The 115,343-nt window shown below is 68.2% G+C and carries 79 protein-coding genes, 1 tRNA gene and 2 pseudogenes (1 of these 82 running past the window's edge); 51 read left to right on the top strand and 31 right to left on the bottom strand.

Translation table 11 applies throughout. The features are described 5' to 3' along the window. Both VFV19_17315 and VFV19_17310 read right to left on the bottom strand, forming a co-directional pair. On the bottom strand, positions 1-5,687 hold the 5' portion of the coding sequence (locus tag VFV19_17315) for a hypothetical protein (protein ID HEX4826061.1). It extends 133 nt beyond the left edge of the window; only the first 5,687 of its 5,820 coding nucleotides appear in the window; the start codon lies at positions 5,685-5,687; the stop codon falls past the left edge of the window. Between the two features lie 139 nt (positions 5,688-5,826). Beyond that, on the bottom strand, positions 5,827-7,671 hold the full coding sequence (locus VFV19_17310) for a hypothetical protein (protein ID HEX4826060.1): 1,845 nt from the start codon (positions 7,669-7,671) through the stop codon (positions 5,827-5,829). 26 nt (positions 7,672-7,697) lie between these two features. Here VFV19_17310 and VFV19_17305 point away from each other — a divergent pair, with 26 nt between their 5' ends. Beyond that, complete coding sequence (locus VFV19_17305) at positions 7,698-10,013, top strand: hypothetical protein (GenBank protein ID HEX4826059.1); 2,316 nt, start codon at positions 7,698-7,700, stop codon at positions 10,011-10,013. A 43-nt stretch (positions 10,014-10,056) separates the two neighbouring features. Here VFV19_17305 and VFV19_17300 read toward each other — a convergent pair whose 3' ends face one another. After that, complete coding sequence (locus VFV19_17300; protein HEX4826058.1) at positions 10,057-14,763, bottom strand: proprotein convertase P-domain-containing protein; 4,707 nt, start codon at positions 14,761-14,763, stop codon at positions 10,057-10,059. Positions 14,764-14,885: 122 nt separating this feature from the next. Between VFV19_17300 and VFV19_17295 the strand changes: the two genes are divergently transcribed. The 7 genes from VFV19_17295 (at position 14,886) to VFV19_17265 (ending at position 20,999) form a co-directional block, all read left to right on the top strand. Then, a complete protein-coding gene (locus tag VFV19_17295) occupies positions 14,886-16,004 on the top strand; it encodes an FAD-dependent oxidoreductase (protein ID HEX4826057.1) in 1,119 nt (372 codons plus the stop codon). Then, a complete protein-coding gene (locus VFV19_17290) occupies positions 16,001-16,822 on the top strand; it encodes a methyltransferase domain-containing protein (protein HEX4826056.1) in 822 nt (273 codons plus the stop codon). Before VFV19_17295 ends, VFV19_17290 begins: the two co-directional genes overlap by 4 nt. 25 nt (positions 16,823-16,847) lie before the next feature. Then, positions 16,848-17,939, top strand: coding sequence for an N-acetylmuramoyl-L-alanine amidase (locus VFV19_17285; protein HEX4826055.1), 1,092 nt, complete (start codon positions 16,848-16,850; stop codon positions 17,937-17,939). Next, positions 17,936-18,520, top strand: coding sequence for a GerMN domain-containing protein (locus VFV19_17280; protein ID HEX4826054.1), 585 nt, complete (start codon positions 17,936-17,938; stop codon positions 18,518-18,520). The genes VFV19_17285 and VFV19_17280 overlap by 4 nt, the downstream gene beginning before the upstream one ends. Positions 18,521-18,523: 3 nt before the next feature. Next, positions 18,524-19,270, top strand: a complete 747-nt coding sequence (rph, locus tag VFV19_17275; protein ID HEX4826053.1) for a ribonuclease PH — start codon at positions 18,524-18,526, stop codon at positions 19,268-19,270. A 10-nt stretch (positions 19,271-19,280) separates the two neighbouring features. Further along, positions 19,281-19,877, top strand: coding sequence for an RdgB/HAM1 family non-canonical purine NTP pyrophosphatase (gene rdgB / locus VFV19_17270; GenBank protein HEX4826052.1), 597 nt, complete (start codon positions 19,281-19,283; stop codon positions 19,875-19,877). Between the two features lie 96 nt (positions 19,878-19,973). Further along, on the top strand, positions 19,974-20,999 hold the full coding sequence (locus tag VFV19_17265) for a hypothetical protein (protein HEX4826051.1): 1,026 nt from the start codon (positions 19,974-19,976) through the stop codon (positions 20,997-20,999). An 8-nt stretch (positions 21,000-21,007) separates the two neighbouring features. On the opposite strand, the gene VFV19_17260 is transcribed toward VFV19_17265, so the two are convergent. Further along, a complete protein-coding gene (locus tag VFV19_17260; GenBank protein HEX4826050.1) occupies positions 21,008-22,885 on the bottom strand; it encodes a VWA domain-containing protein in 1,878 nt (625 codons plus the stop codon). A gap of 35 nt (positions 22,886-22,920) precedes the next feature. Next, positions 22,921-26,442, bottom strand: a complete 3,522-nt coding sequence (locus VFV19_17255) for a DUF11 domain-containing protein (GenBank protein ID HEX4826049.1) — start codon at positions 26,440-26,442, stop codon at positions 22,921-22,923. A gap of 151 nt (positions 26,443-26,593) precedes the next feature. Between VFV19_17255 and VFV19_17250 the strand changes: the two genes are divergently transcribed. Next, entirely contained in the window at positions 26,594-26,827 is a 234-nt protein-coding gene (locus VFV19_17250; protein HEX4826048.1) for a hypothetical protein, read from the top strand. Positions 26,828-26,913: 86 nt separating this feature from the next. Then, positions 26,914-27,438 carry a peroxiredoxin gene (locus VFV19_17245; GenBank protein ID HEX4826047.1) on the top strand — a complete coding sequence of 175 codons (525 nt, stop codon included), beginning with the start codon at positions 26,914-26,916 and terminating at the stop codon, positions 27,436-27,438. Between the two features lie 542 nt (positions 27,439-27,980). Here VFV19_17245 and VFV19_17240 read toward each other — a convergent pair. Next, positions 27,981-28,946 (bottom strand): MBL fold metallo-hydrolase, encoded by a 966-nt coding sequence (locus VFV19_17240; protein HEX4826046.1) that lies wholly within the window; start codon positions 28,944-28,946, stop codon positions 27,981-27,983. A gap of 6 nt (positions 28,947-28,952) precedes the next feature. On the opposite strand from VFV19_17240, the gene VFV19_17235 reads away from it, so the two are divergent. Continuing rightward, the gene (locus VFV19_17235; GenBank protein ID HEX4826045.1) at positions 28,953-30,980 is read left to right on the top strand and encodes a sulfatase-like hydrolase/transferase; all 2,028 of its coding nucleotides are present in this window, start codon (positions 28,953-28,955) and stop codon (positions 30,978-30,980) included. 7 nt (positions 30,981-30,987) lie between these two features. On the opposite strand, the gene VFV19_17230 is transcribed toward VFV19_17235, so the two are convergent. After that, complete coding sequence (locus tag VFV19_17230) at positions 30,988-32,688, bottom strand: tetratricopeptide repeat protein (GenBank protein HEX4826044.1); 1,701 nt, start codon at positions 32,686-32,688, stop codon at positions 30,988-30,990. Between the two features lie 288 nt (positions 32,689-32,976). On the opposite strand from VFV19_17230, the gene VFV19_17225 reads away from it, so the two are divergent. Next, entirely contained in the window at positions 32,977-33,438 is a 462-nt protein-coding gene (locus tag VFV19_17225; protein ID HEX4826043.1) for a hypothetical protein, read from the top strand. Positions 33,439-33,524: 86 nt separating this feature from the next. After that, a complete protein-coding gene (locus VFV19_17220) occupies positions 33,525-34,007 on the top strand; it encodes a cupin domain-containing protein (GenBank protein HEX4826042.1) in 483 nt (160 codons plus the stop codon). Positions 34,008-34,010: 3 nt separating this feature from the next. Here the strand turns inward: VFV19_17220 and VFV19_17215 are convergent, their stop codons facing one another. Continuing rightward, entirely contained in the window at positions 34,011-34,400 is a 390-nt protein-coding gene (locus VFV19_17215; protein ID HEX4826041.1) for a hypothetical protein, read from the bottom strand. A 266-nt stretch (positions 34,401-34,666) separates the two neighbouring features. Between VFV19_17215 and VFV19_17210 the strand changes: the two genes are divergently transcribed. The 11 genes from VFV19_17210 (at position 34,667) to VFV19_17160 (ending at position 48,480) form a co-directional block, all read left to right on the top strand. Next, the gene (locus tag VFV19_17210) at positions 34,667-35,785 is read left to right on the top strand and encodes a TIGR03118 family protein (GenBank protein ID HEX4826040.1); all 1,119 of its coding nucleotides are present in this window, start codon (positions 34,667-34,669) and stop codon (positions 35,783-35,785) included. A 4-nt stretch (positions 35,786-35,789) separates the two neighbouring features. Then, the gene (locus VFV19_17205; GenBank protein HEX4826039.1) at positions 35,790-37,358 is read left to right on the top strand and encodes a glycosyltransferase family 39 protein; all 1,569 of its coding nucleotides are present in this window, start codon (positions 35,790-35,792) and stop codon (positions 37,356-37,358) included. Between the two features lie 95 nt (positions 37,359-37,453). After that, positions 37,454-38,698, top strand: coding sequence for an HlyD family efflux transporter periplasmic adaptor subunit (locus VFV19_17200; GenBank protein HEX4826038.1), 1,245 nt, complete (start codon positions 37,454-37,456; stop codon positions 38,696-38,698). 9 nt (positions 38,699-38,707) lie between these two features. Next, positions 38,708-39,373, top strand: a complete 666-nt coding sequence (locus VFV19_17195; GenBank protein HEX4826037.1) for an ABC transporter ATP-binding protein — start codon at positions 38,708-38,710, stop codon at positions 39,371-39,373. Positions 39,374-39,380: 7 nt separating this feature from the next. Continuing rightward, positions 39,381-40,637, top strand: a complete 1,257-nt coding sequence (locus tag VFV19_17190; GenBank protein ID HEX4826036.1) for an ABC transporter permease — start codon at positions 39,381-39,383, stop codon at positions 40,635-40,637. Then, positions 40,634-41,830 (top strand): ABC transporter permease, encoded by a 1,197-nt coding sequence (locus tag VFV19_17185; protein ID HEX4826035.1) that lies wholly within the window; start codon positions 40,634-40,636, stop codon positions 41,828-41,830. Before VFV19_17190 ends, VFV19_17185 begins: the two co-directional genes overlap by 4 nt. Before the next feature lie 4 nt (positions 41,831-41,834). Continuing rightward, positions 41,835-43,190: a sigma-54 dependent transcriptional regulator gene (locus tag VFV19_17180; GenBank protein ID HEX4826034.1), complete on the top strand. Its 1,356-nt coding sequence runs from the start codon at positions 41,835-41,837 to the stop codon at positions 43,188-43,190. Continuing rightward, positions 43,187-44,491 carry an ATP-binding protein gene (locus tag VFV19_17175; protein ID HEX4826033.1) on the top strand — a complete coding sequence of 435 codons (1,305 nt, stop codon included), beginning with the start codon at positions 43,187-43,189 and terminating at the stop codon, positions 44,489-44,491. Before VFV19_17180 ends, VFV19_17175 begins: the two co-directional genes overlap by 4 nt. A 38-nt stretch (positions 44,492-44,529) precedes the next feature. Further along, positions 44,530-47,277: a protein kinase gene (locus VFV19_17170; GenBank protein ID HEX4826032.1), complete on the top strand. Its 2,748-nt coding sequence runs from the start codon at positions 44,530-44,532 to the stop codon at positions 47,275-47,277. Positions 47,278-47,284: 7 nt separating this feature from the next. Continuing rightward, a complete protein-coding gene (locus VFV19_17165; GenBank protein ID HEX4826031.1) occupies positions 47,285-48,187 on the top strand; it encodes an alpha/beta fold hydrolase in 903 nt (300 codons plus the stop codon). A gap of 95 nt (positions 48,188-48,282) precedes the next feature. Continuing rightward, entirely contained in the window at positions 48,283-48,480 is a 198-nt protein-coding gene (locus VFV19_17160; protein ID HEX4826030.1) for a hypothetical protein, read from the top strand. Between the two features lie 90 nt (positions 48,481-48,570). Here VFV19_17160 and VFV19_17155 read toward each other — a convergent pair whose 3' ends face one another. Both VFV19_17155 and VFV19_17150 read right to left on the bottom strand, forming a co-directional pair. Further along, the gene (locus VFV19_17155; GenBank protein ID HEX4826029.1) at positions 48,571-49,110 is read right to left on the bottom strand and encodes a hypothetical protein; all 540 of its coding nucleotides are present in this window, start codon (positions 49,108-49,110) and stop codon (positions 48,571-48,573) included. Between the two features lie 9 nt (positions 49,111-49,119). Then, positions 49,120-50,985 (bottom strand): tetratricopeptide repeat protein, encoded by a 1,866-nt coding sequence (locus VFV19_17150; GenBank protein HEX4826028.1) that lies wholly within the window; start codon positions 50,983-50,985, stop codon positions 49,120-49,122. On the opposite strand from VFV19_17150, the gene VFV19_17145 reads away from it, so the two are divergent. Further along, positions 50,975-52,042, top strand: a complete 1,068-nt coding sequence (locus VFV19_17145; GenBank protein ID HEX4826027.1) for a DUF2252 family protein — start codon at positions 50,975-50,977, stop codon at positions 52,040-52,042. The two genes, VFV19_17150 and VFV19_17145, sit on opposite strands and share 11 nt — an antisense overlap. A gap of 4 nt (positions 52,043-52,046) precedes the next feature. Here the strand turns inward: VFV19_17145 and VFV19_17140 are convergent, their stop codons facing one another. After that, the gene (locus VFV19_17140; protein ID HEX4826026.1) at positions 52,047-55,178 is read right to left on the bottom strand and encodes a hypothetical protein; all 3,132 of its coding nucleotides are present in this window, start codon (positions 55,176-55,178) and stop codon (positions 52,047-52,049) included. Positions 55,179-55,466: 288 nt separating this feature from the next. On the opposite strand from VFV19_17140, the gene VFV19_17135 reads away from it, so the two are divergent. The 4 genes from VFV19_17135 (at position 55,467) to VFV19_17120 (ending at position 62,665) form a co-directional block, all read left to right on the top strand. Continuing rightward, complete coding sequence (locus VFV19_17135; protein ID HEX4826025.1) at positions 55,467-55,748, top strand: hypothetical protein; 282 nt, start codon at positions 55,467-55,469, stop codon at positions 55,746-55,748. Beyond that, on the top strand, positions 55,745-56,803 hold the full coding sequence (locus tag VFV19_17130) for a DUF4388 domain-containing protein (protein HEX4826024.1): 1,059 nt from the start codon (positions 55,745-55,747) through the stop codon (positions 56,801-56,803). Before VFV19_17135 ends, VFV19_17130 begins: the two co-directional genes overlap by 4 nt. 66 nt (positions 56,804-56,869) lie before the next feature. Beyond that, positions 56,870-61,516 (top strand): proprotein convertase P-domain-containing protein, encoded by a 4,647-nt coding sequence (locus VFV19_17125; protein ID HEX4826023.1) that lies wholly within the window; start codon positions 56,870-56,872, stop codon positions 61,514-61,516. Positions 61,517-61,561: 45 nt separating this feature from the next. Then, the gene (locus tag VFV19_17120) at positions 61,562-62,665 is read left to right on the top strand and encodes a hypothetical protein (protein ID HEX4826022.1); all 1,104 of its coding nucleotides are present in this window, start codon (positions 61,562-61,564) and stop codon (positions 62,663-62,665) included. Between the two features lie 16 nt (positions 62,666-62,681). Here the strand turns inward: VFV19_17120 and VFV19_17115 are convergent, their stop codons facing one another. After that, entirely contained in the window at positions 62,682-63,749 is a 1,068-nt protein-coding gene (locus VFV19_17115) for a hypothetical protein (GenBank protein HEX4826021.1), read from the bottom strand. A 4-nt stretch (positions 63,750-63,753) separates the two neighbouring features. Continuing rightward, complete coding sequence (locus VFV19_17110; protein HEX4826020.1) at positions 63,754-64,311, bottom strand: hypothetical protein; 558 nt, start codon at positions 64,309-64,311, stop codon at positions 63,754-63,756. A 219-nt stretch (positions 64,312-64,530) separates the two neighbouring features. Here VFV19_17110 and VFV19_17105 point away from each other — a divergent pair, with 219 nt between their 5' ends. Continuing rightward, positions 64,531-65,793 carry an erythromycin esterase family protein gene (locus VFV19_17105; protein HEX4826019.1) on the top strand — a complete coding sequence of 421 codons (1,263 nt, stop codon included), beginning with the start codon at positions 64,531-64,533 and terminating at the stop codon, positions 65,791-65,793. Between the two features lie 55 nt (positions 65,794-65,848). Here the strand turns inward: VFV19_17105 and VFV19_17100 are convergent, their stop codons facing one another. The 3 genes from VFV19_17100 to VFV19_17090 all read right to left on the bottom strand — a co-directional run bounded on the left by VFV19_17100 (position 65,849) and on the right by VFV19_17090 (position 68,111). Next, on the bottom strand, positions 65,849-66,157 hold the full coding sequence (locus tag VFV19_17100; GenBank protein HEX4826018.1) for a hypothetical protein: 309 nt from the start codon (positions 66,155-66,157) through the stop codon (positions 65,849-65,851). Positions 66,158-66,498: 341 nt separating this feature from the next. Continuing rightward, positions 66,499-67,179 carry a response regulator transcription factor gene (locus tag VFV19_17095; GenBank protein HEX4826017.1) on the bottom strand — a complete coding sequence of 227 codons (681 nt, stop codon included), beginning with the start codon at positions 67,177-67,179 and terminating at the stop codon, positions 66,499-66,501. Next, positions 67,176-68,111, bottom strand: a complete 936-nt coding sequence (locus VFV19_17090) for a sensor histidine kinase (protein HEX4826016.1) — start codon at positions 68,109-68,111, stop codon at positions 67,176-67,178. Before VFV19_17090 ends, VFV19_17095 begins: the two co-directional genes overlap by 4 nt. 341 nt (positions 68,112-68,452) lie before the next feature. Between VFV19_17090 and VFV19_17085 the strand changes: the two genes are divergently transcribed. The 4 genes from VFV19_17085 to VFV19_17070 all read left to right on the top strand — a co-directional run bounded on the left by VFV19_17085 (position 68,453) and on the right by VFV19_17070 (position 72,844). Further along, positions 68,453-68,833 carry a hypothetical protein gene (locus VFV19_17085; GenBank protein HEX4826015.1) on the top strand — a complete coding sequence of 127 codons (381 nt, stop codon included), beginning with the start codon at positions 68,453-68,455 and terminating at the stop codon, positions 68,831-68,833. Positions 68,834-68,947: 114 nt separating this feature from the next. Further along, on the top strand, positions 68,948-69,295 hold the full coding sequence (locus VFV19_17080; GenBank protein HEX4826014.1) for a hypothetical protein: 348 nt from the start codon (positions 68,948-68,950) through the stop codon (positions 69,293-69,295). A 163-nt stretch (positions 69,296-69,458) separates the two neighbouring features. Further along, a complete protein-coding gene (locus VFV19_17075; GenBank protein ID HEX4826013.1) occupies positions 69,459-70,157 on the top strand; it encodes a lipid-binding SYLF domain-containing protein in 699 nt (232 codons plus the stop codon). A gap of 407 nt (positions 70,158-70,564) precedes the next feature. After that, positions 70,565-72,844 (top strand): kelch repeat-containing protein, encoded by a 2,280-nt coding sequence (locus tag VFV19_17070; protein ID HEX4826012.1) that lies wholly within the window; start codon positions 70,565-70,567, stop codon positions 72,842-72,844. A 6-nt stretch (positions 72,845-72,850) separates the two neighbouring features. Here VFV19_17070 and VFV19_17065 read toward each other — a convergent pair whose 3' ends face one another. Both VFV19_17065 and VFV19_17060 read right to left on the bottom strand, forming a co-directional pair. After that, positions 72,851-73,315: a type II secretion system protein GspG gene (locus tag VFV19_17065; GenBank protein HEX4826011.1), complete on the bottom strand. Its 465-nt coding sequence runs from the start codon at positions 73,313-73,315 to the stop codon at positions 72,851-72,853. Positions 73,316-73,407: 92 nt separating this feature from the next. Further along, complete coding sequence (locus VFV19_17060) at positions 73,408-73,626, bottom strand: hypothetical protein (GenBank protein ID HEX4826010.1); 219 nt, start codon at positions 73,624-73,626, stop codon at positions 73,408-73,410. A gap of 744 nt (positions 73,627-74,370) precedes the next feature. Here VFV19_17060 and VFV19_17055 point away from each other — a divergent pair. Continuing rightward, entirely contained in the window at positions 74,371-74,655 is a 285-nt protein-coding gene (locus VFV19_17055; protein ID HEX4826009.1) for a hypothetical protein, read from the top strand. Between the two features lie 785 nt (positions 74,656-75,440). On the opposite strand, the gene VFV19_17050 is transcribed toward VFV19_17055, so the two are convergent. The 5 genes from VFV19_17050 to VFV19_17030 form a co-directional block, all read right to left on the bottom strand. Further along, entirely contained in the window at positions 75,441-75,977 is a 537-nt protein-coding gene (locus tag VFV19_17050; protein HEX4826008.1) for a DUF4304 domain-containing protein, read from the bottom strand. A gap of 59 nt (positions 75,978-76,036) precedes the next feature. After that, complete coding sequence (locus VFV19_17045) at positions 76,037-80,293, bottom strand: RHS repeat-associated core domain-containing protein (protein HEX4826007.1); 4,257 nt, start codon at positions 80,291-80,293, stop codon at positions 76,037-76,039. 973 nt (positions 80,294-81,266) lie between these two features. Then, a tRNA-Asn gene (locus tag VFV19_17040) sits at positions 81,267-81,341 on the bottom strand. A 176-nt stretch (positions 81,342-81,517) separates the two neighbouring features. Further along, positions 81,518-81,964 (bottom strand): response regulator, encoded by a 447-nt coding sequence (locus VFV19_17035; GenBank protein HEX4826006.1) that lies wholly within the window; start codon positions 81,962-81,964, stop codon positions 81,518-81,520. Then, positions 81,961-83,664: an MASE1 domain-containing protein gene (locus VFV19_17030; protein HEX4826005.1), complete on the bottom strand. Its 1,704-nt coding sequence runs from the start codon at positions 83,662-83,664 to the stop codon at positions 81,961-81,963. The genes VFV19_17035 and VFV19_17030 overlap by 4 nt, the downstream gene beginning before the upstream one ends. A gap of 104 nt (positions 83,665-83,768) precedes the next feature. On the opposite strand from VFV19_17030, the gene VFV19_17025 reads away from it, so the two are divergent. Together VFV19_17025 and VFV19_17020 are read left to right on the top strand one after the other, a co-directional pair. Beyond that, on the top strand, positions 83,769-84,722 hold the full coding sequence (locus VFV19_17025) for a hypothetical protein (GenBank protein HEX4826004.1): 954 nt from the start codon (positions 83,769-83,771) through the stop codon (positions 84,720-84,722). Further along, a complete protein-coding gene (locus VFV19_17020; protein HEX4826003.1) occupies positions 84,719-85,546 on the top strand; it encodes a DUF4956 domain-containing protein in 828 nt (275 codons plus the stop codon). The genes VFV19_17025 and VFV19_17020 overlap by 4 nt, the downstream gene beginning before the upstream one ends. Before the next feature lie 60 nt (positions 85,547-85,606). On the opposite strand, the gene VFV19_17015 is transcribed toward VFV19_17020, so the two are convergent. From VFV19_17015 to VFV19_17005, 3 genes are all read right to left on the bottom strand, one after another. Beyond that, positions 85,607-87,115: a hypothetical protein gene (locus tag VFV19_17015; GenBank protein ID HEX4826002.1), complete on the bottom strand. Its 1,509-nt coding sequence runs from the start codon at positions 87,113-87,115 to the stop codon at positions 85,607-85,609. A 56-nt stretch (positions 87,116-87,171) separates the two neighbouring features. Next, positions 87,172-88,956 (bottom strand): tetratricopeptide repeat protein, encoded by a 1,785-nt coding sequence (locus VFV19_17010; protein ID HEX4826001.1) that lies wholly within the window; start codon positions 88,954-88,956, stop codon positions 87,172-87,174. Positions 88,957-89,098: 142 nt separating this feature from the next. Beyond that, a complete protein-coding gene (locus VFV19_17005; GenBank protein HEX4826000.1) occupies positions 89,099-89,395 on the bottom strand; it encodes a hypothetical protein in 297 nt (98 codons plus the stop codon). A gap of 351 nt (positions 89,396-89,746) precedes the next feature. Between VFV19_17005 and VFV19_17000 the strand changes: the two genes are divergently transcribed. After that, positions 89,747-90,712, top strand: a complete 966-nt coding sequence (locus VFV19_17000; GenBank protein ID HEX4825999.1) for an NAD-dependent epimerase/dehydratase family protein — start codon at positions 89,747-89,749, stop codon at positions 90,710-90,712. Positions 90,713-90,756: 44 nt separating this feature from the next. Here the strand turns inward: VFV19_17000 and VFV19_16995 are convergent, their stop codons facing one another. Next, a complete protein-coding gene (locus tag VFV19_16995) occupies positions 90,757-91,305 on the bottom strand; it encodes a polymer-forming cytoskeletal protein (protein ID HEX4825998.1) in 549 nt (182 codons plus the stop codon). Between the two features lie 105 nt (positions 91,306-91,410). Between VFV19_16995 and VFV19_16990 the strand changes: the two genes are divergently transcribed. From VFV19_16990 to VFV19_16970, 5 genes are all read left to right on the top strand, one after another. Next, complete coding sequence (locus tag VFV19_16990) at positions 91,411-93,285, top strand: sulfatase-like hydrolase/transferase (GenBank protein HEX4825997.1); 1,875 nt, start codon at positions 91,411-91,413, stop codon at positions 93,283-93,285. 132 nt (positions 93,286-93,417) lie between these two features. After that, positions 93,418-93,798: a hypothetical protein gene (locus VFV19_16985; protein HEX4825996.1), complete on the top strand. Its 381-nt coding sequence runs from the start codon at positions 93,418-93,420 to the stop codon at positions 93,796-93,798. Positions 93,799-93,840: 42 nt separating this feature from the next. Then, positions 93,841-96,036, top strand: coding sequence for a S46 family peptidase (locus VFV19_16980; protein ID HEX4825995.1), 2,196 nt, complete (start codon positions 93,841-93,843; stop codon positions 96,034-96,036). 137 nt (positions 96,037-96,173) lie between these two features. Then, complete coding sequence (locus VFV19_16975; GenBank protein HEX4825994.1) at positions 96,174-97,358, top strand: DUF6600 domain-containing protein; 1,185 nt, start codon at positions 96,174-96,176, stop codon at positions 97,356-97,358. Positions 97,359-97,380: 22 nt separating this feature from the next. Beyond that, positions 97,381-97,509 carry a hypothetical protein gene (locus tag VFV19_16970; protein HEX4825993.1) on the top strand — a complete coding sequence of 43 codons (129 nt, stop codon included), beginning with the start codon at positions 97,381-97,383 and terminating at the stop codon, positions 97,507-97,509. Here the strand turns inward: VFV19_16970 and VFV19_16965 are convergent, their stop codons facing one another. Then, a complete protein-coding gene (locus VFV19_16965) occupies positions 97,510-97,725 on the bottom strand; it encodes a hypothetical protein (GenBank protein HEX4825992.1) in 216 nt (71 codons plus the stop codon). A 185-nt stretch (positions 97,726-97,910) separates the two neighbouring features. On the opposite strand from VFV19_16965, the gene VFV19_16960 reads away from it, so the two are divergent. The 3 genes from VFV19_16960 (at position 97,911) to VFV19_16950 (ending at position 102,868) form a co-directional block, all read left to right on the top strand. Then, on the top strand, positions 97,911-101,522 hold the full coding sequence (locus VFV19_16960) for a hypothetical protein (GenBank protein ID HEX4825991.1): 3,612 nt from the start codon (positions 97,911-97,913) through the stop codon (positions 101,520-101,522). Positions 101,523-101,605: 83 nt separating this feature from the next. Beyond that, positions 101,606-102,106 carry a hypothetical protein gene (locus VFV19_16955; GenBank protein HEX4825990.1) on the top strand — a complete coding sequence of 167 codons (501 nt, stop codon included), beginning with the start codon at positions 101,606-101,608 and terminating at the stop codon, positions 102,104-102,106. A 9-nt stretch (positions 102,107-102,115) separates the two neighbouring features. Next, complete coding sequence (locus VFV19_16950; GenBank protein HEX4825989.1) at positions 102,116-102,868, top strand: matrixin family metalloprotease; 753 nt, start codon at positions 102,116-102,118, stop codon at positions 102,866-102,868. A 35-nt stretch (positions 102,869-102,903) separates the two neighbouring features. Here VFV19_16950 and VFV19_16945 read toward each other — a convergent pair whose 3' ends face one another. Beyond that, complete coding sequence (locus VFV19_16945; GenBank protein ID HEX4825988.1) at positions 102,904-106,296, bottom strand: FAD-dependent oxidoreductase; 3,393 nt, start codon at positions 106,294-106,296, stop codon at positions 102,904-102,906. A 218-nt stretch (positions 106,297-106,514) separates the two neighbouring features. On the opposite strand from VFV19_16945, the pseudogene VFV19_16940 reads away from it, so the two are divergent. Continuing rightward, positions 106,515-108,701 (top strand): annotated as a pseudogene (locus VFV19_16940) (thrombospondin type 3 repeat-containing protein). A gap of 51 nt (positions 108,702-108,752) precedes the next feature. Continuing rightward, a pseudogene (locus VFV19_16935) lies at positions 108,753-109,463 on the top strand (thrombospondin type 3 repeat-containing protein). 7 nt (positions 109,464-109,470) lie between these two features. Here VFV19_16935 and VFV19_16930 read toward each other — a convergent pair. Further along, positions 109,471-110,400, bottom strand: a complete 930-nt coding sequence (locus tag VFV19_16930) for a rhomboid family intramembrane serine protease (protein HEX4825987.1) — start codon at positions 110,398-110,400, stop codon at positions 109,471-109,473. 76 nt (positions 110,401-110,476) lie between these two features. Here VFV19_16930 and VFV19_16925 point away from each other — a divergent pair, with 76 nt between their 5' ends. Beyond that, a complete protein-coding gene (locus tag VFV19_16925; protein ID HEX4825986.1) occupies positions 110,477-113,347 on the top strand; it encodes a carboxypeptidase-like regulatory domain-containing protein in 2,871 nt (956 codons plus the stop codon). Here VFV19_16925 and VFV19_16920 read toward each other — a convergent pair. After that, positions 113,344-113,802 (bottom strand): hypothetical protein, encoded by a 459-nt coding sequence (locus tag VFV19_16920; protein HEX4825985.1) that lies wholly within the window; start codon positions 113,800-113,802, stop codon positions 113,344-113,346. The genes VFV19_16925 and VFV19_16920 overlap by 4 nt on opposite strands. Before the next feature lie 66 nt (positions 113,803-113,868). Between VFV19_16920 and VFV19_16915 the strand changes: the two genes are divergently transcribed. Together VFV19_16915 and VFV19_16910 are read left to right on the top strand one after the other, a co-directional pair. Next, positions 113,869-114,627 (top strand): DUF1295 domain-containing protein, encoded by a 759-nt coding sequence (locus VFV19_16915; GenBank protein HEX4825984.1) that lies wholly within the window; start codon positions 113,869-113,871, stop codon positions 114,625-114,627. 83 nt (positions 114,628-114,710) lie between these two features. Further along, the coding region (locus VFV19_16910; GenBank protein ID HEX4825983.1) for a malic enzyme-like NAD(P)-binding protein at positions 114,711-115,343 on the top strand (633 nt) is incomplete at its 3' end.

The raw sequence follows: 115,343 nt of genomic DNA, 5'->3' as shown, positions 1-115,343 counted from the left end.
GCGGTGTCGGTGAGCAACGTCCCGCCGATGCCGGGGAAGCACAGCTCGTCGCCGCCGCCCGGACCGACCGGGAGCGCCGAGAGATTGCCGCGCAAGCCGTCCGACGTCGTCGCGTTCGACGCCGCCGTCCAGCTGAGGTTGGCGTCTGTGCCCGACTTGTTGACCTGCACCGTGTTGCCGACGTCGCCCGGTACCGGCACCGGATTCGACCCGACGCACGCGCCGCTCTGGCACGTGTCGGTCTGCGTGCACGGGTTGCTGTCGTCGCAGGGTGTGCCGTCCGGCGCGCTCGCGCAGGCCGAGCAGCCGGGCAGGAGGGTGTTGCGCGTGGGCTCGCACACCTGCGTCTGCAGGAGGTTCGTGATGGTGACGTTGTCGACACCCAATCCGCCGAAGCTGGTGCCGTTGACGCTGGTATCCCCGCCGAGTCTCCAGCGGAACTGGAGGGTGTTGCCGTTGGCGGATGGGATGTTGGCGATGTTCGTGGTCGTCCACGAGACGCCGTTCCCCGTCCACGCCACGGTGCTCGCCGCGATCGGGCTGCAGAAGTTGCTGGCCGTCGTCGCGGCTTGCGCCGGAGTCGTGAAGCCGAGCAGGGTCCAGCCGCTGTTGTTCAACTGGTACTGCACGATCGCGCCGTCGAAGGTCGGCTCCGTCCGATAGGCGACCTGGAACTGCAGGGTCGTCGGACCGTTCGCCGTGAAGATCGGCGAGTAGAGAGCCGCGTTCTCGTAGGCCGCCGTGTAGTTCTGACCGGCCGTGCCGAACGCCGCGTTGCCGATCCATGCACCGTAGCCGCCGCCCGCGTTGCCGCAGGCCGCGCACCAGTGGAAGTCGTTGACGTACGGATTGGTGTCGCACGACGGTCCGTTGTCGGACGGCACCGTCCCGGTCTGCCAGCCGGGGTTCGTAGTGAAGTTCTGGCTGAAGGTGTACGCGCCGCCGCTCTGGTTGTCGAGATCGAGATCGAGCGTGAAGGTCTGGAGCGCCTGCGCCCCGTTGACCCCGTCGGCCGTGATGAGGACGGTGAACTGCCCCTTCGGCGCGTTTTGCCAATCCGCGCACGCCACCGACGAGGCGACGTGGAACTTGAAGCGATCGCTGGGCGGGTTCGTGGCGGTCGCGCCGGCCGCGACGGTGCCGTAGAGCGCCTGCGCGTCGCCGACGCAGTCGATGTTGGCCGAGTGGCTGAGCAGCTCGACCTTCACGTTGTTGAGGTCGGTCGCGCCGTTGTTCTGGATCGTGAGATCCATCGTGACCGTCTCGTTGTTGTCCGGGATCCCGTCGTTGTCCCCGTTGTCCGACACCTGCGTGTGCGAGACGAGGACGACGTTGCCGCCGGTGCAGCCGATCTGGGCCGACGCGGTGCTCGTGGCGGCGGGTGAGGCATCGGTGTAGGCGACGGTGATGGTCTCGTTCGGCAGCACGAGGAGCGTGCCGTCGTTGACACCTCCGATCGTGTCGGTCGAGAGATTGACCGTCCCGGTGAAGTAGGGCGCCGAGCCGGTGAGCGTGACCTGTTCGGTGTCACCCGTTCCCGGGCTCGACACCGTCACCGTCAGCGGGCCGACGGCGTTGGCGTCGGTGACGCTGATGACCGCCTGGGACGTCGGACAGTTGTTGTAGGCGTAGCGGTCGAAGGCGACGAGCCCGACCTGGGGCGAGGCGCACGAGGCTCCGGTTTGCGCTGCGGCGTAGTACTCGTCGTAGACCAGGTTGTCGTTGTCGAACGCCACGTCACGGCGTGTCAACACGGTCGATGTGCCGCCGAAGACCGTGAGATCGGCGTGCTCCTGGCCGTACGAGAACCAGGTGCTCGCCGAGGCGAGGCCCGTGACGTTGTTGAAGGTGATGAAGATCTGGTTCGGTGCGGCGACCGGCGTCGAGGTGGCGCTCAGTCGCGGATCGTCCGGAGTACCGGTGTTCGAGAGCTCCCAATTCCAGCTTCCGACCACGCCCGACGGATAATCGAAGACCGTCTGGTAGAAGTAGGCCAGCGAGATCGGGAAGTTCGTCGCCTGATCGCCGGTCGGATTGACCGCCTGGTTCCACTGGTCGTTGTAGAACGCGCCCCACACGCCGGTGGTCGCTCCGTTCGTCTCCGACGCGTGATAGAACGAGTGCCACTTCCACGCGTAGTGGTACGGCTGGCCGCTCGGCCCGTTCCCCAGGAGCAGCGGCTGGAACCGCTGGAGGATGACCGAGTCCGCGTTCCCGGTGAAGTTGTTACCGGAGGTGATCGCGGAGTTTCCGATCATCGCGCCCGCGTTCGCCGTGTTGTTGCTGCAGATGCCGTCGACGCGGTTCTCGCTGCCGACCGTCGAAGGCGCCGTCGCCGAGCCGATCCACTTCCACGGGTTGGTCGGGTGGCCGTTCACGGTGGACTCGAAGAACGTCCCGAGCGACGTGTTGAACGTCGTGCACTGCTTCTCCCGAACGATGACGTCGTTCGCCTGGAGGAGCTGGACCTGCGTCAGGCGCTTCGGGGTCGTGAATCCGTCGGGCGTGGAGGTGATGTCGAAGTCCATGTTGACGCTGGTCAGGCCCGTCGTCGTGTTGTCGGTGCGAACCTGGAAGACGGCGCCGGTGAGGGCATCGACCGGGACCGCGCCGACGTGGACCGGGTTGTTGAGCACCGTCATCTTGCCGGCGCCCGGTCCGGAGAAGCTGAGGTTGACGTAGACGTCGGAGAGCGGCGCGCCCGTCTGGTTGGTGAACCCGAAGGTGTAGGCGGTGTTCTCGCCCGCGTCCATGTAGCGGGTGTAGAACTCGTTCTGGCCGCTGTTCGTGAGCGGGCCGGCCACCTGGTCGGTGCCGGCCGCCGAGTTGTCGCAGCCGCCGTTCAGGATGTAGCCGCCGTCTCCCGCTGCCAGCTTGCAGACGATGTTGGCGACGGAGGGGGTCGCCGCGGCGTAGGTCGCGGTGACCGTGCCGCCGTCGGCGACGGTGATCCCGCTTCCCGCGATGATCGAGCCGTTGAACTCGCCGTTCGATCCCGAGCACGAGACGAGCTTCGTGTCGATGACGTTCGAGCCGGAATCACGGCTCGTCACGGTGACCGAGACCGGCGAGGTCGCGCCGGTGTCGTTGACCGTGATGTTCATCGTCTTATTGCAGGAGTACTTCGAGGAGTCGAAGGAGACCTGCGTGACCGACTGGCTGGCGACGTCGCCCACGACGACGAGCGAGTAGTTCATCCCGGCGGGGTCGTTGAAGCCGACGACGTCGACTTCCACCGTGCCCGAGGCCGGCAGACCGTGCGCCGAGTCGAGGAAGACGCCCTCGGTCGTATTCGCGCGGTCGGCGCTGCCGCCGGTCGTGCTCCAACCGCCGCTGAGGACGTTGCCCAGGTAGGTGTTGGCGCCGACGATGACCTTCAGATCGGCGTCCTTTTGGAGAGCGTTCCCCGCGGCGTCGTACCAGACGAGCATGACGCGCAGCGGCGTCGCGTTGTTGTTGATCGTGTAAAAGAATTTCTTGGTGCTGCCGTCACCCAAGTTGTCGTTGTTCTGGATCCAGAGGAACGGCGCGCCCGCGCCGATGTGGAGTGCGGCCGGCAGGTTCGCGCGGCCGAAGCCCACGTCCGAGCTGTAGCGCTGGAGGATCGAAGGGAAGAGCCCCGTGTCGGGCCATCCGGTCGTGCCCATGTTCTCGCCGGACGCCAGGATGACGGCCTTGACGAGCGAGCCGGAAGGCGTGACCGCGTTCGCGGGCGTCGCCGCGCCGGACGGGTAGAAGCCGGAGAGGAAGTAGTCACGGACGAGCGCGGCGAGACCGGCGGTCTCGGGCGCGGAGAAGGAGGTTCCACCCACACCGCTGTTGTTGACGTAGTCCCAGTACGGGGTCTTCGTGGCGTCGGTCTGGCACATCTGGTGCGAGAGATTCACCGCCTCGAACTCGCCGCCGATGCTGGTCCAGTTCGCCATGTAGGTGACGATGTCGGGTTTGACACGGCCCGAGGTGAGGACCGGGCCGCGCGACGAGCCCAGGTCGTTCCCCGAGCAGGTGCCCGCCGTGCCGTCCCACGCGCAGTTCTCGAAGAGCAGGTTCGGATTGCCCGGGTCGGCGCCGCCGACGCAGATCGAGTTCTTCGCGGTGCAGACGTCGTCGATCGTGCTGGTGCCGAGGATGCCGTTGTTGCCCGCCGATGCGGTCACGATGAAGTTCGGATTGTTGAAGATCGCCGTGTCGAGGAGGCTCGCCTGCGAGTCGTAGGTGGCCGTCGCGGCGCCCCACGAGTGGTTCTGGATGAACGAGCCCTTGGCGATCGCGGCGGTGATCGCGGGGCCGAGGTCGACCGGGGGATTGAGCGTCCCCGCCGCGTTGCCGATGTCCTGGAAGTAGACCTTGCCGTCGCGCGCGATGCCGTCGTCCCAGTTCTCGTTGGGCGTGTGGACCGTGTCGGGATTCGTCGACATGTTCGAGATCGAGCCCACGGCGTGCTGGGACGTCTCGGTGCCGTGGCCCCCGTCGGCCGTGATCGAGTTGTTGACGCACTGGTCGCCGCCGTAGACGTCGTAGCCGACGACCTTGCGGTGGGCGGCGCCGAGCGTTCCGGCGGTCACGGTGTCCTGGGAGAAGTGATACGCGTTCGTGTTGAGGCCCGTGTCCATCATCGTGACGATCTGCGCCGTGCCGTTCAGATTGCCGTCGATGCCGGCGTTCCACAGCTTCCAGCCGGTAAGCTTGTTCGTGGTGAACACGCCGTTGTTCTGGAGGAGCATCGGGTTCACGTTCGGCGAGGTCCCGCTCGCGAGGAGTCGCGGGTACGGCTTCTCGGCGATCCACTTGACGCCGGGGATCTGCGCGAGCATCGGGATGAAGTCGGGCGCCGACCGCACGTGGATCAGCCGGACGGCATCGTTCCCGAAGATGTCCGCGTTGCGATCGGGGAAGAGGCTGAGCCGCGCGAGCCCGCTCAGGACGTCTTCGGGCGTCGCGCCCTTGTGGAGCACGATCTCGAGGACCCACGGAAGCTCGCGGCCGGTCGCCTGGTCGTAGGCCTCGCTGACCGGAACGTCCTGCAGGCCGAGCAGCGGGCTGATCTTGTAGGCCGGCTGGTAGTCGCCGACGTAGGTCACGAACGGAAGCGCCCGGACCGCCTCGACGGAGGCGGTGGGGATCTTCGCGATGTAGGTGTTCACGTTGAGGTACTCGCCGAGAACCGCACCGGCCCCTTCGAGCGCGTCGACCTCATGCTGCGTGCGGGAGAGCCCGCGGATCTTGACGAGGTAATAGCCGGCGTCGACGCCGGTCTGGCGGCTCTGATCGACGAGGAGCTCCTTCGGGAGTTTCTGCATCGCGGCCTGCGGATCGCGAACGTCGATCGTGACGACGCCGTTGACGTCGATCTCCTCCTCGCGGAGGGTCGCGGCGGTGCGGGCGGAGACCGCAGGGCGGGCGAGCGGCTCGGCATACGGCCACCACGCCTGGCCGCGCTGGATCGTCGGCACCGCGGCGTCGGCCCCGGTGACCTTGTGCTTCGCGGTCTCGGGCTTCGGAGGCGCCGCGCTGCCGCGCAGGTCGATCGGGGTGCCATTCGCGTCGGTGACCGACACGACGCCGCGCTTCTGCAGTTCCTTGTCGCCTTGGACCTTCTGGGGCGCTGTGGCGTCATCGGCGAGCGCCAGGCCCCCCAGCGCGAAAGCCGACACGACGACCACGATTCGAGTGAGAACTCTACCCATGATTCCTCCCGGGAACCCCTGATGAGGCTCTACGCCGAAACACCTTGTGGAAATACCGTTAATCGGCCATAAGTCAACCACTTTTGGCGTTGTCGGGACTCTCCGGAATCCTGTGGAACGCCAAATAACTTCGAACTCGTCAATCCCGCTCCAGCATTGACCGCGCCTCGTCGTTGCCGGGGTCGATTTCGAGGACACGGCCCGCTTCTTGCCTCATCTCCGGGCGCCTCCCGACCTCACGGAAGTACCGGGCGAGGCTGAGGCGGACCTCCCGTTCCTCCCGCCGTGTGATCCCCAGGCCTATGAGCCGATGGTATTCCTCGACCGACCCGTCCCCGTCGCCCAGCACCGCCAGGAGCCGCGCGAACGCCCGCGTCCCTTCCACGCGGCCGGCATCGAAGGTGTATTTTCCGGCCGGTCGCTCGAGCCAGGCCTTCGTGCGCCCGTTCCAGACGGCTTGGAGCGCGTCGGCCCGGGCCAGCACCACGTCGTTGCCCTGCCGCCGCACCAGGATCGCGGCGGACTCGTCGGCGTAGACGAGCGCCCAGGCTCCGGTGTCGATGAGGCGCTTCAAGAGCTGGCGCCGGTTGTCCCAGTGATGAAAGAGCATGACGGTCTGGACGCCGTACCGGGCGGCCTCGCGGTTCCAGAGCGCCTGGTCGTACATCCCATCCACGTAGCGGTCATAGAACTCGGTGTCGTAAACCTCGAGGCGGCCGTCGATGAAGACGCCTCCGCCGACCGGGTCGTCCCACGCCAGGTAGCCTCCCGAGGCGAGATCGTTGTAGAGCGTCCCCGGGAGCTGCGCCTCGCGTGCGAAAGCGGCGGCGCGCTCGGGGAACCACCCGTCGATGACGCCGGTTCCGAACGCACGGCATTGATCGTCCGCACGGTAGAACCATCCGGTGACGACGAGGCCGGCGAGGAGGAGCGAGCCGGCGACGAGACCGGCGGCGAGGGGACGCTCCCACCGTCGCCCGCGCTCGCCGGCCGAGGCCACGAGCACGGCACCGGAGCGCGCGATCATCGGCGCGCCGCCGAGTGCCAGGAGCGCCAGGTTCCTCCGTGCGAGAACCGAGAGCGCCACGAGCGCCGCGAAGAAGGCGACGCCGCCGAGGTCGAACGCCGCGAGCCGCCGGAGGCCGGCGCGCCAGCGCAGCACGAGCGCCGAGAGGACGGCCGCGATCCCGAGGACGAGCGTCGCCTTGTACGCGTTCACCGCGACGCCGAAGACGTCCGGAGCGAAAGGCGAATGGAACTCGGCGATCGATTGGAACGCGGGGTTCGACCGGTCGATCCGCGAGAGAAGCTTCAGGGGGAAGGCGACGCCGCGCCAGCCGTACGGGTTGACGAGCGTCACGGCGAGCGCGCTCCCGCCCGCGATCGCGAGGCGCCTTGACGGCGAGCCCGCCATCGCGCAGACGATCGCGACGGCACCGACGATGAAGAGGGCGTGCACGTTGACCCAGACGAGCATGAGCGGGACGAGCCAGAGCGCCCCGCGTCCGTCGTCGTTCCTGGCGCGCTCGAGGACGGCGAGCACCGCGAGGAGCAGGGGAAACGACGCCATCTCGGGCCGGACGTTGAACCGGTCCTGCGCGACGAGGATCGCCAAGAGGACGAGCGCCGCGCCCAAGACGTCCCCGAGGTGCGGGCGCACGAGACGGAGGACGAGCCACGCGGTCCCCGTGAACGCGACCGCCGAGACGACGGAGAGGAGCGCGAATCCGCCGGCGGCGTGGAGGGCGTAGATCGCGACGTCGAACGCCCACTGCAGGTTGATCCACGCATGGTCCCTGACCGTGTGCGAAAGCACGTCGGTCTCGGGAATCCCGTGCCGTGCGATGAACCGGCCGGCGGCCAAGTGCCAAAAGGTATCGAAGTCGTCGAGCTTCCGGAGCGCGAACGCCGCCGCGACGCCGAGGACCGCGAGGGGCGCCGCTGCGGTGGCGAGGTTTCGTCCTCTCGGACCGGGGCGACGCATGGCGCGCCATCATCTACTATCCGCCGATGCCGCGCACCGGTTCGAGGGCGCTCCTCGGCGCCGCCATCGCGCTCCTGGCCGTTCTTCCGTACGTCGCCTCCGTCCGTCATGGCTTCACCTTCGACGACATCCCGCTCGTGGCGGAGAACGCTCGGATCCGCACGTGGGCGCACCCCGGGCGGATGCTCGCGACCGACTGGTGGGACGGGAGGCGGCCGCAGAGCCTGCTCTGGCGCCCGCTCACGATGGCGACGTTCGCGGTCGACTACCCGCTCGCACGTCTGCCGGCGCCGGTGCCGGTGCGTCTGCCGGACAACTCGGCCGCGCCGTTCCACCTCCAGAACCTGCTCTGGCACGCCGCGGCGAGCGTGGCGTTCTTCTTCTTGCTCGCCGCGATGGAGGGCGGCGTCGCCGTGCCTGTGCTCGCGGCGGCGCTCTTCGCCGTGCATCCCGTGCACGGCGAGGCGGTCCTCGGGATCGTCGGACGCGCCGAGCTCGTCGCCGCGTTCTTCGCATTCATCGCGCTCCGCTCCGTCGTGCGGGCCGCGCGAGGCGACGACGGGGAGGGGAACGCGATCGCGGCAGGCGTGGCGCTCCTCGCCGGCCTCGCCGCGAAAGAGCAGGCGATCGTCGTGCCGGCGATCGCTTGCGTGTGGGTTGCCTACGAGGGGCGCGAAGCGTGGAGGCGTCCGGCGGTCCGCCGCGTCCTCGTCGCGCTCGTCGTGGGCGCCGCGGTCTATCTCGGGGCGCGCGCGTACGTCCTCGGGTCGTGGACCGGCACGACCCCTCCGCCCCCGGGTGTTCTCGACGTCGACAATCCGGTCGCATCGGCGGCGGGAGCGGCGCGGGTGCTCACGCCGGTCCGGGTCTTCGGGGAGGCGGTGCGCCTTCTCGTCTTCCCCCGGATACTCTCCGCCGACTACTCCTACGACGAGATCCCGCTCGCGACGCACCTCGACCTCGGAACCGCGGCGTGCCTTCTCCTCCTCGCGGCCGCGATCGCCTCCGCGATCGTCCTGCGCCGGAGATCGCCGGCGGCGGCGTTCGGTCTCGCGTTCTTCCTGCTCGCGTGGCTCCTCACGTCGAACCTCGTCCTGCCGATCGGCACCATCTTCGGGGAGCGTCTCCTCTACCTCCCGTCCGCCGGGATCTGCCTCGCGGCGGCGGTCGCGATCGCCGCCGTGGGGCGCCGGCTCGGCGCGCCGTGGGTCGCGGCCGTCCTCGGCGGCGCGCTCGTTCTCGCGGGGGCGGGGAGAACGGTCGCCCGCGTTCCCGCCTGGTCCGACAACCGCACCCTCTTCGCGGCGACGGTCCTGACCGCGCCGCGCTCGTGCAAGGCGGCGGGCGGCTACGCCGCGGAGCTCTACGCGCGCGGCGAGATGGCGGAGGCGCGCCGCTTCGCCGAGCGCGCGCTCGCGATCGATCCGGCGTACCCCGAGGCGCATCGCACGCTCGCCAAGGCCGAGCGCGTGCTCGCACAGGGCGAGCACGACGCCGCCTCGCGCGCCGTGCTCCAGGGCCAGGCCCGCGCGCACGCGGAGGCGGCGCTCGCGAGCGGCGACCTCGAGTCGCGGGCCGACGCGTGGTCGATCCAGGGCGGCCTTGCGCTCGACGCCGGCGATCTCGTACGGGCGGAGGACGCGCTCCGGAAGGCGCTCGCCCTCGAGCCGAACGACCTCGTTGCCACCGAAGGGCTCGGCGTCGTCCTCGCCGCCCGCGCGCGAGGCGAGACCGACGCCGGGCGGCGCGAGGCGCTGAACACCGCCGCGCTGGCGCAGCTCCGGAGCGTCATCGACCGCGATCCGGGGCACGCCGAGGCGCTCCAGAACGCCGCCGCGACGCTACGGGCGCTCGCGCAGGAGACGGCGAGCCCTGCGCTCGCCGCGGACCGGACGCGCCAGGCGGACGCGTACGAGCGTCGGGCCTTGGCCGCGTCCCCGGCGCTCACCGACCCCAGCGCGGCGGCGAATCTCCACGGGCTGAGAGGGCAGCGATTGCTCGAGGAGAAACGGTTCGACGAGGCGCTCCTAGAGTTCCACGCCGCGGAGGCGCTGACGCCGCGCGCCGCGCGGGTTCACCTCGGGATCGGCACGACGCTCGCCTCGAAGGCGGAGACCGTGCCCGATCCCGGCCCGCTGATCGACCAGGCGATCGCCTCGTTCGCGCGCGCGATCGAGCTGGAGCCGGACAACGGCGACGCCCACCTCGACCTCGCGATCGTGCTCTTGCGCTCGCATCGCGAGCCGAAGCGCGCCGCCGCCGAGATCCGAGAGTACCTTCGCCTCGTCCCGGACTCGCCGATGCGCCCGCAGCTCGAATCGACGCTCAAGCAGCTCGCCTGAAGCTTGAGGGCGAGGCGAGCGCCGCCTCGCCCCCAAGCGTGACTTACGGGCAGCTGCCCGAGTTGTCTCTCGTGGCCATGCTGCACTGACCCGAAGCCGAGCCGCCGCCGCGCTCACCGCTCGACGTCAGACCCCAGCTTCCTTCGTTCGTCGCGCCGTCGTCGGCGGCGATCACGTACCAGAGATTGCCGGCCGGGACGCCGGTCCAGCTATAGCTCCCGGAAACGCCGATCCCGCACGCCGATCCCGTGGGGGTGAGCGACGCCACGCTCGCCAGATTGCCGTACAGGATGTGGTAACCGGTCGAGACGCAGGTCGAGACGTCCCACGTGACGCCGATCTGCGTCCCCGCCGCGTCGTTCCGCGTCGCCTTGAACGACGTTCCGAACGAGCCGTCGGGAACCGGCTTGACCGAGGTCGGCGCCGCAGAGCAGACCGTCTGGGTGCACCCGGTCGGTTCGGTGTAGGTCACCTTGACGTTGTCGACCTCCCACCACCATTCGTACGCCCCGTTGTAGTAGTGGTAGCGGATCTGGACGCTCGACGCTCCGGCCGCTTGCGCGGTGATGTCGAGGACGCGATGGTCGGCAGTCGAGCACGTCGTGCCGTCGCACGCCGCCGGCACGTTGTTCTGCGGGGTTCTGTAGACGTTCACCCAGTTGCCGCCGCTGAGAGACGACCTCACGTCGACGTCTCCGAGCTCCGCGTTGCCGCCGCTCCACCACTTGAACCACTGGTCGAACTCGAGCTGCGCCGAGGTCGCGGTCGTGAGGTCCATCGCCGGGGTGATGAGCTGCTCGTCCTGAATCGCGCCGGTTCCGGCTTTGTCGCTGTCGACGATGGCGAACGGATTCGAGATCGGAGGCGCCGGCGAGCGGGCTCCGGGATTGGCCGTCGTCCACGTGTTGGCGCCGGCCAGGCCACCCGTACCGCCGTCGACGACGGTCCAGGTCGCCGGGATGCCGCCCGAGAAGTCCTCCTGCAGCGCGGTGTCGATGGCGAAGACGATCGCTCCGACCGTGTGGTTGAAGCTGCCGGTCCAGGACCCCTCGTTTGCGTGGATGTTGACCTGGAACGAGACGGGGGAGCCGCACGGCAGGTTCGTCGCGAGCTTGGCAGTGAAGTGCGGGGCGTTGGAATCGGCCGAAGCGCCGACCGCGATCGCCGGATAGCTCGCGGTGGCGTTGACCATCGTGACCCCCGGTGTCGTCGGGACGAGCGTTGCGGTGACGCCGGTCAGCGGCGCCGTGCCGTCGTTCATCAGGTTGACCCTGAACTGCACGGTCTCGCCTGCTTCCCAGATCAGGTTGTCGTTCCCAGCGCCGCCGCTCCCGCAGGTGTCGGCGATCGGCGCATTGAAGTTGTAGATAGCGTGAGGCCCGCACGGCTGGTTCGGGTAGGTCAGCGAGAGGCTCCAGCTGTTCAGGGTGCCCGAGTCTCCGCCGACGCTGTCGATGACGCGCAGAGTCCAGGTGCCGTTCCCTTGGAGCCCGTTGAAGACCGAGAGCGGTTGCTGCGGAATGAACGAGCCGGTGAACGGCGGCGCGCCGCTCGCGATCGGCGTCGATGCCTGGTCGTCGAAGACCGTGTCGATGTAGTCATCGCCGGGTCCACCGTTGTTGAGCGACAGGTTCACGACGACGTTGTTCGGTCCGATCAGCTTGATCGCGAGGTCGGAGTCGTAGGTGTGGTTCAAGTTCACCTTGACGTTGACGTCCTGGATGATCCTGTTATCGGCCACCACGAGGGCGCTGTTGGTCGTCGTGAGGTCCGGGATCGGCTTCGGCGTGTCCGGGGACGGGTAGTTGAATTGCATGTTCTTGAGGGTCGTGAAGCCGTAGTACGCGCCGCCGTTGTTGTCGCTGGCGGCATTGCCGACGCCGTCGGTCGAGGAGACCGAGAAGACGTACGGCGTGCACTCCTGGAGTCCAAGGAGATCGATCTGGTGCGCGCTGACCGGCGCCGGGTTGCCCGAGGTCGATCCCGGCGGTGGTGCGAGCCCGTAATGGACCACACTGTCCGAGCTCTCGTTCGTCGCCCAGGTGATCCGCGCGCTCTGGCCGGTCACGTTCGACGACTGGACGTTCGAGATGGTCGGCGCGTTGCAGTCGGCATCGGCGGTCGTCGTGCGGGGAACGTTCGTCCCGCCCTGGCCGTCGTCGGCGTCGACGTAGGTCGCCGTGATCGTGTCGCCACTGGTAACGGAGAGGAGCCCGTCGGATCCGGGCGCCGCGCTCGTCACCACGATCGAGCCGGTGTACGTGGCCACGCCGGTCTGGCTCAGCGTCACCGTCTCGCCGGCCGGCTCGGTGCCCGACTTGATGTTGATGCTCGTCGTGGCGCCGGCGACGTTTCCGTCGGTGACCGTGATGTGGATCGTCGCCGAGCAGTTGTACGTCGAGGCGTCGAGCTTGATGGTGCCGGCGAACGGCTGCGGCGTCACCGCCTGGCAGTTCGAGAGAACGCCCTCGCACGCGGGGTTCGAGCCCATCGCCTGCACGTGGTAGTACTCGGTAAAGCCGTTCGCGAGGCCGGAGTCGGTGTAGTTCGTCGTGGCCGGGGTGGCGATCGTCGTCGAGGCGGTGTCGCATCCGGCGTCGGTGCGAAGGACGCGATAGGTGACGGCGTTGGGCACCGGATTCCATGTCAACGCCGCCGACGACGAGCCGGGGGTCGTCGCCAAGGCGGGAGCGGCGAGCGCCGGGCACGACGACGAGTTCTGGTTCGAGGCGTCGGTGGCGAGACCGCACGCGATCGTGTGGCGGTTGAAGGCGGCGAAGATCGCGGCGGCGTGAGGGGTGCCGTTCGCAAGGTTGCCGTCGTCGTCGTCCGCGACGCGAAGCATGGAGAACCAAGCGTTCGCAGCACAGCCGTTCGTCTGGGGCGTCGCCGTGGAGCAGGCGTACGCGTTGCCGCCCGAGCCGTTCCGAGACTTGTACCAGAGCTTGTCGGCGAGCTGCCACGCCGTCGCCGTGTCCATCCCCGAGGCAGGGAGATCGCGGTTCGCGAGATCCCAGAGGGTCTCGCCGGCGAGATAACCTTCACAGTGGACCTCCCTGCCGCAGGGGCCGCTGCCCGAGTTGCAGGTCGGGATGAACACGCTCACGGTCGAGGGCGCGTGGTTGGCTCGTTTGTTCCAGTCCTGGTCGCGGATCCCCGTGCAGTTGAGGCACGCGTTGCCGTAGCCGGAGCAGTTCGACGGCGGGCTGGCGTAGAACCCGCGGCCGACGCAGGAGACGTGGGTCGACATGAGGGCGGTGATGTCGCCGTACGCTTCGCCGGGGTTGTCGGTGCCGCCGCCGTCGTTCTGATCGAGGCCGTGGCCCCACTCGTGGAGGAAGACGCCCGCGATCTCGCCGGTGTTGCCGCAGCCGCCGCCCGACTTGAAGAAGTTGACGGTACCGGTGCTCGGCTGCCAGTACGCGTTGCAGGTCTGGTTCAGGTTGACGTTGTCGGTGAGCTGGGAGTTCAGCCATGCGTTGCCGGGGAGCCACGAGCGGCCGTGCTCCGCGATTCGGTTCAGGTGGTAGAAGCTGCTGCGCGCGGAGTGCGTGTTGCCCGTACCGCCGCCGCCCGCCGGAACCGCGCAGTCCGTGCCGGCGCTGCCGCCCATGTCGAGGTCGTTGTCGCAGGTGACCGACTTCGAGATGGCGCCGCAGGAGTCGGCGACCTTGACGTACTGGCCGGCGAGCGTCGTGGTGGCGGACGACCCGCCCGGCGTGCACGCGAAGCTGCCGCTGGAGCTGGCGAACGTGGTCGACGCGCCGATCGTGATGTTCGTGAACGGCATTGGGTACCCGGGGATCTCGACGCCGTCGGGAAGGATGCCGTCGTTGCTCACGGGAAAGACGCCACCCTTGGCCTGGGCGTACTCGTCGTCGTCGAAGAAGCCGAGGATCTCGCCGCTGTGAGCGTCGATGAGACCGACCCACGTTCCAGGCTCGCCCGCGACGCTGACGCCGACGCGCCACGCGAGCTTGGCGTTGTACCCGTTCCCCACGCTGCCGGTGTACGCGGCGGTCTGGTCGACGGTGCGGACGGGAAGATACTGGAGCTTGGCGCCCTCGGCGACCTTGTAGCTCTCGCCGTCGCGGACGCCCATGTAGGCGAGCAGGTGACCGAACGCCGCCTCGGGTGCGACGTCCGGGATCGGGCTCGCGGTAACCTTGCTCCAGCGTGACGCACCGAACTGTACGAGGTTTCCGTGGCTGATCGCGAACTGATAGCGGTCGCCCGCGACCGGGACGCCGGCGACGACGTGGTCGAAGACCACGAGCCAGACGTCCTTCGCGATCTCACCGGAGGCGGCTGCGTTCAGGCGGAGGTCGCCGCTGTCCGTGAGGAGGAGCGAGCTGTTGCTGCCGACGAACGTTTGCAGCTTCGACGCGAGCGCATCGACGGTCAAAGGCTGTCCCGGCGGAAGAGCGTTGCCGGACCCGGGCACGAACGCGATCCCTCGTCCCTCGACGAGAAGCGGCGCACCGGTCCGATCCTCGAGAGCCACGCGCCAGTCACCGGCATGGGAGGCACGGAAGCCTTCCCATCTCTGGCGGATCGCGTCGGTCGCGGGGAGCGACTCGATCGGCTTGGAGGTGACGTACTGAGGAATGCTCGGATCCAAGATGACGAGTGAATCGAACCGGCCCGCCTTGTCGGGCGCCTTGAAGGCGAGCGTCATCGTCACGCCGCAGGTCAAGAGCGCGAGCAGGACGAGCGCCGCGGACGGTCGAACCCGCAGTAGTCGAGTCATGAAAATTCCCCCCGAGAGCACCATCCAGAATTTACCCAGAGTTCGATAGGGCGTGAAGGTCTTTTTTCGATGCGTTGCCGACCGATCTTGACCGCCGCGCGAAGCGCCGACATGCTGCGGCCGTGCGCGTCATCATCGTGGGTTCCGGGATCTTCGGCATCACGACGTCGCTCGCGCTGCGCGCGCGGGGACACGTCGTGACGTTGCTCGATGCGGGGATTGCACCGCGCGAAGAAGCGGCGTCGACCGACATCAGCAAGATCGTGCGCATGGACTACGGCGCCGACGCCTTCTATACGGAATTGATGGAACGAGCGATCCTGGAGTGGCGTCGATGGAACGCACGCTGGCCGCGCCCGCTCTTTCATGAGACCGGGTTCCTCTTGCTCTCGCGCACGATCCTGGAAACGGGCACATTCGAAGGCGACAGTCTCGCGCTCTTGACGAGCCGCGGTCACGACGTCACGCGTCTAACGCGGAGAACTCTCCGCGAGCGCTTTCCCGCGTGGGATCGCTCGGGTTACGTCGACGGCTATTTCAATCCTTCGGCGGGGTGGGTCGAAAGCGGTGCCGTCGTCGCGTGCCTCATGGCGGAGGCACGTGAGGCCGGAGTGGTCGTTCGCAATGGCACCTCTGTGCGTGGTCTCGAAGCTCAGGACGCGGACGCCACCGTGGTCGCTGCGGGAGCGTGGACGACCGATCTCCTCCCTCACCTCTCGGAGGCGTTGTGGCCGGTGGCGCAGCCGGTCTTTCACTTGAAGCCGCCGGATCCCGAGCGCTGGCGCGCGGACCGCTTCCCGGTCTGGGCGGCCGACATTGCGCGGACCGGCTGGTACGGCTTCCCCGCTAACGCGGACGGGATCGTGAAGATCGCGAACCACGGACCCGGGAGGCGCGTCGAGCCCGACGCACCCCGCGTGACGTTGCCCTCGGAGGAAGCGGCGCTCAGGCGCTTCCTCGAGGAGAGTCTCCCCGAGCTCGCCGAATTGCCCCTCCGCGCGTCGAAGACGTGCCTCTACTCCGACTCGTTCGACGGCGACTTCTGGATCGGCGCGGATCCCGATCGCCCCGGCCTCGTCGTCGCCGCGGGCGACTCGGGGCACGGCTTCAAGTTCGCGCCGGTCCTGGGCGCCATCGTCGCCGACGCGGTCGAGGGCCGCGCGAACGACGCCCTTCGCCGCTTCGGCTGGCGCACGCCGAGCCTCCGCAAGACGGAGGACGCGCGCTTCGGGATGTCATGAGCCTGGAGCTTCGCTGCACCGTTCGCGACTGCGGGCTGCCGCTCGCGCGCGAAGGCTCGCGCCTCGTCTGCGCGTCGAAGCACACCTTCGACCGCGCGCGAGAGGGGTACTGGAACCTCCTTCAGCCGCAGGACAAGCGCTCCGCCGCCGCGGGCGATCGCGATCAGGCGACCGATGCACGCCGCCGCTTCATCGGCCGGGGTTTCGCGGACGGGCTCGTCGAGGTGCTGCGCGAGATCGTCGCTCCCGCGGGAGTGCTGCCGCAGGACGCCCTCGACGTCGGCTGCGGCGAGGGGAGCTTGACCGCGAAGCTCTTCAAGGGCGCCTCGTCCGTTTGCGGCGTCGATCTCTCGCGCCGCGCCGTCACGCTCGCGGCCCGCAAGGAGCCGCGCTTCACCTGGCTCGTCGCCAACGCCGATCGCGCGCTGCCGCTCGCCGACCGATCGATCCCGCTCGCGGTCTCGATCTTCGGGCGGCGGCCGGCCGCGGAGCTGTCGCGCATCATCGCGCCCGGCGGCCTCCTCGTCGTCGTCCTCCCCGGCGCCGACGATCTGGCGGAGCTTCGCCGGACGTCGCAAGGAGAGGCCGCGGGCCGTGACCGCGTCGTCGGCGCTCTCGCGGCGCTCCATCCCGCCTTCGCGCTCAAGCGGCAATTGCGCTGGCGTCACGCCGCGCGCCTCGACCGCGCCGCGCTCCTCGACGCGGCCGTGATGAGCTACCGCGGTGTCCGCAAGCGCGAGCGCGACCGGCTCGCGCTTCTCAAGGAGCTGGACGTCACGTTGTCCGCCGAGATCCTCGAGCTCACGTCATGTTCGTAGCGTTGTGACACAATCCCGGGCCGTCATGAGAGCGCTCCTCGCCGTTCTGGCCGTCCTCGTTTCGATGCATGCCGCCGCCGCGGTCGGCGTGCGCATCTCCTCCGACACCTCGGGGCCCTCGACGCGTGTCGTCCTGACGTTCGCGAAGAGCACGTCGTGCAAGGTCGCCGAGCAGGCGGGGCGCGTCACCGTATCCTGCGATGCCGCGCTCGACCCCGACCCGGCGACCGGCAAGCTCGACGACTCGATCCTCACCGAATGGCGTCAGGACGGCGAGCGCACGCTCGGGTTCGCGACCGGTCCGGGGTACAAGCGCGCCGACTCCTTCGAGCTCAAGAATCCCTACCGTCTCGTCCTCGACGCGCAGGGCACCCGCACCGCGAAGGCGGTCGAGGTGGCACCCGCCGCTTCGCAGACCGTTCCCATCGTCGTCATCGACCCGGGTCACGGCGGCGTCGAGACCGGAGCGGTGGGGCCCGGCGGCCTCCAGGAGAAAGACGTCACCCTCGATCTCGCGAGGCGCCTCAAGGACCTCCTGCAGAAGCAGGGAGTCACCGTCGTGCTGACACGGGACGACGACCGCGTCCTGCCGCTCGACGATCGCACCGCGATCGCGAACCAGAACCGGGCGGAGCTGTTCCTCTCCCTTCACTTGAACGCCTCGAAGCGGAAGGCGGCGGTCGGCGCGGAGACGTACTTCCTCGCTCCCAGCGCCTCCGACGCCGACGCGAAGAGCTCGGCCGCCGCCGAGAACGCCTCGCCCAGCGCCGGCGATGCGACGCCCGCCACGCCCGCGACGCGCGACACCGGCGCCGGGCTCGACCTCATTCTGTGGGACCTCGCGCAGAACTCGCACCTCGCCGAGTCGAGCAAGCTCGCCGAGGCGGTTCAGCGCTCGCTCAACACCCTGACCGGCGTGAAGGATCGCGGAGTGCGCCAGGCGCCGTTTCGGGTTCTCATGGGAGCGACGATGCCCGCGATCCTCGTCGAGAGCGGGTTCATCTCGAACCCCGACGAGGAGAGCCGGCTCAAGGACGATGCGTACCGGGACAAGATCGCGCAGGCGGTGGCAGGGGCGGTCGCCGAGTTTCGCCAGCAGCTGGCGGCGAGCCGGTGAGCCGCGCGCTCGCGCTCGGCCTCACGCTCCTTGCGGCGGTGGCGTGCGGCGGAGGCAACAGGAACGCCGGCGCACCGTCGCCGGAGACGCCTTCGGCGCCTCCCGCCTCGCCGCCACCCGCGGCCGAGGCGGCGCCGCTCGCGAAGAGCACCGTCACGCTCTACTTTCCGTCGGCGACCGACGACCGCCTCGTCGCCGAGTCGCGGGCCATCATCGAGACGCCGCGTCCCGCCGACCGAGGTGCGCAGATCCTGGCGGCGCTCCTGGACGGGCCGGAAGGAGAGGGCGCGCTGCCGTTCGCTCCGGACGGGACGACGCTCCGCCGCCTCTGGGTGCGGGACGACGGGACCGCCTACGCGGATTTTTCGAGCGGCCTCGCCGACGGGCTCGCGGGAAGCTCCGAGGAGATCCTGCGGCTGTACGCGATCGTCGACTCGTTGACGACCAACGTCCCCGAGATCAAGAGGGTCGGGATTCTCATCGACGGCCGCGAGCGCGAGACGCTCGGCGGGCACGTCGACGTGCGACGCCCCATCGGGCCGGACGCGAGCCTCGTCGCGACGGCCGGAAAGAAGGAGTAAGGGATGCCCCGTCATGACGGTCGCGCCGACGACGCGCTGCGCCCGGTGACGATCACGCCCGGCTGGCTCCGCCATGCGCCCGGCTCGGCGCTCATCGCGATGGGCGACACGCGCGTGCTCTGCGCCGTCACCGTCGAGGACCGCGTGCCCCCGCACCTCAAGGACAGCGGTCAAGGCTGGGTCACCGGTGAATACGCGATGCTCCCCGCTTCGGGGCGCGACCGCACGGCGCGCGAAAGCGTGAAGGGCCGTCCGTCGGGCCGCACGATGGAGATCCAGCGTCTGATCGGCCGCGCGCTCCGGAGCGTCGTCGACCGGTCCGCCCTCGGCGCGCGCACGCTGTGGGTGGACTGCGACGTCCTTCAGGCCGACGGCGGGACGCGGACCGCGAGCATCACCGGCGCGTACGTGGCGCTCGCGCTGGCCTTGGCGAGGCTGCGGGAGAAGCGCCTCATCGGCTCGCCGGTCTTGACCGGGATGCTCGCGGCGGTGTCCGTCGGGATGGTCACGGGGCGGCCGCTCCTCGATCTCGACTACGTCGAGGACTCGACGGCCGAGGTCGACATGAACGTCGTGCGGATCGACGACGGTCGGTTCGTCGAGGTTCAGGGAACCGCCGAGACCGAGCCGTTCCGCCGCGAGCGTCTGGACAGCCTTCTCGACCTGGCGAACGTCGGCATCGACAAGCTCCACGAAGCCCAGCGTGAGGCGCTCGGCGACGCCCTGACGCGAGTCACCGTCGCGCGCTGAGGACGACGCGATGCCGACCCTCGTGCTGGCGAGCGGGAATCCAGGGAAGGTCGCGGAGCTGGCGCAAGCGCTGAAAGAGAAGTTCACGGTCGACGGTTTACAGTCCCTGAGCGACCGGACGCCGGTCGTGGAAACCGGAGACACGTTCGAGGCCAACGCCAGACTCAAGGCCGAGGAGTATTCGCGGCGCACGCCGCATCTCGTGGTGGCGGACGACTCGGGTCTCGAGGTCGATGCGCTCGGCGGACGGCCCGGCGTGCTCTCGGCGCGGTACGGCGGCCCGGGCCTGGACGACCCCGCGCGCTGCCGCGCGCTCCTGCACGAGCTCGACGGCACCGCCGACCCTGCGCGCACCGCCCGTTTCCGCTGCGTGCTTGCCGTCGCGCGCGGAGGCGCCACGCTTGCGACCTATCACGGCGTGGTCGAGGGGCTCATCCTGCGCGCGCCGCGCGGGACCAACGGGTTCGGGTACGATCCGGTCTTCTTCCACCCGCCGTCCGGCCGGGCGTTCGCCGAGCTGTCGCGCCACGAGAAAGAGAAGGTCTCGCACCGGGGAGCCGCGCTGCGCCAGCTCGTCGCCGCCGTGTCCCGCGGGGAGGTCGCATGAATGCCGCCGACACCGCCTGGATGATCGTACGGCGGACGGCCCATTCGGCTCACGTTCGGCCGCCCGGGAGTAACCTCCTTGTTTCCGGAGGTGCCCATGCGATCCGTTCTCATCTGCTCATTGGCCGTAGTCTCGCTCACGTTCGCCGCCGACACGCCGAATGACACGTACACGGTGACATCCGTGGCGCTCCCCGGAGCGCCGGCCGGAGGCCTCTTCCTCGACTACCTCGCGATCGACCGCACGCGCGGCCGCGCGTGGGTGCCCGCCGCGGGCACCGGATCGGTCGCGGTCATCGACGCGAAAACCGGTGACGTGAAGAAGGTCGACGGGTTCAAGACCCAGGAGATCGAAAGGAACGGCACCAAGCGGAGCGTGGGCCCCACCTCCGCGAGCGTCGGCGACGGCGTCGTCTACGTCGGCAATCGCGGCGATCAGAGCGTGTGCGCGATCGACGTCGCCAGCCTGGCGAAGCTCGGCTGCGTGACGCTCCCCGGTTCGCCCGACGGCGTCGTCTACGTCGGCAAGACGAAAGAAGTCTGGGTTACGACGCCGCGCGACCAGTCGATCGTCGTCCTCGACGTCTCGAACGCGAAGGCCCCCAAGGTCGCGGGCTCGTTCAAGGTCGAAGGCGATCCCGAAGGCTACGCGGTCGACGATGCGCACGGACTCTTCTTCACGAACCTCGAGGACAAGGACAAGACGCTCCGGATCGATCTCAAGTCGCGCAAGGTGACGGCGACGTGGGAGCCCGGGTGCGGCGAAGCCGGTCCGCGGGGCCTCGCCGTCGAGCCCGAGGGTCGCGTCCTCGTCGTCGCGTGCACCGACCACGTTGCGACGCTCGATGCCGCCGGCGACGGGAAGATCCTGGCGAAGCTCGAGACCGGCGAAGGGGTCGACAACCTCGACTACGTCCCGAAGACCCACAAGCTCTACGCCGCGGCGGGACGCGCCGGAACGCTCACGGTCGCGACGCTCGACGGGAAGGGCGGCCTCACGAAAGCCGGCTCGGTGGCGACGGCGAAAGGCGCGCGGAACGCCGTCGCGTCCGACGACGACGTCGTCTTCATCGCCGACGGCCCCGAAGGCAAGATCCTCGTCGCGAGGCCGAAAGCGAAGTAGGGCCCGCGCTACTCGACCACCACGGCGCGAGTCGCGCCCTCGGGTGCGCCCTCGACGCGAACGGCGTAGCTCGCCGTTCCCGGGGCGAGCGTGCCGGGCGGGACGACGTCGCGCACCTGGACGCATGCGGCGCCCTCGAACGCGACGTCGTCGTCGGGGAGCGTGATCGTCGCGCCCCCGAGCACGCGATGGACGCGCGCGGTCTTCTGCTTCTTCGCGGTGCGGCAAATCAGACTGACGAAGGCGACCGGCCGGTCGGAATGGACGGGCTCGCCGTCGGCGACGACCATCGAGCCGTTCTCGCGCACCGCACCGTCTCTGAGGAACGCGCCGGTGCCCGGCTGGAGGACGGCGATCCCCGCGATGCCGCTCGGCCCGATCTTGCCGGACCACGTTCCCGCGAGCCTGCCGTTGCCGAGGCGTCCGGAGAGGTCTTCCACCGCCGCCGTCGCGACCTCGTACTCGCCCGGCTCGATCTCGGTCTCGGACTCGAGCACGATCCTCACGCCGGGACGGTCCACGGTGACGCGCCCCGACGCCTCGCGACTCACCTGGCCTCCCGAGACGACGGACAGGCCGACGTCCCATGCCTCGCGATGCGGGCCTTGTGTCTCGGGGAGCGAGGTCTGGACGAGCACGCGCAGGCGCCCTTCGACGACGGCGAGCGGCACCACGCCGCCGCGCATCGCGATCGTGTCGGCGCCGCCGGTCTCGTTGAGGAACAAGGCGAGCAGCATCGAGGTGCGGCGTGCCGATTCGCTCTGAACGACGACCGACGTCTGCGTGCGCACGTGCACGCCGCGAGCGAGGACGCGCACGTCGATCGGGACCGACCGATCCTCCGGCAGGTCCTTCGGGTCGAAGCTGAGCAGGTAGACGCACGCCGCGTCCGCCACGATCTTCTTCGCCACGTTGGCGGCGCTCGCCCCGCTGAAGAAGGCATCGCCGCCGGTGTCGAGCGCCAGCGCTTTCAGGCCGCCTTCGGCGTCGTGCCGCGCGATCTCGCGCGGCGACCCGGACGGGTAGGCCTCGCCGATTCCTTCCCCTTGAACTGCGTACAGCTTGACGCCGTAGGCCGCGGCGTCCGCATGCAGCTTTCCGAACGACAACATCATGTCGCCGGCGCCGAGGACGCAGTCGCGCCCCACCGGGAGGACATAGTGCCGGCCCGGCTCGTCGCGCAGCGTGTCGGCGAAGTAAAGGGCGATCTTCGGCTCGTCGAGGCGTGAGAACCGTGTCAGCGTCGCTCCGAGGAGGTCCAGCGCCTGGCGCGACCGTACCGCCTCCTCACGCATGTACGTCAACGCCAAGCCGCACGCCGCCTCGGGTTGGCGATGCTTGATGAGGTCGGCGATGTCGCGCTCGCGCTTGAACTCCAGCGTCGCGTAATCGTCCCAGTGCCGGGGATCGGCGACAAGACGCTCCAGCGCGGCGAGGAGAAGCTCGGGCCGGTCGGTGAAGTCCTGCAAGGTGGCCAAGCGGCTACCGGAGGCCACGATCGAGGCCCGGTTCCCGTTGCGCACGAGCGTGCGAACGAGATTGGCCGCCTGTTCCCAGGCATGCCTCCGGCCGTCGACCGTCAGGTTCCTCTGATCGAAATAGAAGAGGTAGGAGGTCGGGGGCCCGGGCGAGGATGCGGAAGATATCGTCGCCGATGGCCCTCCACCCGGCGGCGCGAGTTGCGCCGAGGAGCAGAATTCATCGACGGCGACCGGGACGACCGTCTTGCCGCCGATCGTGACCTCGAACCTGTCACGAGCGAGACCGGCGATCTTGTCCGCCGGGCCCGTGACCGACACGTCGACCTGGATCAGCCGCCGGCCGGTACGCTCGGTCATCCCCGTGCGCTGCGGCTCGTCGTCGGCGGGCGCGATTGTCGCGGCCACCCCGGCCACGGCCACCAGTAATAACGCGTGGGTTCTTACGGGCACGTCGCCGTCGCGCGCTCCGTTCCGCCGCTGGCTTGCCCGAACGTGCCCACGCAGCTTCCGTGCGTGCCGCGCGAGAGGTACCAGTAGCCCGTAGCCGGCGCCGGCGTCGCGGCATCCACGAGGCCGTTGACAGCGAGGCCGCCGAAGCACGTTTCGTCGCCACCGCCCGGGCCGACCGGTAGGCCGCTGACCAAGCCTCGCACGACGTCGTACGCCGTGGCGTTGGTTACGGCCGTCCACCAGATGTTCTGTTTGTCCGCGTCGAAGGAAACACCCTGGGTTTCCGGCGGGGTGAGCCGCGTGCCGCAGACGCCGGCCTGGCAGGTATCGCCCGCCGTGCAGGGATCGTTGTCCGTGCACGGGGTTCCGTCGGGGCTGGGCACGTGCTCGCAGAAGCAGCTCGTGAAGTCGCCGATGAAGTCGTCCGTGCAGGGGTTCCCATCGTCGCACGGTGTCGTGCCGGAGCAACTGCCGGCCCCGTCGCAGACGTCGTTGGTCGTGCACGGGGAAAAGTCGTTGCACGGCGTGCCGGATGGGGCCGGCGGAAAAACGCAGCCCAGGATCGGATCGCAGTAGTCGTTCGAGCAGGGGTTCCCATCATCGCAAGGTTGCCCGGCGCCCGAATCGTTGATGCAACCGACCGCTGGATTGCAGGAGTCGGCCGTGCAGACGTTGTTGTCGTCGCAGTTGCGCGCCACAGCGTTGCACGCGCCCTCGACGCACACCCCGGGCATGTAACAGTGGTCGACGACGCAGCCGTTCGCGTCGCACGCGAGCTGATCGCAGTTGTTGTTCTCAATCGTCGTGAACGAGCTCGACGCCGCGTCGTTCGCGGTGTTCGGGTCGGTCGACTCGGTCGACACCGTCACCGCGTTGGTGACGTCGATCCCACCGCCGATACAGTCCGCGACCTGCACGTTCAAGGTGTACCTGACGGACGCGCCGGCCTCGAGCGACATCGTCGTGCAGTCGAACGGCGCATCCGCGGTGCCCGGCGTCGGCACCGCCAGGCACGCCGTGTTGTTGCCGCCGAACCCGTCGTCGACCGTCGCCGACAGATAGCGGAGGGTATGAGGGAGCGGATCGTCGAGCGTCACCATCTGCGCGAGGTCGCTCCCGACGTTCGTGATGATGATTGTGTACGTGAGCGGCCCGCTCGTCGGCATCGGGCCGGTCGGAGCCGCCGTCATCGAGATCGCGACGTCCGCCGTCGTGGTCCCCGGGCCGGCCGCGGGGACAGGGCCGCAGTTCAGCGTGATTGCGCCCGCGTACGGCGCGGGGAACGGGCCGGGGACGCTCACGCCGGAAGCCGCGAACGGATAGAAGCACAGCTCGAAGGAGCCGGTGTACGTCGCACGCCAGTGCTGGAAGAACGACGTGACGTCCGGAGCCTCGGAGATCAGGTTGTTCGCCACGGAGACCGGACCGTTGTTGCGGATCGTCGCGTTCGTCGTGAAGAGGAAGTTGCTGATCCCGGCGCCGTTGGCGTCGTAGAGAATGATCTGCGGAATCGAGGGACCGGCGGCCGGCGAGAACGTCGAGCGATCGGGGTTCGAGTCGCCGAACCACACGATGTCGTCGCCCTTGTGCGCGAACATGCGGTAGCAGTCGCTGTCCGTTCCGTTGAAGAACGTGCCGCGGATGTAACCGCCATTCGTGACCGGGTCGTTGAAGAGACCATCCGCAGGCCAGCCGTAGGTGAAGTCCCAGCCCTCTCCATTCTCGTTCTGTGCCTGGGCAATCGGCGGCTCGACGACCGCGTACAGCCGATACGGCTCGGCGAGGAACGACGAGGTCTTGCTGATCCTGACGTACGTGTCGCCGCCGGAGACGTTCAGAGCGCCGGCGATGACGGGTGAGAGCGAGCCGTTCATCGATTGGCCGTCGTCGTCGTCGAACCCGAGCGTGTCGGTTGCCGTCGTCACGCGCAGACGCAGATCCGTGTCGTTCGCACTCGCGGCCGCCGCCGTAGCGTAGATCTTCGATCCGGGTGCCACGGTCCCGAGACTCCAGAAATCGACGTCGCCTTCGTTGGCGTCTCGGCCACAAATGCCGGAGGCGCAGACACCGCCGGTACCGCAGTTTGCGTTGTTGACGCACGGCTGGCCGCTGTTGGTGCCGGAGCTGCAGATCCCGCAACCGCCGTTCGTCTGACAAGTCCCGCCGCTGCCGCACTGTGCGCTGGCCGTGCAGACGATCCCGGGGGTCGAACCGTTGACACAACGGGGAACGCACGTGTTGCCGAGATTCGGACCGGACTGGCAGAGCGAGTCCGGGAAGCACGAACCTGGAGCGCCGCCGCAATTGACCGGCTGGGTCGGCGAGCCGGCGACGGTGGCCGTGACCTGACACGCAGCGCCCGGCGTCGAGCCGAGGATGCAGTGATACGTCGGGGCCGCCGAGATCGTCCCTTCCTGATCGCCGCATGAGGCCGCGCTGTACGGGGTTGCCGTCGCCGGTGTGTCGTTCGGCTCGACCTCGTCGTGGCACGGAGTGGCCTCGATACCGAAGGTGCCTCCCGCGTTGTCGGCTGCCGCGTCGTCCACGAAGACATAGATCGTCTCGTTCGCCGTCAGGTCGAGGCAGTGCAGCTCTTCGGAGCGATTGTTGTTCGCGCCGGTGGCCGTCGTGACGCTGTTCCCAACGAGCTCGCGATTGGCGCCTGCGAGGCAACTCACCGTGCCGCCGCTCGCAGGGCAGGCCTCGGATGCGTAGAGCACCAGGTCTTGACCGGCGAGAGCGGTCGTGGGATTCAGTGTCACGGTACGGATCGAGTACCTTCCCGCCGCCGGTGCGGTGAACGTATAGACGACGTCGTGCCCTGGCGCGGTCGTTGGATTGTTCGTGCCCGGCAGTCCGCCGAAGCAGGCGGCCGTCGATGGCGACCGGTAGTCGTCACCCGCCGCAATCGTCGATCCCTCAACGAGCCGGTCCACCGGAAGCTCGACCGCTCCGTCGCAGGTGTCGTTGGGCGCGGTGTTCAGTCGTTGAACGTAGAGGGCGAAATCGGCGTGGCCGGGCGCGATCGTGCTGTTCGGTACCCAGTGACCGGCGACCACGTAGTAGGTCGTCCCGCCGGCCAGCGCCGCCGAGATCTTCGAAGGGTCGACGACGTCCGAGCGGCATGACGGTTCCGAATCCTGACAGTCGAGCGCGGTGAGCGTCCCGCCGCACGTGCCGTCCGAGGACGAGAAGATCGCGAGGACGGTGTCGTCCACCGTCTCGCCGGCGGCGAGCCCCGGACAGGTCGTGAACGTGTAGAGCGTGCTCACCGATGGCGTGAACGTGTACCAGACCGTGTAGTCGGTCCCATCGGCATTGCAGGACGCAGGAAACAGCCCGGCGTCGTCGACGCCTTGAGGGGTTGCGTCGATGGCATCGACCGGCGGCGTCAGGAGCGGGTACGGGCCGTCGGCGATCGGAAGGGCGCCCGCGCAGGTGTCGTTCACCGGTGGCGCTGCCGCGGCCGGCGAGACGAGGAGGCCTAGCAGGAGAATCGCGTTGGCTTTCATAGCGGCCCCAGTTCCGTGGCACCCAGGCGGGCGCGGACGACGCACGTCCGCGAGCTATTCGCCTTAGATATACCGGGAGCGTGAGCAGGGTCAATCCACTGTTTCGCGGCGTCGGGATTGGGCGTATAACCGTGGAATCCGGGAGGTCCCCATGAAGTTGAACCGAGTCCTGCGTCTCGTCTGCCTCGCCGTCGCGATCGCCGCCGCAGGGGCGGGCGTCCAATCGCTCCGCACTCAGGCCGCGCCCGGCGGCGCGCACTGCCAGCGTGGGATCAAGTCGTGCAGTGCGTCCCAGGTCGGCCAACCATGCAATCCGAACAACCCGGGGATCATTTGCTCGGCGCAGGCCGACGGCTCGTACTGCTGCCTGGCCTACGCTCCCTGAGGTGACGGCCATCATGAATTGAGGGCGGGGCGTCCCCTTGGAACCTGACGCCGCCGCTGCCACACTGTCCGCGGAGGGACCGGATCATGCGCAAGGTCTTGGCGGGCGTTCTTGCGATCTTCGGGCTCGGGGGCGTCGCTCTCGCGGCCGAGCTCAAGGTGGGGGACCCGGCCCCGCCGTTCAAGCTCCAGGGGTCGGACGGCAAGGTGCACGACCTCGCCGCGCTCAAAGGGAAGACGGTCGTGCTGGCCTGGTTCCCGAAGGCGTTCACCGGAGGCTGAACCGCGGAGTGCAAGTCGCTCCGTGAGAGCGGCGCCGCCATCCGCGCGTTCGACGTTGTCTACTTCACCGCGTCGGTCGATGACGCCGAGACGAACAAGAAGTTTGCTGAAGAGCTTCAGGCCGATTATCCGATCCTCTCCGATCCCGACAAGAAGGTCGCCGAGTCCTACGGCGTGCTGATCCCCGGCATGGGCCTCGCCAACCGATGGACGTTCTACATCGGCGCCGATGGGAAGATCGCCGCCGTCGATCGCGAGGTGCACGCGAAGACCGCGGGCACCGATCTCGCCGCAAAGCTCGCCGCGCTCAAAATCCCCCCCGCGAAGTAAGGGCGGGAGCGGGGGTCGCGGGGGGGTGCTGGCGGACGCGCCCGGTGGCCTCCCGTGCGCGTCCACCCGCTGGTCTCGATGGCCGGAGCTCCGTCGTAGCTGGCCGAAGTGTGTGACCATTCCTTGTTGCTGTCAAGCAACAATTGCGCAGGGGATTCGCGCGGCAGCGCGCGCTCTCGAGCGGCCACCGCCGGCGCGGTTGCCGTTCGGTAACGGCTCCGCAGGCCACGCCCGGTCCGATAGTTGAGCCACGGCGGTTCGATGACCCCGGGTCCCACAACCACGGAGGTCACGATGATGGAGCTCACCCTGACTGTGGCGATGCTTGCGATGAAGGTCTGGGAGATCGGCGACGATCCACAGCCGATCAATCCGCTGATCGGCCGCTAGCGGATCGCCCCGGCGACGGAATCGCGTGAGACCTGCCCCACTTCTCGCGCGTCCCCCTGTCGCCGGGGCTCTCAACCCGGGGTGCGGTTCGTGGACCGCTCCCGAATTCCACCCTCGCGAGGAAATACAGCGGGCCGGACCGGAAGTTGGCGCTACTTCACTTCCATCAGGTCTTCGCCGAGGACGATCTCGCCGGCGAAGGTCTTCCGGATCTCGCCGACGACGCGGTCGCGATCGACGTCCAGATTTCCGGGAACGAAATGCGTGAGGACGAGCGTCTTGACCCCGGCGTCGCGCGCGATCCGCCCCACGTCGCGGTAGCTCGTGTGGCTGCTCACGATGTGACGGACGAGCGGGTCATCGGAGGGCAGCTTCAGCCATGCCGCCACCTCGTCGCGGTCGAGGAGAAGCACCTCATGGACGAGAACGTCGGCGCCGCGTGCGAGGCGGACGAGGCTCGCCGACGGCGCGGTGTCGCCCGAGAAGACGATGCTGCGGTCCCTTGCGTCGAAGCGGTACGCGTAGGCCTGCTCGATCGGCGGATGGTCGACCCGCGCGGCGGTCACGGTGACGCGGTCGTCCTTGAAGACGACGCCATCGTGCCGGAACTCATCGACGCGGAGCTGCTGGGGAAGGGGTGTGCGTCCCTCATCCTTCACTCGGGCGGCGATGTCGAACGCGGACGCCTTGAGGCCGGCCTTCACGCTCCTCGCGAGCGGCGGTGGGCCGTGGATCCCCAGCGTGCCCTGGAGCGATGTCCCCCAGAGGAGGAGGGGAAGCGTCGTCAGGTCGGCGGTGTGGTCCGAGTGGTGGTGCGTCACGAAGATCTCGCGCACGTGGTCGAGGGGGAGGCCGGCGAGCGCGAGCTGGCGCCCGACCCCGTTCCCGCAATCGATGACGTAGACGCGATCGCCGATCTCGAGCGCCTCCGCCGGTGCGGCGCGCTTCGCCTTCGGCGTGGGGCCACCCGCCGTGCCGAGCAGGACGAGCCGCACGGGCTCGGCCGCCGCGACGGGATACGCGGCCAGGAGGCATGCGAGCGCGAGTCGACGCATGAGGGACGCGGTGGCGATGGGACTCTCCTCCGCGACGATCGGAACGGCCGGCAAGGCTACCATGCCGTGATGGTTTTCTTCGCCCAGCTCCTGGCGCTCGCGCTCGCCGCCGCGAAGCCGCCGGCGGGGGCCACGCCGCGCCCGAGCGTCGTGCTCATCACGCTCGATACGACGCGTGCGGATCGCATCGGCTGCTACGGGCGGGCCGGCGCCGGAACGCCTTCGCTCGACCGTCTGGCCAGTTCGGGCGCGCGATTCGCGGAGTGCTGGTCGCCCGCGCCGATCACCCTCCCCGCTCACCTGGCGATGATGACCGGATGCACGCCGGCGACGCACGGTGTCCGGGACAACGGCGTGTCGCGCTACGACGGACGGATACCGACCCTGGCCGCCCGCTTCGCCGCGGCCGGCTGGCGCACGGCGGCGGTCGTCTCGGCGCCGGTGCTCGATTCGGTGTGGGGGATCGACGCCGGGTTCGGCACCTACGACGCGCACCTCGACGGACCGCGCGAGCGCTCGGGCGCCGGTACCACGGCGCGCGCGCTCGAGATGGCCCGCGCCGGCTCCTCGCCGTTCTTCCTCTGGGTCCATTACTTCGAGCCGCACTGGCCGTACGAGCCGCCCGAGCCGTTCCGAACCCGTTACAGAGAAGACCCGTACCAGGGCGAGATCGCCGCGATGGACGCCGAGATCGGGAAGCTCCTGGACGGCCTGTCACGTCCGGAGCAGCCGCTGATCGTGGTCGTCGCGGGCGATCATGGGGAGAGCCTCGGCGAGCACGGTGAGCGCACCCACGGCATCTTCACGTACCGCTCGACGCTGCGCGTCCCGTTCGTCATCGCCGGTCCCGGCGTCCCGCGCGGCCGCGTGGTTCCCGGCCTGGTGTCGCTCGTCGACCTCGCCCCGACCGTCGCCGCGCTCGCCGGGCTTCCGGGGGCGGAACGCGAGGACGGCCGATCGCTCGTCTCCGCCGTCGGCGGCGAGTCCCTCCCTCCCCGCACGATCGGGTACGAGTCGATGCTGCCGAACGATTCGTACGGGTGGGCGGCGCCTCGCGGCCTCACCGACGGCCGCTACGCCTTCATCGATCTGCCGAAGCGCGAGCTCTACGACCTCACGGCGGATCCGGGCCAGACGAAGAACATCTATACCGACGGCGACCCGGTCGGGCGCCGGTTCCTCGAGGCGCTCGGACCGCCGCCCGCCGCCGCTTCCGAGGCACCGATCTCGGAGGAAGAGCGCGCGAAGCTCGCGTCGCTCGGTTACGTGGGACGGGCGTCGGCGCCCGCCGCGGCCCCGATCCTCGACCCGAAGGACGTCGTCGACCTGGCGGAAGCGGTCGATCGGGCAAAGGAGCTGTACGCGAGCGGCCGCCATCGGGAGACGATCGCGGCTGCCGACGCGATCCTCCGGCGGAATCCCCGGAACGTTCCCGCCCTCTCGGTGCGCGCACAGGCGCTCCTGGCGGACAGGCGTTACCGCGATGCGATCGGGTCGTTCCAGGCGGCGCTCGCGCTCGCGCCCACGTCGGCGGTCAACCGGTTCGACCTCGGCTCCGCCTTCGCCGGCGCGGGCGACGTCACGAGCGCCGAGGCCGAATGGCGGAAGGCGATCGCCCTCGATCCGCACTTCGCCGCGCCGCGCGCGTCGCTCATCGCGTCCTCCCACGCGCGCGGCGACCTTTCCGGCGCGCTCGCGGCCGCGACCGACGCGCAAGCCGCGGGCGCCGAGAGCGCCGAGCTCTCCGTCGAGACCGGTGTCGTGCTCGCGACCGCGGGCCGCCTCGACGACGCGCGCCGCGCGTTCGAAACGGCGCTCCGTCTCCGCCCGGACGACGCTCAGGCGCTGGGTGACCTCGCCCAGCTCGCCTACCAGGAAGGTAAGTTCGACGAGGCGATCGCCCGTTACCGCGCGGCCGCGGCCGCCGCACCCGCCGATCCGAGCTTCCTGAAGTCGATCGGCGCCATTCTCTGGAACGACCGGCACGATCTCGCCGGGGCGCGGAGGGCCTTTCGTCAAGCCCTCGAGATCGAGCGCGATCCCGCCGAGCGCGCACGCCTCGCCGATGCGATCGACGAGCTGTCGAAGGAAGAGTGACGGCCCGTCACGGAGCCCGCTTCTGCGCTTCCTCGAGGATCGCGAGGGTGGCGGCGTCGCCGGGGCGGAGGACGAGCGCGCGGCGGCAGAGCGCCTCCGCGCTCGCGGCGTCCCCTTGCCTCAGGGTCACCTCGGCGAGCGCCGTCATGCTCGGGGCGGAATCGGGGACGAGCTCGAGCGCGCGCGCGAACGCGGCGTGGGCGGCGTCGAGACGGCCACCCTCGAGAAGCGCGTGCCCGAGGTTGAACTGCGCCGGCGCGCTGTCGCGCGAGAGGGGAACCAGGCGCTCGTAGAGCGCGAGGACGTCGTCATGGCTCAGATGCCGTAGCTCGACGCCGAGCTCCACGGCCTTGACCGGAAGCTCGGTGCTCGTGGGAACGGCGTCGAGTCCTGCGCGATAGACCCGCCACGCCTCTTCGTGCCGTCCCTCGGCCTTGAGCCAGCCTCCCTCGAGGAGATAACCGATCGCCGCCCTCGGCTCGTCACGCACCGACGCATGGCCGAGGGTGCCGTCATCGATCCAGTCGCCGCAGCGCCTCACCGTCCGGGTCGCGCCCGCGATCGCGAGGATATAGAGGACGGCGGGAGCGACCCAAGCGGGCACGCGACCGCTCGGCCGCGCGGCGATCGACCCAACACCCCCGGCGACGAGCCAGGAGAATCCGGCGAGCGCCAGGTACGCGTAGCGCTCGGCGAACGGGTCGCGGCCGAGTGCCGGGAGGTAGAGGGCCGGAAGGAGCGGGACCACCGTGAGCGCGGCCGCCAACGCCAGATCGGGACGCGAGCGCCGAAGGCGGAGGACGCCGGCGCCCGCGAGGGCGAGGACCGCCGCCCCGATCGCGAAGGCCGCCCCCGGTCCGCGCGCGAGTGAGACGACGTGCTCGATGAGGAGCGGCGACGGCACGACCATCCAACGCAGGTAGCGGAGGAGAAGACCGGGAGCGTTCCAGAGCGACTGGGCCGCCGTTCGCATGCCGCGGCCGCCTGCGAGCCCGCCGATGATCGCGAACCGGACCGCGAAGAACGCTCCGACGACCGCGATCCACGGGAGCACCGCGCGGCATGCGGAGCCGATACGGCCGCCGGGCCGGAGCCACAGCTCGGCGAGGAAGAGGAGCGGAAGGAAGGCGACCGCCGTCTCCTTGCACCCGCACGAGAGCCCGAAGAGCAGACAGGCGGTGAGGCGCCGGCTTCTCGCGAGAGCGGCGGGCGCCTCCCATGAGGAGACGTGGAGCAGGAGCGCGCCGAGGCCGAACGCCGTGAACGCTAGCTCGGCGAGGCAGCTCGGCCACGCGACCGCCTCGCTCGCGAGCGGGTGCACCGCGAACAGCACGCCCGCGCCGGCGGCGACGAAGGGAAGGACGGCCGACGTCTTGCGGACGAGCAGCATGACGAGCGTGGCGTTCGTCATGTGCAGGAGGATGCTCAGCAGATGGAAGGCGAGCGGCCGGCCGGAGAGCGCGTGCCACGTCAGGTTGTCGAGGACGCCGACGACCGGGCGGTAGTAGTTCGTGTTGCCCATCGCCGGCGAAGACAGGAACGGCATCGCCGGCAGGCGCACCAAGAGCGAGGCATCTTGCACGTACCTGTTCGTTCGAAGGAACGCCTCGTCGTCGTAGAGAAAGCCGGCGCCGAGGGTGGCCGCGTACACCAGGAAGGCGGCCACCGCCGGCGCTGCGGACCAGGGCGATCGGCGGAACGGCCCCATCACGCCGCGATTCTATCCGTTGCACGGATGCAACAGAGACCTTCGCCGGCCGATTGACTCGGGGCCGCGATCCCGGTAACTCTCGTCGAGCGAGCGCCCGGCGCCGATCGGCTGCCGTCCCCCAAACGCAAAAGTGAGGCGTACGGGCGCTCGAAAAGGAGCCTTGGACGAACGGCCGTTCTGCCAGTATTGTTGTCGTCGCAACTCGATGGGCGGATCGGCACGGCAGACCCAACTCGACACGCTGGGCGGTGTCTCTCGGATCCCGAGCAGGGGGAGGAAAGTTCGATGAAGAGATTCTTGGCGTTCACGATGTTCGGCGTACTTGCCATCGGCCTGCCCGCGTTCGCGGCCGGTCCGACGGTCGGGAACTTCTACACGCGGCTGGCTCAGGCGAAGAAGCTCGAGGCCTCCGGCCCCGTGGCCGCCGAGGCGAGCCTCCGCGGAGCGGGCTACACGCTGCCGGCGCTTTCGCTCGACAAGGCCCTCACGGAAGGCGACGTGGCGTCGATCGCCGGCGCGCTCGGCCTCAACGTGACGACCACGCGGCCCGGAAATGTCGTGACCGACACGCAGGTGAACTCGTTCATGACGGGCTTCAGCGCGCAGCTGCAAACCGGTGCCAAGGCCGGGTCCCCGACTCCGTACCAGATCGACGGCAGCGGAACCGGCGGCACCGACCCGGGCAACAGCGGTAACGGCAAGGGCAAGAAGAAGGGACACAACAAGTCCCCGTCCGAGCCTCTCTGATCGTTCCGCTTCTCTGACCGGCGCGACGAGAATCCCACGTCTCTTGCGCACCCCGCGGGCTTAAGATGCGCGCATGGAGGTGCCGTGTGCGTAAGCTCATCGCTGTGGGGTTGGCCGTTCTCGCCTTCGTCGTCGTGACCGCTTGGGCCCAGGATGCGGGCAAGCCGGGTCACGTCATCGCCATGCCGTCGGAGCTCAAGTGGGGCCCGCCGCCGCCGGTTTTCGAACAGAACGCGAAGTTCACCGTCATCTCGGGCGACCCGGGTAAGGCCGGACTCTACGTCGTCCGCCTCCAGATGCCGGCCGGTTACAGGATCATGCCGCACTGGCATCCGACCGACGAGCACGTCACGGTGCTCTCGGGCACCTTCGACATCGGGATGGGTGAGAAGTTCGAGAAAGGGTCGATGAAGGACCTACCCGTCGGCGGCTACGTGCTCCTTCCCGCCGAGATGCGCCACTACGCGATGGCGAAGACGGCGTGCACGGTGCAGGTCCACGGCATGGGCCCGTTCCAGCTCACGTACGTGAACCCGGCGGACGACCCGAGCACGCGGAAGAAGAAGTAGCGGCTACGGCCCGGCCGAAGCCGCGGCGGAGCTCGCCGCGCGTAGCCCCGGCGCTTCCGGGCGACCGTCGCGTCCCGGCCAGTAGTAATCGGCCAGCGCGATGCGTCCCTCCGGGAGGCGTCGCAGGGCGATCATCGTGCCGTCCGCGAACTTCCCGGCTTCGCCGGCGCGGGTCATCCAGATCCCGAGCGTCGTGCCGTTGAACGACACGCTGTTCAGGCGGAGGGACGGTGTGACCGACCAGTAGGGACAGACCTTCACCACGCCGGGCCCGTGCACGTGCCCGTCGGGCGAGACGAACGCGTCGGTCACCCGTGTCTGGACGCACGTGTCCGCCGCCTGCGCGCCCGTCGTGACGATGAGTGCTGTGAAGAGGAATGCCGCCGAACCCACTGCACGACGCGCTCCGAGATCCATGGCGCACCGCCTTTCGCGAGTCTCATAGACCTATACGCGCGACTCGCCGAACGGTTTGCGCTCGACGACAATAGTTCGTTGATCCGTTCCCTGATAGGGGAACTGGACTCGCCGGCCTCGGTACACGAAAGGAGCGTCGTGGGGCGCGAATGCTCACCGCGCGAAGGCGCGAGCACGTCCGCTCGACGAAAACGGCGGCACGCGCCTCGCTAAGAGGGTGCGCGGGGCGCAAGGAGGTTGGCGTGCGAATCCCTCGGCGGATCACTCAGAGCGTGAGCGCGGCGATCGTGACCGTGTCGGCCGTCACGCTTCAACCCCTCGGGTCGGCGTCGTCGCTCAGCTTCGGCGGGCTCGAGGACGGCTATCACGTCGACTACCTCCTCTCCGACGGCACGATTGCGACGCGGCAGGTAGATCCGGAGTTCCGGAACGGCTGGGGCCTGGCCGCGAGCGGGACGGGGCCGTGGTGGGTCGCGGTCAACGAGATCGACAGCGCGGCCGTGGTCGATGAGAACGGCACAGTCCAGGGGCTGCACGTGTCGCTGTCCGGGCCGCCCACCGGCATCGTCCACTGGAACGGGGACGGGTTCGCCGTGACCGACGGGACGAATTCGGGCCCGTCACGGTTCCTTTTCGCCCTCGAGAGCGGCAAGATCGTGGGGTGGAATCCGTCCGTCGGCCCGCCGGCTCCCGAGCAGGAAGCGTTCGTGGGCGTCGACCGCTCGTCGGACGGCGCGGTCTACAAGGGGCTCGCGGTCGCGAGGACGCTCGACGGGCCTCGACTGATGGCCACCGACTTCCACAACGCGCGGGTGGACGTCTTCGACGAGAATTTCAAGCCGGTGACGAAGCCGGATGCGTTCGCCACGCCGAGGGTTCCCCCCGGCTTCGCTCCGTTCGGGATCCAGACGCTCGCCGGTCGCGTCTTCGTGAGCTACGCCAAGCAGGACCCCGAGAAGATGGACGAGGTCGCCGGCCAAGGGCTCGGAATGCTGGCCGCGTTCGACACCGACGGAGTGTTTCTCGGCGAAGTCGCCATCCGTGGCGCGCTCGACGCACCGTGGGGGATGGCGCTCGCACCGGCTGCCGGATTCGGAGCCGCGAGCGGGAAGCTCCTCGTCGGCAACTTCGGCGACGGCACCATCGCCACGTTCCGGATGACCGACGACTTCAACCGCCTCACTCCGGACGGTGTGCTGCGCGACGCGTCGCACCGGCCGATCCGGATCGACGGCCTTTGGGGGATCGCCTTCGGCAACGGTGGGGAGGCCGGCAGCCCCGATTCGCTCTACTTCGCGGCGGGGCCGAGCGGTGAGTCCCACGGTTCGTTCGGCCGCATCACGTTGGAGTCCGGTCCTTAGGAACTTGATCGCGGACCGGATCCCCCCGAAAAGCTCCGGTCCGCGTGACAGCCCCGCTCCTCCCGGCGCGCGCCGGGAGGAGTTACGGGGTCCCGAGGCGGAGCGCCGGTACGCGCTTTGGTTCGCCGCCATCCTCGCCTCAAGCTTTGTCTTCCGGCTGCTCTACAGCGGCTGGGTCGAGCTGACGGGCGACGAGCTGATGCACTGGCAGTGGTCGCGTCACCTCGCGCTCGGCTATCCGGAGCATCCACCGCTCATCGCGTGGTCGATCGCCGCCATCACGCGCGCTTTCGGAACGTCCGAGCGCACCGTGCGTCTCGTCTCCGTCGTCGCGATGACGGTCGCGCTCGGCGTCGCCTTCCGTCTTGCGCGCGAGCTCTACGGCGCGCGCGCCGCGTTCTACTGTGTCGGGGCGCTCCTCATCACGCCGATCGCGGCCGCCGGGGGCGTGCTCGCGACGACCGACGCGCTCCTCACGTGCTTCTGGACGCTGACGGCCTACACCGTGAAGAAGGCGGTGCTCGACGGGCGGACGTGGGCGTGGCCCGCCGCGGGGCTCGCGGCAGGTCTCGCGCTGCTTTCGAAGCTTCCCGCGATCCTGCTCGTGCCCGCCGTCGCGCTCGTGCTCGTCGCGACGGCCGAGGGGCGCTCGCAGCTTCGTCGCGCGGGACCGTACGTGGCGGCCCTCCTCGCCGTGCTCGTCTTCCTGCCCGATCTGATCTGGAACAGCCGGCACGGGTGGGTGACGCTCCTCATGCGCGTCGGCTACAAGGTCTCTCCTCAGTTCACCCTGCGTCCGCTCGGCGAGCTTTTCGCGATGCAGCTCGTCGCGGTGTCGCCGGTGTTCTTCGCAGGGTTCCTCTGGGCGCTCGTGGCGTGCTGGCGGCGGAGGTCCGACGCGCGCGCGGTGCTCTTGGGATCGTTCGCGGCGGTTCCGTTCCTCTTCTACGCCGCGTACAGCCTTCACGCCGCGGTCGACAATCACTGGCCGGCCGTCGGCTACATGACCGGCTTCGTGGCGCTCGGCGCATTCGCGCTCGAGCGGCGGCCGTCGCGGGCGGTCGTCATCGCGGCGGTGGCGCCGTGCCTCGTCATCACAGGCCTCCTCTATCTCGTCCCCCTTCGCCCGAGCCTCATCGCGTTCTCGTGGTCCTATTCCAAGAAGTTTGGAACCTCGCGCCTCAACGACATCGTCGACTGGAAGGAGCTCGGAGCCGCGATCGCTCCGCTCGTCGAGCGCGATCCGGGACGAACGTTTCTGCTGTGCCACGACGGCTACTCGATCGCGGGCCTCGCGTCGTTCTATACGCGGGGCCGGCCGCCGGTCTTCTTGTGGCAACCCGCGCCACGGAACGGCGCCGCGTACGACACCTGGAAAGCCGAGAGCGACCTCCGCGGATGGAGTGCCGTCATCGTCGACGACCGGTGGCACGCCGGCTTCTTCGACGCGGTGCGCCCCTCGTTCGAGTCGCTCTCGCCGCCGATTCATGTGACGCTCGAGCGCGACGGACGGATCCTGCGCGAGTTCGACCTCGCGGTCGCGACCGGTTTTCGCGGATTTCCCGGGCGATAGCGAACGCCGGCGTCCGGATCCGCACGCTTCAAGGGCCGCCGGCCGCGACGATTCGCCCTCGATCGCTGGCATCGCGATTGCCTTGCCTGCCCCTCATGGATCGGGCCATCGACGAAGGGATCGTGCGGCGGCGGCGTGCGAAGAGGATCGCCGTCGTGACGGTGACGTGCGGCCTCGCGGTCGCGGCGCTCCTCCTGTTGCCGGGCTGGCTCCGTCCCTCCGTCGAGAAATCGCGGCTCCGCCTCGGCCGCGTCGAGATCGGAACGGTCGAAGCGACCCTCGATGCGTCGGGCGTCATCGTGCCCGCGGCCGAGCGCTCGATCGTGTCGCCGATCGAGAGCCGCGTCCTCAAGGTCCTCAAGAGGGCGGGGGAGAGGGTCAAGACCGGCGATCCGCTGGTCGAGCTGGACACGGGCGCCGCGAAGCTGGACCTCGAGCGGCTCACCGATCGTCTCGCCGAGCAGGAGAGCGAGCGCGAGCGCGTGCGCCTCAGCCTCGATCGCGAGCTGCTCGGCCTCCGGGCACAGGCGGAGAGCCGGCGCCTCGATGCGGAGGTGCTCGCCCACAAGGCCGCCCAGAGCGAGAAGCTGCGCGTCGACGGGCTCGTCTCCGACGAGGCGCTCGAGGCAGTCCGGGCGGAGGCGAAGAAGGCGGCGATCGAGGTGCGGCAGCTCGAGGAGTCGGCGGCGATGGCCGAGAAGGCGGCGAAGGCGCAGCTCGACGGCGTGGCGCTCGCCGCACGGACCCTCGAGAAGGAAGCGGCGGAGTCACGGCGTCAGCTCGAGCTGGCGACGGCGCGGGCCGACATGGACGGCGTCGTCGCCTGGGTGGCGAGCCAGGAGGGGACCGCGGTCCACCGCGGCGATCCGGTGGCGCGCGTGGCGCGGCCGGACCTCTTCCGCGTCGAGGGGACGATCTCCGACGTCCACGTCGCGCGTCTCTTTGCGGGCCAGCGGGTCCACGTCGTCGCGGCGGGAAGACCGATGGACGGGACGGTCGCGACCGTGCTCCCGGCGATCGAGGGCGGGACGGCACGGTTTCTCGTCGATCTCGCGCGGCCGTCGGATCCGGAGCTGCGGCAGAACCTCCGGGTCGACGTTCACGTCGTCGTCGCGTCGAAGAGCGGCGTTCCCACGGTCGAGCGCGGCGTCTTCGCCGTGACCGGCGCGGTGCAGCCGGTCTTCGTCGTCGACGGCTCGCGCCTCGTGCGGCGGAGCGTGCGCTTCGGTCTCGTCGGATTCGACCGGCTCGAGATCGAGGAGGGCGTGGCGCCCGGCGGCACGATCGTGCTCTCGGACATGCAGGACTACGCGCACCTCGAGACGGTGCGCCTTCGGTAGGAGGCAGAAGTGATCCGCTTGGAAGGCGTCAGCAAGGTTTACCGGACGGAGCGCATCGAGACGCTCGCGCTCGACAAGATCGAGCTCGACGTCCCCGCCGGCTCGTTCGTCTCCATCATGGGTCCCTCGGGATGCGGCAAGACGACGCTCCTCAACCTCATGGGGCTTCTCGACGCGCCGAGCGGGGGCCGGGTCGTCCTGGACGGCGCTCCGGTCGGGAGCTACAAGGACAAGGCCGTCGCGCGCGTCAGGAACGAGAAGATCGGATTCATCTTCCAGTCGTTCCACCTCGTCGCCGACCTGACGGTGCAGGACAACGTCGAGCTGCCGCTCCTCTACCGCCGCATGGGGGCGAAGGAACGAAGGAAGCGCGCCCGCGCCGCGCTCGACCGCGTCGGTCTCGCCTCTCGCGTGCACCACTTCCCCGGCCAGCTCTCCGGCGGGCAGCAACAACGCGTCGCGATCGCCCGCGCGATCGTCGGCGAGCCGCGCCTGCTCCTCGCCGACGAGCCGACCGGCAACCTCGACAGCGCGATGGGCGACGAGGTGATGGCGATCCTTCACGCGATCAATCGCGAGGGCGGGACGACGATCGCCATGGTCACGCACGACCCGCGCCTCGCCGAGTCGACCGACCGGGTCATCCGTCTCTTCGACGGCCGCCAGGTCCAGTGAGCGCGCGATGAACGCCAGCACCTTCAAAGTGGCCCTGCGCGGGCTCCTCCGGCGGAAGTTCTTCACCTTCATCTCGCTCTTCGGGATCGCGTTCACGCTGCTCATGATCCTGATCGGGAGCGCGCTGCTCGACCATGCGGTCGGACCCCATCCCCCCGAGATCCGCGTCGCGCGGTCGCTCTACGTCACCGAGATGAAGCTCTCGGGGCCGCACTGGACCAGCACCTCCGGGGCGGGCTACGGCTTCCTCGACGCCGAGGTCCGCGACCTTCCCGGTGCGGAGCGCATCGCGTTCTTCACGATGCCGAGCCAGGCGGTCAGCTACGCCTCGGGACATCGCGTCGACGCATTCTTCAAGAGAACCGACGCGGGGTTCTGGAAGATCCTCGACTTCACCTTCCTCGAAGGCGGTCCGATGACCGAAGCGGACGACCGCGACGCGAACCTCGTCGCCGTCATCAACGCCTCCACGCGGGACCGGTTCTTCGGCGGCGACAAGGCGCTGGGGCGGACGATCGAGATCGCCGGCCAGAGCTTCCGCGTCGTCGGTGTCGTCGAAGACGTGCCGAGCGAGCGCGTCCTGATCTTCTCCGACGTCTGGGTTCCGATCGCGACGATGCGCGGAGATTCGTGGCGCAAGGACGCGCTCGGGAACTTCGGCGCGATCGTGCTGGCGAAGGACGCCGCGGATTTCCCGGCGCTCAGGGCCGAGTTCGCCGCGCGCGTGAAGCGCCACCCCATCCCCGATCCCGCGCATTACAAGCAGCTCGACGGCACGCTCGACACGATGGCCGGGACGATTGGCCGGAAGATGTTCGACATCGCGCCCGAGACCGGAAGCGGAGGCCTCTCCGCGGCGGTGAAGCTCCGGATCGGGCTCTCGATCCTCGCCGTCCTCTTCATGACGCTGCCGGCGATCAACCTGGTCAACGTCAATCTCAGCCGCATCCTCGACCGCGCGCCGGAGATCGGCGTGCGGAAGGCGTTCGGGGCCACGTCGCGTGCGCTCGTCGCGCAGTTCGTCGCCGAGAACGTCCTCCTTACGATCGTCGGCGGTTTCGTGGCGGCGGTCGCCGCCGCCCCCATCCTCATGGCGATCAACCTCAGCGGGCTCCTCCCGTACTCGCAGCTCGCGGTGAACTGGCGCATCCTCGGCGAGGGGCTCGTGGCGGCGGTCTTCTTCGGCGTCCTCTCGGGCGTCTACCCGGCGTGGCGGATGTCGCGCCTGCATCCCGCCGAGGCGCTCCGCGGGGTGGCGTCATGATCCGTCACTTCCTCAAGCTCGCCTGGCGCAGGAAGCGCGGCAACGCACTCCTCATCGTCGAGATCCTCGCCTCGTTCCTCGTCGTCTTCGCGGTGGCCACGGCGGGCGTCCAGCTCGCACGCTCGTACGGCAAGCCGGTCGGGTTCGACTACCGGAACGTCTGGGAGATCTCGGTCGACCGGCACAAGTCGACCGACGACACCTGGAGCCCGGAGGAGACCGCCGGCTTCACGCGCTTGCTGAAGGAAGGCGCTGGCATCGAAGGCGTCGAGACGATCGCGGGCGCCTCCAACGCCCCGTACGACTTCAGCACGATGGTCGGCGGCATCACGATCCGCGGCCGCGCCGTCGACCCGGAGTTCTCGGAGGCCACCGACGCGTATCGCGACGCCGTGCGCCTCGACGTCGTGCGCGGACGATGGTTCACGGCGGACGACGACGCGTCGAGTTGGAGGCCTATCGTCGTGAACGAGGAGATGGCGGAGATCGCCTATCCCGGAGAAGACCCGGTCGGCAAGGTCGTGCCGGTCGACGGCAAGGACGAGCCGGAATCGAGGATCGTCGGCGTCGTCTCGGACTACCGGAAGGGGGGCGAGCTCTCGCTCTCGCATCCCTTCATCTTCCGCCGCATCCCGGTCGGCGATCCGAAGGTCCGCCCACCGCAGAAGCTCGTCGTCCGCGCGCGGCCGGGCGTCGACGCCGGCTTCGAGGAGCGGCTCGTGCGGGGGCTGCAACAGGTGACGCCGGAGTGGACCCTCGAGGCCCGGCCGCTCGAGGCGAGCCGCGCGACCTCCTTCCGCATGCGCTTGGCACCCCTTCTCATCCTCGGCCTCGTCGCCGCGTTCCTCCTCATCATGGTCGCCCTCGGGATGATCGGCGTGCTGTGGCAGAATGTGACGAGGCGCGCGCGCGAGTTCGGTTTACGGCGCGCCGCGGGCGCCTCGCAACGCGACATCCAAAGCCAGGTTCTCATGGAGATCACGCTCACCGCCGCACTCGCCGTTGCCGTCGGGCTCCTGCTCGTGGCGCAGGTCCCGCTCATCCCGCTCCTCGGTTTCCTCTCCTTCGGGACGCTCACCGCCGGCGCCGTCCTGGCGATCGTGGTGGTCGTCGGCCTGGCCCTCACCGCGGCGGCGTATCCGAGCTGGCTCGCGACGCGGGTCCATCCGGCGGACGCGCTCAGGGACGAGTGACCGGATGATCCTGATCGTCGACGACGACCCCTCGGTCCGGGCGTCGCTCGCCCTCCTCCTGAAGCAGCACGGGCATGCGACGTCCGTCGCGTCGGGACCGGACGAGGCTCTCGCCGTCCTCGGCGCGAGCCCGGTGTCGCTCGTCCTGCAGGACATGAACTTCTCGCGGGCGACGCAGGGGGACGAAGGGCTGACGCTCCTGTCGGCGATCCGCGAGCGGCATCCGGCGCTTCCCGTGATCCTCATCACGGCGTGGGGCTCGATTCCGCTCGCCGTCGAGGGGATGCGCGCGGGAGCCTCCGACTTCATCACGAAGCCGTGGTCGAACGTGCAGGTCGTGCAATCGGTCGAGACCGCGCTGGCGCTCGCGGCGCCGTGGCCGAAGGCCGGTGCTCCCGCACCAAGGCGCTTCGCCGGCATCGTCGGCGAGGATCCGAAGCTCCTCCGCGTCCTCGAGATGGTCGCGCGCGTCGCGCCGACGGACGCGTCGGTCTTGATCACCGGCGAGAGCGGCACCGGCAAGGAGCTGATCGCCGAGGCGATCCACGCCGCGAGCGGACGGCGGGACGGCCCGTTCGTCAAGGTCAACCTCGGCGGGATCTCCGCGACGCTGTTCGAGAGCGAGATGTTCGGCCACGTGCGCGGCGCGTTCACCGACGCCAGGAGCGATCGCCGGGGGCGCTTCGAGCTCGCCGACGGCGGGACGATCGTCCTCGACGAGATCGGCGAGCTGGACCCGGCGGCGCAGGTCAAGCTCCTCCGCGTCCTCCAGGACCGCACCTACGAGGCCCTCGGCTCGAGTGCCTCGCGGAGCGTCGACGTCCGCGTCGTCTCGAGCACGAACCGCGATCTCCCCGACATGGTCGCCAAGGGGACGTTCCGCGAGGACCTCTTCTACCGCTTGAATCTCATCGCCCTCCGCCTCCCGCCGCTGCGCGAGCGGGCGGGGGACGTGCGTCCGCTCGCGGAGCACTTCCTCGAGGCGGCGTCGAAGCGCTTCGGCCGCCGGCAGCCGGCGCTCGCTCCTTCCGCCGCGGCGTGGCTCGTGGCGCGGTCGTGGCCGGGGAACGTCCGCGAGCTGAAGCAGGCGGTCGAGCGCGCGGTCCTCGTCGTCGACGACGATCGCTTGGACGCCGACCATTTCCGCGCGCTCGCGGAGCTCGAGGCGGCCGGGCACCGCGAGGCCCCGCTTCCGAGCCCCGGCACGATGACGCTCGATGCCCTGGAGAAGGCAATGATCGAGCGCTGCTTGGTCCACGCCTCGGGGAACCTGACCCGCGCCGCCGAGGCGCTCGGCATCAGCCGCACCGCGCTCTACCGGCGCCTGCAGAAGCACGGCATCGAGGCGAAGCAGGCGTGACGCTCCGCGCGAAGCTCGTCACCTACGTGATCGTCGCGCACGTCATCTTCGCGGGGATCGCTTTCGCGACCCTCTACGATCGCCCGGGCCTCCTGGTGATCGCCGAAGCGATCCTCGCGCTCTCGGCGGCCTCCGGGCTCGCCCTCGCGCGAGCGTCGGCGCTTCCCTCGCGCCTCGTCCGCTCGGGGACGAACCTCATGGAGGACGGCGACTTCACCGCCCACTTCCGGCCGACGGGCCACGCCGAGATCGACGCCATGATCGCGGTGTACAACCGGATGATCGACTCGCTGCGCGAGGAGCGGACGCGCGGGCGCGAGCAGGAAGGGTTCGTTCAGAAGCTCATCGCCGCCTCGCCGCACGGCGTCGTCACGCTCGACCACGACGGGAAGGTCGCGCTCGTCAACGCCGCCGCGGACCGTTTCCTCGAGACCCCCGCCGGGCTCGTGCTCGGACGGACCTTGGACGAGCTGGACCTGCCGCTCGTCCGCGCGCTCTCGCGGCTTCCCGAAGCGGGCTCCGAGATCGTCACGATCCACGGCCGCCGCCGCTACAAGGCGACCCGCGGCACGTTCTACGACCGGGGGCATCCGCGCGGGTTCTACGTCGTCGAGGATCTCACCGCCGACCTCCATGCGACCGAGAAGGCGGCCTACGACAAGCTCATCCGCATGACGACGCACGAGGTCAACAACTCGGTCGCCGCGGTGCGCTCGCTCCTCGAGTCGGTCGGCACCTACGCGCCGCAGCTCGGCGCCGAGGATCGCGGAGACTTCTCGAAGGGGATCGACGTCGCGGTCACCCGTCTCGACCATCTCAACGCGTTCATGAGGGGGTTCGCCGAAGTCGTGCGCATCCCGCCGCCCGACGTGCGTCCGTGGGTCCTCATCGACCTCGTCGACGACATCCTCGTCCTCATGGGCCCGCAGCTCGCCGCGCGCCGGATCGAAGCCACGTGGTCCGAGCGCGCCGCCGCTGGCCCGTCGCTCCTCGACCGCAACCAGATCGAGCAGGTGCTCGTCAACGTCGTGAAGAACGCGATGGAGGCGATCGGCGAGGACGGCCGCATCACGCTCGGGATCCGCGCGGAGCGGGGCCGCGTCACCCTCGACATCGCCGACTCCGGCCCCGGACTCAGCGAGGAAACGCGCCGCCGCCTCTTCACTCCCTTCTTCAGCACCAAGCGCGACGGCCGCGGCCTCGGCCTCACCCTCGTCCGCGAGATCCTCGCGCAGCACCGCTTCGGCTTCGAGCTCGACAACGCCCACGGGGGAGGGGCGCGGTTCCGGATGCGGTGCTGAGGCCTTAAGATGGCCGAACCCAAGGGGGCGGCTGCCGCATGCTCGAATCGTCCGGGCCCAGGCAAGGATCGATCGGGCCTTACAAGATCGTCTCGCGCCTCGGGAGCGGCGGCGTAGGCGAGGTCTACCGCGCCACCGACACGCGTCTCGGGCGCGAGGTCGCGATCAAGGTCCTCCTCGAGAACGTCGCGCGCGACCCCGAGCGCATCGGGCGCTTCAAGCGCGAGGCGCGCGTCGCCGCGTCGCTCAACCACTCGAACATCGCCGCGATCTACGGCTTCGAGGACGAAGGCGACGCCCACTTCCTCGTCATGGAGCTGGTCGAGGGACGGTCGCTCGCCGATCGGCTGAAGCAGGGCCCGCTGCCGATCGACGACGCGCTCGCGGTCGTCGAGCAGATCGCCGGCGCGCTCGAGGCGGCGCACGACGCCGGAATCGTCCACCGCGATCTCAAGCCGTCGAACGTGATGCTCACGCCGGACGGCAAAGCGAAGATCCTCGACTTCGGTCTCGCGAAGGCGCTCGACGAAGAGAGTCCCGCCGGCGCGCTGGACCATTCGCCGACCGTGTCGATTCACCTCACGTCGCCGGGGATGATGGTCGGCACCTTCCCCTACATGAGCCCCGAGCAGGCGCGTGGGCGCGCCGTCGACCGGCGGTCGGACGTCTGGGCGCTGGGCTGCGTCCTCTACGAATGCCTCACCGGCCGCCGCGCCTTCGAAGGGGAGACGGCGACCGACGTGCTCGCGAAGATCGTCGAGCGCGAGCCGGATTGGGGCGCGCTGCCCGCGCGCACGCCGCCGCGCATCCGCGAGCTGCTGCAGCGTTGTCTCGAGAAGGACCTGAGGCGCCGCCTTCGCGACGCCGGCGACATCCGGATCGAGCTCGAGCGCGCGCGCGAGGCGCGTGAGTGGACCTCGACCGGGGGTGTGCCTGCGGCTGCGCCGACTCGGCGCCTACCCTCCAATGTTCCCTGGACGATCGCCGCGGTCGCGGTGGTCGCCGCGATGCTCGCGTGGTTCGTGCCGGGGAGAAACCAGAGCGACGCGCCGGAAGCCACGCGCGCGGCGTCGGCCCGCCCGCTGAAGGTCGACGTGACCGATCCCGGAGCGCTTCGCTTCGCGATCGCGGACGTGGCGTCGATCGCGATCTCGGATGACGGCCAGACGATCGCGTACCTCGGCGTCTCGCCGACGGGAAGCTGGTTCGAGGGCGAGCTCTGCCTGCGGCGCGCGGACGAGATCGGCGTGATGCAGAAGGTGCCGCCGCCCGAGCCCGGGTTCGGCATCTCGAATCCGTTCTTCTCCCCCGACGGCAAGTGGATCGGCTTCTCGGCGACGGGCCTCTACAAGATCCCGGTGACCGGCGGGCAGCCGGTCCCTCTCGTCGAGCGGCGAAGCGTCGGTGGAATGAAGGGGGCCGTCTGGACCGAGCGCGGCATCATCTTCGCTCCGGCGGCGAAGTCCGGGTTGTTTCTCGTCGGCGAGAATGGAGGTGTTCCGGAGGCGTTGACGATTCCCGACGTGTCGAAGGGTGAGGTCTCGCACCGGTGGCCAGCGGCCCTTCCTGACGGCCGCCACCTTCTCTTCACGATCAAGAAGGAGGGGATCACCTCGTTCGATCAGGCGGCGATCGCGCTCCTCGACCTCGAGACCAAGAAATGGAAGACGCTCATCGAGGGCGGGTCGTACGCCCGCTACGTTCCCACCGGTCACATCGTCTATACGCGCGCCGGAGCGATCGTCGCGGTGCCGTTCGATCTCGGCGCCGAAAAAGTGACGGGGAGCCCGGTCACGATCGTCCCGGGCGTGATGACCGAGCCGGGCAGCGGCGCCGCACAGTTCGCCGTCGCTGCCAAGGCGGGAGCGCTCCTCTACGTTCCCGGCGGGCCGAACATCCACCGGCACGAGCTCGTCTGGCTCGACCGTCATGGGGCGATTGCATCCGTGGGTGCGCCGCTGGAGCCCTACTACCAGCCGAGACTTTCTCCGGACGCGACCCGCGTCGCATCGACGGTGTTCGGTGCCACGGATACCGTGGTCGTCTACGACATCGCCCGCGGCTCCTCGGTGCAGGTGAAATCGGCAGGCAACACGTCGCTCGTGGCTTGGCACCCCGACGGCCGCCAGCTTCTCGTGTCGTCCGATGCGGAAGGCGGGAGTGCGCAGCGTCTGTATCTCACACCGGCGGACGGATCCGGTGCGCCGCGCGCCGTCGCGCCGCAGATCTCGGGACTGCAGGCGCGTCTCCTCGCCACGACGCCGTCGGGCGTCCAGCTCGTGGTCCAGCTCGAGAACGATCTCGAGCTCATGAGCCTCGACGGCGCGTCGTCGAGGCAACGCATCAGCGGCGCGGGAGAGGTGCAACCGGGCCGGCCGACGATCTCCCCGAACGGACGTTGGATGGCGTACGACGCCGACGTCTCCGGCCGCCGGGAGATCTTCGTGCACCCGTTCCCCTCGGGGAACGGAACGTGGCAGATCTCCCGGACCGGCGGCGACGTCCCCGTGTGGTCACCCCACGGCGACGAGCTGATCTACGTGCATCTGAACGAGCTCGACCGCACGCTCATGTCGGTCCGGGTGACCGAGACTCCTTCCGGAATCTCCACCGCCGCTCCCGTCGAGGTGATGAAGGTCCCGAACACGACCGACATCGTCGGCTTCTCGCCCGACGGCCAGCGCTTCCTTGCGGTCCGGCCGGTCGCTCCGCAATTTCCCGGCGACCGCGTCCTCGAGATCGTGAACTGGCTCTCCGACGTCGAGGCGAAGGCGCCGCGGCACTGAGGTCTCCATGTTGCGACTGGTCTCGGGCATCGTTCTCTCACTGACACTCGGAAGCGCCGTCGTCGCAGCGGACCAGGGCGCCACCTTTCAAACCGGTGGCGTGACGATCTGGTACGAGGTGACGGGAAGCGGCTCCGGGACGCCGCTCATCGTCGCGAACGGCGGCCCCGGTTTCGACCACAGCTACCTGCTCTGCGGCGACGTGTGGGACACCCTCGCCAAGGGCCGCAAGGTCGTCCTCTACGACCAGCGGGGGAACGGCCGCTCGTCCGAGCTGAAAGAAGGGCAGCCGTGCGGCCTGGAAGAGCAGATCGAGGATCTCGATGCGCTCCGGGCGCACCTCGGGTTCGAGAAGTTCGACCTGCTCGGCCACTCGTGGGGCGGCTATCTCGTGATGGCCTACGCGTCGCGGCATCCCGACCGCATCGCGCACCTGATGATCGTCGATTCCGCCGCGCCGAAGATCCAGGACACCGTCTTTCTGTTCAAGAACATCTACCCCGAGACGACGGCCCGCGAAGACGCGCTCGCGTTCGCCGTCGAGCTGGGCGACGACAAGGCGGTCGCGGCGGACCTCCATGAGTACATGACGATGCTGTTCTACTCGCCGGCGGCGCGTGACGCGTTCATGGCGCGATCGTCGAGCTTCGTCTACCGGCAGAAGGTCAACAAGTCGGTGTGGAGCGATCTGCAGCGCTTCGACCTCAACCCCGAGCTGTCCAAGTTCAAGTTCCCGACGCTCGTGATCACCGGGCGCTACGACTTCAACGTCGCGGCGTCGGTCGCCTTCGCGATCCACCGGGCGATCCCCGGCTCGGAGCTCGCCGTCTTCGAGAAGAGCGGTCACCTTCCGTTCTGCGAGGAGCCGGCGGCGTTTCTCGAAAGAGTCCAGGCGTTCCTCGCCCGATGATCCGTGCCACTCTTCGGAGGCGGCTCCTCCCGTCGCCGAACGTGAGAGCATCCACGAACACGTTTACGGCGCTTCGCGCCAGGAAGGAGAGGCACATGGAGAGGAAGAAGGCGATCTGGTTGGTTCTCGGCAGCGTGGTCATCGCGGTGGCGGCGTTCGTCGCGGTGACGGCGACCCCGGCCCAGGCGTTCATCAACTGCAGGTTCGTGAGCTGCGCTGCGCCTGCGTGCGAGGACAACCAGCACTTGCAGGTTCCCCCGGGCCAGTGTTGTCCTGTCTGCGTGAACAACTAGCGATCGCGAGTCGCGCCGGGCGCTGGGGGGCGACCGGCGCGACGATCCAAAATCCGGAAGGCGAGCGCGACGCGCGCGTCGGAGTGAGCGCTACGGGCAGGGAGCGAAGGCGCGATCGCTCCCGCACGACCCCAACCCGTCCGGCCGTTCCGTGCCGCTCGAGCTCGTGCCGAGCGATCCCATGAAGTCGGACGAGATCGCGACGACGAGGTAATAGTGGTCGCCCGCCGTCGGCGCGATCGTCGCCGAGAGGAGTCCGCCGGACGAGCACTGCCGCGGCTCGTGCGAGTACCACGAAGTCAGGACCCCCTCGTAGATACCGTAGTCGGTCGCTGCCGCGCGGCAGCTCGCCGTCCACTCGAGATCGAGATCGCCGGGAACCGCCACGCTCTTCGCGACGAGCACCGTCGCGACCGTTCCCGGCTCGGAGGTGTTGGAGAGGCAGGTCTTCCCCTCGTTCGTCGTCGTGCAGGTGCAGCTCGCGCAAGTGCGATACGGCGGGAAGCACACGGTGCCGTTGTTGCAATCGACGGCGACCGGATCGCCGCACGCCGTGCCGCCGAGCTGACAGTTCGCGACGGCACCGCGCGCGACGGCGGCGACGAGCACGGCGGCCGCGAGAGCCTTCACGTGGGGAAGCTAGGGTCGAGGAGACCGGGGCGCCAGTTGGCTCAGCCTTTCCGCCGCTTCTCGCGCCTCGACGTAGTCCGGCCGGGCGCGCACAGCGGCCCGGAGCTCCTCGAGCGCTTCCTCGGGCCGTCCCGCGCGCACGAGCGCTCCGCCGAGGTTGAAATGCGCCTCAGCGAAGCCGGGCTCGAGGCGCACGGCTTCCCGGTAGTGTTCGATCGCCTCGGGGTCGCGGCCGGCACGCGCGAGCGCGATCGCGAGGTTGTTGTGCGCCCGCGCGTCGCCGGGGCGCAGGCGCAATGCTTCACCGTACTCGCGGATGGCGTCATCGAGCCGCTTCGCGTGGAGGAGCGCGTTGCCGAGGTTGTAGTGCGCCTCGACGTAGTCCGGTCTGAGTCGCAGCGCTCGCTGGTAGCGGTCGATCGCTTCCGGAAGGCTCCCTCGATTCGCGAGCTCGAGGGCGAGGTTGTACTGCCCCTCGGCAAACTCGGGCCGCAGCCGCGCGACCTCTTCGAACTGCGCGAGCGCCGCGTCGGACTTCCCTTCACGTGAGAGGACGCCGCCGAGGTTGTTCCGCATCGCCCAGTTGCCGTCGGTCACGGCGATCGCGTGCGTGAACAGCGTCACGCTGTCCGACCAGAGCGCGACTTGCCCGCGTGTGAGGACGACGAGCGCGGCGAGTGCGACGCACGACGCCGTACTCAAGGCCGCGCGTCCACGCTCCGCGATCGCGCCGGCGCCCCACGCCACGACGACGAAGACGCCGACGAGCGGAAGGTACGTGTAACGGTCGGCCATCGATTGCTCGCCCACCTGCACGATGCCGATGACCGGGACCAGCGCGACGAGGTAGAAGAGCCAGCCTGTGAGAGCCCACGGCGCCGCGCTTCTGAACCGGAACGCGGCCGCGGTGATTGCCGCGAGCAGGACGACCGCGACCACGACCTCCCACACCGGATGCCCGGAGCTCGGATACGGATAGAAGACCGCGAGCGGGGATGGCCGGATCGTCTTTACGAGGTAGGTCGCGTACGTGACCGCTGCGTTCGCGAGTCGTGATGGGAGCGGGATGCGCTCGAGCGTCTGGAGCGCCCCGCCGGCGCGCTGCGCGGCGATCGTCACCACGCACGACGCGGCCGACAGCGCGAGGAGCGGCAGCTTCTCCTTCCAGCGCGGAGGGAATGCGGCGCGCTCGAGCGGCCAGAAATCGAGAAGCATGAGGAGAAACGGGAACGTCACGAGCATTGGCTTCGCCATGAGCGACGCGGCGTAGAACGCGATCGCGGCGCCGTAGGCCGCCTTGCGCGAGGACCGGAGCCAGCGCAGCCAAGCCGTGAGCGCGAGCAGGCCGAGGAGCGTGCTCAAGACGTCCTTGCGCTCCGCGATCCACGCGACCGATTCGACGTGGAGCGGGTGCACGGCGAAGAGCGCCGCGACGAGCGCCGGCCGCCACGTGGTACCGGTCATCGCGCCGAGGAGAAGGAACAGGAGGATCGAGCTGGCGGCATGGAGGACGACGCTCGTGACGTGATGCCGTCCCGCATCGAGGCCGAACATCTCGACGTCGGCCATGTGCGACAGCCACGTGAGCGGATGCCAGTTGGAGTTCTCGAACGTCGTGAATGCCCACGCGACCGACCCGCCGGAGAGTCCGCTGCGCACGTGCGGGTTATCCGAGACGTAAACCCCGTCGTCGTAGGCGACGAACCCGTTCCGGGTCGCGCCGCCGTACGCGATCGCGACGAGGAGGAGGAGGCCGGCGGCGATCGCCATCCCAGGCGGCCCCTTCGGATCCTTCGGCTTTTTCCCGGCTCCCCGCACCCGCAGGATCTTACAGAAGACGAGACAATACGGGGGGAGGGCTCCGATGACCATCATCGACGCGACATCCGACTACGAGCGCTGGGCGGCACGCCGCGTCCCCTTGATCGACGCGGACCTCAAGGCGAAGCACCGGGCGATGAGAGCCGACGCGTTCTCTTTTCTTCGCGCCACCTACTACCGGTGGGCACAGATCTGGAGGGAGCTCGCCGCGGATCTCGCCAAGATGCCCGCGGTTCTTTCGGTCGGCGACCTTCACGTCGAGAACTTCGGAACGTGGCGCGACGCCGAGGGCCGGCTCGTCTGGGGGATCAACGACTTCGACGAAGCCGACGAGCTCCCGTTCACGAACGACCTCATCCGCCTCTCGGTCAGCGCCGTGATCGCGATCGAGCAGAAGGCGTTGCCGCTGCACGACGGCGATGCGGTCGCGCTGATCCTCGACGGCTATCGCGAAGGGATCAGGTCCGGCGGCATGCCGTTCGTCCTCGAAGAGCGCCACCGGTCGCTGCGGGAGATCGCTTCCAGTCGTCTCAAGGCCGCCGGGACCTTCTGGGGAAAGCTCGTCGATCATCCGGCATCCGATCGGCCACCGCGCCCGGCCCGGCGACTGCTGGAGCGCTTGATGCCGCCGCAGGCGAAGCCGGTCAAGCTGATCCACCGTTCCGCCGGACTGGGGAGCCTGGGCCGCCGGCGCTATACGGCCATCGGAGAGCTCTCGGGCGGACTCGTCGCTCGCGAGGTGAAGGAGCTGTTGCCGCCGGCGTCGCGGTGGGCGGACAAGGACAGATCCGGGCGGATCCTTTATTCCGAAATGCTCGACGCAGCGGTCCGCTGCCCGGATCCGTTCCTCCTGCATCGCGGCGACTGGGTCGGCCGCCGCCTCTCGCCGTCCAACCGACGGATCGAGCTCGAATCTCTCCGGAAAACACCCGAGATGGACGAGGTGCTGCGGTGCATGGGGCTCGAGGCCGCGAACGCGCATCTCGGCGGACGCAATCGGAAGCGGCTACGGAAGGCCGTGGGAGCGATCCGGAAATCGACGTTGGTCGCGGCGGTCCGGCGATTGCGAAAGGCCGTCGCGCGCGACCACGAGGATTGGAAGTCCGGCTAGCGTTCTACGGACAGGCGTTCGGATCGAGCGAGAGGTCGGCGTCGCGATCTCCGCCCGCGCCCGCGAGCTCGGAGACCACACCCTCGCGGTAGCTGACGGTCTCATTGCAGTACGTCGTGACGGCCGGACGGACGAGGTAGTAGAAGGCGGCGCCCGGCCCCGGGCTCGTCGCTTCGGCGATCGAGCTCGCCGAGACGTTGTCGCCGATGCAGGCGAGCACGGTGCCGTTGTAGTCGCCGCCGGCGCTCCTGAGGCCGATGAGGTTGCCGCGGATCGCGTCGACGACGGCCGTCGTCGCCCAGCTCACGCTCGTCTTGCTCACGCCGATGTTCTGCGTGAACCTGGCCTTCGCGGTACCGGTCGAGGGGCAGGGGACCGTGACCAGCGCGGTGACGGCCGCCGACCCGTCCGCTTGATCGCACGAGGGGCTCGTCGAGCAGCGCACCTTCACGCCGTACCGGGTGGTGAAGTTGGGAGCGTCCGCGAAGGCGGAGCTGTCGGTCCAATCGCGGAGCAGCGTGTCCCCGGCGTCGCCGACGACCGAGTTGCCGTTGCCGTCGAGCCAGAACTGATATTGCGAGATGCCGTTCAGGCAGGCGTCGATCGCCGACGTCTTGGCCTCGAGGCCCACGGCCTGTCCGGGTCCCGAGGTCGTGGACGGCGTGGCGACGAGCGCCGCCGTGATCGACGTGCAGCCGGCCGAGCAGGTCGGGAGCGCGGTGATCGTGCGGGTGTCCTGCGTCATCGTGTAGGGAGTGCCGCCGAGCGCCCCGACGATGTGGATGTCGTCGATGTACCAGCCGTCGTCCTGCGGCTGGTCGTCGCGTCCGAAGAACGAGTCCCAGGTCTGGCTGGTGCCCAGCTCGATCGAGGTGCCGAGGAAGCGCAGGCGGATGCGGCGCGCGGCGTAAGGCAGGAGCGAGAAGCGCGGCCGGACCCAGGTGCCGACGTTGATCGAGCCCCGGAGCGCGGCTCCGGCATCGGCGAGCCCGACGTGCGTCGGGTCGTAGCCGTGGCGGTAGTCGGTGTCGCCCGAGTGCGCAAACACGAACTCGGGGTAACACGTCGACGACGGCCCGAGCCGGCGGTTCGGATCGGTCGGATTGAAGAACGAGTCCTCGTTGTTCCCATCGTCGGTCGGGTCGAACGTGCAGTTGGTGAAATCGTCCGTGCCCTGCTCCTCGTAGGCGTTCGCGTACGGGAAGATCTTGACCCAGTTCGTCGGTGAGCCCGTCGACGTCAGCACGTTGATCTGGACGATCGCGCGATCCGCGCACTCGCCGTTCGTGATGCCGCCGATCCCCCGGTTGTCGACCAGCGAGACCTGATGGGCGAAGTGAAGCTCGGGGTTCGAGCTGGCGAGTCCCAGGGCGACGGGATTGATCGTCTGGATCGCATCCAGCTGCTTGTACCGGCCGGTGTCGCGCTTCGGCGTGGTGCCGAGGTGGACGCCCCAGTGCACGGAGAAGTTACCCGTGTACGCGCGGCCCGTGCTGCCGTTCGCCGCCGAGCTGTCGTGCACGTGCCAGTCGTTCACGCCGCCGGCGGGGTCGCCGGTGAAGCCGAGGAAGCAGTCGGAGTCGCCGGCGCTGTTCGTGTTGAGAGCCTCCGGGTCGTTGTACTGGCAGCGCATGCCGTCCGAAGCCGCGAGGCTGTTCTTGCCGGCGTCCAGGGTCGCGATCGTGAACTTGCCCATGTTCGACGTCGTGGTGAAGTCCTCGATGAACTCGCTGAGGCCGGACCCGCCGAGCGTGCTCAGGTCGAGATCCATCGTCAGGGACATCGAGCGTGTGATGACGTCGAATTGTTTCGACCGGAGCGTGAGGTAGAACGTCGCTTTCAGGTTCTGGTCCACCGACGTGCGGTTGACGTTCGCGACCTTGAAGCGGAACGGGGCGGAGGTCACGGTGGCGTTGTTGGCGACGGTGCCGCCTCCCGCCGGAACGCTCACGACCGGCCTGCTGATGCACTCGATGTTCGGATCGTTCGTGCCGAGGGCGGCCGTGAGGTCGTCGAGCGCGAGACCGCTCTTGTTCACGAACGTCACCGGCATGTCGATCGTCTCGTTCGTGTCCGCGAACCCGTCGTTGTCGCCGAAGGCGAACTGGGTCTGGCACCCCTCGCCCGCCGGGCAATCGGCCGGGGCCGAGCACAGCTTGGACGTCGTGATGGTGCAGCGACCGACGAGGTTGATCGCATACGACTTGAGGTCGATGCGGCCGGCGGTCACGTTGATCACCGTCGTGCCCGCGGTGAGGAGGCCCTGCTTCGTGGGGTCCAGGGCGTTCAGGCAGCGGGAACCGGTGCCGTCGTTGCGGTCCTCGTAGCTCGCCGTGATGACCGGAGGCGCGTTGCCGGTGATCGCCATGTAGAGCGTGCCCGCCGAGTCGTAGAGGAACGAGTAGGGGAAGCGCGCCTTGTAGACGTTGGGCGACACCTGGTTCAGAACCGCCACCTCTCCCTTCGTCTCGGCGTCCGACGTGAGCTTGACGAGCACGTCCGGCGTGCCGTCGTCGTCGCAGTCCTGATCGTCGACGGCGTCGGTGTAGTCGGCCGAGCAGACGCCTTCGCCGGCGCCGCAGTCGCCGTTCTGGGTGCAGGACTTCGCCGGGTTCAGAGAGCAGACGGAGTCGCCGTTGCAGTTGTTCCTGTTCCAGGCGGTTCCGATGTTGTCGCAGGTGCCGAACCCGGTGCACTGCGCGTCGTTCGAGCAGACGATGTTGGCGCTGGTGCAGCGTCCGTGGACGTTGTCGTACGGAGTCTTGTCCGTGACCGTGACTTCCACGAATGACGTCGCATCGTACGTGAGCGTGGAGCCCACCTCGATGTTCGCGCACTCACCGGCGCCGGCGCAGTCGTGCGTGTCCGCGTCGAGGCGCGTTTCCTTCCACGAGATCACCATGTCGTCGACCGCCACGCCGTAGCTCTTGGGTGCGACCGGCGAGCCGGCAATCTCCTCGAAGTTACGGAAGCCGAACGCGGCCTGGAAGCGGTTTCCGGTCTGTCCGTAGAAGTCTTCCAGGGTCGCGAACAGCATGTCGGGCGGCGTGGGGTTCGGTTTCTTGCCCGGCGCCGAGAACGCCGGCGCCAAGAGCGCAGCGACGGCTGCCGCCATCACGAGAACACGACGTTGCACCACTCCCCCTGCGCGAGACGAGACACCTTTGCAGGTACCTATGCGCGCTTCGAGGTGCGAATGCAACCGGTATTTCGTGTGGTCCGCCCGCGATTACGAAACTCAGCGTTGACGGGAGCTACGGCACCGCGTATCGGGGAAACGCTGGGGGGATCGCGTCGATGAGCGTGAAGGCGAACGATGCTCGTCTTGATCGTGGATTCCGATCCGGACCGAAGTAAGGGGACCGATCGCCTCCTCCAAAGAGCGGGCGGGGTGACCCTCACGGCAGCGGACCCTCGCACGGCGATGCTCCTGTTCGTGCGGCGCGAGCCGGCGGTGTCGGTTCTCCAGGCGTCGTCCGAACGCGACTTGGGATTGTGCCGTGATATGAAAGCACTCAAGGCAGGCCGGCGTCGGGCGGTCATCATCTGCGGCCCAAGGGAATTGAGAGCCGTCGCGTTCGAGTCGGGGTGCGACGCGTTCGTCGCGGAAGGGCCCGATCCGCTTCCGCTGCTGCGTGCCGTACGGCGACTCTTGACCGTCGCCAGACCCGCCTCGTCCGGCCACGGAATCGAAGTGGTCGCATGAGCCCGACCCGCTCCGAAGGGTTCGAGGGGGATCTCGAAGCGCTCAGCGTCGTCGACATCGTGCAGACCCTGTCGCTCGGAGGGAAGACGGCGCGGGTTCTCGTGAGCTCGAGCCTGCGTCGCGGCGAGATCTGGATTCAGGACGGCGCGGTCACTCATGCCGCGGCCGGACGGTTGCTCGGGGACCTCGCGGTCTATTCCTTGATCGAGGTGGTCTCGGGACACTTTGCGGTCGAGTACGGCGTGAGCACGGAGACGCGGTCGATCACCCAGGACACGACTTACCTCGTGCTCGAAGGGTTGCGTCGGGTCGATGAAAGATCATGCAACGCGACTCCGGCGTCCGACACCGAGGTCCCGCCCGTGCTCGAAGCCGACGTTCGTCGCGTGCGGTCGCGCCGCCGGGCCGTCGGCATGCTCGCGTTCGGGATCGGCGTGAGCGCGATCGCCGCCGCGTGTCTCCATGACTGGCGGGGGCCGACACAGATCGACGCCGTGGCGGCGGTCGCCGCGGCCGCTCCGGCAACGCCCCCAACGATCACGCCCCAAAATCCAGCACCGCAACGATCGATGAAGCGATCCGGCCCCTCGCACCCCGCGAAGCCGCAACCCGTTAGCGCCGTCCCGTTGCCTCTGGTCGCCCCGGAGTCTCCCGCGGATGAAGAGCCGGTGCCGTTCGAGACCGGCGTGGCGCCGTCGCCGGCGATCGAGGCTCCCGCGGCTCAAATGGGCTCGGTCGACGAGCCGCCCCGCCTGCTCGTCGCGGGGAAGAGCGGAGCCGACGGAGGCACCCTGACGGTGGTGGTCGACGGGAAGCCGGCTTACACCCACGCGCAGCTCGACAAGAGCAAGCCGTTCCAGGCGTCGATCGTGCTCACTCCCGGTGAGCATGTCATCGTGGCTCGGCTCGAGAACGGCGCGATCGCCGGCGTCCACGAAGCGTCCACGCGGAGCGTCTTCGCCAAAGGCGAAAGCCAGGTGCTGCGCATCACCGCCAATCGGGCGTTCGGAACCCCGGTCAAGGTGAAGCTGGACCGCCTCCCGCCGCGCGGTTAAGAACCCTTCCCACGGCACAAAAGTGCCGGTATATTCGGGGCGATTCACTCATTCGGGGGGGGTCCGATGCGTCGATCTGGACGGGTTCGTCTGTCACTGGCCTTCACCTTCATCGCCATCACGGCGGCGGTCGCCTTCCAAGTCAAGCCACCGAGCGGTCGTTTCGACACGCTCGTCATCCCCGACCCGAGCACCGTGTCGGGCGTCGCGACGACGCCGGACGACGCTCTCCCCGCCCAGGACACCCTGCGCACGGGGTGGAGCGTCTTCCGCGCGACTCACGGCCAGCAATGGCGCGTCTGGCTCGACCGGCGCTCCGGGGCGCCGATGCTCGTCGAAGGGTCCGGGCTGAAATTGATCGATGGGTCGACGACTCTCGATCGCCTCGAAGCGCTCACGCGGCAGTTCGCATCGTCGAACCGCACGCTCCTCCTGGCGAACGACTCGGAGCTGGTGCTCAATCGTGCCGCCTCGGTCCAGTTCGGACAGGACTCGTGGCAGGTCGTCTTCGACCGCTACGTCTCCGGCGTTCCGGTCCTCGGCGACCGTTACCTCTTCGCCATCAGCCACGGGAACCTGGTGCAGTTCGGCGCTCCGCGCTGGACGAAGATCACCGGAAGCCCGGTCCCCGAGATCGACGCCGCGGCGGCGCGCGACCGCCTGAAGGCCTACATGGGGATCACCGCTCACGACACCGTGAAGGTGCTCGAGAGCGGCGCGCTCCAGATGCTCCCCGTCCGCGTCGGTGAAGGCGCCGGCGCGGTCCCCGGCCCGTACAACGGGACCGTCGGCGCCGGGTACCAGTCGCGCCTGATCTGGCGCGTCGGCCTCGAGATCGTGAACGAGCCGGGACAGTGGATCGGCCTGGTCGACGCGAGCGACGGCGCCATCGTCGCCTTCTTCGACGACAACGAGTACGCCCAGGTCAAGGGCGGCGTTTTCCCGGTCTCGAACGACGGGAACGCGCCGGACGGGATCGAGAAGCCGGCGTACCCGATGCCGTTCGCCGACATCGCGATCGGCGCGAGCAACAACATCACGAACAGCATGGGCTCGTTCACCTGCTCCCCGGGCGGCTCGAACGCCACGACGCACCTGGCGGGACAGTACGTGAGGGTCAACGATACCTGCGGCCCGATTTCGCAATCGGTCTCCTGCGACGCCGACCTCGACCTCGGCGTCAGCGCCGGCACCGACTGCACGGTGCCCCCGGGCGGCAGCCCGGGCGACACGCACGCCGCCCGCAGCTCGTTCTACCATCTGAACCGGATCTCCGAGCACGCGCGCCCGTGGCTTCCGAACAACACCTGGCTCACGCAACAGCTCACCGACAACGTCAACCTGAACCAGACCTGCAACGCCTACTGGAACGGCAGCACCGTCAACTTCTTCAAGTCCGGCGGCGGCTGCGCGAACACCGGCGAGATCGCCGGCGTGTTCCTCCACGAGTGGGGGCACGGCTTGGATCAGAACGACGGCGGCGGCACTGACAACCCGGGCGAGGCGTACGGCGACATCACCGCCCTCATGTCCACGCACGTCTCGTGCGTCGGGCGCGGCTTCTTCCAGAGCGGGAACTGCAGCGGCTACGGCGACGCCTGCTTGAATTGCACCGGCATCCGCGACCAGGACTGGGACATGCACGCCAGCCACACCCCGGCGACACCCCAGGGATTCCTCACGAACAATTGCGGCGGCGGCGGCGGCCCGTGCGGCAAGGAAGTCCACTGCGAGGGCTACGTCAGCGCCGAGACGCTGTGGGACCTCGCGACCCGCGACCTCCCGGCGTCCGGGCTCGACACCGCCTCGTCGTGGCAGCTCGCCGACAAGCTCTGGTACAAGTCGCGCAATGGATCGGGAGGCAACGCCTACACCTGCGCCCTCCCCAATTCCGACGGGTGCGCCTCGACGAGCTGGTTCTCGAAGATCCGCGTCCAGGACGACGACGACGGCAACCTCTCGAACGGCACGCCGCACGCCGCCGCGATCTTCGCGGCATTCAACCGGCACCACATCGCCTGCGGCAACGCCGGCGACGCCTCGAACCAGAGCTCCTCGAGCTGTCCTTCGATCGCGGCACCGGTCCTGACGACGACCGCCGGATCGTCCTCGGCGAGCCTGTCGTGGACGCCGGTCGCGAACGCGGCGACGTATCGCATCCTCCGCAACGACGCCGGCTGCGACGCGGGCTCCGCGATCATCGCGACGGTGAACGCGCCGACGACGACCTACACGGACTCGGGGCTCGCGAACGGCTTCACGGAGTACTACCACGTCCAGGCGGTGGGAACGAACACCAACTGCGACGGCGTGCTCTCGGACTGCTCGAACGTGGCGCCGCAGCCGTTCGCCGGAACGGTGAAGCTCGACGCCGGCGCCTACAACTGCGCCAGCCTGATCACGGTCACGGTGACCGACGCGAACATCGGATCGACGACCACGACCGTCAAGATCACGTCGAACGCCGAGCCTCTGGGCGAAACGGTCACGCTGACCCAGGTGAACGGCTCGGCGAACTACCTCGGGACGATCTCGACCACCTCGTCTCCCGCCGGCGCCGACGGTCTGCTCTCCGTCGCCGACGGCAACACGATCACCGCGACGTACATCGACGCCGACGACGGCCAGGGAGGGACCAACCTCACCCGCACCGCGACCGCCGGCGCCGACTGCCTGGCCCCGCTCATCTCGAACGTCCAGGCGACGAGCATCACCGGGACCGGGGCGCGGATCACGTGGAGCACGAACGAGAGCTCGAACAGCGTCGTCCACTACGGGCCGTCGGCGCCTCCCGGAGGGACGGCGTTCAACGCGAGCCCGGCGGTCAATCACACCGTCGACCTGAACGGGCTGGCGGAATGCACGCCCTACCTCTTCTCGGTGCAGTCCTCGGACGCCGTCGCCAACCTGGCGGTCGACGACAACGGCGGGTCGTACTACCCCTTCACGACCGTGAAGAACGTCCAGCCGAGCTATCCCTACAACGGTTTGCCCGTCTCGATCCCCGACAACAATCCCATCGGCGCCACGGCGTCGATCATCATTCCCGACAGCAAGCAGATCGTCGACCTGAACGTCACCGTCGACAACCTCACGCACACGTCCGACGGCGAGCTGACGCTGCACATCATCGGCCCCGACAACACCGACGTCGTGCTGTCCGCCGGCCACGGCGGCTCGGGCCACAACTACACCGCCACCACCTTCGACGACGCCGCGGTGATCCCGATCTCGTCGGGGTCGGCTCCGTTCACCGGAACGTTCCGGCCCGATCAACCACTCTCGGCGTTCAACGGCAAGAACGCGGCCGGCACGTGGAAGTTCTTCGTCGTCGACAGCGGGTCGGGCGACATCGGCACCATCAACGCCGTGACGCTGACCTTCACGTTCCCCGCCGCGGCCTGCGGCCCGCACGCGGCGTACCGCACCCACGGGGTCGTCGGGGACGCGTGCCCGGCCGGCGGCGCTCCCGGCAACTCGATCTGGGAGGCCGGCGAGACGGTCAACTTCAAGGTCAACCTTCAGAACGACGGCTCGACCACGCTCACCGGCGTGACGGCGACGGTGGTGCCGCTCACCGCCGGCGTCGCCATGACCGATCCGAGCGCGAGCTACCCGTCGATGGGCCCGAATACGAACGCGGATTCGATCGCGCCCCACTTCACGGCGAAGCTGTCCACGGCGATCATTTGCGGCACGACGATCACGTTCCGGCTCGACGTCACGGCCAACGAGGGCTCCTGGAGCAGCACCTTCATCCAGACCGTCGGCCAGCCGTATCCGCCGAGCACCGGGACGGCGCTGAGCGAGGCGTTCGCCTCCGGCATCCCGAACACCTGGACCGTCGTCGACGGGGGCCGGGGCGGCGGCGCCGCCGCGACCTGGACGACGGCCAATCCGGGCGGACGAAGCATCGTCAGCCCGATGGCGGCACCGGTGCCGATCGTCGATAGCGGCTTCGCCGGCGGCGGCTCGAGCCAGGACGAGCAGCTCATCACTCCCAACATGGATCTCTCGCTGACCACCTCGGTCACCTTGGTATTCGACGAGCACTTCCATGTGACGAGCGGCCAAGACAATTCGATCGGCGACGTCGACGTCCAGTCGTCGAAGACCGGCGGGGCGTGGGTCAACGTGCTGCGGCACCAGGGCGGGTCCACCCCGAACCCCGCCCACCAGTCGTTCGACATCACTTCCCAAGCGGCGGGGGCGACGAACGTCAAGGTGCGCTTCCACTACTGGCAGGGGAAGAGCGACGGCTGGTGGCAGGTGGACAACGTTCAAGTCAACACCGTCTCCACGGGCGGCTGCAACCAGGTCGTCTGCCCGGGCGGGCCGACCTCGGTGAAGCCGGTGCCCGACGGCGCGTTCGGCGCCGGGATGACGGCCACTCGCAGCGCTGCAGACGGCTCGCAGATCGGACTCGCGTGGGATGTGTCGACGTGCGTGTCCACCGGCTATCACGTCCTTTACGGCGACCTCGCGGCCGTCGCGTCGTCGACGGTTTCCGGGTCGGTCTGCGGACTCGGCGCGTCGGGATCGTACGCGTGGACGTCGGTCCCAGGCAGCAACCTGTGGTTCGTCGTCGCCGCCGACGACGGCACGGCCACCGAAGGAAGCTGGGGCACGACCAGCTCGGGCGAGCGCGGCGGCACGTCGGCATCGGGCCAGTGCGGCATGAGCACGCGGAACAATTCGGGGAGCTGTCCGTAGTCGAGGTAGCATGCGCGAGTGCTCAGTCTTCCGAGGAGGTCGTCCATGATTCGACGCGTGTTCGCGCTCTCCATCGTCGTTGTTCTGGGGTTGATCTCGCCGGCCTTGGCGGACAAGGACAAAGACAAGGACGACGACCAAGGCGAGCACCACGGCGATAAGGGGCACGGGAAGCATCACGAGGACTCCGACGATCGGGCGGAGCGATTCAAGGGCCTCGACAAGAACCACGACGGACGTATCTCTCGCGACGAGTGGCACGGCAACGACAAGTCGTTCGCCAACCACGACAAGAACCACGACGGCTTCATCACCGCCGACGAGTACGAGTCGACGGTTCACGAGGGAGAGAAGTCCGCATCAGCACCGGCGGCCGCACCGGCGGCGGGCTCGGCCTCCGCTCCGGCTCCCACGGCCCATCCGACCGCGGTGCCCGCTGCGGGCGCTGCTCCGACCGCGGCGCCGAGAGCGATTCCGGCCGCTGCGCCGAGCTCCGCGCCAAGTGCCGCTCCGAGCGCGGCCCCGGCTTCCTTCCAGTCGCTCGACCTCAACAAAGACGGGAAGATCTCGCAGCTCGAATGGAACGGGACGCCGGAAGCGTTCAAGCGCCTCGACCTGAATCACGACGGCGTGCTCGGCCCCAAGGAATACGCCGCGGCCGCCGGTAACGCTGCGTCTGCACCTGCGCCCGCGCCCACTGCCGGTCCGCGCTCGTTCGCCACGCTCGACCACAACAAGGACGGCAAGATCTCGAAGCTCGAGTGGGACGGCAGCCCGGAAGAGTTCAAGCGGCTCGATCTGAATCACGACGGCGTGCTCGGCCCGAAGGAGTTCGGGACCGAAGGCTCAGAGTCCGACTTCGACAAGATGGACCTGAACAAGGACGGGAAGATCTCGCAGCTGGAGTGGACAGGCGACCCCGCCTCGTTCAAGAAGCTCGACGCAAACCACGACGGCGTGCTCGGTCGTAAGGAATACGCCGGCGAAGCGAAGGCTGCGCCGCACCCTGGTCTGCCGTCGTTCGACGAGGCCGACGTGAACAAGGACGGGAAGATCTCGCCGGCGGAGTGGAAGGGAACGCCCGAGGCGTTCAAGGCTCACGACATGAACCGGGACGGCTTCCTGAGTCGGATGGAATACCCGCACTGAGGGATCCGCTCCGGCTTCAGTGGCTTAGGGGCGTGACCACTCTCGGCCGGGGACGCGGCTCGACCCGCGCTCCCATCCCGCTGATCCACCCCGCGACGAGGTCGAGCGCTTCGTCGTCGACGAGCGCCGTGCCCACCGGCGGCATCTGCGACAAGGGCCGGCGGGAGCTCATGCGGTAGACGACCGCGCTCCAGTCGGTCCGGCCCGGGGCGACCCTCCGCGACCGCTCATCGGGGATGCACGGGACGACATAGTTCCCCGGCACGTCGACGAGCGTCGCGAGCACCGGCGGCGCCGTTTTCGCCTGCGCGACCGCGAGGCCGAGCGGGCCCAGCGGCCCGCGCGAGTTGTGGCAGTGCCCGCAATTGCCCGAAAGGTAACCCAGCGATGCCCGCTCGATCGGGTCCGCCGTGTTGATGCGAGGTGGCTTCTTGACCCAGTCCTGTCGACGCGGTGAGAGAAGGCGGTACGTGTCGAGCGTGCGCAGCGTCACGTCGCCCGGCGCCAGCGGCTGCGCGTGCGGCGCCAGCGGGTCGCGATCGTCGGAGAGCTGCAACGTGTTGAACCCGAGGACCGGCGACGCGCTCGAGCCGTGGCAGCTCAGGCAGTCGGAGCGCGACGGGATCGAGTACTTCGCCTCGGCGGTGAGCGGAACGACGTTGGTCATGCCGTCTTCCGGGACGAGCGTCGCTTCGGTCTGCTCGGCGTTCCACGCATAGGTCACGAACACCCACGCGTCGTCGCTCGTGCGCCACATCATGCGCGTCTCGACGCGCCGCCCGTGGAGCACGAACTCCTTCCACAGCCGCGTGCCGACCGGGAAGACCCACGCGTCGGGATCCGAGACGTCGATCGTCGTGCCGTCGGGGATACGGATCCACCGGTTCTTCGTCGCCCCGTCGCTCCAGAGCGGATACTGAGGCTCGAAGGGGAGATTCCAGGGGTCGATCGTCTTCGACGCGATGTCGAGGTAGAGCCCGGTCTCGGAGAGCTTCTGCGGCAATTCCCCGGCGGCGCGAGGCGGCGCGGCGAGAATCAACGCCGCCGTCGCGGCCACGATCGCGCGCCGGAGGGTCTGCCCCATGCTCCTACTTCGCCGGTGGAGCGGCGGGCGGCTCGACCGGCTGGGGCACCTTGTTCTTCACCGGAGGAATCGACCGGAGATAGGCGAAGAGCGCCTTCAGGTCGTCGTCGGTCGCGTTCCGGTACATCGGCCACGGCATCGGCGGAAGGATCGGCCGCCCGATCCCCTGATGCTTGCCGGTGCGGATCGTGTCCATGAACATCTTCTCGGTCCACTTGCCCAGCCCCGTCTCCGGATCGGGCGTCAGGTTGGCCGTGAAGCTGACCCCCCACGGCCCTGCGAACGAGGTGTTCGTCGCCGCACCGGCCCACGCCCAGGGAGCCGCGAGCGGGGGAGGCGGCGGCATCTTCAACTCCGACGGGTGCCCGCTGAGCATCCGGCTCGTGTCCGGCTCAGGGCCCTTTTCGCCCATCTTCATCGGTGTGTGGCAGTCGTTGCACCCCATGATCTTGGAGAGGTACAGGCCGCGGCTCACCGGGCTGCTCGCGGCTTCGGACTGGGCGGACGCGGGGATCGCGGCGGCCACGATGGCGGTAAGAACGAGGATGCCGAAAGTTCTCATCAAGTCTCCGATCGTCACGCTGGCGTCGAGTAAGAACGTACGTTACTCGCGCCAGCTTAACAGCGAAGTTTCCACAGCGGAACCTCGGCTCATCCCCCCCGTAAGACAGTTGGACGGCGGCGACCGTTGGCCGCTCTCCGGAGGAGGCGTCACATTCAGCGCTCGAAAATCTTCCGACTGGCAGCCTGGTGCGCGATCCCGCTCGTGGCGCCGACCTGCATGGCAACCGAAACGTCGAGCCCGCCTGACCCCGTCTCCGTGTGGGTGAAGGCGGAGTTCGCGCCGCTTGGTGGGATCGAGCCCGGCAAGCCGAACGGTGACCTACGCCGGATCCTCGCACCGATCATCGGTCAAGCTCGGGTCGTCGCCCTCGGCGAGCCCGAGCACGGGATCCACGAGTTCCTCGATCTCCGCAATCGGGTGGTCGAGCTCCTCGTGACCGAGATGGGCGTCACGGCGATTGCGGCGGAGACCGGCTACTCGGAGTCGGTGGCCGTCGACGACTACGTTCTCGGACGTGAGAATCCAGGTCCGGAGGATCTGCGCCGCGTGGTGGCGTCGGTATTCTCCTGGTCCGGCGGCACCGCCTACCCCGAGAATCAAGCGCTGCTCTCGTGGCTCCGCACGTACAACTCCCGTGCGTCCGTGACCCGCAAAGTGTGCTTTTACGGACTCGACTTGACCGGCGGGCGCGGGGGGCGATTCGTCGAGACGCATCTCGCGTTCGACGCGGCCCTCGCCTATCTGGCCAAGGTCGACGCGCCGCAGGAGCAAGCGTTCCGAGGGCGACTCACGTCCTTCCTGCCCCGGTTCTCGAGCGAAGGCTACCCATCGCTCTCCGGTCCCGAGCAAGAGACACTGACATCCGCGATCGACGACCTGTCGAGCCTCTTCCAACGCCGCCGAGCCGTCTGGACCGAAAAGACCTCGACGGAGGCCTTCGAGCGTGCGGCGCATCAGGTCACCGTGGTCTCGCAGCTGAACGCGAACTTCCGCGCGGCGACCGCCGAGAGCAATCCGCAGGCACAGCGAGAGAGCGCGATGGCGGAGAACCTCGGTTGGGTTCTCGACCGCGAAGGGCCCAAGGGGCGCGTGTTCCTCTACGTCGCCAACTGGCACGCCAGCAAAGGGCCGATGGTCACCGATCGCTGGGGCTCGGCGCTGGGGGAGTACCTTCGGACTCTACTGGGAGCCGACTACGTATCGATCGCCGGCACCTACGCGCAGAATGACGACGGCTCCGCGTCGAGCCCGTCGACCGCGCCCGAAGCCGGAAGCGTCGCCGCGCTGTTGTCGCAGCTTCACGTCCAGCGGGGGATCCTCTCGTTGCGCCACGTTCCTCGCGATGGCCCTGTCGCCGATTGGTTCGCGGTGCAACGTCCGCTGCGGGCGGGGAGGAACGACGGATTGATCGTGAACAAGGCCTTCGACGCCGTCGTGTTCGTCGGCACGGTTCACCCCGCCACGCAGCCGCCAGCGTGATCGGTCGCACCGTGCTCTTCGGGGGCGTTCCGGGCGCGAGCCGCCAAGCCACAGGTCACGCGAGGACGACGTCTGGTATCAGTGTGAACACGGTCTCGCACATGTGGACGATGGGAGTCCCCTCGAGAACGGCGCTGAGCCGCTTGATGATCTCGGGATAGGCCTTCGTGTCGAAGGCCTCCGCATCGGACCTGTCGTCCCACATCGAGATGCTGGTGCCGGATTGCCGGTCCAAACCCACGAGCATCAGTCGGAATCCCTTCTCCTTCTTCATCAGCGGCAGGATCTCGCTGCTCAACAAGCGCTTGAACTCATCGACCTTGCCGTTCTTGACCACGAACTGAACGCTGCGAGCAAAACCCATTTCCCTACTCCCTACGTCCTTGTAGTTGGGTCTCCGGGCCGCCCCCGCACAAGGTTTGCGGAAGCGACCGTGACGCGGGGCGTCACAGTTTCCGGCGTTCGCTTCGAAGCGATTCGTAGTTCGGTTCCGCCAAGCGACGCTCGCGACGGCGAGGTGCGTCGCGACGCGTCTGACCCTGGGTGTCGGCCAGGTCCAGCTTGTCGAGTCCTGCCTCGGCCGATCGGCGCCGGGGACGCTTCGCCGGCCGAAAGCTCGAACGCGCCTCGTGCTCCCCCGGCTTCCGACGTTCGGACTCCGAGCTCACATACCACCTCGCAAGAGTTTCCCTACCGCTCCGTCCGCTATTCGATCGTGAATCGCACGCCGCCCTCGATGATTCCCGCCGCGAGGGCGTAGCGGGTGAGTCCGGCGGTGTCGTGGATACCCAACTTGCCCATGAGTGCCTGGCGATGCTTCTCGACCGTCTTGATGCTGATGCCCAGCTCGGCCGCGGTTTGCTTGTTGGCCTTTCCCTCGGCGATCAGCTGGAGGATCTCGACCTCACGCGAGGTCAGGCGGACGTCTTGCTTCCTCCTTCGACCCGAGGCTCCATGGATCGTGCTCTCACGGCGTTCCGTGAGGCGTTTCGAGATCGCGGGACTGAAGTACGTGTTCCCCTTGTGAACTTCCCGGATGGCTTTGGCGAGCACGAGCGCCGAGGTCTGCTTCACAAGGTAGCCGAGAGCGCCGAGCGCGATCACCTGCTCGACGTACTCATCGTCACCGTGAGCGGACAGAACGAGAATCTTGGTCTCGGGCAGAGCCTTGAGGATCTGCCGCGCGGCCTCGAGTCCGTTGAGTAGCGGCATGGCGATATCCATCACGACGACCGCCGGCCGCAACGCCTTGCTCCGCTGCACCGCCTGACGGCCGTTTCCGGCCTCGCCGACGACGACGATGTCGCGTTCGATCGCGAGCAGCGCCCGAAGGCCTTCACGGACGACGGCATGGTCTTCGGCGAGTAGAACGGTGATCGGCGTCACGACCGGCCTCTCTTCGGTGCGCGCGTCGGCCGCCGGCGGCTCTCCCCGAATGGAATCTCCGCACGCACGATCGTGCCGCTGCCCGGCGCCGACTCGACGACGAAGCTGCCGCCGACCATCTCGACCCGTTCTCTCATGCCGAGTAGTCCGAGGCCATGGATCCTCACGGCGGCCAGCTCGCGCTCGACCGAAAACGACCTGCCGTCATCGTGGATTTCCATGCGCACCGTCCCCCTGAGCTTGACGATGCTCACGCGCACCGCACGCGCGCGTGCGTGCTTTGCGACGTTGGTCAGAGCCTCTTGGACGACGCGAAAGAGCACCGTTCGCTTGTCGCTACTCAGCCGCTCGACTGCCGCAAACGCGGTGAACTGGATCCGGACGCGCGTCCGCTTCGTAAACTCCTTCATCGACGAGCGGAGCGCCGGAATGAGTCCGAGGTCGTCGAGCAGGGGCGGCCGTAGCTGCCGGGCGAATTGGTGCACGCTGTTCATCGATCGCTCGACCAGCCGCTGCGTGACGGCGATTTTCGTCTCTATGCCCGTCGTGTTGTTCGCGGACTCGACCCTCAAAGCCGCCAGCTTCACGTTGACGGCGGTCAAGATCTGGCCGATCTCGTCGTGAAGCTCGCGGCTGATCCGCTTCCGCTCTTCTTCTTGCGCCGAGAGGATCTCGTGGGAAAGGCGCCGCAGGTGCTCCTCCATGCGGGCGGATCTCTTCAGCAGCTCGTCGTAGTGTCGTTGGCTCGACGCGAGCGATTTCTGGAGATCCTGCCGGCGTTGGACCTCCCGCTTCAATTCCCGTCTTAGGGATGCGAGGTCGATGGGCCGGAGGCGCGCGCTCGCGCCGCGGCTGGCTGTCGGCTTCAACACGGGTTGCGACTTGATGACTGCCGGCGGCCCGTTCGAGGTGGCGCTAAATCGGCGATTCACGCGCGACCCCTCCTCGATGCGCGCACCGCCGCCGGCGCACCGAATCCATCGTCATTGTCGAGCGGCAGGCCCGACCCGTCCACTGGGATGCGAACCTCGTTCACCTGTCAACCTCGGCTGCACACGCGATCCATCGTGCGTCGGCGGATTCGAGCCCACCATGGGGAGAAACCCTACCTGGCCGATCTGTCGAAGCTCTCTCGTGGGGTGTTCACCCCATGGTGCCCGTACCCGCCCGGCTCTGATCATGAGACCGCTTGCGATCGTATCCCGCGTCGCCTCTTCCGAGGCGCGCGCATCACGGAAGGGAGACCGGAATGAGAAATACATCAGGGTGGGCAGTGCTCGCGATCATGCTGTGCTCGATGGCCGTCGCAAGCCCCAAGCTCGCCGTGCTCGACGGCACGAGCTGGAAGGTCGAAGTCAAGCCGGATTCGATGGCCAAGGACAAGGCAGAGCAGGAGTTCAAGGAGACGCTGACGTTCGCGGACGGTAACGTGACCTTGGGCGCGGCGAAGGTCGGGGGCGACCCGGCGCCCTACACCGTGTCGAAAACGGGGGTGAAGGACCTGACTTTCACGGCCGAACGAAAAAGTGCCGGCGAAGGCAGCTCGACGTGGACGGGCACGGTTCATGGCGATGACGTCGACGGCACTCTGGTCTGGATCAGGCATGACGGAGTGGTCTTGACCTACACGTTCAAGGGCAGCAAGGTCCGTTGAGTAACCCCCCGGCAGCTCGGTGGCCATGGGGTCAACACCCCATGGAGCCATCACGAGCCGACTCCTACAGTCCACTTCGGTGCCAGCCATCGGGCTCACCGAAGGAGATGTCCCATGACGATTCAGGCAGCGAGCGTTGTGGCGGGCCAGAGCGCCACGGCCGTGGTGAACGAAGAGGCGGAAGCGGCCTACTGGAGTGAGAACTATTCCAAACGAGGCTATGTCGAACGCCACCGGGTGTACGGCGACTACGAGCCGGCGTACCGACACGGCTGGGAGTCTCGCGCCCGCTTGGGCAATCAGCCGTTCCGTAGCGTCGAAACCGATCTCGAGCGAGGTTGGGACAAGGTCAAGGGCGCGTCCACGCTCGCTTGGAGTCAGGCCAGGAGCGCCGTCAGCGACGCGTGGCACCGCGCCGGGCGACCCTTGCTGAGCCGAGCGCCGTCGGACCCGGTAGGGTAAGACCCCATGGGGAACCGCCGGCCGAGCACCTAGCTTGGTCGTCGACGCGAAAGGCTGCTTCCGTAAACCTTGTGCGGGCGCGGTGCACGGTGCTACGAACGACGGCAACCACAAGGACGAAAGGAAGTACCTCACCATGCGAGCTTCTTTGACGATGATTCCCATGGCAGTGTTGTTGGCGTTGGCGGCAGCCGCCGCCACGACCCCGCCCCAGCTGACGAAGGCCGACAAGACCACGCTCGGCGACTCCGTCTCGGTGCTCAGCGATCTTGCGAATGCGCCCGACAAGGGGATCCCGCAGGACCTCCTCTCGAAGGCCGAATGCATTCTCATCTTCCCCTCGGTCGACAAGGGCGCGTTCATCGTCGGCGGCAAGAGCGGACACGGCGTCGCCTCGTGCCGGCAGCACAACGGCGAGATGGGCCCCATCGCTTTCTACACCATCGGCGGCGCGAGCATCGGTTTCCAGATCGGCGGCCAGTCGGCCGACCTCGTGATGCTCATCATGAACGACAAGGGGATCGACCACCTCCTCGCGGACAAGTTCACCTTGGGTGCTGAAGGCGCCGCGACGGCTGGTCCCGTGGGACGCACGGCTGCTGCCGCGACCGACGCACAAATGCACGCGCAGATCCTCACCTGGTCGCGCTCGCAGGGTCTCTTCGTGGGAGCCGCGCTCGACGGATCGGTCGTGAAGCCCAACAAGGACGCGAACGCGCGTCTCTACCGAAGGGCCACGACCGGCAAAGAGATCCTCGTGAATTCGAAGGTCGGATACCCGGCTCCGTCCATGAGTCTCGTCGACTCGATCCGCCACCAGATGGCGGTCGCGGTGGCCGAGAACTTGGCCGAGAAGAAATAGCTCCGGCGTCGATCGACCCTCCAGCTTCGGTTTCACCTGCGCTCGCTTCCGGAGTCATCGGACGCGAGCGCTTTTTTTAGGCACGGCCGCCTATCAGTTGCTGTCGGCGCTCGTCACGCTCTCGCTCTCGAGTGAGTTGGGCTTCTACGCGACCAACTTGACACATAATCTCGCCACGAACGGGCGTGGGGGGCGGCCACGGTGCGCGACGGCTCGCTTTTCCCGCGGTACCACATCGATGGGGCCAACCTGTGGAGGTACGCGTGAAACGAACTGGCGTGAATTGCATCTTGATCGCACTTTGCTTCGCAAGCGGTGCGGCGCACGCCAGCACCATCTCGTCGACGAACGCCAGTTGGTCCCTTGCGCAAGGCGAGCCGAGTCCGTCGCCACGCTACCGCCATGCGATGGCCTACGACAGCACTCGAGGTCGGGTCGTGCTCTTCGGCGGCTACGACGGCGCGCGCCGCGACGACACGTGGGAGTGGGACGGCAATGCATGGGTGATGGCGGCGCCCAGTCCGAGCCCGAACCCGCGCAACCGCCACGCGATGGCTTACGACAGCGCCCGGGGGCGCGTGGTCCTCTTCGGAGGGAGCTATCTCAGCCCGCTCCCTGCGCCCCAGCAGACGTGGGAATGGGACGGCAGCGCTTGGGTCGCGAAGAACAGCGCGACGCCTTCGGGCACGATCGACAGTGCGATGACGTTCGACAGCGCGCGAGGACGCGTCGTGTTCTTCGGGGGCGCTCAGGGAGAGACATGGGAGTGGGACGGAACGGCCTGGCTGAAGAGGACGCCCGCCACGAGTCCGCCGGCCAGGCGCCGTCATGCGCTGGCGTATGACAGCGCGCGGGGTCGCGTGGTGCTCTTCGGCGGTGCCGACTACTCCATCGGTACGGCTCTCGGCGATACGTGGGAGTGGGACGGCACCAACTGGACCAACAAGAATCCCGCGGTGAGCCCGTCGGCCCGTTCGGGCCTCGCGATGGCTTACGACAGCGCGCTTGGCCGCGTCGTGCTCTTCGGCGGGGCCGACGCTTCGGGACTGCGGGGAGACACGTGGGAGTGGGACGGCTCGACCTGGGTCGACGTCACGACGGCCCTCCATCCGCCGGCCCGCTCGCTTCACGCGCTGGCTTACGACAGCGCCCGCGATCGAATCGTTCTCTTCGGCGGCTACGACCACTCGTCGCGCGGCGACACGTGGGAGTGGGACGGCACCAATTGGACGGAAAGGACATCTGCAGGTCTGACGCGTCGTGAAGGTGCCGCGCTGGCCGCCGACCGCGCCCGGGGTCGCGTCGTCTTGTTCGGGGGTTGTGACAACTCCGGATTCCGCGGCGACACCTGGGAATGGGACGGGACGAATTGGACCGCGAGGATGCCGGCCACGAGTCCGTCGAAACGCTTCGGTCACGCGATGGCGTACGACAGTGTCCGGCAGCGCACCGTCCTCTTCGGCGGTTACGACGGCTTCTTTCACGGCGACACCTGGGAGTGGGATGGAGCGACCTGGCTCGACAAGACCACGAGCGGGGGCCCGTCTCCCCGCGACTCCCACGCCATGGCTTACGACAGCCTGCGCCGTCGGGTCGTGCTCTTCGGAGGTTGTGACACTTCCGGTTGCTTTAGCGACACCTGGGAGTGGGACGGCAGCACGTGGGTGCAAATCGGCGCCACGACGCATCCGCCTTCCGCGTCCGATTACGCGATGGCGTACGACGAGACCCGAGGGCGAATCGTGCTGTTCGGCGGCGTTGACGGTTCCCTCGTTCGAGGCGACACGTGGGAATGGGACGGCACCGCGTGGACCCAGATGTCGCCGGCGGCGGCTCCCTCGAGACGCCAGCTCGCCGCGATGACGTACGACAGGGCGCGAGGGCGGGTCGTGCTCTTCGGCGGTTACGACGACTCGGGTCCGCGGGGCGATACGTGGCAGTGGGATGGAACTTCGTGGACCGAAACGACGCCTTCGACGAGTCCGTCGGCCCGTGAATACCACGCCATGGCGTTCGACAGTGCGCGAGGACGCGTCGTGCTTGCTGCAGGTGTCAGCGAAACGATCTACCAGGCCGGGACGTGGGCCTACGCCAACCTCTGCGCTGCCGCAGCGGACTGCGACGACGGCGATCCCTGTTCCACAGACAGTTGCAACCCGTTGACCGGATGCGAACATCTCGATCGAGACAGGGACGCCGACGCGGCCTGTGAAGACGTCGACAACTGTCCGTTCGTGAACAATCCGTCGCAGATAGACACCGACGCCGATGGCCTCGGCGATGCCTGCGACAACTGTCCGCTCGCCTCCAACCCCTCTCAGTCGGATTGGGACAACGACGGCGAAGGTGATGTCTGCGACCTCAACGACGGTCTCATCTACATCCTCGGGCCTCACGACCGAACCCACGTCGAGTGGCAGCCGGAATCGGGATACTCAATGTGGAATCGCTACCGCGGATCGCTGGCCGAGCTTCGCGTAACGGGTGAGTACACCCAGGCGCCCGGATCGAATCCGCTGGCGGGTCGAGACTGCGGCCTGACCGACGCCTCCGCGTTCGACGACGTCGTGCCGGATCCGGGGGACGTCTCGTTCAGCCTGGTCACCGGAGTCGCGGGAGGCGTCGAGGGCAGCCTGGGGACGAACAGCGTAGGCGCGCCGAGGGCCAACACGAATCCGTGTCCGTAGAGAGAGCTACTGCTGAGGTCCCGCCGGGTAGCGCGTGAACCCACCGTTGACCATGCAGATGTCGTCACGAAAATCTGTCGTTCTCGCAGGTGCGCAGCTGATGATGGTTCCGTCCTTTCCAAGTGAGAGAAGCGTGTAAGCTGACGGAACCGAAGAGATGCTGAAAGACCACCCCCACCCGTCCGTCATCGGCAACGGATTGATGTAACGGGGCTCGAGCAAGGGTCGCAACGACAAGATCGATGCGGCGACCGGATAGACGTTGTTGTCCACGCTGTAGGCTTCCATCGCCGCTCCGATGGATCGCATCGCGGCCATCGTGCGCTTCTGCTTCTCACGATCGACACCATTCAGTGAGTCAGGGCTTGCGATGACGCCAGTCATCGAAACGACTAGGATCATACCTGCCGCGGCCGCCGCGAAGCTGAGGAACGCGCGCGGGGTTCGCGAGATCGTCGGTTCGAGAATCACGTGATGCGCCTCCACGCAACTTTTTCGTGGAGGATTGTGATTCAGAAGGCGCCCGGGGTCTAGCACGCGCTTCGAGATTGTACCGGCTACAGTCACCGCCCGGTTCGCAGCAGGTACCAAAGCACTGCGGCAAGAAGGACGCCGACGATCAGAAGCGACGTCACGCTCGCCGTAAAGTACGGGTAAACCATGTAGAGCAAGCCAACCACGATTTGCGGCCATCGGGCCTCTCGCTTCCCGTACAGAAACAGGGCGAGTCCGATGACGCCGATGATCAACGAAAGGAACAGCCAAGCCGGATCGAGATTCATGGTGTGACGACTCGCCTCCTGAGGCACAAGTTCTGGAGACGAAGGCTATCCCGCTCCCGATCGAGTTCTACCGACCGCGCGCCCATCAACTCTCCCGCTCAACGATCGTCGGAGTACCAACTTGCGCTGAATGGTAACCCGAGGTCCGCCTCCGCTCGTGATTGAGCGAGCAGGAGAGCCCTTCAGGAACGCGGCATCGTGAGCAAACGGGAAGCGATGACTGGACTGTCAAGAACGACGAAGGTGGAGCGCTCCGGCGTCGGTGGCCGCGGATCGAGTGCCGACATCCGCGCCTCCGTCGTGACCGTTCTTGCGCTGAGGTCTACGGGGGCAAGTTGGTTACCCAATCGCCCGACGACGAATCCTGCGGAGCGGAGATGTCAGGAGCCGAGAGGCGTGTTGCAGCGGTGCAACGCAATTGCGACGGGACGGTTGCCGCGCGCGTGCCGTCGGAGTATTCAATCGCCAACGAGCGCCCGCTCACCATCGGTGCTTCCCCCAAACCACCCCCGAGCGCGGGTGGGCACTCAGTAGGTGGCGGCCGTTCCTGTCACGCAATCGACATGATGCTGACGAGCAACGACGTGTTATGGTCGCGCCAGCACGCGGGTGGACGTGCTGTCGTGAGGTCACGGACGACAGCGCCAGTTTCCAGCTTTCGGCATTGACCTCCGACACGCGTCACGGTTCGCCAATCGCGCCGCAATGGTTGTCGCGCGTGGATGCGAAGCAGCGGAGGCAGACATGTCCAATCGAATCCGGGTCAGAGTGCAGAAGGTCTTGCTGGTCTTCGGGATCGCGGCGATCTGTCTGATGTCACTCGATGCCCTGACTTCCAAGGTCGTGCCGAAGGCCGACGCGACGTGCCTCGGTCGGACCGACTGCACGCCCGAATCTCCGGCCGTCAACTGCTGCAACGTTCCGCTCGAAGCGCACCAGTTCGCCAACATCTGCGATGCGCAGGCGGCGTGCTTCTACAAGTGCGCCGATGCGCCCGACTACCCGCCGATCTGTCAGATCTACAACTAGCTCGCGCTTCCGGGGAGGGCCCGAAGGGGCCCTCCCTTCCAGGTTCCGCTGCGTCGCGTCGCAGCCCCGCAACCCAACTCGCTGCCGACGATGGACTTGACGACTGCTGTTCCGCCAAGCCGGTGCGAGCGAGGAGGTGGGGCGCGCCGCGTTTTGATTTCGAGGGGGCTGGCTCCCCAAGCGACAGGCATTTCGAAACTCTCGCGCGCTGGTTAACAGCCGGCGAGCCAACTCCGCAAATCAATACGCCGGACCACGGCGCTAGTCATGACGAACTCTCGTTGGCGTCGGCCAGAAGGCATCTGAGGAGAGCTCGCAACCTGACTCGTGTCTGCGATGATCGACTGAGTGGTCGAACTGGCGCAGATAGCGACGTCAAACCAACGGGTGACGCGAAGGCGAAGCGAGGTCGACGAACTCCCGCCCGTCCAGATCGCGCTGCTTTCTGGAAGAAAGATCGGTGGTCCGGGACAACAGCTAAGCTTTCACACGTATATAGGTAGTTGCCGGCAAAGCTGCTGGATTCTCTAGGACAAGCCGATCGTCTCCGATGATAGTGAACTTTACCCTATCTTCCCGCGGCGACGATGGTTGGTTGGTCACCAGACAGGACCCTTCGACGCGGTACGTGAGATGGATGAGTTGCTTCTTGGTTGAGAGGTGAATTGCATACACGAGATTGCCCGCGCCGTCGAACTCGAGGGATACGTCGCCGAACTCACGCAGGGACCACGCATCTTTCGGGTCCGTCCGCCACCGACCAGTGAGCTGACTGACGACGTTCCTCACGCGCTGAGTCGAATTCCAAGTTCCGCGAGTTGACGCTCTATCGCGTCGCGGTGAGTGTTGCTTCTTACTTGACACCACACATCGTCGAGTCGATCAACCGGTCCAATTTCGCTGACTAGAATCGCGAGATAGACTAATCGTTGCATCTCTGTCAACCCGGGCGAGGTTCCCACTAACCATTCGTCACGAAGTTCCTCATCCGACGATCGCTGTTCAAGCTCGAAAAGCACCCCGGCCGCTGCTTCCAATAGTATGCCGGCGACCTCCTCGGGAGTGGCCGCCGACTCAATGCGCAACCATTTTTCCGATTTGCCTTCGCTCAAGCGTCTTCGCCAGTGCGCCTCCCAGATGTCGGGCGCGGGTTGAATTGACCCTTTGACCCTTCCACCTACTCTCGCACTGTAGACCCCATAATTGATTGTCACAAGCGTCTCAGAAGCAAGTGATTTTGTGCTCTTTTGTAGCGAGAGCAGTAACGTATTCCCATCGTCATGCTTGCGGAAAAACGTCGTTCCCCTGTGCGAGAACCCCATGCCTCTCAATCCTCGCCGCACAAGCGGGAGGGACGATTTGAATACGCCACTGCTCTGCACTACGGGCCTCGCACCACTGTGACTTGATAGTGCTCCACCAGCAACAACCACGCGTCCTTCGCGCGCTGCGCTGCTGTGTAAGGAGAATTACCTAACTTTGTCTCGATCCCCCCAAGTACCTTCCCATCCAGCGACACCTCGATGTCGATGAAGCGCTTCCCGAACGGTGTGTTCTTGTACACCTCCGTCACTACTTCACGGCCCTCCGCTCGGAGCGAGTTGGCGATCTGGTCTCTGAAGGCGTTACCGGCCAATCGGTTCAGTTGCACCTGTGCAAGCGCCTGACCTGCTTCTGTCGTTTGCGCGAAGCTGAGTTCCCTCAATCCCGTGGTGCCAATTTCTTCCGACGCGCTCCGCGCAGCTTTGAGACCGAGTTCGCCAGCCCCGTCAACGAGGCCCCCCAGTGGAACTGCCATCATAGCGGGATCGAATCCAGTTAGTGCGTCTCGCATCGTCGGTGGAAATAGCGAATTGAGCAGCGACCCCAGGACCCTCGCCCCAATCTGCGCGTTTGCCGGCAACGTTGGATTAATTGCGGCGATCGACAGTTCCTCTTTTACCGTGTCGATTGGACCCCAGTTGATCTTCCGATCAAGGTCATTCCTTGACCACACCATGACCGCACGCCGCCCAAAAATGTCAATCAGATTTACAGGATCATTCGAAGCGTAGAGATAACGGTTCCACTCTGATGGCCTTTCCAGATCTGGCCATGCGACATCCGGCACCATGAACCGGTCGTATTGCGGCGTGTCGTGTCGCGCACCGAAGTCGAAGAGGTTGGCGGTCTGGTCCCTCAGGCTTCCCTGATAGAGGCCCTCATTCCGCGCGCATGCCGAGCCGACCCGCTGCTCGCCGAACGGGAAGTACTCGTACTTCGCGACGACCTTGCCGGCGGAGTCCAGGACCATGTTGGTGCTGCCGCGGTGGTCGGCGACGTACCAGCGGAGTTGGCCGGTCACGCTCGTCGAGTCTTGCGGAGGCGGTGCAGCGTCGACTTGCAAGGTGACGGGGATCTGGAGGGCGGCGCCGCCGAGCGACGTCGTGATCGTGATCGCGGCGTGATAGAGGCCGGGCGCGAGCGCCCGCGAGTCGAACATGAGCGGCATCGTGTAGAAGACGTGGGAGGGAACGGTGTCCTGCGCGGGGAGGGACAGCGGGAAAACCTGGCCCGAGGAGAACGAGACCGACGTGAAATAGGTGACGGCCAGGTTCGTGTTGTTGCAGAAGCTCGGCCCAGAGCCTCCGAGCTGCTGTCCTTGATCCTGCCGCTGGAAGACCGCCGAGCCCGACGATCCGAACCCGTTGTTGCCGCCACCGATCGTGCAGCCCCCGCCTCCACCGCATGCGCCGCAGTAGACCGAGCCGCCGCAGCCGTCGCTGATCGTCCCGCACGTGACGTTTTCGGATGCGCACGTCTTGGGCTGGCAGGCGCACGGCGCGTCGTAGTCGACCGAGGCGATCACCTGCCCGGCGGCGTAGATCCAGTCCATGGATGGAGACAGGCTCGCGCCTCCCACGGCCTCGAAGCGCGACAGGCGGCCCAGGGGCTCGACGTACATGTCGGCGAGGGCGGTGTTAGACGAGACGATGTGCGTGCGGCTCAGTCGGTCCTTGCCGTCGTACTGGTAGTCGACCGCGGCGTCCGCACCCTTGAGCTTGCCGTTGCTGAAATAGGTGTAGGTGTGGCCGCCGCAGGTCTGCATGTAGCCGGAGGGCGAGTACCCGCAACCGGCGATGCGGTTGTTCGCGTAGCCCACGTTGAAGTTGAGCTGGGTGAAGGCCGCGCTCTGGCGGCTGGTCATATTGCCGTTGGGGTCGTAGCCGTAGTTGACCGTGCCGTTCCAGTAGCTCGCCGAGGTCAGGAAGCCACGGTCGCCTTCATAGCCGTACGTTTCGTTGAAGCCGTTCCGCAGGATGCTGCTCACCTGGCCCCGCGTGTTATAGCTGAAGGTCAACGACTCGTCGGCCGATGAGCCGTCGGTGTCCTTCGCGCCCGACGTCGTGATCGCGGTCGGTCGATTCAGCTCGTATTCCGAGGTCGGGATGTTCACGGTGACGCCGTTGCCGTAGACGAACTTGTCCGGCGTCAGGCGTGGGTTGTACTGGACGTTGCTCACGATCGTCTGGCCGTTCAGCGTGACAGTCTTGACCTGACCGGCTTCGTTGTTCGTGTACACGACCACGCTGCGGGACGTTCCGCCGGTGTGGGGATAGTCGACGCGGGACAGATTCCCCTGAGAGTCGTACTGCATCGACGATGCGTACACGATCCCCGACCGCTTGTTCTCCATCGTGAGCACGCGGCCGTTGATGTCTCGCGTCGGCCACACGGTCGTCCCGCTCGCGTCGGACATCCCCGTCAGGAACCCGGACGGGTAGACGTAGCCGGCCGGGTGGTTCGGCACGGGGTTGCCGTCGTAGTAGAGCTGGACGTCGTTGTCGGCGCCGGGACGGTCGATCGCCGTGACCCGGCCCTCGGCGTCGAGCGTGTAGGACTCAATCTGGCCGTCGGAGGTCGTCTTCGACGATCGCTCGCCGACGCCGTTGATCCCGTACTGGATGAGCCCGGTCTCGGGATGGTTCTCGGAAAGAAGCGAGCCCGCAGCGGTCCAGGTGAAGACACGATCGCCTAGGCCGTTCAAACTGCGCACTTTGGTCAGGTGATCGAGGACGTCGTACTCGTACTGCGTGCCGTAGCTCCCCTCGTTGACCTGGATGATCCGTCCGAAGGCGTCGTATGTGACGACCCGTTGCGAGATGCCGTCGTTGATCGTCGCGGTGTCGCCGGTGTACGTGAAGGTCGTCGTCCCATCGAGGTTCGAGGCGGTCAGCGGACGCCCCAACGCGTCGCGACTGAACCCCGTGTATGCAGGAGATGCCGGCGAGTGCGACGGCTCGTACTTGCGCAGCACGTCGCCGCGCGAGTCGTAGTCCACGGCGTCGTAGTTGAAAACGCCGCCACCCACGAGGGTGCCCGACCGAAGCAGCCGCCCGAAGCCGTCGTAGTCGTACGTCGACTGCGCAACGCCGCGATTGACCGTGATGTTCGTCGCAGAGTAGCTGATCGTCGTCTGCGGATCGGAGGGCGGGGCGATCACGGTCAGGCGGGACCAATCGTCATACGTGAAGTACGTCGTCCCGCCGTTGGCGTTCTGCTCCGAGGTGACGAGCGACGAGTTCAGGTCGATCGTCCGGTCGAAGATCGTGCGGCCGCCCTCGACGAGATTGTCCAGAGTGCCTCGCGTAAAGGTGTATCCGGTCGTGCGCGTCACGCCGCCGCCCGAGACCTGGCGCTGGGTCAGGTCTCCGTAGGCGTCGTACGTGAACGTCGTCACGATGTTGTTTGCGCTCGTCCAAACGGTGGAGGTGTGGACGTTCCCGAAGGCGGTCCCGCCACCCGTCGCCGTGTCATAGACGTTGTCGGTCTCCGCTGATTTCACGCCGCTGGCGTCGTCGGTGCGGATCATCGTCGGGCGATCGACGATGTGTGCGTTTTCGAAGGTCGCGTTCGAGTGGGCGTAATTGAAGGTCGTCTTTCGATATAGCGCGCCGTCGTAACCGTATTCCTGCTTCCAGCCGGGGTTGCCGTACTTGTCGTACGTTCCGAAAGTGACCTTGCTGGTCTTGTTATTGGGATTTCGGATTGTCTGCCGCTGGGTCAGCAGCCCGACCTGCGCCTTCTCGGTGTACCCCGATTTCTCCGAGACGTTGTCGTTCGAGATGATCTGCGGTGTATAGGTGTAATCGTCTTCGACGAGGGTCGTCCCGCCGTCGACGAGCTCCGTCTTCTCGAGCAGGCCCGCTTTCCAGATCCGGTCCGTGCCGGTGTTCGCGTAGCGGGTGTACGTGTACTTGTGCATCGCTCCTTCGGGGTCCGTGACGACGCTCGTGCGGTCGGTCGGCTGGCCCGACGGCCAGGTGAACGACCAGGTGTCCGAACCCACCGACTTCGTCGTCACGACGCGTGTGCATTCGACCCCCTGGCCCGTGTTGCGAAGCGGGTAGTAGAACTGGTGGTCCTGGTAGGTGTACGCGATCGAGCTTCCGGTCGGAAGCGTGAGCTGCTTGAGCTCCAGGTCGTAGCTCGGCTCACCGCTCGCCGGTGCGTACTCGTAGCTGGTGGTCTCGCCGGTCGGGACGCTGGCGCTGCGCAGGACCGGGTCTGTGTACGAGGTGGTGTCGACGTTGTACCCGTACGTCGCCGTGCCGTTCACCCACGCCACCGTGACCGACTGCAAGTACCGCGGACCCATCGCTCCGGGCTGGCATGTCGAGTGCAGGCACGTCGAGGGCGTATCGCACGTCGGCTGCGGCTGGCACTGTGGGTAGGGTGGGCAGGTCCCCACGTTGCAAGTTCCCAAGACGCATTGCACCGGGTCGCACGTGGAGTTGACGCACGTACCCGTGTTCGTGCAGGTGCTCGTCATGCAGTAGTTGCCGGCACCGGGGCAGTCGTACGGTGCGGAGCACGGAATCACTTGGTTCAGGTAGCACACGCTGTGGCAGTCTTGGGGGTAGGTACACTGATGGCCATTATCCTTGCCGCCGACGCAGGCGCTGGGGCACTGACTCGGAAGCGTGCACGTCTGTCCGTTGTTGAACCCGCCGACGCAGGCGTCCGGGCATGTACCCTCGGACTGGCAAGCCTGGCCGTTGTTCGGGCCGCCCGTGCAGCGTGAGCCGCATTGACCCGGGCCGGTGCAGATCTGCCCGGCGATGCCGTCGCAGATCCCGTTGCACTGGTACGAACCGTAGTTGCAGAGCGTCCCCGGATTGCCGCCGCCCTGGCACTCATCATCGCAGGTGTTCGTGACAGGTCGCGATTCCGTCCGTGCTGAGGGAGGGAGAATCGGAACGCGGCTCGCGCACAGCCATGTTCGGAAGCGTACGTCAAGCGTCTTCGATCGCCAGCGGAAATCGCAGTCCTATGCCAAACGCGACGATGGCGCTGCTACTGACTGAGCAATTGAGACTAGAAGGTGCGGGGCCGTGACGCAGGCGTCAGCGCGAGGTCGACTGCCGGATCGAGGCGCGGGAGGTACTTGTCAATTCGAAGGTACGAGCTGGAGATTCCCGCTTCCGTCTCGCCGGTACTGCGAAATGTTCCCGTGCGCGTCAGTGACCCTCGCTTCTTTCAACGAACCCCCATCGTCATACATGTACGTGTGGCTCGAGGACACAGCGCCGTGCGAGATCTGACGGACGGCGATCAGATTTCGAGGGGGCTGGCTCCTGAGGAGGGATTTGAACCCCCGACCCGGCGGTTAACAGCCGCCTGCTCTACCACTGAGCTACTCAGGAACACGGAGTGCTTGAAACTACTTCAAGAATTGAACGCGAGAATCTACCACCCAAGCCGAGACGAGTCAACGCGATATCAGGTCGATCCTGCTTCGATGTGGCCTCGAAAGCCCGAGCGGTTTCGGAATGGAAATCAGACGCGAGCGATCAGGAGTTTCGGAAGCTGTCCCGTCTGATCACTCCGGGAGCTGCGCCACGTCGAGCCAGAATCTCTTGATGTCTTGAAGGACACCGGTGAACGCGTCGAGGCCGATCGGCTTCACGATGTACGCGTTCGCGTAATGGCCGTAGACCTCCGCGATCTCGCTCGGCGCAGCGGAGGTGGTGAAGACGACGACGGGGATCGCGCGGTACTCGGGGTGGACCTTGATCTCGCGCAACACGTCGAGGCCGGTGCGGCCGGGGAGGCCGAGGTCGAGGACGATGAGGTGCGGGCGCGGCGCCGAGATGTAGTCGCCGTCGCGGCGCAGGTAGGCGAGCGCCTGGTCGCCGTTGGCGACGGTGCGCACGATCGTGGGGCCGCGATCCTTCTGCAGGATCTCCTCGATCAGGCGCGCGTCGGGCGCGCGGTCCTCGACGAGCAGGATCGTCGGGGGGCGTTGGCGCAGGCGGAAGGGGCTCATGAGGTCTTCGCGTCGATGCGCGGCAGCGCGAACAGGAAGGTCGAGCCGCCGCCGGAGCGTGGCTCGGCCCAGATGCGCCCGCCGTGGAGCTGCACGATCTTCCGGCTGATGGCGAGACCGACGCCGATGCCGGGGTACTCGTTGCGCGAGTGCAGCCGCTGGAAGATCTCGAACATACGCTCCTTGAACCTGGGGTCGAATCCGATGCCGTTGTCGTGGACGGCGATGACCGACTCGGATTCGAGTGCCCAACTCTCGACGCGAATCTCCGGCGTGACGTCGCGCCGGCGGAACTTTACCGCGTTGCCGATGATGTTCTGCAAGAGCTGGACCATTTGCAACGGGTCTCCTGACACCACGGGAAGCGGTCCAGAAGTAATTCTTGCCCCGGTTTCATCCAGTGTGGCGCGCAGGTTGCCGAGTGCCTGCTCGAGGGACTTGTCGAGCAGCACGATCGTCGGTTGCGTCATGCGGCTGCCGACGCGCGAGTACGCGAGCAGCCCCTCGAGGAGCTGCTGCATCCAGTTGGCGCTCTCGACCACGTAGCCCAGGAACTCCTTGCCGTTCGCGTCGAGCGCCTTCTCGTAACGCCGCACCAGAAGCTCCGCGTAGTTACCGATCGTGCGCGCGGGCTCCTGAAGGTCGTGGCTCGCGGCGTACGCGAACTGCTGCAGTGCTTCGTTCGAGCGCGTCAGCTCGGCGGTGCGCTCGTGGAGCGAGCTGATGGTGCCGAGGAGCTCGGCGCGCGCGGCGCGCAGCTCGCGCTCGACGCGCCGTCCTTCGCCGACGGTGGCGGCGACGATCAGGCTCATCACGCCGAGGCCGCTCATGAAGACCTGGAGCACGAGGACCGATTCGTTGCGCGACGGACGCTGGAACGGCCCGAGGCCGATGACGGTGCCCCACACGGCGAACGCCGCGAGGATGAGGACGACGATCGCCGTCGCGCGCCGTCCGAAACGGAACGCCGCCCAGAGCGGGAACGGGAAGCACAGCGCGAGCTGCGGCTGCGGCACGAGCCCGTGGAAAGCGAGGTAGCCGACGAAGAAGACGAGGGCGAGGAGCAGGAACCCCTCGGCGATCTTCTCGATGGTCCAGCGAAAGGGGGCGATGCCGGCGGCCGCGAGCACGCACGCGGGCGCGAGCAGGATCGCGCCGGTCGCGTCGCCGAGCCACCACGTCATCCAGATCGCGTTGAAATCGCTCCACGGCGCGAGACGGCCGAGAACGAGCGTGAACGTGCCGACGGTCGCCGCGATCGCGGTCGCGACGGCGCCGCCGAGGACGACGAACCGCAGGATGTCGCCGGGAGTGAAGAAGGCGCTGCGGCCGCGCGCGTAGCGGCCTATCAGCTCGGCGCCGACGAGCCCTTCGAGCGTGTTCCCTCCGGCGATGGCGAGCGACGTGGCGATCGTTCCCGCTGTCGTCAGGTTCACGAGGAACGCGCCGACGAAGATCGCCGGCCACACGCGCGGCCCGCAGAGCAGGAACGCAGCGAGCGCGATCCCGGACGGCGGCCACACCGCCGTCGCGCTCTTGTGGATGTAGGCGAGGTCGAGCCCGAGCTTGCCGCCGAGCACGTACATCCCGAGGAGGCCGATCATCAAGACCGCTTGCGCGCGCCTGCTCGCCGGGAACCACGGTGACGCCGGATCTGACACCGACACGTCCAGCGTCGCGTTCCCCCCGGCGCGGCTCATGCCGCGAGCCTAAGAGCGACTTCGCGCGCGTGTCAAATCGAGCCGGCGGTTGCGCGCAATTAACATCGGGTTAAAGTCGAAGCAGGGGTGGCGAGGAGGCTTGCGTGCTTCTTCGGCCACGGGTACTGCAACGTCTCGGCGGCGCGGTGATGTTGTCCGTCATCGTCACCGGGCTCGCCTTCGCCAAGGAAGAGAAGAAGGAGAAGGCTCCGGCCGGCGTCGCGCCCCTGTGGGTCGAGCCGACGGATCTTACGTCGCGCGACCTCTTCTACGGGGTCGGCGGCAAGTCGCTCGCACCGCAGCTCGGCGCGAGCTACGCCTACGTCTCGGCCGATACCACCGGGCACTCGAAGGGCTACCACGTCGTCGGTCCCGACGGGCGGAAGTGGCGCATCAAGCTCGGGGACGAGGCGCAATCGGAGATCGTCGTCTCGCGCCTGCTCTGGGCGATCGGCTACTACCAGCCCGCGCTCTATTACGTCGAGGACTGGAAGCTCACCGGGCACGACGCCGGCGCTGTGAAGCCCGGCCGCTTCCGGCTCTCGTCCGACCATGCCACCGAAGGCGAGTGGGCGTTCGACAAGAACCCGTTCGTCGGAACGCGAGAGTTGCACGGCCTCATCGCGGCGAACCTGCTTCTCAACAACTGGGACCTCGCGGCGAGCAACAACCGGATCTATCGCGTGAAAGCGAAGCACGAGGCGAAGCTCTACTACGTCGCGCAGGACATCGGCGGCGCGCTCGGCGCGACCGGCCTCCCGATCGGCTCGCGGAACAAGATCGAGGACTTCGAGCGCCAGGAGTACGTGCGCGGTGTCGAGCACGGCCGGGTCAAGTTCGATTACCACGGCCGGCACCGAGGGCTGCTCGAGGACATCACGCCCGCCGACGTCGCGTGGGTGTGCGGCCTCCTCGCCAGGTTGTCTGACCAGCAGCTTCACGATGCGTTCCGGGCGGCGGACTACCAGCCCGCCGTCGCGGACCGTTACATCGCGAAGATCAAGGAGAAGATCGCGCAAGGTGTCGCATTGAACGCGACGAGCGAGGTGCCGCGATGAGCCGGCGCCGGTTCACGTGGGACGTCCCGCGCCTGGCGATCCTCGTCGTGGTCGCGCTCGCCTTCGCGGCCGGGATCATCACGGAGTTCTCGACCAGGCCCGAGGCGCCCCCGCCCACGGAGCCGCAGCAACAGCTCTCTCCGAAGGAGGGGAAGGCGGAGAAGGCCGAGAAGGAACGCCCGCCGGTGACCGTGAAGGACGACATCGTGAGCGAGTTCGCGTCGGCCGCGGTGCGCCTTCCGATCGCGGCCTTGCTCGGCACGCTCCTCGCGCTACGGCCACGGCGACAGTTCGCGCCGCGCCGGCCCGACGTCGTCCAGACGCAGATCGTCCTCGCCGTCGTCGGCGCCGTCATCATGCTCGTCGTCGGCGCGAGCCTCGCGCGCGCCTTCGGCATCGTCGGCGTCGCGAGCCTCGTGCGCTACCGGTCGAAGATCGACGACCCGAAGGAGGCCGTCGTCATGCTCTCGGCGCTCGCCGTCGGCCTCGCGTGCGGCGTCGGGCTCTTCTTCCTCGGGATCTTCTCGGCGCTCTTCCTCGTCGCAACGTTGTGGGTGATCGAGAGCTTCGAGCCGATGGTACGCATCTTCGAGCTGGCCGTGAAGTTCGGCGACAAGACCGCGGAGCTCCGGCCCCAGGTCGAGGCGATCTTGACGCGACTTGCGCGCGAGTACGAGCTTCGCATGAGCGCCGCCGACCAGCTCTCGTACCTGGTTCAGACCTCCGCGAGGTTCAACCCCGCGCCGGCGACCGAGGCCCTGCGCAAGCTCGCGCCCGATCAGAACGGATCCGTCGAGTGGGTGGAGAAGACGAAGACGAAGTGAATGCTTCAGAGGGGACAGCTTCCGAAACTCGAAGTGCGGAGTTTCGGAAGCTGTCCCCTCTTACCGGCGGCGGTACACCGCGCTGACCTCGTCCTCGCAGGCGAGCGACCACGCCGGGTCGTGCGCGAGAGACTCGGAGAGGGCATCGCCCTTCGAGACGATCGCGCCGTCGATGCGGTGGGTGTCGAAGATCTCTTGGCGCTTCGGCCCGTACGCTTCGACGTACTCGAAGACGAGCGGCTGCCCGGAGCAGCGGCCGTCGATGAACGTCGGCTGGCGGCGCGTCCAGATGAGCCAGCCGCCCCAGGAGAGCTTGTTGAAGACGCGGCCGTCGCCGTTGACCGCCTCGAGGCACTTCTCGGGGTAGCGGCCGGGCTCGATCGCATCGGCGGGGCCACGCGAAGCGATGAATCCCGCGATGAGAAGGGAGGCCGTCGTGACGGCCCAGCCCCCGCGACTCCGGCCTTGCCGCCTCGAGAATACGAGAGCGGCTATCCCGATCGCGCCGAGGATCACCGCGTTCCGCTGCTGGCGGCCTTCGACGCGCGCTTCGACGCGATCGGAGGCGATGCCGTCGGCGCGTCCCTCGTGGCGTGCCACGGCGAGCGGCGACGCGAGGCCGACGATGAGGCTCGCGGCGACGAGAACGCCGGCGAAGGCGGCGCGCGGCTTCGAGGCGCGCAGCGGTCCGAGCTGCACGAAGATCGCCGGCAGCGCGATCAGCGCGAAGTATTCCTCGAAGCGCACGCCGGTCGTGGCGAGCGCCGAGGCGCCAGCGATGGGCACCCACGCGGCGAGCGGGACTCGCTTCCCCCGCAAGAAGGCGAACGCGAGCAGCGTGGCGATCAGAAGGAGCAGGAACGGGATCGACGGCGGCACCCACTCGTCGAGGAGCGCGCGGTAGGGAACGTTGCCGGAGATCGCGACCTGCTGCTCGTAGACGCGCCAGCCGTACGGGTTGACGAGCGTCGCGACGAACGAGGCGAAGGTCCAGAGGGTGAGCGGGCGCACGAGCGGGAACGGCGAGAAGCGCCGCCACGACGGCAGCAGCGGCTCGAAGGCGATGGCACCGGTCGTCGCGACGAGGACCAGGAGGCCGAAGAGGAATCCGGGATGCAGGCTCGCCCACACGAGGAAGAGCGCGGGAAGGAGGGCGAGCCCGCGCCCCGAGCGCCGCGCGCGCTCCAGGATCAGGAGAAGCGCGAGCGTGGCGGCGATCGAGAAGACCGACGGGCGAAGCTCCCACCAGCCGAACGAGAGCGCGATGCCCGCGATGAGGCAGGGAACGAGCGCCGACGGCTGCCGTCCCTCGCGCAGGTAGGCGCGCAACACGAGCGCGATCCCGAGGTAGAGCCCCGCGCGAAGCACCACGAGGCCAACGTTCCCGCCGAGAAGCCACGCGGCGTAGAAGCCGAGCTGCGCGAGCCACTCGTTGTCGATCCACGACGCCGCGAATCCGGTGAACGAGAACGGGTCGCCGCGGAGGAAGGCGTGCTGCGCGACCATCGTGCGCGCGGACGCGAGATGCCACCAGAGGTCGTTGTTCCGCAGGGGAAACGCCGCGAGCAACGGGACGAGGCCGACGAGGAGGTCGGCCAGGGTGAAGCGCGCGCGGGGTCGTCCGCTCAGCTTCCCAGACCCTTCGACGCCTCGGCGATCCGGTCGCGCATCCGGAGCCCGGCGCCGTTCTCGGGATCGAGAGCCAGGAGGCGCGCGTTCATCGCCGTCGCGCCGGTGAGATCGCCGCGGCGGGTGAGGAGCACCGTCTCGTTCTGGAGCGCGAGCAGGTTCCGCGGGTTGAGCTCGAGCGCGCGGTTCAGGTGCGCCTCGGCCGACGGAAGGTCGCCGAGCGCGAGATAGACGCCGCCGAGGTTGCACTGGACGTCGTCGGAGGCGGGCTCGCTCGCCGCCGCACGCTCGAAGAAGGCGCGCGCACGCACGAAGTCGTGGCGCCCCGCCGCGATCGTCCCGAGGTTCATGCTCGCGAGGAACATGTCGGGGTTCGCGTCGAGAGCGGCGGCGAAGCGCTTCTCGGCCTCGGCGACGTCGCCCTTCTCCTGCGCCAGGCGCCCGAGGTTGTACTCGACGAGGTCGGCTCTCGCCTTGCTCGCCGGCACGAGCGACACGGCGATCGCGAGGCCGGCGGCGACGGCGCCGCTCCACCACGCCCGCGTCCGCAGGGCACGTCCTTCGAAGAGCGTCGCGAGAGGCAGCGCGGCGAGGAGGAGGAGCGGCGGGATCCCCGGGAGGCGATACCGCGAAAGGAGGAAGAAGACGACCGTCGAGAGCATCCACGCGCCCGCGAGCGCCCACGCGGGTGCCCACGTTCCTAGCGTCCGGCGGTGGAGGATCAGTCCGAAGCCGGCGATCGCGAGGAGCGAGACGGTGCCGAACTGCAGGAGCGGGAGCCCGAGCACGAACGAGCGCGTCCGCATCCACGCATAGTCGAAGGTGTCGGGCAGCTCGGGCCAGGCCCAGTAGAGCCCGACCTTCCGGAGCTGGAGAAGGACGAACGCTCCCGGGTGGGCCGAGGCCCAGGTCAGCGACCGCTTCATCCACCACGACGAGACCTCGCCGGGTGTCAGCGCATGGCCGACGGCGACCTCGGCGACCCGTCGCGACTCTTGCTGCTCGAGCGCCGGGATCTGCTTGCCCGGCACGACCGGGCGGAACGTCCCGTCCGCCGTGGCGTTGTTGCCGATGTAGAAGTTCATTCCGCCCGACGCGCTCGTCGGCAGGAGGTCGCCGCCTACGTACGCGTTCCGTGCCGCGACGGGAACGAGCGGCAGGATCGCGCCGAGGACGAAGGCCCCGGCGGGCGCGAGGCGGAACGGCCGGCGGACGGCGAGGAGGGCGAGGAACGGCACCGTGAGGAGAGCGTTCTCACGGAGGAGGACGAGCACGCCGAGGACGCCGCCTGCGACGAGCCACCGCGACGGGCGGCCGGAGGCAGCCGCCGCGGCGAGCGCCCACAGGAGGAAGCACACGGTCGTGACGGCGAGGGATTCCTTGAGCACGAGCACGTCGTAGAAGAGGAACGGACCGTAGAGCGCGCCGAGGCCGGCCGCGATCAGGCCGGCGTCTTCCTGGCCGATCGCGCGGCCGGCGCGTGCGAGCGCCCAGAGGCCGAAGATCGACGCCACGATCTGGAGGAGGTAGACGACCGCGACGGTGTGCCCGGCGACCTTGTACGCCGCAGCCAGAACGTAGGGGTAGAGGGGGGCCTGCTCGAAGACGCGAGTCCCGATCCACTGGCCGGAGGCGATCTCCTGAGCCCAGCGGTCGTACTCCTGGCTGTCGACGATGAGCTGGGCGACGAACGGCTCGTGCCGGACGGCGAGCCAGTGACCGAGCCGCAGGGCGAACGCGGCGGCGAGGATCGCTCCGAGGATCAGACGGCGGCGCTGCACGGCAGGACGCTAGCGCACCGCGGCGGGCGAAAACAGGGGGAAAGAGTTTGCGGGACCCACGACTTCGGGAAGTTAGCGTCCCGCGGAGGGGCAGGCAACGGCGCGGGAACGAGCGTCCCCGCGCCGCTTCGAACTCGCTGACTTAGCTCTTCTTGAGACCCGTAACGCCCTGGTGCTCGCCCTTCTCGTTGTCCTGGCAGGTCGCGGTCACCATGTCGCCGGCCTTGAGCATCTTGGCCTCGCTGAGGGCCTTGCCCATCAACGGAGCCGTGTGGCTTTCGCCGCTCTCGTCCTTGAGCGTGATCGTCTTGGCCTTCTCGTCGACCGAGACGACCGTCGCCTTCATGTCGTGGGTCTTGCCGGCGGCGAACGACGCCATCGGGATGGCCACGGCGAGGGCAAGAATCAACAGGGTCGCGATGGTTCCGAATCTCTTCATTGGGGTCCTCCTCGTTCCTGGTTGGAACGGTGCAAGATGCTAGGACTTGAACCGCGCGCCTCGCAATGATTCGGAGGCATTCGCGTTAAGCGTCCGTTCAGGCAAACGCGCCCACGTCACGCCCACACCCAGCCTGTGTCCCAGCATGTCGCGAGTCATACAGAGCAATGGCGGCGCCAACAGCAGCCTTCCGCAAATCGGGCAACTTGCACGCATTCGAAGAGTGCAGCGATTGCAATTCTTTGAACGCTTATGTGTTCGGGGATTCGTTGCGCGAAGCTTCTTACATGGTGAGGGGATTTCCTACCTATCCCATCGGGTGACTGTCGGAGCGTCTGCGAGAATGCACCGATGATCGCGGCGGTCACCGGCGCGGGCGGCCATCTCGGCGGCAATCTCGTGCGCGCCCTCGTCGCGCGGGGCGACACGGTCCGGGCGCTCGTCCGCACCGACGATCGCGCGCTCACGGGGCTCGACGTCGCCACGTTCCGCGGGGACTTCCGCGACCGCCGTGCGCTCGACGAGCTGATCGACGGCGCCGACGTCGTCTTTCACCTGGCGGCGAAGGTGTCGATCGATCCCAGCGAGCGTGCGGAGGTGCTCGCTCTGAACGTCGGCGGGGCGCGCGCCGTGGCGTCCGCGTGCCGTGAGCGGCAGCGCCGGCTCGTCCACTTCAGCTCGATTCACGCACTGAGGACCCACGACGGCCCGATCGACGAAACGCGCCCCCTCGCGAAGGGCCATGCGTTCCCCTACGACCGGTCGAAAGCCCTGGGAGAGCGGGCGGTCCTGGAGGAAGTGGCGCGCGGGCTCGACGCGGTCACGGTCAACCCGACGGGCGTCATCGGCCCCTACGATTTCAAGCCGTCGCACGCCGGCCAGATGCTCCTCCAGCTCGCCCGGCGGCAGCTCCCGACGCTCGTCACGGGCGGCTTCAACTGGGTCGACGTACGCGACGTCGCGGCCGGTGCGATCGCCGCTGCGGAGCGGGGCAGGGCGGGCGAGCGCTACCTGCTTTCAGGCCACTGGTGCAGCGTGCGGGAGCTCGCGGAGACCGCATGCCGGATCGCCGGCTCCAAGCCTCCCCGATTCGACGTCCCCGTCGGCGTCGCGATGCTCGGCGTTCCCTTCGCGGCGGGGTATGCCCGCCTCACGAGGACGCGCGCGGTCTACACGCGCCCGGGGCTCGACGCGCTCAGGCACCACAAGGACGTGCGTCACGAGAAGGCGACCCGTGAGCTGGGCTACACGCCGCGGCCGCTCGAGGAGACGATCCGGGATAGTTACGGGTGGTTCAGGGAGGCGGGAGAGCTGTAATGGGGACATTCTGCTAAAAAGCAGAATGTCCCCATCACGGATTGCTAGCTCTTGGATCCGGCGTAGGCCGGCTCCGGCGTGGGGGCCGGGGTCGAGGCCTGCGTGGTCGTGCGGGTGGTGGTGTTCGAGGCGGTCGCCGTGGCCGGCGTCTTGCCGTCCATGTCGATGCTGCCCTTGAAGCGCGCACCGTCGACGAGCACGACGCGCGGAGCGCGCACGTCGCCCATCATCGAGCCGGTCGCCGCGATCTCGACGCGGTCGTCGGCGATGACGTTACCCTTCATCTGTCCACCCACGATGACCGACTTCGCGTGGATCTCGGCCGTGACGTGCCCGTTCGGCCCGATGGTCACGTGCTGGCCGTTCAGGGAGATCTTCCCCTCGACCTTGCCGTCGATCGTCAGATCCTCGCTCCCCGACAGCTCGCCCTTGATGTGGAGAGACTTTCCAATGTTCGCCACGGTGATCGCCTCCATGCGCTTCGGTGTCTCGGCCGTGTACGGCGTGGTGTGCGCCGTCGGCTGGGGGGTGGATGTCGGCTGCGGCGTCGTGCCGCGGACCTCGTTGTCCGATTTCTGCCCTAACCAAGTCATCGCGTGAAGCCTCCTGGTGATGTTCAGGGCAAAACTTTCCTTCCCGAACGCGCCACGTCAAGCGGCTGCAAGAATCGTGCGAATGGCGCGGTAAGATGGAGGTCCGTGTCTCGCACGTCCCTCTTGACACTCGTTCTCGTGATCGCGGCCTCGTGTCGCTCCGCTCCGCCGGCACCTCCGCCCCGCGACCTGCTCCTGATCACGATCGACACCGCGCGCGCCGACCGGTTCTCGTATACCGGCGGGAAGGTCCCGGGGACGCCCCACGTCGACGCGCTCGCGGCGGAGGGGGCCGGGTTCACGAACGCGATGACACCGGTGCCGCTGACCCTCCCGGCGCACGCGTCGCTGATGACCGGGCGCCTCCCGGCGAGCCATACCGTGCGGGACAACGGCTTCCACCGCCTTCCCGACGCGGAGACGACGCTCGCGGAGATCCTGTCTGGAGCGGGCCGGTCGACGGCGGCGTTCATCGGGGCCGAGGTCCTCGACCGGCGGTACGGCCTCGATCAGGGCTTCGGGACCTACGACGAGCGGTTCTCCGGCGGCGACGTTCCCGCGGGGCTGTCCTATTACCCGGAGCGTGATGCGGAATCGGTCGTCCACGCGGCGCTGGCGTGGCTGCCCGGGCAGGCGGGGCGTCCGGTCTTCGTCTGGGTCCACCTCTTCGACCCGCATGCGCCGTATCGCCCTCCCGAGCCCGAGCGGTCGCGGTATGCCTCCGGGTACGACGGCGAGATCGCCTACGTCGATCGTGCGATCGGCGATCTCCTCGACGGATGGACCAAGGCCCGCGGGCTAGACCGGACGCTCGTCGTCGTCGCTGGGGACCACGGCGAGGGGCTCGGCGAGCACGGCGAGAAGACGCACGGCGTCCTCGTGCACGAGGCGACGCTCAGGGTTCCGCTCGTCATCCGCGTGCCGGGCGCGCGGCGGATAGCGCCGGTCGGAGCGCCGGTGAGCCTCATCGACGTGCTGCCGACGGTCTGCCGTCTCATGGCGCTCCCGGTGCCGCCCGGCGTGCAGGGCCGCGACCTCACGCCGCTCCTCTCCGGCGGGAGCGTCGCGTGGCAGCCGACGAGCGGGTACGCGGAGAGCCTCTACGCCTTCTTTCATCACGGCTGCACGCCGCTCTTCGCCCTGCGCGAGAAGGGATTCAAGCTCGTGCGCGGCGCGGCCGACGCCCTCTACGACCTGAACGAGGATCCGCGGGAGATGAGCGATCTCCAGGCGTCGCAGCCGGAAAAACGAGCGAGCCTGGCGGCGTCGCTCGACCGGCTCACCGCGGGTCTCGACGAGGCGGCGGCGTCGGTCGCCGTCGTCCCGGACGACGAGACGCGCAAGACGCTCGCCTCGCTCGGCTATGCCTCGTCGGCGCCCGCACCGGCGGCCGCATCCCGAAAGGATCCCAAGGAGGCGCTCGTATCGCTCGCGGCGATGGCCGAGGCGGATCGCAGCGCCCTCGCCGGCGACGTCGCGGCGGCGGTGACCGGCTATCGGGCCGTCCTCGCTGCGGAGCCGACGAGCGTCGACGCGCGCGTGCGCTTGGCACAGATCCTTCTCGCGGCGAACCGGCCGAAGGACGCGGTCGCGCCTCTCGCGGAGGCGGTCGCCGTCGAACCCGCCGATCCTTACTTGAAGCGCAAGCTCGGAAACGCGCTCGAGGCGAGCGGGCGCGTGACCGAAGCGCTCGCGGTCTACGACGCCGGTCTCGCGGAGCACCCCGTCGATCGCGATCTCAGAACCGGACGCTGGAGCTGTCTCGACCGTCTCGGCCGCACCAAGCCGATGCTCGAGGAATCGGAGCGCGCCGTCGCCGCGGACCCCGGAGACGGAGCGGCGCGACTCGCGCGCGCGATGGCGTGCTGCGGTCGCGGCACCGACGCGGAGTACGAGGCCGCGCTGAAGCGGGAGCTCGCGGCGCTGCCTGAGGATCCCATCCTGTTGGATGCGCTGCGAAGCTTGAAAGGCCAGAAGTAGTTCACAGTCGACAGTTAACAGTTCACAGTAGGCGGCCTTGTCGTCTTCTGCCTGTGAAATATCAACTGTTCACTGTGAACTTCTTTGTCTCATCGCGTTGCCCGCTCCATGGCCGAACCCCATATTGGCTCTGTGAGCTTCCACGAATTCGTCCCGCCCAAGATCGTCTCCGCATGCCGCCGCACAGGCATGCGGCATCGCCTGCGCCACGCGCATCAGGCCTTCCTCGTGCTGACGGTCGAAGACGGAAGGTCTTGGCAGCTCGACCTGCTCGACATCGGCTCAGGCGGGGTCTGCTTCGGACTCATCGACGGTCAGCCCGCGATGGAGCGCGGAATGGAATTCGGCCGCGTCGTTCTCCACGTCGCGGGGAGCGCCATCCGGGGATCGCTCGAGATTGCCCACGCCACCGAGGAATTTGCCGCGGGAACGGTCTGCGGCGCGCGGTTCCACCCCGCGACCCGCGAGGACCAGATCGCTCTCGAAGCCCTGATCCGTTCCCTCGCCTCTTGAGCTTCTGAAATAGAATCGGGCCTTCGTTCCAGGAGGCTCGTCATGAAGGCTCTCGGTGTGCGCGTCGCGCTCGCGGCGCTCGTCATTCTCTCGGCTCGCCCCACCGTCGCGATCGAAGGCATGTGGATGCCCAGGCAAGTTCCCGAGGCCTCTGGCCTCGTGAAGGACGCCGGACTCACGATCGACGCGAAGGCGTACTCCTCCGTGTCGAGCTATCCGCTGAATGCGGTCGTCTCGCTCGGCGGCTGCAGCGCGTCGTTCGTCTCGCCCGACGGGCTCATCATCACGAACCAGCACTGCGTCACCGGGGCGCTCCAGTACAACTCGACCCCCGAGCGCAATCTCCTCGAGACCGGCTACCTCGCCAAGACGCGCGCCGACGAGCTCCCGGTCGGTCCCGGCTCGCGCGCCGCCGTCACCGTCGCCGTCAACGACGTCACCACGGAGATCGCGGGGAACATCGATCCCGCGCTCTCCGATCGCGAGCGCTTCGACGTGATCGACCGGCGCTCGAAGGAGCGCGTGAAGGCGTGCGAGAAGGACGGCCTGCGTTGCCGCGTCGCGAGCTTCTTCGAGGGGAACAAGTACTTCGAGATCGCGCAGCTCGAGATCAACGACATCCGGCTCGTCTACACGCCGGCGAAGGGGATCGGCAACTTCGGCGGCGAGACGGACAACTGGCGCTGGCCGCGGCACACCGGCGACGTCGGGATCTACCGCGCGTACGTCGCGCCCGACGGGAAGGCCGCGCCGTTCGCGAAGGAGAACGTGCCTTACCACCCGAAGAAGTGGCTCAAGATCGATTCCAAGGGGGTCGGCCCCGGCGACACGATCGCGGTCGCCGGCTATCCCGGAAACACGCGCCGGCTCGAGACCTACGCCGAGATCAAGCGGATGACCGAGTGGACGCTCCCGCGCCAGATCAAGCGCAACGAGGAGCAGATCGCGATCCTGGAAGGCGTGGCGAAGTCCTCGCCCGAGAGCTCCATCAAGGTGGCGAACCGGATCCGCGGCTTGAACAACAGCCTCACGAACGCGCGCGGCAAGCTCCAGGGGCTCGTCGCCTCGAAGGTGCTGGACGCGAAGGCCGCACGCGAGAAGGCGCTCACCGCGTGGATCGACGCCGATCCCGCGAGGCGGAAGGAGTACGGCGACGTCCTCCCGCGCTTGGATGCGTTGACCGCACAGGTGAACGAGACGCGCCTCCGCGACGCCGCGCTCGGCGGCCTCACGGGGATGGGCTCGCTCCTCGGCGCGGCGCAGACGATCGAGCGGCTCGCTTCGGCAAGGCCGAAGCCCGACCTCGAGCGCGATCCCGCGTACCAGGAGCGCAACTGGAAGCGCATGCGCGAGGGCCAGGAGCGCATGCAGAAGAACATCGACCTCGCCGCCGACCGCGCGATCCTCCGGTACAACCTGCTCGAGGCGGCGCGCCTCCCCGAAGGGGCACGCATCAAGCCGGTCGACGACGCCGTCGGCCTCGCCGCGGGGACGAGCGAAGCCGACGCCGGTCGTGCGATCGACGCGTTCCTCGACAAGCTCTACACCGGCACCAAGCTCGCCGACCACGACGTGCGTCTCGCCGCGCTCGACAAGTCCTCCGCCGATCTGGCCGCGATGAAGGACACGATGCTCGATTTCGCCGCCGCGCTCGAGCCGGAGTGGCACGCGCAGGACGAGCGCGAGAAGACGAGGGACGGCCTCCGCTCGCGCCTCTCGCCGGTGTACCTCAAGGCGATGCTCCAGCTCTCCGGCGGTCTCCTCGCCCCGGACGCCAACGGCACGCTGCGCGTCACGTTCGGCAAGGTCGAAGGGGTCACCGAGAAGGACGGGCTCATGTACTTGCCGCAGACGACGCTCGCCGGCATCGTCGAGAAGAACACCGGAGAAGGGGAATTCGACGCCCCGCAGCGCGAGCTCGACGCGATCGCGGCGCTGCGCGACGGAAAAGCGAAGACGCCGTTCGCCGACCCCAAGCTCGGCGACGTGCCGGTGAACTTCCTTGCGTCCGTCGACACGACCGGCGGCAACTCCGGCTCGGCCGCCATGAACTCGAAGGGCGAGCTGATCGGGCTCCTCTTCGATGGCACCTTCGACACGGTCGCGTCGGACATCGTCTTCGACCCCGTGCGCACGCGGTCGATCTTGGTCGACATCCGCTACGTGCTCTGGGTCATGGATGCGGTCGATGACGCGGACGCGCTGTTACGTGAGTTGGGGGTTTCCCCCTCACGCTGATTCTGCGCACCGTGTCATCTTCCGAGGGCGCTCCAGCGATCGCGCGGCGATAAAAGCCCGCCGTTCGGTCATGGCATCGTCATTGCCTTTCACCTCGACGGCGCCCCGCTTCAGTGGGGTGTCCCACGAGGTGACACATGAGAAACACGATTGCCGCGGCAGCAGCGATCGCGTTCACGCTGATCTTCAGCCCGATGGCTGCGCCTCCGGCGCACGCCGCCGTGGACGTGTCGTTCGACTTCTTCTACAGCAACCTCAGCCCGCACGGAACGTGGCTCGCCTCGGCGAGCTACGGACGCGTCTGGCAGCCGCAGGTCTACCGGCCCGGCTGGAATCCCTATTACGACGGACACTGGCAGTACGCCGACGTCGGATGGGTGTGGGTCTCCGACTATCAATGGGGCGCCGTGCCCTACCACTACGGAACCTGGGTGATGGACGCCGACTACGGCTGGGTCTGGGTGCCCGGCTATACCTGGGCGCCGGCATGGGTCGAGTTCCGTCAGGGACCCGAGGCGGTGGGTTGGGCGCCGGTCTCTCCCGAGTTCGCGATCGGTGTCTCGTTCGGGAGCCGCCCGGCGTACTACGAGCCGCCGCCGCAGGCGTTCGTGTTCGTCCCGGTGCGTGAGTTTGCGGCACCGAGCATCCGGCCGTACATCGTGCCGGAGCGGCAGGTGAACACCTACATCCAGAACACGACCGTCATCCACAACAACCTGGTCGTGCAGAACAACGTCGTCGTCAACCGCGGCCCCGATGTCCGCGTCGTGGAACGTGCGGCCGGCCGCACGATCCAGCCCCAGCCGATCGAGCGCGTCTCGCACGCCGCGCCGTTCCAGGGGTTCTCACGCCAGCAGATCCGTGTCCCGGACCAGCGGCAGGAAGGGTTGCGCGCCGCACAGCCGCAGCTCCCTCCGGGCATGACGCAGAACCGCTCCAATCAGATCCAGCGCGAGCGTGAACAGCGGCCGGCTCCGCAGCAGCAACAGGTGCCGCAGCCGCAGCAGCAGTACAACCAAGAGCAGAACCGTCAACGGCTCGAGCAGCAGCAAAGGGAACACGGGCAGCGTCCCCAGCCCACGCAGCAGCAGAAGCCGCACCCGCCGGTACCCGAGCCGCCGCCCCACATGCAGCCCGAACAGCCCGCGCAGCAGCAGGCGCACGGGCAGGGCCAGGTTCACGGCCAGCAGCCGCCGCAGCAACAACAGCAGCGGCCGAACGATAAGAACGGCAACAAGAACAACAACAACAAGAAGCCGCAGCCGCAGCAAGACAAGGCCAAGAAGGACCACCAGGGAAACGACGAGAAGAATGGTGGTTGAGCGCGCGGTTTCGTTACTGATCGTGGCGGCCGTCGTCTTCCCGGCGGCGGCCGCCGCGAAGGCGATCCTCAACGATCCGGCGATGGCAACGCCGCAGGCGGCCGCATCGATCGTGCGGCTGATGTCGGAGTACGCGAATCCGGCGTCGTGACTAGCCGGTGATGACGCAGTGCCCCGCGCCGGCGCACGCCGCGTAGCACGAGTTGCAGTACGTCTTCCCGTCATCGCACGTGACGCCGATGCAGTACGCGGGGCAACGGCCGCAGATCTTCGCCTCGACCGGCGTCGAGGACATCGACATGACGCCGGCGCCGATGGCGGCGACGGCGAGCGCGACGGTACAACCGGCAACGATCTTCTTGAACATGGGCATCCTCCGCGTTGAGGGAACGGGCGGACCCTACACCGTCGGCGTGTGCCCGTCCATCCGCCTCTTCTTGGTCGCGTATACCTGAACCTCCCCCGAACGACGGCCCTTTTTCGCATGCCGCATTGAATCCGCGGTGAGTTCGTCGTACAGAATCCGCGACTCTCTTGGGGGACGGTGCCGTGATGCGTGTGTCCAGGCTCGTCGCGTACGTAAGTGTAATTGGTCTGATCTCGTGTCTCGTCGCCGTGCCGGTAGGCGCCGCGACACGGCACTCCAAATCCAAGCCGTCGAAGGTCGACGCCAAGCGCAAGCTCCTATCGGGAACGGCACCCGCCGCGCCCGACACCAACGACACGCCAAAGGCCTCGATGCCTTATGCGAAGACCGACACGGTCCACGCGTTCACGAACGCGATGGGCCAGACGGTTTACGAGGTGTCTGCGTCGCAGTCCGACGTGTCGAGGCCGCTCACGGAGCTGGCGGCCGAGCGCCGTCCGTTCTTCAACGAGAACGAGGAGTTCGAGGCACCCGCGAACCCGATCCTCCCGGCGTTCCGGATCTACAAGTCCGGCGTCCCCGACCCCGTGGTCCAGCAGGTCCAGCCGCAGATCGAAACGTCCGGCGGCCCGTCGCCGGCAGCGCCGTCGACCGGTTTCAACTTCCAGGGCATCGGGATCGCCGGCGGCACGCCCTCGGACAGCAACGGCTCGGTCGGCACGACCCAATTCGTCGAGACCGTCAACACGCGCTACCAGGTGTGGACCTTGAACCGCTCGACGCACGCCGCGACGTCGGTGCTCGGCCCGATCAACATCAACACGCTCTGGAGCGGATTCGGCGGCGCGTGCGAGACGCAGAACAGCGGCGACCCGATCGTGCTCTTCGACAAGCTCGCCAACCGCTGGCTCATCTCGCAGTTCACGACGACGCTCTCGAACGGCAGCTACTTCCAGTGCGTCGCCGTCTCGAAGACGAACGACGCGACCGGCCAGTTCAACCGCTTTGCGTTCACCGTGCCGAACGGCGTCTTCGGCGACTACCCGCACTTCGGCGTGTGGTCGGACGCCTATTACATGATGGCGCACGGGTTCACCTCGACGTCGGGCAGCTACGTCGCCGGGATCTTCGCGGCGATGGACCGCACGAAGATGATCAACGGGGACCCGACGGCGACCTGGCAGGTCATCTTCGACCCCGCCGAGGGCGGCCACATGCCGGCCGATATCGACGGCTTCGCGCCGCCCCCCCAGGGAGCGCCGGGGATCTTCCTCTCGCTCCATGAAAGCTCGATGGTCTTCTACCGGATGTCGGTCGACTTCGTGAACCCGGCGAACACGGTCAGAACCGAGCAGGCCGACGTGCCGGTCGCGCCTTACTCGGCGGCGTGCGGCGGAGGCACGTGCATTCCCCAGCCCTCGACCACGCAGCTGGTGGGCTCCCTGGCCGACCGTCTCATGTTCCGCGCCGCGTACCGGAAGTACGTCGACCACGAGTCGATCGTCATCAGCCACTCGGTCGATCCCGGCGTCAGCGGGCTCGTCTCCGGCGTGCGGTGGTACGACTTCCGGATGTCGGGCGTGCCGGATGCGACCTGCCCGTCGTTCCCGTGTGTGAGACAGCAGGGAACGATCGCCGACGTCGCGGGCGGCCGCAGCCGCTGGATGCCGTCGATCGCGATGGATACCGCCGAGAACATCATCGTCGGCTACAGCACGACCGGGAAGACCGCGGGCACCGACAACCAATCGATTCGCTATACCGGCCGAGCCAAGAACGACTCCCCAGGCGTCATGCCCGGCCCCGAGCAGATTATCGTCACCGGCACCGCCAACAACACGAACACGCGCTGGGGCGACTACAGCAGCATGAGCGTCGACCCCGCCGACGACTGCACCCTCTTTTACACGAACCAGTTTTACGCGTCCGCCGGGGCGTGGTCGACGCGAATCGCGTCGGCGTCCTATCCCGGCGGCGTGTCGCCTGGGCAGTGTCCCGCGACCGTCTGCTCGACACGGCCCGCGGCGGCACCGACGATCGGCACCGCGACGGTTCCCGGCGACAACAAGATCCAGGTCACCTGGACCCCGCTCGTGCCGGCCCCCGGCTCGTATGCGATCGAGCGCGCCGACGGCGTGTGCGGCAGCGGTGCGCTCTTCAAGCCGCTCGCCGGCGTCTCGGGAGCCGCGTCGAGCTTTACCGACACGACGGTCCTCGGCGGCCTGTCCTACTCTTATCGAGTCATCGCCGCGACCGACGGTGCCGCGAAGTGCCAGTCGCTCGTCACGAGCGGCTGCGTCAGCGCGACCGCGACCGGAACCTGCAATCTGAAGCCTTCGTTCGCCGGCGCCTCCGCCGCATCGAGCGTGAATCAGTCGACGTGCGGCGTGACCGTGAATTGGAGCCCGGCGGCCACGGCCTGCCCGCTCACGCCGAACATGAAGTACGACGTCTTCCGGGGCACGACCCCCGACTTCGTTCCCTCCGCGGCGAACCGGATCGCGACCTGCGTCAACGGTCCGACCTCGTACCTCGACACGAACAATCTCCAGAGCGGGACGACCTATTTCTACGTCGTGCGCGCCGAGGACAACAGCACCGGCAACGGCGGCGACTGCAGCGGGGGCAATGAAGAAGCGAACTCGGTGACCGTGGCCGGCACCGCGTACGGTGTGGGCACGCAATCCTCGCCGGGCACGTGGTTCGACGGCGGCGGCGACGGCTCCGCCTTCCTGCAGATGAACGTCGGCGGCCCCGGCGACGTCGCGGGGCAGGTCTGGCGCTACGTGAAGACCGCGAACGACCCCGGAGCGAACCATACGCCCGGAGGCTCGTACGCTTACCGCAACGCCGGCCCCGGGCCGACGGCGACCTACTTGCCGAACCAGTGCGCCGAGATCCAGGCGCCGGCGCTGACGGCCGGCGCGACCTCGCTCGCGCTCCAGTACTGGGAGCGCCACCAGCTCGAGTATCACTGGGACGGCATCGCGGTCGAATACTCGGTGAACGGCGGCGACTGGCTCGACGTGCCGCCGCCGAGCAACTCGCCGGCGGCCGGATGCGATCCGGCCGACACGATCACCGGGTGGGAGACGCTCGGCTGCACCGGCGCCCCGCCGGTCAACGGCTGCGCCTACGACCAGACGAAGAGCGTGATCGACGGCCCGCTCGGCAGCGGGTCGACTTGCAACGATTTCGCGACGAGCAGCAGCGTCCCCGCGTACGCGCACCGTTGCCACCCGATCACCGGCCTGAATGTTGGAGACTCGATCCAGTTCCGGTGGCGCTTCACGTCGGATCCGGCGGCCGAGTTCGCCGGCTTCTACCTGGACGACGTCGCGGTGACGAACGTGAACCTCCCGAACGCGTGCGTTCCCGACACGTGCACGGGGCAGCCCGACGGCACGTCGTGCAGCGACGGGAACTCCTGCACCACCGGCGACGCCTGTAGCGGCGGCGTCTGCCATCCGGGCACGAGCGCTCCGACACCCGTGGAGGTCACCGGGGTTGCCGTCAACGACACGCCGGGGACCACGCTCTCGTGGCCCGACGTCGGCGGCGGCGCGGTCTACGACGTTGCGTCGCAGACGCTCTCGGATCTTCGCGTGAACGGCACCGCCACCGCGACGTGTCTCCAGAACGACGTCGCGGTCACCAGCTTCTCCGACCCGCGGCCGGATCCCGTGCCGGGAGACGGCTATTACTACCTCGTTCGGGCCCAAACGGTCTGCGCGACGGGAACCTACGGGTTCGCTTCCGGTTCCGTCGAGCGGATCCCGACGAGCGCTTGCCCCTGATCCTTCCTTGGCACGGTCGGCGTCACGGCGTATAAGCAGCGCCGCAAGCCACTGACGCTCGTCACGAGCGCAAGGAGGGATTCATGAGGATGAGTCGGGGCAAGACCGCCCTCATCGCAGGGGCGATCGTGCTCGGAGGGATCACACTCTCCGCGGCATCGACCTTTCTGAAAGTGGACGTCCCCACGCTCAAGCGGATGTCCGAAGCCGTCGTCCAGGCCGACGTGGTCGACGTGCGGAGCGCCTGGAACGAGGAGGGCTCCGCGATCTTCACCTACGTCACGCTGCAAGTCATGGGGCGCCTCCACGGCGCCTCCACCGACCAGGTCGTCGTCCGCGTTCCGGGGGGAACGGTGGGCGACTTCACTTCCGAGATGGAAGGGGCGCCGGTCTTCCACGAGGGCGACCACGTCGTCGCGTTCATCGGCCGCTGGTTCGACGGCGTCCCGATGGTCGCCGGCTACGCGCAAGGACTCTCTCGGATCAACCGCGATCGCCTCGGCAATCTGATGCTCGAGGGCGGCGTCGCGGACGGCATGCCGCTCGCCGAGCTCGGCAAGCAGCTCGCCCGGGCCGGGAACTAGGAGGCGATGATGAAGACCACCATCAAGCTCGTCGCCCTCGCCGCGTCCCTCGCGGCTCTCCTTCCCACCTCGGCGTCGGCGTACGTGCTCCTCTCGCCGGCCCGCCGCTGGTTCAACTCCGACACGCCGCACCAGGTCAACGTCGACAGCCACGGAGTGTCGACCGTCACCGGCGGCGACCCGGACCACGGCGTCACCGCGGCGGTCAACGCCGTCAAGTCGTGGAACTCCGGCGGCGTCAACGTGACGACCAGCTCGTCGGGGAACGTCGCGTACCGCCAGGGCGACGGGATCAGCGACATCATCTTCGGCGACCCGCTCAGGATCTGCACCGGAACGTGCCTCGCCGCGACCCTCACGGGGTATTACTCGACGAGCGTCACCGGCACGTGCGGCGGCCTCACGGTCGACAAGGTCACCGACGCCGATGTCGCGTTCAACCTCGCCTACAACTACACGACCCCGGCTCAGGGGAGCTGCAGCAACGAGATCTACCTCGACTCGGTCGTCGCGCACGAGGTCGGGCACGTCCTCGGCCTCGCGCACTCGAACGACAGCGGCTCGCTCATGTACGCGACCGTGGCCTACTGCCAGGACAAGACGCAGTCCTCCGACGACATCAGCGGCAGGAACGCGCTCTACAACTGCACGCTCGTCGAGGGCGGCGGCGGCGGGTGCAGCCCGTCGGGCTCCGCCTGCACCTCGAACAGCAACTGCTGCTCCGGAATCTGCAAGGGCGGCCGGACGAAGACCTGTAGGTAGAACGAAGACAGTTCACAGTTGACAGCCGACAGTGACTACAAACTGTTGACGGTTGACTGTGAACTCTCTTCATCCTCCGAGGCCATGAGCGCCTCGCGCTCCTTCCGCCGCGTCTCGTACTGTGCGAGCGCCCAGACCGGGAAGTAGCTCTTGTACAGCGTGTAGTCGAGGAGCGCGGTGCGGAAGAAGATTCCCGACGGCTTCTCGCTTGGCCAATCGCCGTCGTCGCGCTGCGCCGAGGCGAGGAATCGAGCGGCCCGGTCGATCGCGCCCCAGTCGGGATCCTCGGCGGTGAGCAGCGTCGAGAGGGCCCACGCCGTCTGCGTGACCTGTCCTTCGTCGCCCGGCGTGTAGATCCGTGGATCATCGGAGACGTGCCGCTCGCTCCAGCTCCCGTCGGGACGCTGGATCGACTTGAGCCACGCGCACGCCTTCCGGAGCGCGGGATCGGTCGGCGGCACGCCGGCGGCGACGAGGCCGCGCACGCCGAAGAGCGTGCCATAGAGGAGGCGCACGCCCCACGCGCCTGGCCACGAGCCGTCGCGGTGCTGCCGCACGCGAAGGAATGCGACCCCGCCGGCCGTCGCCTCGGACAACCGCCGGAGGTCCTTTCGAAGCCCGATCGAGGGGAAGGCGCGCCGCGCGGCGACGATCGCGGCGACGCACGACGCGGTGCACTCCACGAACGAGAACTCCGTCATCGAGTCCGCGAACATCTCGGCCGGGTTCATCCATTCGAGCGAGAACGAGAGGCGCCGCGGCTCGTAGGCCGAGAACCCGCCGTCTCCGTTCCGGCAACGCAGGATGAACGAGAGCGCGAGCGCGGCGTCGTCCTCCGTGAGCGGCGGCTCGGAGAGGGCCAGCCGCCCGAGGAGCGCCTCCGCGGTGCAGTCGCTCACCGGCCAGCCATGCGACGCCTCGGAGAAGCAATAGCCGCCGCGCGGATCGGTCCGGTGGAACCGCGCCGCGTCGGGCCACGACACGCGGATCTGTTGCGCGGCGAGGAAGGCGTCGGCGCGCGCGAGCTCCCGGCCCACCGGCTCGTGCTCGGCGGCGGCGGCGAGCGCCTGCGCCGCGAGAGCGCTGTCCCAGCTCGCGCTCCTGGCGCCCGCGACGCGCGTCCCGCGCTCGTCGTCTTCCCAGATCCACGCTTCGAGCGCGTCCAGGGCCCGCCGCGCGTCCTCGTCCTGCGCATCCGCAGCGTGGAGGGCGATCACGTTCAGGAGCCCGCTGACCGGCGAGATGCTGGTGAATCGGGTCGCCGCCAGCTCGAAGCGGATGTGCTCGTGCAGCTTGCGGATCGACGAGGCGCTGCGCGTGTGCGACGCGACCTTCTCGGCGGCGACGCTCAAGCGCTGGATCGCGCGGAGCGTCCTCCCGGGCGCGGCGACCAGCTCTTCCCGCCTGAGGGCGGTGCGTGCCCGCGCGAAGTCCACGGTGGCGAACCCCTGCGGATACAGCTCGTCTCGGATCGCGGCGAGGAGCGCCGTCTCGGGCGCGACCACGCGCTTGGCGTAGATCGCGGCCATCGCGAGGTAGATCATGCGGGTGTGGCAGTAGAGACGCGACGGGTGGACGGGAACCCACCGCGGAAGCGCCCAGATCTCGGGGAGGACCGGCGGTACGCCCTCCCACGCGTACAGTCCGAGCATGGCGAGCCAGAACTTGCCCCAGCTCGGCACGGCGACGACTCCGCCCTCCGCGCGCAAGAAGGCGAGGGCGCCCCTCAGCAGGGGATCGTCCGGGCCCGCGCCGAGGAGGCGTGCGGCGACGTAGACGAGCGACGTCACGAAGAGATAAGGCTCCGACAGGAACTCGTGCAGGCCCCAGGCACCGTTCGGGAGGCGCGTGCGCTCGAAGTGGAGGAGCAGCCGGCGCCGCCGCTCGGCCGGGATCTCGCGTCCGGCGATGTGGCAGGCGATGACGTACTGAGCGGCGAGCATCGGGCACCAGACGACCTCGCCCTCGAACGCGCCGTCGGTGCGCTGTGACGACGCGAGGTGGCGCGTCCCGCGCGCGAGCGCCCGCGCCGGCGACACGCCCTCGGCCGGAAGCGACGACGAGGGATGCGCCACGACGTCCGCCTTCGCCAGCGAGGCCTTGAGCGCCGCGCCGTATTTCTCCTCCGCGATCGGGGAGGTGAGGTGGAGCGCGCCTCCGACGAGCCACCGGATGCGGGACGACAGCTCGCTTCCGACCTCGGCGACCTCGGCCCAGCGCCAGGAGGCGCGACCCTGGCGCACGAGACCCCGGGACGCGAGGAGGAGCGCCTTCAGGAACGACGAGCTGAACGCGACCGGCCCGGTGTCCTGGCAGCCGAGAAACCGCATCGTGCGCTTCCGCTCGAGCGCGCTCCCCCGCCACAGGTCGTAGATCGCGCGACGGATCACGACGACCTCGTCCGACGTGTCCGCGAAGACCTCGTAGAGCGAGACCGCGAGCATCTCGGGAACGCGGCTGCCGACGAGACGCTCGCGCCGGTACGCCGCGAAGCTCCTGGCGCGCGCGAACGCGATCGCGTCCTGGAAGCCCAGGGTCATCCCCTGAGCGGTCAGAGGATGATGGAATCCGACCGCGTCGCCGACCAGGGCGAGGCCGGGACGTCCGAAGGAGACGCGCGGGCGGAACTGGTTCGACGCCCACGCGATCGCACCCGCGCGAAGCGCGCGACGGAACGCCGGACGGAGCGCGGGAGGCATCGCCGCGCCATAGCCCTCGTCCAGGACCGCCTCGATGCCGGCATGGACGTGCAGCGCCAGCGGCACGTCGAGGCAGAGGCGGACGCGGCGCGCGTCGATGCGGTACGCGAGGCACGGGCCGAGGCCGCCGAGGAAGACGTGGCCGTACCCTTCGAAGGGAAGGTCGCAGTCGTCGAGGATGACTCCCGCCATCCGCGAGTACGTTCCCGCGCGGCGCTGCGGTTCGCCGGAGGGGAAGAGCACCGAGCGCCCCGAGGCGGCAACGACCGACTCGGCGACGATCGTGCGATTCCCACCGGGCCCTTCGTACGTGAGGTTCTGGCCGTCAATCGCCGTCGCCCGCGCGCGCTCGACGTAATCGATCCCCGGCTCGTTCCTGCAGTGCTCGCGCAGGCTGTCGACGAGCGCGCCGTGATCGCCGCTGAACCCCTTCGTCCCTTCGCCGTAGGGGAGCACGACGGGGCCGGAGCCGTCATCGGGGTACACGACGAACCCCGAGCCCGATGCGTAGGCGGAGACGCCGGGGAGCGAGACGCCCAGCTCTTCGAGAATGGCGAGCGCCGGCGGATGGAGCCACTCACCGGCGAGGCGCTTGCTGCCGTCCGGATTCGCTTCGAGGAGGAGTACCCGGCGTCCGCGCCGGGCGCATGCGAGCGCGGCCACGCATCCCACCGGCCCCGCCCCGATGACGGCGACATCGAAGCCCTGTCTCCGTCGTGGGACGCGCATCGGAGCTCCCAGCGTGGCCACAGTACGCCTGCCGCACTGTACAGGTATCCAAGAAAGCACGCCGCTGCGTGGTCCTTATTGGTAATTCGGTCAGTTTTTTATGCCGCTAACCCAAAGAATGCCGACACCCTTGCAAGGCGCAAGTCTCACCGTATAAATGTGCCGGTCTCGGCGGGAGAAGAATTTAGGGCTGGGGAGCTTCGGTCTCGAGGGGAAAGATGTTTCTTCGCTCCGGCTGCGGACGCACGCTCCGCGGATCGCTCGTCGTCTCGTCTCTCATGTTGGCCTGGTCGCTATCGCACGCGCAGACGACCGTATGGGTCGACGATTGCGCAGGGACCGGAACGGGTACGCAGGGCGATCCGTACTGCAAGATCCAGACGGCGATCTGCGCCCTCAAAGCGAGCGGTGGCCAGATCAACGTGATGCCGGGGACCTATCACGAAGCGATCCGCGTCACGGCGAACATCCAGATCATCTCCACCGACGGTCCCGCGACGACGATCCTCGACGCGACGAACCGGCCGTGCGTGAACACCGACTACTGCACGTACGAGAGCACGACGAACTGCACGGCCGTCTACTTCCCTTCGGCGGCGTCGAACACGAGCCGCCTCGAGGGCTTCCACATCACCGGCGGCGGCGGCATCGACAACCCGTCGTGCGGCTCGAACTGCACGTGGAAGATCGGAGGCGGCATCACGATCTTCGGATCGTCGCCGACGATCACGCGCAACGAGATCGTCGGGAACGTGCTCTCGAGCACCTCGACGAAGATCTACTACGGCGGCGGGATCTACGTCCAGGGGCTCGCGGGGAATCCGACGCCGGTGCCCGTGATCACGAAGAATCTCATCCAGGGGAACGCGGCGGATCCGCCCGCCGGATCGACGAACAAGATGAGCGAAGGCGACGGCGGCGGCATCTACGTCGGCTTCCAGTCGGCGCCGATCATCGACGGGAACTCGATCCTCTCGAACCGTGCCGGGAATCCGGCGACGCTCAACCAGTTCGGTGGCGGCGGCGGGATCTCGCTCTACTCGACGAATGCAAATACGGCGCTCTCGATCGTGCGCAACAACTTCATCTCGGACAACAACGCCGCCGATTTCGGCGCTGGGATCGCGTTCGGGGAGACTGATTCGACGACACCCGTCTCGCCATCCCGCGGCACGATCGAGAACAACATCTTCGACATCAACGGCGGTGTCGACGGCGGGGCGATCGGGACGTCGACGACGAGCGCCAAGATCCGCAACAACACGATCCACAACAACAACGCCGCGGGGCACGGCGGGGGCGTGTACTTCGGCGCCTCGGCCAACGCCGGCGACCAGGTCGAGTTCGTCAACAACGCCGTCACCCAGAACCAGGCGACCGGCACCGCGATCGGCGGCGGCCTCTACGTCGATCCGGCCGCGGCGCCGACGGTGCACAACAACGACATCTGGGCGTGCACGCCGAGCAATGTCGGTGGGTCGAAGCAGGATTCCGACTACATCGGGCTGAACGGCAACATCTCCCTGGGCCCGCAGTACGTCGCGCCCAACGGGACGCCGCGCGATTACCACCTTCAGGCGACGAGCCCGCTCATCGACGCCGGCGACAACAACGGCGTCGTCTCGACGACCGACTACGACGGCGCGCCGCGCATCTCCGACGGCAACGGCGACGGCACCGCGACCGTCGACATCGGCGCGCTCGAGTTCCAGATCGATACCGACGGCGACGGCATTCCGGACTACCTGGATCCCGACGACGACAACGACGGCGTCCCCGACGTCTCGGATTGCGCGCCGCTCCTGAGGGCGATCTCTCAGCCTCCCGACAAGGTCGCGAGCACGCTGACGATGTCGAAGTCCGCGGGCGTCGCGACGCTGCGCTGGCTGCACGCCTACCAGGCGCCGACGTACAACGTCTACCGCGGCACCTTCGGCGGCGGCGCCCCGTTCGCCTACAACGAGACCTGCTTCGACACCGAGAACGTGGCGTGGACGGTGAACGATGCCGCGGTGCCGCCGCCGGGGACCGGCTTCTACTACATCATCTCGGGCCGCAACGTGTGCGGCGAGTCGGCGGCAGTGACGAGCGGACAGGGGCAAGACCATACGCCCTCGCCCACGTGCACGACCGCCAACCGGAACAACGACGCGGACACGCCGCGCGACCTCGCCGACAACTGCCCGCTGACCGTCAACGCGACCCAGGGCGACGTCGACGGCGATTCGGTGGGCGATGCGTGCGACAACTGTCCGAGCCTTGCGAACGTCGATCAGGCCGACCCCGACGGCGACGGCCGCGGCACGGCGTGCGACAACTGCCCGACGGTCGCGAATCCTTCCCAGGCCGACACGGACGGAGACGGTCTCGGCGACGCGTGCGACAACTGCGCCTCGGTCGCGAACGTGGACCAGAAGGACACGGACGGAGACGGTCTCGGCGATGCCTGCGACCCCGACATGGACAACGACGGCGTCCTCAACGCGTCCGACAACTGTCCGCTCGTCGCGAACGCCGACCAGACCGACACCGACGGCGACGGACTCGGCGATGCCTGCGACCCCGACAAGGACAACGACGGGGTCCTGAACGGCGTCGACAACTGTCCGCTCGTCGCGAACGCCGACCAGAAGGACACCGACGGTGACGGGATCGGCGATGCCTGCGATCCCGACGCGGACAACGACGGGATCCTGAACGGCGCCGACAACTGTCCTCTCGTGGCGAACGCCAACCAGGCCGACTTCGACGGTGATGGAATCGGGGACGCCTGCGACCCCGACGACGACAACGACGGCGTCGCCGATGTTTCGGACTGCCAGCCGCTGAACGCGGCGGTGTGGGCAGCGCCCGGTGAGATCGTGAACGTGACGGTCAGCCGACAGGCGGCCACGACCGTCAGTTGGTCGGCGGCATCGGGCGGCACCGCCCCCGTGTACGACGTCATCAGCGGGCTCTTGTCGGGGCTCCGCCTCGACGGCTCGATCGTCGCCTCGACCTGCGGCGAGAACGACGGATCTCAGACGTCGTGGGACGATCCCGCTCTCGATCCTCTTCCCGACGACGGTTACTACTACCTCGTGCGTGCGGCCAACGCTTGCGGGACCGGCACGTACGGCAGCGCGACCGGCGGCGCCGAGCGCGTCGCTCCCGCCGCGTGTCCGTGATTTACGGTTACTGTCCCCTTGAAACGGCGAAGACCCAGGCAGCGAGCATGAGTCCGATCGCGGCGGTGCCGAGCGCGAGCTGCGCCCACCGGCCCTGGAGGACGCGGCGCGCGCCGAGCACCGCACCGATGATGAGCCCCGCGAGGAATCCGAACAGGTGCGCGCCGACGTCGATCCGCGAGGGGAGCGGGAGGATCTCCACGTCCCCTGGGTGCGGTTCCGCCGCCGCCGCGCCGCCGAGCCAGGCGAGGAGCGCGAGGCCCATGATGACGGGTGCCGCTCGCCGCCACGCGCCGTGGCGGAGCTGACGCCGCCGCATCCACTCGTACGCGACCTGCGCACCGAGCAGTCCGAAGACGCCGGTCGACGCGCCGAGCGAGACGTGGGACGGCGCTTGGACACAGGCGTTGATCGCATTGCCGAGCCCTCCGGCGACGACGAAGGCGAGCCACGTCCAACCGTTGCCGACGCTCTGCCCGAGCATCACGCCGAAGAGCGCGCCGAAGAGCGCGTTGCCGGCGACGTGGACGATGTCCGCGTGGAGGGTGAGCGCCGTGAGCGCCCGCCACCACGCACCGGCGCGGATGAGTCCCGCCGAAGCATCTCCCGCCGCCGTCCAGTCGACGCCGTAGCTCTCGAGCCTCTGGGCGAGGTAGGCGGCACCGAGCACGAGCACGTAGGCGATCGCGGCGTCGCGCGCGGGACCGAGCGCGCGCTCGGGCGCAGGCGGCGGCGAAGGTCGCGCCCGGTTCTCCGCGGTGAACTTCACGAGCTGCACCGCCGCCCGGTCGGCATCTTCCTCGCGCACGATGAGGATGTGCGCGGCGCCCTCGCGCACCCGCCCGGAGGGGATGCCGGCGGCCTCGAGAACGAGAGCGAGGTCGTCGGCGTGGGCCGGATCCGGCGTTCGAGCGATCTCGACCCAAGTTCCGGCCAAATCCTGCTCCTCTCCGGTGGCTCCGCACCCGGCGCCGGGTTATCGTCTAGGGGCCCCGGGAGATGACACGAGCCCGATGAGACCGGCTTCCCTGATCGCGGCCTTCCGCGCGCTGACCGCGGCAGGGTATCTCCTCGCGGCGTCCGGGGCGCCGCCGTCCTCACCGCCTGCCAAGGCGGAGAAGGCGCCGGACAAGCCCGCGACTCCCGCGAAGCCTCCCGCCGTCGAGCTCCGAGGGAAGATCACCGGCGACGGCGGCGTGCCGCTCGCGAAGGCGGTCGTTCTCGTTCTGCCGAGCGGCACCGCCGGCTTGCGCGCGAAGGTCGTCCGCGCGGAGAGCGCCGCCGACGGCGGGTTCGTCGCGGGGCCGCTCACCGGCGACGCGTTCCGCGTGCGCGTCCAGGCGAAGGGCTACGCGCCGCTCACGGAGGGTCCGATCCCGGGCGGCGCGACGATCACGCTCCACCTCAAGAAAGGGCTGGCGCTGTCCGGCACCGTTCTCGATCGTGCGAGCAAGAAGCCGGTCGACGGCGCGACGATCGCAGCGTGGGACGACGACGCAGAGGGGTGGGGGGACGAGGCGCGGCGCGGGTCGAGCGCGGGCAAGGACGGGCGCTTCGCGCTCGCCGACCTGGCGGGAGGCAAGGCGACGATCGAGGCGAAGGCTCCCGGGCACGCGGCCGCGCGCACGGCACGTCTCCTCGATCCGAAAGCGGGCGCAGCCGCTCCGGCACCGGTCGAGCTGCTCCTCGATCCCGCCGGTACGCTCAGCGGGCGAGTCACGGATACGTCGAACACGCCGGTCGCCGGCGCCGAAGTCACCGTGTTCTGGCGCGAGCCCGGCGGCGACCGTTCGAAGGCGGCGAAGACCGACGCCGACGGTCACTACGCCTTCCCCGCCGCCGCCGATCTGCGGATCCGCCGCATGACCGTCGCCGCGAAGGGGTTCCCGTCCCAGGAGCGTCCCGGCGACGCTCCGTCCGACGACATCGTCGACTTCATCCTCGAGCACGGCGGCTCGATCGCCGGCACGCTCCGGAGCGGCGACACGAGCGCGCTGCCCGCGTTCCACGTCGGCGTGCATCGCGAGCGCGGCGACGACGATCCGCCGTCGTCCGGGCGCGGCGGCGCATCGCGCGCCGCCGACAAGGACGTGAGCGATCCCTCGGGCGCATTCCGCCTCGACGACCTCGAGCCGGGCACGTACACGGTGGAGATCCAGGCAAGAGGTTTCGCCACGATCAAGAAGACCAAGATCGAGGTGCGCGCGGAGCAGGTCGCCGATCTCGGCAGCCTGAAGCTCGACTCCAGCTCGACGTTTCGTGGCCGTGTCGTCTCGGGGAACGATCAGACGCCTGTGCCGTCGGCGTCGATCCGGCTCTCCCTCGTCGACGCGCAGCCGGCGGCGGGATCGTCGTCGATCACCGGCACGAATCTCTGGAACGTGAGCAGCTCGCCCGACGGGACGTTCACCCAGGCGGGCTTGGCCAAGGGAACGTACGACCTCACCGCCGAGCACGCGTCGTTCGCGCCGGTCCAGCTGCGCATCACGTTCGACCCCGGCGCCGATTCTCCCGAGGTCCTCGTCACGATGTACCGCGGCGGCTCGATCGGCGGCACGGTCGTCGACGCGCAGCTTCAGCCGGTCGCCGGGGTGCGGATCATGGCGTCCTTGGGCGCGCAGGCTGACGCCCACGTCGCCGACACCGGATCCGACGGCCACTACCTGATCGACGGTCTGACGCCGGGGAATTACCAGGTGACCCGCCAGCCGCGCGACGGCTCCCCGGCGAGCGGCGCCAACGTGAAGGCCGCCGCCGTCACCGAAGGGCAGACGACGACCGTCGACTTCGACGAGGGCCCGCACATCCAGATGAGCGGGGTCGTCCGCAAGGGCGACCAGCCGCTCGCAAACACGTCGATCTATCTCTTCGCGGTCGACAACTCGGTTCCCCTGCGCGCGAAGAAGGCGCAGACCGATCAGTCCGGCGCCTATCAGGTCGGACTCGACCAGGCCGGTCGCTACCAGGCTTCGGTGCGGATCGACGCGGCGGGTGGGCCGGGCGGCCAGAACCTCGTCATGCTCACGGTGCCGGACCAGCCCCAGGTTCAGCAGGACATCGTCTTCGCCTCGAACGCGATCACCGGACACGTCGCCAATCCCGACGGCGGCGACATCAAGGGGGCGATCATCCTCGCGATGCAGGACGCCGCCGGGGCAGGGACGGCCAACCTCCGGCAATCGACGACGACGACCGCGGCAGACGGCACCTTCCGCCTCGACGCCGTCGAGCCCGGCACGTACCGCGTGACCGCGCGCGCGACCGGCTTCGCGCCGGCCGAGCAGTACCCGGTCACCGTCAGCGACGGTCAGCCCGAGACGAACATCGAGCTGACGATGCAGCGCGGATGGCTCATGCGCGGCCGCGTCCTCGATCCCAACGGCCGCGCGGTCAACGACGCGACGATCGTCGTGGCGGCTCCGGGCAATGCCGAGTCCGGCTTCCTCCCGTCGCACACCGATTCGAGCGGCGCGTTCCGGATCACCTGTCCTCTCGACGGGCCGGTCAGCGTGGCGGCGATCTCGCCGCGCTTCGCCCCCGCGGTGAAGACCGACATCGACCCTCCGTCGGGAACCGACGACGGGCCGGACGTGCAGCTCAAGACGACCGTCGGCGGGTCGCTCCGCATTCGCGTCGTCCACCGCGGCGGCGGCCCCGTGCCCGGCGCGTCGACGGCGATCCGGCCGATGCCGCTCTTCCCCGGGGCCGACCTCGTCATCGATCGCAACCGGCCGAAGCCGACGGACGGCGACGGCGTCGCGCTCGTGGGCAACCTCTACCCCGGCGTCTACGTCGTCGCGGTCGTCGGCCGGAACGACGCGAGCCCCGCCCAGGCCAACGTCGGTGAGGGCGCCGAGACCGAGGTCGAGATCGAGGTCCCCTAGACTCCGTCGGTGCCGCGAAAGAGCGCGGCCGTATCGACCGCGGGCGCGTGGTGGCCCGCGGCGAGCTCGACGTAGCTCCGCGCGAGCGCGTCCTTCGCGAGCCCGAGGATCGAGCTCATGGCGCGAATGGCGTCGGCGAACCGCTCGACGGGGAGCTCACGCGCGAGGACCTGCCAGACCGTCGCCTCGAGGATGTTGATCGCGCACTGGACCTCCTGGAGCTCGAAGCCGTCGGCGTATCGCTCGGCCGCGATCGAACAGGCCCGGGCGATCGTCGGCGCGGCGTCGTGCGCCTCGATCCCACGGGCCAGCACGTCGAGGAGCGCCGATAGTCGGCACCGGAGCACGTCCCGCCCGGACGCCGTGTAGCGCGTGAGCTTCGACCCGAGGACCGCATCGACCGACTGCTCGACGATGTCGTCGGCGTTCGCTCGTAGGAGCGCGGGCGCGTCCATCGACGACCACGATAGGATCTTGGCGCCCAGAGACCGGAGCCTTCCGGTCCGGAACCGGGGAGGGTCGTGATCGGGGCGGAAGGCTTGAGGTGGGTGATCCTCCTGTGGACGAGCATCGCGGCCGTCACCGCCGGGGCGCTCCTCAAGATCGCGGCGCCGTACGGACGGCATGCGCGATCGGGGTGGGGACCGGCCGTCCCGGCGCCGGTCGCGTGGATGGTCATGGAAGCGCCGTCGCCCGTCCTCATGATGACGTTCTTCATCGCGGGACACCGGCATGACGCGGCTTCGACCGCGTTCCTCGCGCTCTGGGTCGGGCACTACGTCTACCGGTCGTTCGTATTCCCTCTCCTCGGCGCCGGCCGGAAGGCGCCGATGCCGCTGTCCGTCGTCCTCTTCGCCGTCGTCTTCAACTTGGTGAACGGCACGCTGAACGGCGCGTGGCTCTTCGTTCTGGGACCCGTCCGCGGTCCTGCCTGGCTCGCCGACCCGCGGTTCATGAGCGGATTCCTGGTGTTCCTCGCCGGCTTCTTCATCCACGTCCGGGCCGACGCCGGTCTCCGCGCCCTCCGGGCCCCGGGCGCCGGCGGCTATACGGTGCCTCGCGGGGGGCTCTTCGAACGGGTCTCCTGTCCGAACTACCTCGGCGAGATCGTGGAATGGTGCGGCTACGCCCTCCTGACCTGGTCGATCTCCGCCCTGTCGTTCGCCGCGTGGACCGCCGCGAACCTCGTCCCGCGCGCCCTGGCCCACCACCGCTGGTACGGCGAGCGTTTCGAGGACTATCCTCCGGAGCGGAAGGCGATCGTTCCCGGGCTCCTCTGAGCAGCCGACCGATCCCATCTCGAAGGGGCGGGCCGGATGCGCCCTCGTCTCCTACGATCGTCTTCTTCGCAGGGAGGCTCGCCGTGATTCGAAAGCAAGACGCGCTCGATTACCACAGCCAAGCTCGCAGGGGAAAGATCGAGGTCACCTGGACGAAGCCCTGCGCGACGCAGCGTGACCTCTCGCTCGCCTACACACCCGGGGTCGCCGATCCGTGCCGCGAGATCCATGCCGATCCGGCGGCGGCGTACGAGTACACGGCCAAGGGCAACCTGGTCGCCGTCGTCACCAACGGCACAGCCGTCCTCGGCCTCGGCGACATCGGCCCGCTCGCCGGCAAGCCGGTGATGGAGGGGAAGGCGGTCCTCTTCAAGCGGTTCGCCGACATCGACGTCTTCGACATCGAGCTCGACACGAAGGACCCGGAGGAGATCATCCGCATCGTGCGCGCGCTCGCGCCGACGTTCGGAGGGATCAACCTGGAGGACATCAAGGCGCCCGAGTGCTTCCGCATCGAGGAGGAGCTGAAGGCGTCGATCGGCATCCCCGTCTTCCACGACGACCAGCACGGCACGGCGATCATCTCCGGCGCCGCCCTGCTCAATGCGCTGCGCCTGGTCGGCAAGGCGATCGCCGAAGTGCGCATCGTCTTCGCCGGCGCCGGCGCCGCCGCCCTGTCGTGCGCCAAGCTCTATCTCAAGCTGGGAGCGCGGCGC

Source organism: Candidatus Polarisedimenticolaceae bacterium (assembly GCA_036275915.1).
Taxonomy (GTDB): Bacteria; Acidobacteriota; Polarisedimenticolia; order Polarisedimenticolales; family DASRJG01; genus DASRJG01.
The sequence above is the reverse complement of the archived record's forward strand: the minus strand, read 5'-3'. Positions and strand labels throughout refer to the sequence as shown.

What these genes read in the sequence shown, in the direction of transcription:
- VFV19_17115 (HEX4826021.1), bottom strand. Translation starts at nt 63,749, where the DNA reads ATGGGGCAGACCCTCCGGCGCGCGATCGTGGCCGCGACGGCGGCGTTG.
- VFV19_17200 (HEX4826038.1), top strand. Translation starts at nt 37,454, where the DNA reads ATGGATCGGGCCATCGACGAAGGGATCGTGCGGCGGCGGCGTGCGAAG.
- VFV19_17135 (HEX4826025.1), top strand. Translation starts at nt 55,467, where the DNA reads ATGCTCCTGTTCGTGCGGCGCGAGCCGGCGGTGTCGGTTCTCCAGGCG.
- VFV19_17150 (HEX4826028.1), bottom strand. Translation starts at nt 50,985, where the DNA reads ATGATGGTCATCGGAGCCCTCCCCCCGTATTGTCTCGTCTTCTGTAAG.
- VFV19_17035 (HEX4826006.1), bottom strand. Translation starts at nt 81,964, where the DNA reads ATGAGCCCCTTCCGCCTGCGCCAACGCCCCCCGACGATCCTGCTCGTC.
- VFV19_17050 (HEX4826008.1), bottom strand. Translation starts at nt 75,977, where the DNA reads ATGGGGTTCTCGCACAGGGGAACGACGTTTTTCCGCAAGCATGACGAT.
- VFV19_17075 (HEX4826013.1), top strand. Translation starts at nt 69,459, where the DNA reads ATGGCAGTGTTGTTGGCGTTGGCGGCAGCCGCCGCCACGACCCCGCCC.
- VFV19_17110 (HEX4826020.1), bottom strand. Translation starts at nt 64,311, where the DNA reads ATGAGAACTTTCGGCATCCTCGTTCTTACCGCCATCGTGGCCGCCGCG.
- VFV19_16960 (HEX4825991.1), top strand. Translation starts at nt 97,911, where the DNA reads ATGCGTGTGTCCAGGCTCGTCGCGTACGTAAGTGTAATTGGTCTGATC.
- VFV19_16980 (HEX4825995.1), top strand. Translation starts at nt 93,841, where the DNA reads ATGAAGGCTCTCGGTGTGCGCGTCGCGCTCGCGGCGCTCGTCATTCTC.
- VFV19_16945 (HEX4825988.1), bottom strand. Translation starts at nt 106,296, where the DNA reads ATGCGCGTCCCACGACGGAGACAGGGCTTCGATGTCGCCGTCATCGGG.
- VFV19_17185 (HEX4826035.1), top strand. Translation starts at nt 40,634, where the DNA reads ATGATCCGTCACTTCCTCAAGCTCGCCTGGCGCAGGAAGCGCGGCAAC.
- VFV19_17180 (HEX4826034.1), top strand. Translation starts at nt 41,835, where the DNA reads ATGATCCTGATCGTCGACGACGACCCCTCGGTCCGGGCGTCGCTCGCC.
- VFV19_17125 (HEX4826023.1), top strand. Translation starts at nt 56,870, where the DNA reads ATGCGTCGATCTGGACGGGTTCGTCTGTCACTGGCCTTCACCTTCATC.
- VFV19_16950 (HEX4825989.1), top strand. Translation starts at nt 102,116, where the DNA reads ATGAAGACCACCATCAAGCTCGTCGCCCTCGCCGCGTCCCTCGCGGCT.
- VFV19_17285 (HEX4826055.1), top strand. Translation starts at nt 16,848, where the DNA reads ATGAGAGCGCTCCTCGCCGTTCTGGCCGTCCTCGTTTCGATGCATGCC.
- VFV19_17305 (HEX4826059.1), top strand. Translation starts at nt 7,698, where the DNA reads ATGCCGCGCACCGGTTCGAGGGCGCTCCTCGGCGCCGCCATCGCGCTC.
- VFV19_16925 (HEX4825986.1), top strand. Translation starts at nt 110,477, where the DNA reads ATGAGACCGGCTTCCCTGATCGCGGCCTTCCGCGCGCTGACCGCGGCA.
- VFV19_17165 (HEX4826031.1), top strand. Translation starts at nt 47,285, where the DNA reads ATGTTGCGACTGGTCTCGGGCATCGTTCTCTCACTGACACTCGGAAGC.
- VFV19_17160 (HEX4826030.1), top strand. Translation starts at nt 48,283, where the DNA reads ATGGAGAGGAAGAAGGCGATCTGGTTGGTTCTCGGCAGCGTGGTCATC.
- VFV19_16920 (HEX4825985.1), bottom strand. Translation starts at nt 113,802, where the DNA reads ATGGACGCGCCCGCGCTCCTACGAGCGAACGCCGACGACATCGTCGAG.
- VFV19_17310 (HEX4826060.1), bottom strand. Translation starts at nt 7,671, where the DNA reads ATGCGTCGCCCCGGTCCGAGAGGACGAAACCTCGCCACCGCAGCGGCG.
- VFV19_17130 (HEX4826024.1), top strand. Translation starts at nt 55,745, where the DNA reads ATGAGCCCGACCCGCTCCGAAGGGTTCGAGGGGGATCTCGAAGCGCTC.
- VFV19_17070 (HEX4826012.1), top strand. Translation starts at nt 70,565, where the DNA reads ATGGCCTACGACAGCACTCGAGGTCGGGTCGTGCTCTTCGGCGGCTAC.
- VFV19_17105 (HEX4826019.1), top strand. Translation starts at nt 64,531, where the DNA reads ATGGCAACCGAAACGTCGAGCCCGCCTGACCCCGTCTCCGTGTGGGTG.
- VFV19_17080 (HEX4826014.1), top strand. Translation starts at nt 68,948, where the DNA reads ATGACGATTCAGGCAGCGAGCGTTGTGGCGGGCCAGAGCGCCACGGCC.
- VFV19_17170 (HEX4826032.1), top strand. Translation starts at nt 44,530, where the DNA reads ATGCTCGAATCGTCCGGGCCCAGGCAAGGATCGATCGGGCCTTACAAG.
- VFV19_17145 (HEX4826027.1), top strand. Translation starts at nt 50,975, where the DNA reads ATGACCATCATCGACGCGACATCCGACTACGAGCGCTGGGCGGCACGC.
- VFV19_17255 (HEX4826049.1), bottom strand. Translation starts at nt 26,442, where the DNA reads ATGAAAGCCAACGCGATTCTCCTGCTAGGCCTCCTCGTCTCGCCGGCC.
- VFV19_17240 (HEX4826046.1), bottom strand. Translation starts at nt 28,946, where the DNA reads ATGGTAGCCTTGCCGGCCGTTCCGATCGTCGCGGAGGAGAGTCCCATC.
- VFV19_17290 (HEX4826056.1), top strand. Translation starts at nt 16,001, where the DNA reads ATGAGCCTGGAGCTTCGCTGCACCGTTCGCGACTGCGGGCTGCCGCTC.
- VFV19_17120 (HEX4826022.1), top strand. Translation starts at nt 61,562, where the DNA reads ATGATTCGACGCGTGTTCGCGCTCTCCATCGTCGTTGTTCTGGGGTTG.
- VFV19_17060 (HEX4826010.1), bottom strand. Translation starts at nt 73,626, where the DNA reads ATGAATCTCGATCCGGCTTGGCTGTTCCTTTCGTTGATCATCGGCGTC.
- VFV19_16955 (HEX4825990.1), top strand. Translation starts at nt 101,606, where the DNA reads ATGAGGATGAGTCGGGGCAAGACCGCCCTCATCGCAGGGGCGATCGTG.
- VFV19_16975 (HEX4825994.1), top strand. Translation starts at nt 96,174, where the DNA reads ATGAGAAACACGATTGCCGCGGCAGCAGCGATCGCGTTCACGCTGATC.
- VFV19_17100 (HEX4826018.1), bottom strand. Translation starts at nt 66,157, where the DNA reads ATGGGTTTTGCTCGCAGCGTTCAGTTCGTGGTCAAGAACGGCAAGGTC.
- VFV19_17045 (HEX4826007.1), bottom strand. Translation starts at nt 80,293, where the DNA reads ATGGGTCCGCGGTACTTGCAGTCGGTCACGGTGGCGTGGGTGAACGGC.
- VFV19_17265 (HEX4826051.1), top strand. Translation starts at nt 19,974, where the DNA reads ATGCGATCCGTTCTCATCTGCTCATTGGCCGTAGTCTCGCTCACGTTC.
- VFV19_17000 (HEX4825999.1), top strand. Translation starts at nt 89,747, where the DNA reads ATGATCGCGGCGGTCACCGGCGCGGGCGGCCATCTCGGCGGCAATCTC.
- VFV19_16995 (HEX4825998.1), bottom strand. Translation starts at nt 91,305, where the DNA reads ATGACTTGGTTAGGGCAGAAATCGGACAACGAGGTCCGCGGCACGACG.
- VFV19_17020 (HEX4826003.1), top strand. Translation starts at nt 84,719, where the DNA reads ATGAGCCGGCGCCGGTTCACGTGGGACGTCCCGCGCCTGGCGATCCTC.
- VFV19_16965 (HEX4825992.1), bottom strand. Translation starts at nt 97,725, where the DNA reads ATGTTCAAGAAGATCGTTGCCGGTTGTACCGTCGCGCTCGCCGTCGCC.
- VFV19_17250 (HEX4826048.1), top strand. Translation starts at nt 26,594, where the DNA reads ATGAAGTTGAACCGAGTCCTGCGTCTCGTCTGCCTCGCCGTCGCGATC.
- VFV19_17030 (HEX4826005.1), bottom strand. Translation starts at nt 83,664, where the DNA reads ATGAGCCGCGCCGGGGGGAACGCGACGCTGGACGTGTCGGTGTCAGAT.
- rdgB (HEX4826052.1), top strand. Translation starts at nt 19,281, where the DNA reads ATGCCGACCCTCGTGCTGGCGAGCGGGAATCCAGGGAAGGTCGCGGAG.
- VFV19_17300 (HEX4826058.1), bottom strand. Translation starts at nt 14,763, where the DNA reads ATGACTCGACTACTGCGGGTTCGACCGTCCGCGGCGCTCGTCCTGCTC.
- VFV19_17190 (HEX4826036.1), top strand. Translation starts at nt 39,381, where the DNA reads ATGAACGCCAGCACCTTCAAAGTGGCCCTGCGCGGGCTCCTCCGGCGG.
- VFV19_17225 (HEX4826043.1), top strand. Translation starts at nt 32,977, where the DNA reads ATGAAGAGATTCTTGGCGTTCACGATGTTCGGCGTACTTGCCATCGGC.
- VFV19_17005 (HEX4826000.1), bottom strand. Translation starts at nt 89,395, where the DNA reads ATGAAGAGATTCGGAACCATCGCGACCCTGTTGATTCTTGCCCTCGCC.
- VFV19_17230 (HEX4826044.1), bottom strand. Translation starts at nt 32,688, where the DNA reads ATGGGGCCGTTCCGCCGATCGCCCTGGTCCGCAGCGCCGGCGGTGGCC.
- VFV19_17055 (HEX4826009.1), top strand. Translation starts at nt 74,371, where the DNA reads ATGTCCAATCGAATCCGGGTCAGAGTGCAGAAGGTCTTGCTGGTCTTC.
- rph (HEX4826053.1), top strand. Translation starts at nt 18,524, where the DNA reads ATGCCCCGTCATGACGGTCGCGCCGACGACGCGCTGCGCCCGGTGACG.
- VFV19_17235 (HEX4826045.1), top strand. Translation starts at nt 28,953, where the DNA reads ATGGTTTTCTTCGCCCAGCTCCTGGCGCTCGCGCTCGCCGCCGCGAAG.